The organism is Bacillus sp. SB49, assembly GCF_000469135.2.
GTDB lineage: Bacteria > Bacillota > Bacilli > Bacillales > Halobacillaceae > Halobacillus.
Window position 1 is genome coordinate 57,672 of record NZ_CP048117.1, and the last position, 115,343, is coordinate 173,014.

The following is a 115,343-nucleotide window of genomic DNA, read 5'->3' on the forward strand; positions in this document are numbered from 1 at the left end:
ATCTATGAAAATCGTTGTATTTGGTGCGACTGGAGGAACGGGTCTTTCCTTTGTGAAACAGGCACTTGAATCAGGCCATGAGGTAACCGCCTTTGTACGGACACCGGATAAATGGATGCTTGTCCATGAGCGCCTGCGTGTCGTAGAGGGAGATGCCCTCGACAGAGAAGCCGTTTCCGCTGTAATGGAAGGACAGGAAGCTGTCGTATCGTGTCTCGGATCTGACAGCCTGAAACAGAAGGATAATCTGGAAAGAATGGCGGGGAATCTCGTTCGGGGCATGCTTGAACATCGTATTTCCCGTATTCTGTACGTTGCTTCTGCCGGTATTTATAAAGAGATCCCAGGCTTTACAGGGTGGATGTCCCGGCTTATTTTGAAGAACGTCCTTAAGGATCACAGCCAGGCGGTCAATGCCATTATGGCAGCAGGACTCGATTATACGATCGCCCGTCCGATGCGCCTCGATGACGGTGGTGTGACAAAGATGTACCGTACTTCGCCTACAGTTCCGAAGGATGGAAGAAGAATCAATCGGGGCGACGTCGCTCATTTCCTACTGAAGGCTTTGGAAGAAGGCCGTCACCTAAAAGAAACCGTCGGCCTGGCCAACTGACAGGGGAGGTCGTCTGATGGGTTATGTTCAGGAACTTCGCGCCCTTGTCGGTCATCGCCCGCTGATACTTGTCGGTTCTGTTGTCATCGTGAGGAACGAAGAAGGGAAAATACTTCTCCAGCAGCGTCGTTCTCCGCACGGCGTCTGGGGGCTTCCCGGCGGATTAATGGAGCTTGGCGAAAGCACAGAGCAGGTCGCTCGCAGGGAAGTCTATGAGGAAACCGGTTTGACGCTTGGTACTCTTTCCTTGATGGATGTCTATTCGGGGGAAGATCAGTACAGCAAAGTGGAAAACGGTGATGAATTCTATGTCGTCACAACCGTTTATCACACGCAGGAGTACAGCGGGATATTAAGACGAAACGAAGAATCGCTGCAGCTTGCATTTATAGATCCTGAAGCGCTCCCTGACCGGATGGTCGGGAGCCACCGGAATATGATACAGGCATTCCTATCTAAACAAAAACAACCGCGGCCGGACTAATGTCCGGAGCGGTTGTTTTTTCTTTTATACAAAACGAGTATCGTCCAAGTGAACAGTAAACAAAACAGACTAAGAATAAACAAGCTGACAGTCGCTGTAGAAACAGGCATGCTGGTGCTCCCTCCTGTTTATCATGATAAGCATAGGAAGTGATGAAACGTTGGATTTCATAAATACTTTATAAAAAACCCCCTTCCGTTTGGAAGGGGGTGAGAATCTTATGTGAGCAGACGGCTGGAACGCCATTTGCGTGATTCCTGGATGAAGTGGCCGATTTTCTCTAATACCGGTTCAATGCTTGATTCATCGTTCAAAACATCATAGTCGGCGATGTTCAGACGAAGAACGGGGCAGGAATTGAAATTGTCGATCCAATTATCGTAACGCTTAAACATTTCTTCCCAATATTCGACAGGAGTTTCCTGTTCCATCGGCCGGCCTCGTTCTTTGATGCGGGAAAGGATATCTTCAAAAGAACCTTCCAGGTAAATGAGAAGGTCAGGATGAGGGAAGTACGGTGTCATGACCATTGCATCAAACAGATTGCGGTAGGTTTCATAATCCGTTTCCGACATCGTTCCTTTCTCGTAGTGCATCCGGGCGAAGATCCCGGTATCTTCATAGATGGAACGGTCCTGGATGAAGCCGCCTCCGTATTCGAAGATTTTCTTCTGTTCCTTGAAGCGTTCGGCGAGGAAGTAAATTTGCAGATGGAAACTCCAGCGTTCGAAATCCTGATAGAATTTATCAAGATACGGGTTCGTATCCACCTTTTCAAAGGAGGTACGGAATTGGAGGGCATCAGCAATGGCATTTGTCATCGTAGACTTTCCAACTCCAACTGTACCGGCGATTGTTATCACGCTGTCATGTGGTATACCATAGCGTTCACGTGCATTCATTTGATTACTTCTCCTTTATTCAAGTGTTGTTCCACGAGTCCGACAATTTGGTCGAGGTCGTCCTGTCGCTTTACGAAGTCAAGCTTATCCCCGTTCAATCGGATAACCGGTATGTCCGGATTCTCCCTCTCAAAATGCTGCATGAACGCATCGTAATCTTTAGAGAGCTGCTCCAAATAAGACGGTTGGATGTTTGCTTCTACATCACGATTGCGCATCCGGATCCTGTCCATTAATGTGTCCAGACTTGCATGCAGATAGACGACCATATTCGGTTTCGGCATGTCGTGAGTAAGAATGTCAAAAATCCGGGCGTATTTGTCGAACTGATCCTCTCTCAGGGTGCGTCTTGCAAAGATCATGTTTTTAGATATATGGTAATCGGCAATGACAGGTTTTCCAAGCTGCAAGTATTTGCGTTCAATGTCTTCCAGCTGCTTGAAACGGTTGCATAGAAAGAACATTTCTGTTTGGAAACTCCATTCCTCGATATCATCATAGAATTTGCCTAAAAACGGATTTTCCTCCACGATTTCTTTCAACAAATGAAAGTCAAATTGGGCGGCGAGCTTTTTAGACAAAGACGTCTTCCCGACCCCTATGGGCCCTTCGACGGAAATGAAAGGCAGGTCCCCCATGGTTTCTCCTCCTTCAAACTCTTTTCACTATTTCAACGCAGTGCTCAGCAGCATCCGCGGTTATCTTACAAAAAACGATACGTGTAGACAGACAGCTAACATTTTACCATATAGATCCCAAAGGTGTAACAGCTGAGTTCGTAAAATTCAGCGTGTACCTCTTTTCAATTGTTGGTTTATTTTGTATAATAGGGAACATACGTGTTTTGGCCCCCGTAGCTCAGGGGATAGAGCATCGGTTTCCTAAACCGTGTGTCGCAGGTTCGAATCCTGCCGGGGGCATAAAGAAAAAGCGGAAGATCTTCCATTCGGAGGATCTTCCGCTTTTTTAATGAGGATGGGAGGAGATTTTCTTCTTCGTCCATATATTCAACCAAAGGACGGTGCTGAATCCGAGTGCGACGATAATCAGTACCCACATGTAGGCCTGTTCCATTCGTCCGGATTCGACAGCAAAATAAATTGCGAGTGGAATGGTATCGGTCTTCCCGGGGATGTAGCCGGCGATCATAAGGGTTGCGCCGAACTCGCCCAGTGACCTTGCGAATGTCATGACGAGACCTGCCAATAAGCCGGGCCATGCTAGGGGAAGAGAGATCGTGAAGAACACTTTCCACTTCGATGCTCCCATTGTAAGTGCGGCGTTTTCCAAATCTTTATCGTAGTTGGCAAAAGCGGCGGAGGCGCTTTGATACATGAGTGGAAAAGCGACCACCGTTGAAGCGATTACCGCTCCTGTCCAGGAGAAGATGACCCGGATGCCGAACGATTCCATCAGCCAGCTGCCGATGAATCCATTAGAGCCGAACAGATATAAAAGGGCGAATCCGGTTACAGTCGGCGGAAGTACCAGCGGCATGAGGAAAATAGACTCCAGGACACTTTTCCCGGGAAATATTCGTCTGGAAATCCACCTTGCTGCCAGAGTCCCCGTAAGAAAAACAAAAACGGTTGCGATGGCTGCTACTTTGAGGGATAGGTAGAGCGGATAATAACTCACCGTGTCAGCCCTCTACCTCAAACCCATATTTCCGCAGGATGTCCTGTCCCTGATCTTCCTTTAAGAAGGATAAGAAGGCTTCTGCTTGATCCTTAGTCCGGCTTTTTGAAATAAGGATTCCTGGGTATGTGATCGGATTATGTAGATTTTTGTCCACTTGTTCGACGACCTGAATGTTATCCGAAATCTCTGCATCACTTGCATAAACGAACCCGTAAGCAGCCTCGCCTGATTCTACATAAGCCAGCACCTGGCGGACATCACTGGCGTAGACAAGCTGATCTTTCAAATCCTTCCACAATTGAATCTTTTCCAGTGCCTGCTTCGTATAAGAACCAGCGGGAACGCTGTCTGGATTACCGATTGCAATTGTTTGCTCACCCGGGACCTTATTCAGGCTCTTGAACGTGAGGGCATCTTCTTTCGACTGACCCTTTGGTGTAATCAATACGATGCGGTTGGCAGCAAAATTCGTCCGTGTTTCTGTATCGGCAAGTTCTTTTTCTTCTAATTCATCGACCCACATTCCGTCTGCAGATAAGAATAGATCGACCGGAGCACCGTGTTCGATCTGCTTGGCTAATTTCCCGGAGCTTCCAAATGTCGTATTCACTTTCGTACCGGTTGCTTCTTCGAATAAGGGAGCAGCTTCTTCAACGGCATCCGTCAGACTGGCGGCTGCAGCAACCGTTATTTCTTTCGGTTGATTTTTCTGTTCTTCCGCTTGGGAGGAGCATGCGGCCAGAAACAGACAGGCTGTGAGGGAACATAATATGATTAATTTCTTCATGTTTCGTGCCTCCTTCGTTTCATTAAGTATAGTACAAAGGAAAGAAACGGGCGAAAGAATTTATCGACACAGTTTATCGAAAAGGAGGTCTACTCTTGAAATTACAAATCATTCTGATGCTCGTCCTGGCGCTGATTTTGACGCAGCTTCCTATTGTTGGGAAGTATTTCGCCATTTTGAATACGATGATCCATGAAAGCGGACATTCTCTCATGGCTTTGTTGACTGGTGGCGAGGTCCGGAGGATTTCACTCCTTCCTGACACCTCCGGCCTCACGTGGACGGGGCACCGGTCCTGGTTCGGACAGGTGCTGACAAGCATGGCTGGATACGTCTTCGCATCCTTTTTTGCTTTCTTGTTTTTTTATTTAATCTGGCGTGGCCACTATAAATGGATGATCTATATTCTTCTTGCCTTTCTTGCTGTTAATTTGATCTTCTGGGTACGTAACCTGTATGGGGTGTTTTGGATCGTGACGTTCGGAGCCGGGTTCCTTTGGCTGCTGCGGACCGGTCATGAGACGGTTGTCCAATATACGCTGGTCTTTTTTGCTTCGCTGATTCTCGTCGAATCGGTGACGAGCGCTTTTGAAATTATGTGGATCAGTTTCGTCGCTCCGGGACAGGCTGGAGATGCCGCCAATCTGGCAAGGGCGACTAAAATCATACCGGCCCCGATATGGGGGATCGCCTTTTTTGCGCAATCGCTCTACTTCGCTTATTTATCATTAAGACGAGCCCTTCCTTTTTGAAGGGGTGCAGGGAAAAGATAATTTAAATGAAAATCCGCATCCGCCCTTCCTAACCCCCCGAATCTGAATAAGGTAGTAAAGTAAGTGAGAGGAGGGGAATAAATGAGCGGAGGATACGGATACGGAGGCGGTTTCGCCCTGTTGGTTGTTTTGTTCATCCTTTTGATCATCATTGGTGCATCTTATGTAGGTGGCCGTGGATACGGATATTAATAAATAAGAACGGGGGGATTTCCTCCCGTTTTTTACGTTTTTGTGATGGACAGGCCGGGTAAAGGTTAATAGACAAAAAGGACGGGAGAGTCATGGTATGAATATGAAGGAGAAGCTGATGACACAAGGATATGAGCACATTGATATACTTCTCATTGATGAGGATTCCAACAAGACGACGGTTGCGGATATTTCTCTAAACAAGGTAACAGATTTAGAGTACAAGCTGTATTTGGAACCAGAATCAATTGCTTATCGATTTGACGTGGAGAATCCTTATTTTGAAGGAGAGCAGATGGTCGAAAGTGGAACACCAAGGAAAGTAAAAGGGTACATATTGGAGTGGTAAAAACGAAATCTCTGGAAACAGAGATTTTTTTATTTTCCGTGGGACGTGAACCAACTGGAAAGTTTAGGGGTGCGAAAGAAGTGGAATATTCCCGGTAAACCATTACAGGAGGTCATTCAAAATGATTCAACATAAACTATACATTAATGGAGAATATACAGAATCGGACAGCTCGGAGTGGATCGAAGTTCTGAATCCGGCGACGGAAGAAGTCATTTCCAAGATTCCGAAAGGGACGAAGAACGATGTCGAACGTGCGGTTTCCGCGGCTGCAGCTGCACAAAAGGGCTGGGAGCTGACGCCTAATATTGAACGCGGGCGAATCGTTCGTAAGCTTGGAGATGAAATCGAGGCAAATCGTGCTACCTTCATCGATTTACTTCAAGAAGAACAAGGGAAAGATTACGAGCTTGCCAGCGGCGAAGTAGACCTTGCCATCGATTATTTCCGATACATGTCCGAATGGGCGCGCAGGATTGAAGGGGAAATTGTGCCGAGTGATCGTGCGAACGAAAATATTTTCATCTATAAAAAACCGATTGGCGTTGTCGCCGGTATCGTACCATGGAACTTCCCTGTTTTCATTTTGGCACGTAAGGTCGCGACAGCGCTTGTGACTGGCTGCACAATTGTGCTTAAGCCGAGCCAGCAGACGCCTAACACAGCGATGGAATTCACGAAAATTATCGATAAGATGGAGGAAATTCCAAAGGGTGTCTATAACGTCGTGACTGGTTCCGGTTCGGAGATCGGTAACGGACTGGCGACGCATCCGGAGGTGCAGATGGTTACGATGACGGGTAGTGTGCCTGCGGGTACGAAAGTAATGGAAGCAGCAGCTCAAAATATTACGAAAGTCAATTTGGAGCTTGGAGGTAAAGCACCGGCGATCGTCACTCCAAATGCAGATTTGGATATTGCAGTGGAGTCTATTACAACCTCCCGTCTGGCCAACAATGGACAAGCGTGTACGAATGCGGAGCGCGTCTATGTCCATGAAAGCATTGCAGACGAGTTCGTAGAGAAGCTGCGTCATCAGTTCGAGGGCTTGACGATTGGAAATCCGCGGGAGAACAAAGAAGCGGACGTTGGACCGCTTGTCAGTAAAGACCGGTTGGAAGAAGTGGAAGAAATGGTGAAGGAAGCCGTTCAAAACGGCGCCAAGGTGGAATTTGGCGGTGAACGGGGAGATTTGGATAAAGGCTACTTCTATAAGCCTACAATCCTGACCAACGTCACCCACGACAGCAAAATAATGCAGGAAGAAATTTTCGGTCCCGTCATCCCGATCACGACATACAAAACACTAGATGAAGCGATTGAAAAAGGTAACGATACCGAATACGGACTTTCTTCCTCTGTCTATACGGACGATATGAATGAAGCGATGAGAGTGGTCAATGAGCTGAAGTTCGGTGAAACATATGTGAACCGGGAAAACTTCGAAGCCGTTCAGGGATACCATGCCGGCATGCGTAAATCCGGCCTCGGCGGTGCGGATGGGAAACATGGAATGGAAGACTTCCTCGTCACCCACGTCGTTTATATGCAGTATAAGAACGATAAGAAATAAACCGGATACCACACAAAAAGAGCTGTCACCAAAGGGTGACAGCTCTTTCTCATTTAACGGTTGTCAATCGTCTCCGGATACATGTCATGGTTCATCATACGATGATCGGCCATTTGTTCGAACTTCGTGCCCGGCTTTCCATAATTGCAGTAAGGATCGATAGAAATACCTCCGCGTGGAGTGAATTTACCCCATACCTCTATATAACGAGGGTCCATCAAATCGATCAGGTCGTTCATGATTGTGTTGACACTGTCCTCATGAAAGTCTCCGTGGTTACGGAAGCTGAAGAGATAAAGCTTCAGGGACTTGCTCTCGACCATTTTAATGTTCGGTACATAGCTGATATAAATGGTGGCGAAGTCAGGCTGGCCTGTTTTTGGACACAGAGTTGTGAACTCCGGGCAGTTGAACTTGACGAAATAGTCGCGGTTCGGATGCTGATTATCGAATGTCTCCAAGACCTGCGGGTCGTAAGTAGTGGCGTAAGCTGTTTCCTGGTTTCCCAGTAGAGATAGATTAAGAGAATCTTCGTTTCGTCCGGGCATTATGTTTTCTCCTTTGTGATGTAGTTAATGGAACATGAAAAAAGCCGCAACCCCTAAGGGCTGCGACTTGTAGTAAGTGACATCCTTAGTTTTTTATAGAGGGGTTGGCTAAGAAACCTCTTTCTATGCTTCGTTTATTATAGGTGGAGGAGTAAACGGCTGTCAATTTTTGTCCTGCTGTCGACCTGTTTCTGTAAATCTTTGGACATTCCTCTTTAAATATCTACAGAAATCACCTACAATATAGATAATTCCTTTAATATTCAGAAAATATATCCGCGTCCAGGCTCTGAAAGATTCAGAGCTTTCATTAGCCACGGACAGAAAACGTTTACAAAAATTCTTATGAGGTGATTTTATGGACATGCAACCAATACCGGCTCGATCTGGCAATCACAACATGGAAGACTACACAGAAACGTATAAGAATTTTCAGTGGGAAGAAGCGAAGCGTCATTTCACGTGGAATGAAACAGGAAAGGTTAATATCGCTTATGAAGCGGTTGATCGTCATGCAGAGGATCCGGAGAAGAAGGACAAAGCGGCTCTTATATTTTCCGCCCCTGACCGGGAAGAAGTGCTGACGTTTGAAGATTTAAAGCAGAAGAGTAATCAGTTCGCCAATATATTGAAGAAGCATCATATTGATAAAGGGGACCGCGTTTTTCTTTTCATGCCGAGAAGCCCGGAATTTTATGCAGCATTCTTCGGTATTATGAAGGTTGGTGCGATTGCAGGACCACTGTTCGAAGCCTTCATGGAGCAGGCAGTGCGCGACAGGCTCGAGGATAGTGAAGCAACGATGCTGATCACGACACCGGAGTTATTGGAGCGTGTTCCTGCTGATGATCTTCCGAATTTAAAACAAGTCGTACTGGTAGGCGGCGATGCACCTGGGAACTATATTTCCTTTGAGGAAGAGATGGAACAGGCATCGAGCGAGTTCGACGTCGAATGGGTCGACCTGGAAGATGGGATGCTTCTGCATTACACATCCGGTTCGACAGGAAAACCGAAGGGGGTTCTGCACGTCCATCACGCGATGATCCAGCATTACCAGACAGGAAAATGGGTACTCGATCTTAAGGAAGATGACGTATATTGGTGTACGGCTGACCCGGGATGGGTGACGGGCACCAGCTACGGTATCTTCGCCCCATGGCTGAATGGAGTGACGAGCGTAATCCGAGGCGGCCGTTTCAGTCCAGATGACTGGTATGCGACGATTGCAGACAAGAACGTATCTGTTTGGTATTCCGCGCCAACGGCTTTCCGGAAAATGCTGAGTGCCGGGGAAGCGACAGCGAAGAATTATGATTTATCTTCCTTAAGGCATATTCTAAGTGTCGGTGAGCCCCTAAATCCAGAAGTAGTAAGCTGGGGGTTGAAAGCTTTTGACCTTCGTATCCACGATACGTGGTGGATGACCGAGACAGGAGCTATGCTCATTTGTAACTATCCATCGATGGATATCCGCCCGGGATCGATGGGTAAACCGATTCCTGGTGTGGAAGCATCGATCGTAGATAATGAAGGAAACGAGCTTCCGGCGAACCAGATGGGTAACCTGGCGATCAAAAAGGGATGGCCGTCCATGATGCGTGCCATTTGGAATAATCCAGGGAAATACGAAAGCTATTTCCTTAACGGCTGGTACGTTTCCGGAGACAGTGCTTACAAAGACGAAGAAGGCTATTTCTGGTTCCAGGGACGTCTGGATGACGTCATTAATACTTCTGGTGAACGGGTAGGTCCTTTTGAAGTAGAAAGTAAGCTGATTGAGCATGAAGCCGTTGCAGAAGCGGGAGTCATCGGTAAACCGGATCCCGAGCGCGGGGAGATCATCAAAGCTTTCATTACGCTTCGGGATGGATATGAACAATCAGATGAACTTCTGGAGGATATCCGTCAATTCGTTAAAAAAGGATTGAGTGCCCATGCGGCACCGAGGGAAATCGAAATCAAGGATACGATTCCGAAGACGCGGAGCGGTAAGATTATGCGCCGATTACTTAAGTCTTGGGAGCTTGGTCTTCCGACTGGCGATACTTCCACACTGGAAGAATAAAAAGAGCTTTCTCCACCCATGCAGCCCCGGCTGCATGGGTTTTCTTTTTTGCAAGAAGATGTTTCACGTGAAATGGGGTTGATAGCCTGTGGTAAAATAATAAATGTAAGCGTTTTACAAAAATAGGGAGTGTCATAGTCATGAGCAGGAATTCGAGTTTAGTATTAAATAATGCGATGGAAACGATCCAATGGTTCGTTTTCCTTCTGGCCAATGCCGTTGCCTTGCCGATTGTCATCGGCGCCATATTCGAATTGAACTTCGTTGAGATTTCCGAATTAATGCAGCGTACGTTTTTCGTTGTGGGGCTTGCCTCCCTTCTGCAAGGATGGATCGGGCATCGACTGCCGATCATGGAAGGGCCGGCGGGATTATGGATCAGTATTTTCACCGTGATGGCTTATACGGGTGTCCATGCTGGAGACAGTTACCGGGAAGTATTGCAGGTTCTGCAGGGGACGATGATATGGACGGGAATCTTCCTGCTTCTATTCGGTTTGTTCCGTCTATCTCACCGTGTGCTATTTGTTTTCACCCCGTTTGTAACGGGCGCTTTTTTATTTTTATTGACCGTTCAGCTCAGTGGGACATTTCTTCAGGGAATGCTCGGTATTGATGGAGGAGAACAGCAGATTGAATCAACCGGCGCCATCATTGCTTTCGTAACGGTACTGCTGGTATTGGGTTTATCTATTGCCGGACGGGGCTGGGTGAAAAGTTTCGCCGTTCTGATTGGAATTGTAATGGGATGGGTATTGTATGTCATAGTTGCCGGCGGCGGATCCGGCGGAGGACAAGCCGGGGGAGGCTTCTCGCTTCCGGAGGTGTTTGCATGGGGGGCTCCTGTTTTTTCCTTGAATACGATCCCGCTCGCTTTCATGATAGCAGTCATCCTGTTGTCTAACTTGGTAGCTTCTGTTGTAGCGGTGACAGAGACGATTCATGGGAAAGCGACCTATACATATGCACAGATCAATCGTGGAAGCAGCTTCATGGGGATCAACCACGGCCTTGCTGCACTTTTTTCTTCTATTGCTAATGTGTCGATGGCTTCTTCTTCCGGTTTTATGCAGCTGACGGGCCAAAAGCGGAAAGCGCCGTTTTTATATGCTGCGGCGCTTCTTATCCTGGTGTCCTTCTTCCCGTCGATTGTTGCCTTCATATCCGGCATTCCGAAGCCTGTTGCCAATGCAGCGCTTCTGGCTACATTTATCCAGTTGATGGGTCTCGGTCTGTCGAACATGACGAGTGAACGGCTGGACGAACGCCGTTTAATGATCCTTGGGATTTCCTTCTCCATCGGTATTGGATTGATGTTCCTGCCTTCCTCCGTTTTCGCTGGTATGCCTGCTATGGCACAGAATTTGCTCAGCAATGGTCTGCTTGTCGGCACCATCCTTGTCATTCTGTTGGATCAGCTGTGGAAGGAATCAAACAGAACGGCATAGTAGAGAATAGTAGAAAGAGGATGTGATGATATGCAGCAACACATATATGATGTCGCCGGAATTGGAATTGGTCCTTATAATCTGGGTCTTGCAGCTCTCATGGATCAGAAAGGAGAGGTCGACGGAATCTTTTTTGATAAGACTCCGGAGTTTGCCTGGCACCCGGGCATGTTGATCGAGACAATGGATCTGCAGGTACCTTTCCTGGCTGATCTCGTGACCTTCGCAGATCCGAAGAGCCCCTATACGTTCATGAATTATCTCTATGAGCATGACCGGATGTTTCCTTTCTTCTTCCATCGTCATTTCGAGGTTCCGAGGCAGGAATACAACCACTATATGAAATGGGTGGCGGGTCAGATCGACAATCTGCATTTTGGACATACCGTCATCGATGTATTGGATAGGAAAAATGAATCCATTCCGCACTATGAGGTGGTTGTCGAAGATCACACCACAGGAAAGAGGAAATCGTTCTTCTCCCGGCACGTCGTGCTTGGTACGGGGAGCGAACCGATTATCCTGGACGGAATGGATCACCTTCCAAATGAAGATGTCCTGCACACGAGTCGTTATTTATTTGCGAAAGATGAGCTGTTGAAGGCCGGGCATGTAACAGTGGTGGGTTCTGGTCAAAGTGCCTTGGAGGTGTTCCTTGATTTGCTGGAGGAGCAGGACCGGCGCGGGGATATGAAGGTGAGTCTTCTGACAAGATCCGGTGGATTGTTTCAGCTGGACAAGGCAAAATTCGCACAGGAGATGTTTACACCGGCATTTGTCGATTATTTTCATGAACTTTCCCTGGATTCCAGAAAAGAAGCCCTCTCTACCCTTGACCCGCTCCGTAAGGGGATTGACCCGGAAACATTGACGAGGCTTTACACCAAGCTTTATCACCGGACGGCGGGTCAGGAAGACAGCCGCGTGTTTATACAGCCTATGACGGAGATCAGGGGGATTGAAGCGGACGAAAGAGGCTACCGCCTGCAGTGCCGCCAGTGGCAGGAAGAGATAGACTATGAGTATGAGACAGAGAAAGTGGTTCTGGCAACCGGCTACAAGCCGCATGTTCCGAAATGGTTTTACGACCGTTTTGAGTCCGAGGTGGAATGGGAGGACGAAGGAATGTATAAGGTGACCCGTGATTACCAGCTTGTGTTTGGGGATGATCGTCAGCATCACATCTTTACTCTGACGGACCTAGTCCATTCACACGGGGCTGGAGCGACCAACTTGGGGTTGTCCGTTCACAGAAACGTCCATATCCTTAACACGATTGCAGGCAGGGAGATCTACAGGAACCAGAAGGATTCCGCCTTCCAACAATTTACCGTCAAAGATTTACAGAAGCATCCAAATGGTAATTAATTGGTTTAATCTCGTGCGATGAGGGAAGACAAAGGATGTATTCACAATAAACCACAATGAAGTCAAGGAGATGGTAAGAAATGAGTAAGATTGCTTGTGTCATTACATCAAACTTTGAAGACGTGGAATATACACAACCTGCCGATGCTTTCACTGGAGAAGGTCATGAAGTGACGAATATTGAATGGGAAGCAGGCAAGGAAGTGACAGGGAAACAAGGAGATGCGACGGTGAAGATCGATGCATCCATCGATGATGTGAAGCCGGACGATTTCGATGCGCTGTTAATCCCTGGTGGATTCTCCCCGGACATTCTCCGTGCCGATGATAAATTCGTATCGTTCGTGAAACACTTTATGGATGAAAAGAAACCGGTATTCGCTATTTGTCATGGGCCGCAGCTGTTGATTACAGCGAAGACTCTGGAAGGTCGTACAGCGACAGGCTTCAAGTCTATCGCGGTAGATATGGAATATGCAGGCGTGAATTATAAAGACGAGGAAGTCGTCGTTTGTCAGAATCAGTTGGTGACGAGCCGTCAGCCGGATGATATCCCGGCATTTAATCGGGAATCACTGAAACTGCTGAAATAAGCTAATCTATGGAAGGACCACAGAGCATGGCTCTGTGGTTTTTTTCCTTTTTCATAAGTAGAGGTGACAGGCTGGTTGCTTTATAATGAAAGAAGACGCTCGTACCGATCTGCGTATCATACCTACCGAGGAGGAAGAATTATGATTGTCATAGAAAAGCAAGATCACTTCATCATGATTCAGCAACATGACCATGCCTACATATCTGGACAAATTGTCGCGTTCTGGAAGAAGAATTTTTTGTTGCGCTCGAAGCTCAGGGAAGTGGCAGACTGGGCGATTCAGCAACACGACCGTGCTTGGATTCCACTTGATCAGAATCCTGCTTGGAATGAGGAAAAGCAGCGTCCTTATTCTTTTATCGATTATCCATTGGCAGAGAAGATAGAGGCGTATCGCAGAGGTATAGAAGAGGTGGAAGAACAATCCTTGTACGCCGGTATTCTATGCAGCATGCATTATGCGTCTTTCTTCAAGGAAGACAGCGGCGTTCAAGAGGAGCGAAATTTTATAGAAGAAGAAAAAAATCGCCGCTCCAGACTGTTTGAACAAATGGACATGGATATCCCGGAAGATATCTACCAGCTCCACTTCCGAAGGCTGCAGTTCTGCGACGATCTTTCTCTTTTCCTTTGTATGACAGGTCCGGACGTCCCGAAGGAAGAAGAAGTACCTTGGTTTCGTAATGGATTCCCTCAAACGTTTGATGTTGCTCCGGAAGGCATTCGTGCTGATTGGGAAGCGGAGGACCGTGTTTCTGTCCACCCGTTCCCGTTTGCTCAGCCTTTTGAAGTAGACATCCCCTATCGACGTGTAGGGAAACAGGATATTTCCGATAAAGGACTGCTCGCTGCCTATCAGAAGGAAGAAGTACGTCATAAGACAGTGGCTGTAGTCCGGAAACAGGATTAAACCTTCTCAATACTGAACCGGCTTCCGAGCAGCTGCCAGTTTTGCGGGAAGGATAACCCCAGCTTCCAATAGCTGATGCCTAAGAGACCTCTGTCTTTGATCAGGTCGAATTTTTTCTGGATCGATCGTGCATCTTCAAACCATACTTCGTGTTCTTTGCTTGTGGATGCATCCGTATACGTGAAAAAAGGTGCTTGGGATTTTTGATCATAGGAAATGGGAACATTATTCTCTCGTGCGATTTGTATGGCACGCTGAGGGCTTACGGCTTTGGCGAAAGGTCCGCCCGGCTCATAAGGCAGAGTCCAATCATAGCCATACAAGTTTTGGCCGAGGAGAATTTTGTTCGCCGGCATTTCCGTCAACGCATAATCGACAACTTCTGTTACAGGACCGATTGGTGAAACAGCCATTGGAGGCCCCCCGCTGTATCCCCATTCATATGTCATCAGAACGACAAAGTCCGCAATTTCTCCATGCGCGCGGTAATCATGTGCTTCATACCAGGCCCCTTTCTGATCGGCACTTGTCTTCGGTGCCAGAGCTGTCGACATTAACAAGTCTTCCGAGGATAACCGCTGTTTCGCTTTACGTAAGAATTGATTATAATTCTCCCTAAGTTCCGGAGGCAGGAATTCCATGTCAAAATGGACGTCACGGAAGCCGGTTTCCTTTGCTGTTTTTACAATGTTATCGAGCAGCTTATTCTGAAGCGTTTCATTGGTCAGGATCGATCTCCCCAGTTCTGCGCTGAATCCGTCGTCGGTTAAGTTCGTAACCACCATCATCAAGGAGGTGTCGTTTTTTTGAGCGATGTTCTTGAAATCATCCAGAGGTGGTGCCTTCAATGTTCCATCCGTTTGAATTCGGTAGCTGAAAGGTGCCAAGTAAGTGAGCTGTGGCGATCGGATTTCTGCTGCCGTCTCCAGTGCTTCCGACACCTCCCCACCAAACGGTTCCACATAAGCATTTGTCGAAATCGGAACAGGCGGTTGTTGGGGAATGTACAAACGTAAACCGACGGACAGCGGTGCATTTGGAGCAATACCGTTTACCTGTGCGAGTGCGGCGGCAGTCGTGTTAAAGGCTCGCGCTATGGAAGATAAGGTGTCACCGGGCTGAACGAAATAAAACTGGCCGACAATCGGGATGACCAGCGCCTGGCCGATGACCAGATCCCCGGGTGTCTCCAATTCATTTGCCGTAATAATGGCACTTGGCGTACTATCATAAAGACCAGCGATAGAGAAGACGGTATCTCCCTGCTGAACGACATGGATTTGCATGGGCGTCACTCCTTTCTCATCTTTATCAATTGTATGAAACAACCTTTCCGGATTATTCTTTTTATATAACTAGGAGGAAGCTATGGATCAGGACATGAAATATATGAACCTTGCGATAGAGGAAGCAAAGAAAGCAGAAGCAGAGGGCGAAGTCCCGATCGGTGCTGTTATCGTGTTGGAGGATGAAGTCATTGCCACAGGCTACAATCAGCGGGAGACATCCCAGCTCGCCTCTTCCCATGCAGAATTTATCGCTATCGAAAGGGCGAACAAACGCATCGGCAGCTGGCGGTTGGAAGATTGTACGCTGTACGTCACCTTAGAACCCTGTCCGATGTGCGCCGGAGCGATCGTGCAGTCGAGGATTCCAAGGGTCGTCTATGGAGCAAGAGACCCGAAAGCCGGGTGTGCGGGGACGTTGATGAATCTGCTTGATGAGGATCGTTTTAATCATAAGGCAGAGGTTGTTCCCGGGGTTCTTGAGGAAACGTGCGGAGAAATATTGTCTCTATTCTTTCGTAAGCTGCGGGACCGCAAGAAAAAATCCCGTGCCGAGGACAAATAAAGCCGCTAATCATTGCATTTTTCGTGGAAAGTCGATATACTAGTTTATGCCGTGCTAAGCGGGGAGGTAGCGGTGCCCTGTACTCGCAATCCGCTATAGCGAGGCCGAATCCCCATCCGAGGTGGTACGGCCTTAAGGTCTGCCTTATGTGAGTGGTGTTGACACTCAGGTCCTGCGCAACGGGAACCAGTGAACCCTGTCAGATCCGGAAGGAAGCAGCAGTAAGCTGACTCTCTCGTGTGCCGCGGGAGTGCCTGGGTCGAGCCATAACCATAAGTAACGCTTAGGGTCGTATCATCGAAGATGGGTGCACGGCATTACATAGGAAGTTCCAAATACGTAATACATACATCGGAGAGCCGCTATGATCATTTGGTCATAGCGGCTCTTTTTCTACCGGATGGATACGGTTCACATCGCAACCTCCTATCAGGTATAATGGACACGAGACTAAAAAGGGAGAACGGTTTTATGAGCTATCAGGCGTTATATCGTGTTTGGCGCCCGCGGAATTTCGAGGGAGTCGTCGGACAAGAACACATTACACGGACGTTGCAGAATGCCATCGAGCAGAATAAGTTTTCTCATGCGTACTTATTCTCCGGTCCACGGGGGACGGGGAAGACGAGTGCGGCGAAGATTTTTGCCCAGGCGGTCAACTGTGAGCGTGCTCCTGTCAAAGAACCGTGCAACGAGTGTGACGCTTGCCTGGGAATCCAGGACGGTTCCATCTCGGATGTTATTGAAATTGATGCCGCATCCAACAACGGCGTCGAACAGATCCGGGAAATCAGGGACAAGGTGAAATACGCACCAAGTGCTGTACCCTATAAGGTGTATATCATTGATGAAGTACACATGCTGTCCATGGGTGCCTTCAACGCCCTGTTAAAGACATTGGAAGAGCCCCCGAAACACGTCCTATTCATTTTGGCGACGACCGAACCACACAAGATTCCGTTAACGATCATATCCCGATGCCAGCGTTTTGATTTCAAACGGATTTCCCAGAAGGCGATGGTCGGCCGTATGGAGAAGATTACGGCAGCGGAAAACATTACGATTGAAAAAGAGGCACTTGAAATCGTGGCTCTGACAGCAGAGGGCGGCATGAGGGATGCGCTTAGTCTGTTGGATCAGGCCGTTTCCTACAGCGATGAAGAGGTTACGATTGATGATGTGCTTGCTGTCACAGGATCAGTATCCCAAGCGAAGCTCACTAACGTTATCCGGGCGCTGCTTGATCAGGATGCCAAGGCAGCTTTGGAAGCAGTCGATGATTTGATCCAGCAAGGGAAAGATCCAGGTCGATTCGTCTTCGATTTGATTTATTACCTTCGCGACCTACTATTGTTTCAAAGTGCTCCGGATTTAGAACATAATTTGGAGCGGGCGATACCGGATCCCTCTTTCCGTGAACTATCAGGCGAGTTAACGCCGGTATGGATCCAGCAGGCTATTCGGGAGTTGAACAACTGTCAGCAGGAAATGAAGTGGACGACCAGTCCGAAAGTATTCATTGAGATAGCCATGTTGAATATGGTCGAAGTTAGGGGCGGCGGAGAATCAAAGGCGGCACCTGTCCAGTCCGGCGTCGTCGATCAGCTCAGCAAAAAAATCGATGAACTGGAGAAACAACTGACTGCTCTGAAGCAGCGCGCTCCGGAAGCGGGTTCACAGACGCCTGCCCGTCAAAAGCGGGCCCCTGCAAAGTCAGGAAGAAAAGGGTATAATGTACCTTACGAGCGGATCAGACAGGTGCTGAATGAAGCATCCAAAGAGGAAATCAAGAATGTGCAGGGGCGCTGGGCTGACTTTATGGAAGCGTTGAAGCAGAACAATGCGCCTGCACACGCGACGCTTCTGAATAGTAAACCGAGAGCAGCTTCACCAAAAGCTCTTGTCCTGGCTTTCCGTTATGATATTCACTGTTCTCTCGCGCTCGAACATCAGAGTACGATTGAGCCCCTGCTTACAGAATTTGTCGGAAAGCCTTTGACCATTATTCCGATACCAGAAGCGAACTGGCAGGAGATCAGGGAAGAATACGTCCGTAAGCAGAAGCATAATCCGGATGACGGAGAGGGTGGACCGGACGGAGAAGAAGGGTCTCCTTCAGCAGGAAACGAGGAAGAACCACTCGTCACAGAGGCGCGTAAGCACTTCGGGGACGATTTGATAGAAATACAAGATTAAAATGGAATGAACTAAAGGAGGAATGCCCCATGCGTGGTGGAGGAAATATGAATAATATGATGAAACAAATGCAGAAGATGCAGAAGAAAATGATGAAAGCTCAGGAAGAGCTCTATGAAATGACATTTGAAGCATCTGCCGGTGGTGGTATGGTGAAAGTCACAGCCAACGGTAAGAAAGAAGTGACAGACGTCGAGATCCATGAAGATGTTGTGGATCCTGATGACGTAGAAATGCTGCAGGATTTGATCATTGCCGCAACCAACGATGTGTTGAAGCAAGTCGATGAGAAAACGAATGACACGATGGGACAATTCACGAAAGGCATGCCTGGGGGAATGTTCTAGGAGGAGTTCTTATGTATTATCCGGAACCAATATCAAAACTGATCGACAGTTTTACGAAACTGCCGGGAATCGGTCCGAAAACGGCCGTTCGCCTGGCCTTTTTCGTTTTAGAAATGGAAGAAGACGATGTGCTTGATTTTGCGAAATCCCTCGTTAATGCGAAGAGGGAGTTGACCCATTGTACGGTTTGCGGACACATCACCGACCAAGACCCATGCTCTATCTGTCAGGACGAATCCAGAGATCAGACGCTTATCTGTGTCGTTCAGGATCCAAAAGACGTCATCGCCATGGAGAAAATGAAAGAATTCCGCGGGAAGTACCACGTACTTCACGGGGCGATTTCACCTATGGACGGTATTGGACCGGAAGACATCAACGTTCCAAGTCTGATTAATCGTCTGAAAGATGAAGGAATCGAAGAGCTGATCCTTGCGACGAACCCCAATATAGAAGGAGAAGCGACAGCGATGTATATTTCCAGGCTCGTAAAGCCTTCGGGAATTCGTATGACCAGAATCGCTCACGGCTTACCTGTGGGGGGAGACTTGGAGTACGCAGATGAAGTGACCTTATCCAAAGCGCTGGAAGGTCGGAGAGAACTGTAAAGAGGTGTTCCGATTGTTAGGGCGAAAAAATAAGATCAAAAAAGAGTTCGACCAGGATCTTCTTATTCATATAAAGAAGATGAAACAGGAATGGGAAACATTAAACAATATAATTGAACAAAGCATCGAACCTAGTGAAGAAGGTTTGAAGGATCTTGCTCTTTATAAAGCGAAATACTTCTACTTATTAAGAGAAGCACGTTACAGAGGAATCAACGCACTCTCTTAAAGGTGGTACTAACCCCTTATCCATGAACATACACTGTTTATAGAAACAGTTTACATGGATAGGGGGTTTTTTATGGATCCGGTGCTCGTTCTTCTATTATTGGGACTGGCTATACCGTTTCTGTTGATCATCGGTTTGCCTTCTTCACCGATAAAGTTTGCCGGACAAGCGGTTACGAAGTTGATCGTTGCTGTTATTCTGTTGTTCTTCGTCAACCTGTTCGGTGCCCAGTTCGGACTGCATGTTCCTATTAATGTCTTCACTGCTGCAGTTGCCACTATACTGGGCTTCCCCGGAGTAGTTTCCTTGGCGGCCATCCATATATGGGTACTATAGAAGGGAAGGGGGAGTAGCCCCTTCCCTTCTATTTATGTGTCCTTATGTATCTATGAATAGAAGTGTTTGAAAAGAATATAACTTTTTTTGAAAAAGGTATTGCAATAGATTTATAGCCATGATATATTATTACTTGTCGCGTTAAGAGAGCGGCGCACCGCACAGAACTTAACGAAACAAAATATAAAAAAGTTGTTGACGGAAACGAAACAACATGTTATATTAGTTAAGTCGCTGTTAAGCGGCAAACAACATTTTGATCTTTGAAAACTGAACGAACCAACCAGTACGTCAAACATTCTTTCTATTATATAGAGAGAATTCAAACAAGCACATTCGGTGTGCAAAATGAGCAAGTCAAACACTTTTATGGAGAGTTTGATCCTGGCTCAGGACGAACGCTGGCGGCGTGCCTAATACATGCAAGTCGAGCGCGGGAAGCGAGCTGATCCCTTCGGGGTGACGCTCGTGGAACGAGCGGCGGACGGGTGAGTAACACGTGGGCAACCTGCCTGTAAGATCGGGATAACTCCGGGAAACCGGGGCTAATACCGGGTAATACTTTCTTTCGCATGAAGGAAAGTTGAAAGATGGCTTCTCGCTATCACTTACAGATGGGCCCGCGGCGCATTAGCTAGTTGGTGAGGTAACGGCTCACCAAGGCGACGATGCGTAGCCGACCTGAGAGGGTGATCGGCCACACTGGGACTGAGACACGGCCCAGACTCCTACGGGAGGCAGCAGTAGGGAATCTTCCGCAATGGACGAAAGTCTGACGGAGCAACGCCGCGTGAACGATGAAGGTCTTCGGATCGTAAAGTTCTGTTGTTAGGGAAGAACAAGTACCGTGCGAATAGAGCGGTACCTTGACGGTACCTAACGAGGAAGCCCCGGCTAACTACGTGCCAGCAGCCGCGGTAATACGTAGGGGGCAAGCGTTGTCCGGAATTATTGGGCGTAAAGCGCGCGCAGGCGGTTCCTTAAGTCTGATGTGAAAGCCCACGGCTCAACCGTGGAGGGTCATTGGAAACTGGGGAACTTGAGGACAGAAGAGGAGAGTGGAATTCCACGTGTAGCGGTGAAATGCGTAGATATGTGGAGGAACACCAGTGGCGAAGGCGACTCTCTGGTCTGTTTCTGACGCTGAGGTGCGAAAGCGTGGGTAGCAAACAGGATTAGATACCCTGGTAGTCCACGCCGTAAACGATGAGTGCTAGGTGTTAGGGGGCTTCCACCCCTTAGTGCTGAAGTTAACGCATTAAGCACTCCGCCTGGGGAGTACGGCCGCAAGGCTGAAACTCAAAGGAATTGACGGGGGCCCGCACAAGCGGTGGAGCATGTGGTTTAATTCGAAGCAACGCGAAGAACCTTACCAGGTCTTGACATCCTTGGACCTCCCTAGAGATAGGGATTTCCCTTCGGGGACCAAGTGACAGGTGGTGCATGGTTGTCGTCAGCTCGTGTCGTGAGATGTTGGGTTAAGTCCCGCAACGAGCGCAACCCCTGATCTTAGTTGCCAGCATTCAGTTGGGCACTCTAAGGTGACTGCCGGTGACAAACCGGAGGAAGGCGGGGATGACGTCAAATCATCATGCCCCTTATGACCTGGGCTACACACGTGCTACAATGGATGGTACAAAGGGCAGCGAAGCCGCGAGGTGTAGCAAATCCCATAAAACCATTCTCAGTTCGGATTGCAGGCTGCAACTCGCCTGCATGAAGCCGGAATCGCTAGTAATCGCGGATCAGCATGCCGCGGTGAATACGTTCCCGGGCCTTGTACACACCGCCCGTCACACCACGAGAGTTGGTAACACCCGAAGTCGGTGAGGTAACCTTTTGGAGCCAGCCGCCGAAGGTGGGACCAATGATTGGGGTGAAGTCGTAACAAGGTAGCCGTATCGGAAGGTGCGGCTGGATCACCTCCTTTCTAAGGATTTAGAACGGAAGCGTACTTGGTTGGTTGTTCAGTTTTGAGAGATCGAAAGATTTCTCTGAACTACGTGAACCTTGAAAACTGGATAAGGAATCATCGTATCATCTAACGATGAAACGATTGATGACAAGACATCAAACATCGAAAGTTTTAAATAAACGTCTTTTCACGACGATAGTTAAGTGAATAAGGGCGCACGGTGGATGCCTTGGTACTAGGAGCCGATGAAGGACGGGACTAACACCGATATGCTCCGGCGAGCCGTAAGTAGGCTTTGACCCGGAGATTTCCGAATGGGGAAACCCACTGTTCGTAATGGAGCAGGATCTTATGCTGAATACATAGGTATAAGAAGGCAGACCCGGGGAACTGAAACATCTAAGTACCCGGAGGAAGAGAAAGCAAATGCGATTTCCCAAGTAGCGGCGAGCGAAACGGAATCAGCCCAAACCAAGAGGCTTGCCTCTTGGGGTTGTAGGACACTCCTTTGGAGTTACCAAGGAGGAAGGTAGATGAATCGATCTGGAACGATCAGCCAGAGCAGGTAACAGCCCTGTAGTCGAAACCTTTCTCCCTCCGGAGTGTATCCTGAGTACGGCGGAACACGTGAAATTCCGTCGGAATCCGGGAGGACCATCTCCCAAGGCTAAATACTCCCTAGTGACCGATAGTGAACCAGTACCGTGAGGGAAAGGTGAAAAGCACCCCGGAAGGGGAGTGAAAGAGATCCTGAAACCGTGTGCCTACAAGTAGTCAGAGCCCGTTAATGGGTGATGGCGTGCCTTTTGTAGAATGAACCGGCGAGTTACGACCGTATGCAAGGTTAAGCAGCAGAAGCGGAGCCGCAGCGAAAGCGAGTCTGAATAGGGCGAGTGAGTATGCGGTCGTAGACCCGAAACCGTGTGATCTACCCATGTCCAGGGTGAAGGTCAGGTAACACTGACTGGAGGCCCGAACCCACGCAAGTTGAAAATTGCGGGGATGAGGTGTGGGTAGGGGTGAAATGCCAATCGAACACGGAGATAGCTGGTTCTCTCCGAAATAGCTTTAGGGCTAGCCTCAGAATAGAAAGTCATGGAGGTAGAGCACTGATTGGACGAGGGGCCCCTATCGGGTTACCGAATTCAGTCAAACTCCGAATGCCATAGACTTTGTTCTGGGAGTCAGACTGTGGGTGATAAGGTTCATAGTCGAGAGGGAAACAGCCCAGACCGCCAGCTAAGGTCCCAAAGTGTGTGTTAAGTGGAAAAGGATGTGGAGTTGCTTAGACAACCAGGATGTTGGCTTAGAAGCAGCCATCATTTAAAGAGTGCGTAATAGCTCACTGGTCGAGTGACTCTGCGCCGAAAATGTACCGGGGCTAAACACACCACCGAAGCTGCGGATTGATCGTAGGATCAATGGTAGGAGAGCGTTCTAAGGGCCGTGAAGTCAGACCGTAAGGACTGGTGGAGCGCTTAGAAGTGAGAATGCCGGTATGAGTAGCGAAAAAAGAGTGAGAATCTCTTTCACCGAATGCCTAAGGTTTCCTGAGGAAGGCTCGTCCTCTCAGGGTTAGTCGGGACCTAAGCCGAGGCCGAAAGGCGTAGGCGATGGACAACAGGTTGATATTCCTGTACCACCTCCTTTCCGTTTGAACGACGGGGGGACGCAGGAGGATAAGGGGAGCGTGCCATTGGATGTGCACGTCCAAGCAGTGAGACGGTCGGATAGGCAAATCCGTCCGGCATAACGTCAAGCTGTGATGGGGAGGGAACTATAGTACCGAAGCTCCTGAGTTCACACTGCCAAGAAAATCCTCTAGTGAGGAAAGAGGTGCCCGTACCGCAAACCGACACAGGTAGGCGAGGAGAGGATCCTAAGGTGAGCGGGAGAACTCTCGTTAAGGAACTCGGCAAAATGACCCCGTAACTTCGGGAGAAGGGGTGCTCCTCTGCCGAGGAGCCGCAGTGAAAAGGCCCAAGCGACTGTTTACCAAAAACACAGGTCTCTGCGAAGCCGTAAGGCGAAGTATAGGGGCTGACACCTGCCCGGTGCTGGAAGGTTAAGGGGATGCGTTAGCGTAAGCGAAGCGTTGAACCGAAGCCCCAGTAAACGGCGGCCGTAACTATAACGGTCCTAAGGTAGCGAAATTCCTTGTCGGGTAAGTTCCGACCCGCACGAAAGGTGCAACGACTTGGGCACTGTCTCAACGAGAGACCCGGTGAAATTATACTATGTGTGAAGATGCACATTACCCGCGACAGGACGGAAAGACCCCGTGGAGCTTTACTGTAGCCTGATATTGAATGTTGGTACAGCTTGTACAGGATAGGTAGGAGCCTTAGAATCCGGAGCGCTAGCTTCGGTGGAGGCGCTGGTGGGATACTACCCTGGCTGTACGGACATTCTAACCCAGGACCGTGATCCGGTCCGGAGACAGTGTCAGGTGGGCAGTTTGACTGGGGCGGTCGCCTCCCAAAGAGTAACGGAGGCGCCCAAAGGTTCCCTCAGAATGGTTGGAAATCATTCGCAGAGTGTAAAGGCACAAGGGAGCTTGACTGCGAGACCTACAAGTCGAGCAGGGACGAAAGTCGGGCTTAGTGATCCGGCGGTACCGCATGGAAGGGCCGTCGCTCAACGGATAAAAGCTACCCCGGGGATAACAGGCTTATCTCCCCCAAGAGTCCACATCGACGGGGAGGTTTGGCACCTCGATGTCGGCTCATCGCATCCTGGGGCTGTAGTAGGTCCCAAGGGTTGGGCTGTTCGCCCATTAAAGCGGTACGCGAGCTGGGTTCAGAACGTCGTGAGACAGTTCGGTCCCTATCCGTCGTGGGCGTTGGAAATTTGAAAGGAGCTGTCCTTAGTACGAGAGGACCGGGATGGACACACCGCTGGTGTACCAGTTGTTCCGCCAGGAGCATAGCTGGGTAGCTACGTGTGGTCGGGATAAGTGCTGAAAGCATCTAAGCATGAAGACCCCCTTGAGATGAGATTTCCCTTTGCCTTCGAGCAAATAAGATCCCTCAGAGACGATGAGGTTGATAGGTCCGAGGTGGAAGCGTGGTGACACGTGGAGCTGACGGATACTAATGGATCGATGACTTATCTATCTGATCAAATGATCGCGTGAAAAACGTTTCTTTCGATAAAGATGTTTCCTTATCCAGTTTTGAGGGTTTACCTCATTCATATATAGATGTGGTGGTGAAGGCGAAGAGGTCACACCTGTTCCCATGCCGAACACAGCAGTTAAGCTCTTCAGCGCCGATGGTAGTCGGGTAGATCCCCGTGAGAGTAGGACGCTGCCACGTCTCTTTGAAACCCCTTCAGGTTATCCTGGAGGGGTTTTGTGTATCCTTCGTGTGCTTTCTTTCTATCTAGTACTTCTTCTTTTTGAAAAGAGATGTATATTATTCGTAGTTTCGGAGAAACTAGAGTTAAGGATATGGAAAGTAACAGGGGAGGGAAATCAAAATGGCTAAGCATGAGTGCAGCATATGTTCAAAAGAAACGAGTGAAGGAATTTACTTGTTGAAAGTTTACATTTGTCCGTCCTGTGAAGCAGAAATGATTGAGACGCCGGCAGATGATCCAAGGTATGAGTATTTTGTAAAACAAATGTCCAAAGCGCAGCGTTCGATGATTCCTTCTTGAAAAGAGTGCCTGGTATATGGGTCTTATAAAAAAATAATAAGGGTATTTCAGCTTATTTAAGATATAACCAACCCTTCTACTAATCCATTGATTGTAGAAGGGTTTTTTTGTACGCTTTCTATTGGAAGAGGTGGAGTAAATGAATGATTATAAACGGGCTCCTCTATATGAGGCCCTTCAAGCAAATATAGACCGGGATCCAATGTCGTTTCATGTCCCCGGGCATAAATATGGAAGGATTTTCCCGGGAGAAGCGGAAGGTATCCTGCCATCAACTCTAAGGATCGACGCTACGGAGGTAAGCAGTTTGGATGATCTGCATGCACCGGAAGGGGTCATAAAAGAAGCACAGCACTTAGCAGCTTCTTTTTTTAGAAGTGATGAAACATTTTTCCTTGTTAATGGAACGACGGTTGGGAATCTGGCTATGATTCACGCGGTCTGTAAGCCGGGGGAAAAACTTATTGTCCAACGGAATTGTCATAAATCCGTTTGGAACGGCTTGGAGCTTGCGAATGCATCCCCGGTGGTAATAAGTCCCGCGTATGAGAAAGAAACAGGACGATACAGCAGCATAACTCCGTCCAGCATTGAGCAGGCGTTGAAAGAGCACCCGGACAGCAAAGGTGTGTTATTGACGTATCCCGACTATTTCGGCCGTGCTTACGATTTGAAGGAGATTGCCCGGGTTGTTCACAGCAAAGGTGTACCTTTACTCATTGATGAGGCGCACGGGGTTCATTTTCATTTAGGTGATCCAATGCCTGTTCCTGCACTGGAAGCAGGGGCAGATGTCGTCGTTCAGTCTGCTCATAAAATGGCTCCTGCGATGACGATGGCCTCTTATATGCATGTCCAAGGGAAAAGGGTGGATAAATACGTATTGCGTTATTACCTGCAAATGCTTCAATCAAGCAGCCCATCTTACCCATTGATGGCAAGCTTGGATCTCGCCCGGAAGTTCTTATCTACTTGGAGAGAAGAAGAAAGAGAAGCCGGTTTGCATTGGGCGGTGCAGGTACGGGATGTCTTTCAATCCTCCCCCTATTGGCATGTCCTGCAGCAGGGTCCAAGGGATGATCCATTTAAGATTACATTGGAACCCGCTGAAGGGAGCGGATTCGAACTTGCTGAGGCGTTGGAGAAAGAGGGAATCGTGCCGGAGCTCGCTACGAGCAGACAGGTCCTGCTTATTCTAGGATTGCGTCCTCATTTCTCTCTTCGAGAGTTAAAGGAACGTATTGGGAAAGTAGATTCCGCATTAAAAAAGGCCCCCGGGCGTGCTACAATAGCAGAAGAACAAATTACGTTTCCACCAATCCAAACCTTAGAGATGCGGTATACAGAAATGCGGGATAGAAAGCAGGAACGGGCAGTTTTGGAAGATGCAGTGGGCTTAATCGCCGCAGAGGCGGTCATTCCTTATCCGCCTGGTATTCCGATCCTCATGAAAGGAGAGCGGATCATGGAGGCCCATGTATCAGAAATCCGCCGCCTTCTATCGCTGGGGGCGCGTTTTCATAATGTAGGAATGGAAGATGGGATACGAGTGTTTAAAGGAGAATGAACGTGAAGGGATTGTTTGTAACATTCGAAGGTGGAGAAGGAGCAGGAAAATCCTCCATCCTTCGCGAAGTAGGCAGAGAGCTGCGTGATCAGGGATATGCAGTTCTAGAGACAAGAGAACCCGGGGGTATCCGGATTGCAGAAGAAATTAGAAAGGTAATACTTAATCCTGCCCATACAGAAATGGATGCAAGGACAGAAGCTTTATTATATGCTGCAGCAAGAAGGCAGCACCTGATCGAGAAAGTCCTCCCTGCTTTAGAGCGGGGAGAGGTTGTTCTATGTGACCGCTTCATTGATTCGAGTCTGGCCTACCAAGGTGCGGCCCGCGGCCTCGGGATGGAAGAAGTCTATGACATCAACAAATTTGCCATTGATGATCACATGCCGGACCTTACCCTGCTGTTTGATATTGAACCGGAGCAGGGTCTTTCGAGAATCGAAGCTAATGAGGGAAGAGAGCAGAATCGACTTGACTTGGAACATATCGCTTTCCATAAGACAGTCAGGGACGCCTATCATAAGCTTGCAGAAGCTCATAAACAACGCATTAAGGTCATTGACGCTGGAAAATCCTTCGAAGAGGTAAGAAATAGTGTCCAACGTGTGTTGGACAGTTTTTTGACTTCCTCATAAGATTCCATCATTTGTTATACTATAGATAACACCCGATAGGAGGGGTTTTGCTTATGAAAATGATTATTGCTGTTGTTCAGGATAAAGATAGCAACCGCTTGACGAATGCGTTAGCGGAAAACGATATAAAGACAACAAAACTTTCAACGACAGGCGGTTTCCTTCGGGAGGGGAATACGACATTCATGATCGGCTGTGATGATGATCAGGTTGATCCGACACTGGATATCATTCGAAAGAATTGCAGCCAAAGAGAGCAGATGATTGCACCGATCTCCCCTATGGGAGGAAATGCCGATTCCTATATACCGAAGCCTGTCAAAGTGGAAGTCGGCGGTGCGACGGTATTTGTCCTTCCCGTCGAATCATTTTTCCATTTTTAATTCAGGAAGGATACTCGTATGAAAATTACGCAGGATGTACGTACGCAGGTGGATGGAGCAGGGAAACAGATGGTTCCGTCCGGGAAGGCTAAGTCTAGTTTCCACAGCGTCATTCAAACGAAGACCGAGCAGCTGCAGCAGACCCAGCTGAACCATTTGATGTCGACGATTGCGTCGCAGGGGGACCGCGTGGCCCGCTCCCGCTCCTTCCGTGATTTAGCGAAATATAAGCGTTTGGTCCGTGATTTCCTGAAGGAATCAGTCAGTTACGGTTATCAAAAGAAACAATCACACAGTTGGAACCTCCACGGACAGACGAGGAAGCTCACTATCGTCGAAACGGTTGACGAAAAACTGGTGGAGCTTACCGAGGCTGTCATGGATCAAGAATCCAACTCTATTGATTTGCTGAGCTTGATCGGTGAAATCAAAGGTCTGCTCATCAATTTATATACGTAAGGACGGAAAAGCCATATGCAGACTTGGACAACTATGCAAGAGATCCAGCCTTTGGCGGCACAAATGTTAAGAAACAGCTTTAAGAAAGACCGCATTTCCCATGCCTATCTGTTCCAGGGAAGTAAAGGGACAGGCAAAAAGGAGATGAGTCTTCTATTTGCGAAGAGCATCTTCTGTAAACAGAGGGAAGGTCCGGAACCCTGCCAGAACTGCCGGGACTGCCACAGAATCGATTCTGGAAACCACCCGGACCTTCACTGGATTGAACCAGACGGCCAATCCATTAAGAAAGAACAGATCCTTCATCTGCAGAAGGAGTTCGCCTATACCGGTATGGAATCCAACCGGAAAGTTTACATTATTGTGGATGCAGATAAGATGACCGTCAATGCGTCAAACAGGCTGTTGAAGTTCCTGGAAGAGCCCAGCCAGCAGACGACAGCGATGCTGTTGACAGAAAGCGGGCAGACGATATTGGATACGATTCGTTCCCGATGCCAGCTCCTCGCTTTTCAACCGCTCAATCCTCACAATGTCGAGAAAAAATTAATCCAAGAAGGCGTTTCCGCATCCAATGCCAGGCTGCTCGCTTCTTTGACGAATAATTTAAGTGAAGCGCTCGATATGAATAATGATGAGTGGTTTGCGCAGGTGCGAAAACTAGTGATACAATTAGTTGAAGTGCTTCAAAATAAACCAAATGAAGGACTTTTGTTTATCAACCATCAGTGGATGCCTCATTTTAAAGAACGCGTTCAGCTGCAACGTGGGCTAGACGTCTTGATGCTTTGGTTCCAGGATGTTATCAACCTATTTTTGGACCGGGAAGAATCCATCGTTTTCATGACAGAGAAAGAGAAATTGAACCAAGCGAGTATGCGGTGGTCCCGTCAGTCAGCTGCTAACTGCTTGTCTGAAATACTTGAGGCGAAACGAAAGATAAATCAAAATGTCCATCCTAATTTAGTGATGGAACAACTTACCCTTCAACTACAGAGGTGATGATCGAATGATCGAAGTTGTAGGTGTCCGATTTAAACAGGCGGGTAAGGTATATTATTTCGATCCAGGCGGAATCCGTATGACGACGGAAGATTATGTCATCGTCGAAACGGTCCGTGGGATTGAGTTCGGGAAAGTTGTCATTGCTAATAAATCCATAGATGAAGAAGACGTTGTTTTACCTCTCAAGAAGGTCATCCGGCTTGCAGATGATAAAGATAAAGTAACGGTGGATGAAAACAAAGATAACGCTTTCCAAGCCTACCGCGTTTGTGAGAAGAAAATTCAAGAACATAAATTGGACATGAATCTTGTCGATGTGGAATATACGTTTGATCGTAATAAAGTGATTTTTTATTTTACAGCCGATGGACGCGTGGATTTCCGTACGCTTGTAAAGGATCTGGCATCCGTATTTAAGACACGGATTGAGCTCCGCCAGATCGGTGTGAGGGATGAAGCGAAAATGCTCGGCGGCATCGGCCCGTGTGGCCGGATGTTATGTTGTTCGACGTTTCTAGGAGATTTTGAACCGGTATCCATTAAGATGGCTAAAGATCAGAATCTATCGTTGAATCCAGCGAAAATTTCCGGATTGTGCGGCCGCTTAATGTGTTGTCTCAAATATGAGAATGATGATTATGAACATGCGAAGAAAGAGCTTCCAGACCTTGGTGAAAGTATTGCGACTTCTGTCGGCAAGGGCAAAGTTGTCGGGCTGAACATGCTGGAACGGCTGATCCAGGTCGAATTCCGCGATCAAGAGCGGGTATTGGAATACTCTTTGCAAGAGCTGATTGACGAAGGAGTCCTTCAAGCAGAAGCTTCAGAATAAAGGGTGGAGTCAAGCGTGAACAAGAAAGCCATTTTTGAACAAGTATCCCATTTTGAAAGTCAGATCGGCGAGCTGTATGAACAGCTGGGCGATTTAAAAAAGCAGCTTGCCTATTTGTTGGAGGAGAACCAGCACTTATCGCTTGAGAATCATCATTTGCGGCAACGACTAGAGAAAGAAAATGAGAAAGAACAGACAGCTTCCTCCCCCTCTAAACAGGAAAAGGGCGCCGTCGTCGGTGAAGGTTATGACAACCTCGCCAGGCTTTACGAAGAAGGCTTTCATATTTGTAATTTGCATTTTGGCAGCCCGAGAGACGAAGACTGCTTGTTCTGTCTATCATTCTTAAATAAAAAGAAATAATTCCAGGTCCAAGCCTTTCCTTGCTCGTCCGAGGAAGGGCTGTCTTTATATAGAAGGAAGAAAGGGTTAGAGGAAGATGGTTTCATTATATGGTGATGAACGGATAGACTATTTGTTAGCAAAGAAAGATAAACGAATCATTCAAAGTCCCAGTGTTTTCGCCTTTTCTCTTGATGCGGTCATGCTTGCGCATTTCACCTATGTTCCGAAAACGAGAGGAAAGATTTTAGATCTTTGTACTGGGAATGGCGTCATCCCCCTTTTCTTATCTACTAGATCGAGCGTGCCGATTACGGGGGTGGAAATCCAGGAGCGGCTTTACGATATGGCGGTAAGGAATATCGAATTGAACGGGCTTGAAGATCAACTGGAGATGATTCATGGGGATCTGAAAGACATGCCGGCCTATTATGGGAACAATAAATTTGATTTGGTGACGTGCAATCCACCATACTTCCCAACGCCGAAGAAAGAAGAGCAGAATGACAATGAGCATCTGACCATTGCGCGGCACGAAATATACTGCACGCTGGAAGATGTCGTACAAGCGTGCAGCAAGCTGACTAAATCCGGAGGGAAAGTCTCTATGGTCCATCGGCCGGACAGAATGGTGGAAATCATTGAGTTGTTCAAGAAATATAAACTGGAACCGAAACGAATGCAGCTCGTATATCCGAAAGCAGGAAAAGAAGCGAATATTCTGTTGGTGGAAGGAGTAAGAGACGGGAAGCCTGGTCTCAAGATTCTCCCGCCGTTCTACGCTTTAAAGGATGACGGCTCCTACACGGATGAATTGAGGGAGATCCTTGATGGAGAATGAGCACTGTGTTTATATGCTCCGCTGCAAGGACGATACACTATATACCGGTTATACAAACAACTTGTCCGCCCGCCTGGAGAAGCATCGTGCCGGTAAGGGGGCAAAATACACTCGCGGCCGCGGCCCGCTTCTCCTCGAGGCATTTGAATCTTATGAAAGCAGAGGCGAGGCACTTCGTGAAGAATATCGTTTGAAGCAGTTGTCGAAGGGCGAGAAGGAAGCGTGGATCACAGAGCGGAAAGCGAGGATGGATGACTATGAACATACAGAAAAGTTTCGAAAACCATGAAACCGGCACACTTTATATCGTTCCTACTCCTATTGGGAACTTGGAGGATATGACGTTCCGGGCGGTCCGGGTCTTGAAAGAAGTAGAGGCAATCGGTGCAGAAGACACGCGCAATACGAAAAAACTGCTTAATCATTTCGACATCGACACATCGCTTGTCAGCTATCATGAACACAATAAACAGACAAGAGGTCCTCAACTGATTGAGCGTCTGACTGCCGGAGAAGACCTGGCTGTGGTGAGTGATGCAGGTATGCCGGGAATTTCTGACCCAGGTACAGATTTGGTGCGATTGGCTGTGGAAGCAGCAGTACCCGTCGTCGTACTGCCGGGAGCAAACGCGGCACTGCCGGCTTTAGCAGGTTCCGGCCTGCCTACAGAAGAATTCCATTTTTGTGGCTTTTTGCCACGAAAAAAGAAAGATCGTAAAGTGGTTGTGGATCGTCTGAAAACAATGGAAGCAACACTAATCTTCTACGAATCTCCCCACCGTTTAAAAGAGATGCTTGCTCATCTATACGAATTGCTTGGTGCACGTCCGGCCGCCCTGGCACGTGAATTATCCAAGCGGTATGAGGAATATGCGCGCGGTACGCTGGAAGAGTTAAGCGGCTGGGTTCAGGAACAGGAGCTCCGCGGCGAATTCGTTGTGCTTGTGGAGGGAACGGATGAAGCGGTCACAGAGGATCAATTGTGGTGGTCGGCAATGTCTTTAGTCGAACATGTCGAATACTATATTAGAAAAGAGAATAAAAAGAACAAAGATGCCATCAAACAGACAGCCCTCGATCGGAAAATCCCGAAACGGGATGTGTATCAGGCCTATCATATCGAGGATTAATAAAGAATCCCTTACTGTACTACAGTAAGGGATTTGTTTGAACATATGTCTTGTTGATCTGTTTCTTTGTAACCAGTTGTCGTCTTTTTGTTTTTATCTCTATAATAATTATTTAAGGTTGTCTTGTAGCTCTTGAAGAAGGATTTGTGCGCCTTCTTTGCTAAGGACGAGGTTGCCATTGGCCAGTTTCATATTGTCATCTGAAACTTCCCCTGTCACCTGACATGTCATGTTCGGCTTGTACTTTTTAAGGACGATACGATCATCATCAACATAAATTTCCAATGCGTCTTTTTCGTTGATTCCCAATGTGCGGCGAAGTTCGATCGGGATTACTACACGACCTAGTTCGTCGACTTTACGTACGATACCTGTAGATTTCATTTTTCTGTCTCCCCTCAATCAAAAGTTTAAAATCGTCAATATTCGACATATGTCTCGACATAATAGTACCAACCATTCCCAGACGTGTCAATTACTAATAACCGATTTTTCTTTTCCAGCATTTAATACATCGTGGGGTATAACGATATCCTTTCATTTCAGGGTATTAGCCGAATTAAAGCTGTATTTCTAATGCTCCTTATGTTCCAAAATTGGTTAGTTTATCCATGGATGTATGGACAAGTTTTTTTACTGTAGTCATGACAGTTGTGGAATTCGACAAATCCAATCTTTGACAGTTTCGACTTTTGTTCGGTATATTTTAATGTTAGGAATGGAAATAAAGTAAATAAATCGATAGAATGTTAACATGGCCGTTTTCGGCATGAGAATGGAAGATTTTTAGGAGGGAACAGCATGGCTGAGGATAAGAACACCTTTTACATCACCACACCTATTTATTACCCAAGTGGGAATTTGCATATCGGACATGCGTATACGACTGTTGCCGGAGATGCAATGGCGAGATACAAACGTCTGCAGGGATACGAGGTCATGTACTTGACTGGAACGGACGAGCATGGGCAGAAGATCCAGCGGAAAGCGGAGGAAAAAGGCGTTTCCCCGCAGGAATATGTCGATGATATTGTGAGCGGAATTAAGCAGTTATGGGACAAACTCGACATTTCTTATGATGATTTCATCCGTACGACAGAGAACCGTCATAAAGAAGTTGTTGCAAAGATTTTTGACTACTTGAAGAACAAAGGGGATATCTACCTGGATCAGTACGAAGGATGGTACTGCACACCTTGTGAATCCTTCTTCACCGAACGTCAGCTGGAAGACGGCAAATGTCCGGACTGTGGCGGTGACGTTGAAAAAGTAAAAGAAGAATCTTACTTCTTTAAGATGAGTAAATATGTCGATCAGTTGTTGGAATTCTATGAACAGAATCCGACGTTCATTCAGCCGGAAAGCCGCAAAAATGAAATGATCAATAACTTCATTAAGCCGGGATTAGAAGATTTGGCCGTATCACGTACGACATTTGACTGGGGGATTGGCGTACCTGGTAATGAGAAGCACGTCATCTATGTTTGGATCGACGCCCTGACGAACTATATTACTGCACTGGGTTACGACAGTGAAGATGACAGCCGTTACCAGAAATTCTGGCCGGCAGATGTGCAGCTTGTCGGGAAAGAAATTGTTCGTTTCCATACCATCTATTGGCCGATTATGTTGATGGCGCTCGATCTTCCGCTGCCGAAGAAAGTATTCGCACACGGTTGGATTCTTATGAAGGACGGAAAGATGTCCAAATCCAAAGGAAACGTCGTCGATCCTGTCGAACTCAGCGATCGTTACGGTCTTGATGCGCTTCGTTACTACCTTCTTCGAGAAGTTCCATTCGGTTCAGATGGTGTATTTACACCAGAGGCTTTCGTGGAGCGTACCAACTATGACCTTGCGAACGACCTTGGAAACCTGCTGAATCGTACAGTCGCGATGATCAGCAAATACTTCGATGGGGAAATCCCGGCATTAACCCTTGGGGAAGATGCATTCGATCAAAGTTTGGAACAGCTTGCTGCGGATACGAAAAACGCGGTGGAAACATCCCTTGAAAACATGGAATTCTCTGTTGCTCTTGCAGACCTGTGGAAGTTCATCAGCCGTACGAATAAATACATTGATGAAACACAGCCGTGGGTGCTGGCGAAAGATGAGAGTAAGCGCGACCGCCTTGGAAATGTAATGGCTCACCTGGCAGAGTCACTACGCCAAATCGCCGTCATGCTTCAACCTTTCCTCACACGTACACCGGATCGTATGTTCCAGCAGCTTGGTATTGAAGGGGAAGCTGGGAAAGCATGGGCCAGTTTGGAAAGCTTCGGTGCTGTTCCGGCGGGTACACACGTAGCCAAAGGTGAACCAATCTTCCCTCGTCTGGATGCAGAAGAGGAAACACAAGCGATTAAAGACATGATGAAATCTTCTGCTCCGAAAGAAGAGAAGAAGGTCGAGAAGGAAGAGAAAATAGAAGAAGTCACCATCGATGACTTCATGAAGTTGGACTTCCGTGTTGCAGAAGTGACGAAGGTGGACAAAGTGAAGAAAGCCGATAAGCTGCTGAAGATTCAATTGGATCTCGGTTATGAGCAGCGCCAGGTTGTTTCTGGAATTGCAGAACATTATACACCGGAACAATTGGTGGGCAAGAAGGTCATTTGTGTCGCTAACCTGAAGCCTGTCAAACTTCGCGGAGAGCTTTCTCAAGGAATGATCCTTGCCGGAGAAGACGAAGGCAAGCTTGCCCTCGCTTCTGTAGATCAAACACTTGCGAACGGAACGAAAGTGAAATAACAAGAGGAAAAAAGGGGAAGCATCCATACAGCTTTCCCTTTTTTTCAATAGGAAAGGTGGAATAGACATGCTCTTTGACACGCATGTACATTTGAACGCAGATCAGTTTGAAGAGGATTTAGAAGCGACGATCGAGCGGGCACGTGAAGCAGGGGTCACGTATATGACGGTCGTTGGCTTCGACCGGGTGACGATTCCAAAAGCGTTGGAAATCGCTGAGAATCACGAACATATCTATGCTGCGGTCGGATGGCACCCGGTCGATGCCGTTGATATGACAGAGGAGGATCTGGAGTGGATTGAATCGCTTACCGATCATCCCAAAGTCGTGGCTCTCGGCGAGATGGGGCTCGACTATCATTGGGACAAGTCTCCGGCGGAAGTCCAGAAAGAAGTATTCCGTAAACAGATCCGTCTTGCGAAGAAGGTAAAGATGCCCATCATCATTCATAACCGGGAAGCGACGGACGATATCGTCGAAATACTGAAAGAAGAGAATGCAGCGGAAGTGGGCGGCATCATGCATTGTTACAGTGGACCTGCTGACATCGCCAAAGAATGTATTGAGATGAATTTCATGATTTCACTCGGTGGACCTGTTACATTCAAAAATGCGAAACTGCCTAAAGAGGTCGCTAAAGCTGTTGACCTGGAGCACCTTCTTATTGAGACGGACTGTCCGTTTCTCGCTCCCCACCCGAACCGTGGAAAGCGCAATGAGCCTGCTTATGTCAAGCTTGTGGCTGAACAGATTGCGGATTTGAAGGAGCTGACTTATGAGGAAGTCAGTGAAGCGACAACAGCCAACGCGCTTCGGTTCTTCGGCATAGAATCAAAGTAAAATTGTGTCATGATTGTTACAAAACAGATGCAATTGTTTAGGAACTGTAATATGTTTGTTATGTTAATTGTCTAGGTATAATAGCATAATGTAAGAAGTCAGTGATTCTATCATCTGACTTCTTTTTTTATGACAGGAAAATGTTGTGAAAAAAGCAGTCCGTTTGACATCGAATCTATGTCTGACTAGAATAGAACGCATGCTTTTGAAAGGAGGATGAAGGATGAACAAGGAAAAAGTGACTAAATCCATTTATATTTGGGTCGCCGCCGTATCCGTCCTGTGCATCACTTTTTTAGTAATGGCTTCCTATGAATTTACTAAAAAGCCTGTACAAGTGTCTCAAAACGGACAGAAAGAAATAATTCGCACTCATGCCAATACTGTTAAAGAACTTATGTCCGAAATGGGAATTACTGTACACCAGCATGATGAACTATCCCATAAGTTATCCGATCCGATTGAACGTGGTATGGATGTAAACTACATAGCATCGAAGCGTATTCAATTAGCCATTGATCGTTCCAATACAGAACAATACAACACGACAGCCTCTACAGTAGGTGAATTCTTCGACGAACAAGGTCTGGAGTTCCAAGAACGGGACGAGGTGTCTCATGACTTAGCAGCACCGATCGAACAAGGGATGGATATTGAAGTACAGAAAGCATTCCAAGTGACCCTCCATGATGGGGGAGAAAAAGAGAAGATATGGACAACCGCTACAACTGTCGGAGACTTACTGAAAGATCAGCAGGTTGAACTCAGCGACCTTGATCAGTTGAACGTTTCCGAGGAGGAAATCGTCAAGGCAGACACTCCTATCAAAATTACCAGAATTGAGAAAATGACGGACACTGTAGAAGAAGATATGGAGTATGCGGTGGAAACAAGGCGGGACGAGTCTCTGCCGAAAGGGGAAAGGAAAGTTCTTTCCTCCGGGGAAAACGGTCTCGTCACGAAAAAATATGAAGTCATTCTTGAGAACGGTGAAGAGAAAAGCCGAGAGCTGATAGAAGAAACGGTGCAGAAGGAAAGCAGGAAAGAGATCATAGCACTCGGTACGAAAGTGGAGGAGGAAAAAGCGCCTGTAACGGTTGCTTCTGCTTCCTCTGATAAGAAGGAAGCTCGTGTTGTTCAAGCGTCAGCCAAACCTTCTAATAAGCAGGATGATACGAAGACGTTACAAATGCATGCGACTGCCTATACGGCAAATTGCGCCGGCTGTTCCGGTGTGACTGCTACAGGAATTGATTTGAAAGAGAATCCTGATAGAAAAGTTGTTGCCGTCGATCCTGATGTCATTCCACTCGGCAGCCGTGTGTGGGTAGAAGGGTATGGCACAGCCATTGCTGGAGATACCGGGGGAGCCATCGATGGGAAACGCATTGATTTATTCGTTCCATCGAAGAGTCAGGCCCACAGCTATGGGAGAAAACAAGTAACGGTCAAAATACTGGATTAAAGGAGACAGCAGAGGGGATACCTCTGCTTTTTTCGTCTGTAAACTCATGGTATGCTAGAAGAAGATGGACACGTACGTACAGGAGGATAAGGTATTGAAAATAAAAGAGGTGATCGTTGTTGAAGGGAAAGATGATACAGCGAAAATCAAAGCGGCTGTAGATGCAGATACGATCGAAACGAACGGCTCTGCCATCGATGAGGAAGTTCTCGACCGCATCAAACATGCCCAGTCAAAACGTGGCATTATCATTTTCACAGACCCTGATTATCCAGGGGAGCGAATCAGACATATAGTCGACCAGCATGTCCCGAATTGTAAGCATGCATTCCTTCCGAAGGACCAGGCGAGGGCCAAACGAGATAAAGGGATTGGTATCGAACATGCATCCATCCAGGATATCCGGACTGCCCTCTCATCGGTTTATGAACTGGTGGACGGGATAGAGGGAGAGATAACGAAGCAGGATTTGATCGATCTCGGACTGATCGGCGGCTCCCGATCGACGGATCTTAGAGAACAGCTGGGGCTGCATTTAAGAATTGGAAAGACTAATGGAAAACAACTGCTTAAGCGACTGAATATGTTCCACATCACGCCACAGCAATTGGGAGAAGCGATGAAGCAGATCATGCAGGAGGAAAATAATGAATAACAAAGCCATTGCAACACCTACACGCACGAAAGAAATATTGAAGAATTACGGTTTCTCCTTCAAGAAAAGCCTTGGTCAGAACTTCTTGATCGATGTGAACATCTTGACGAATATTATTGCAGAAGCAGGGATTGACGACACAACAGCAGCTATCGAAATCGGGCCTGGAATCGGCGCGTTGACAGAACAACTTGCAAGGCATGCCGACAAGGTTGTGGCGTTTGAGATAGACCAGCGCCTGCTTCCTATTCTGGGAGAGACGCTTTCCGAATATAACAATGTCCACATCATCAATGAAGATATCCTGAAAGCGGATGTTGCCGGGATGATTGAAGAACATTTTGAAGAAGGTCAGAAAATACGCGTCGTCGCAAACCTTCCCTATTACATTACGACACCGATCCTCATGAAGTTGTTGATGGATCGTCTGCCTGTAGACAGCATCACGGTCATGATTCAAAAAGAGGTTGCTGATCGGATGGCTGCGGAACCAAATACGAAAAGTTACGGCTCCCTTTCAATAGCTGTTCAATATTACACGAAGGCCAGGGTGGCACTGAACGTGCCGAAAACCGTCTTTATGCCACAGCCCAACGTAGATTCCTCTGTTCTTCATCTGGAGATGAGAGAAGAGCCGCCGGTTCATGTCGATGATGAGTCCTTCTTCTTTGATGTTGTAAAAGCTACTTTTGGTCAGCGCCGTAAAACATTGATGAACAACCTGGCAAGGCATTTTAAGGGGACATTAGATAAAGAAGAGATCCGAAGCCGCCTGGCAGAGGTGAACATCGATCCTCAGCGCAGGGGGGAATCTCTATCGATGGATGAATTCGCCTCCTTAGCTAACATTCTTTATAAATAACAGAATTCTGAAGGCACAAAGCCCACCTCTTCACATACACTACAGTAGTGTTTTGGAATGAGGTGGAGAGTTATGATAGCAAACGGAGATCTTGTAACACGGAAGTCCTATCGGCACGATATCATCTTCCGAGTGATGGCACAGGCTCAAACGGTTGTGAAGCTGATGGGCGAACATGTACGCCTTGAGGCTGATGCACCTCTCGATGACCTGGAAAAAGTAACAGGTGCAGCATACCACCGGATCAGAAATGAATATGAAGAGCAGGAAGCCTATTCTTACAGGCTTTTTCGTCAGGATTACCGATTGCTGAAAGAGAAAAGAGACGCAGAAGCGGGAACCGGATACACGAAGGAATCGGAGACGAACTATTTCCAACTGCCCCCCCGGATCCTTCATATTGACGGGGACCCGTTGTTTCTAAAGAAGTGTATTGCGCTGTATGAACAGCTCGGTCTTCAGGTACACGGCCAGTATCTGCATGAAAAAGAAATGCCTCACAAAGTGATGCCTCTTATCGAGAAGGTTCACCCTCAAATTGTGGTTCTTACAGGCCATGATGCATACTCAAAAGCTAAGGGGTCTATTCGAGCCCTTGACTCTTACAGACACTCCAAATATTTTGTAGAGGCCGTACGCAACATAAGGCAGAAGCACCCTAATTTCGATCAAATGGTCATTTTTGCAGGAGCCTGCCAGTCCCATTTTGAATCCATCATCCGGGCAGGAGCCAATTTCGCAAGTTCCCCGGCCCGCGTCAATATTCATGCGATCGATCCTGTTTATGTAGCTGCAAGGGTGGCATATACATCCTTTACAGAGCATATAAATGTATGGGAGGTCATCAGAAACACGATTAGTGGAGAAGATGGACTTGGCGGCGTGGAAACAAAAGGGCTGCTACGGATCGGAATGCCGTACACGAAGGATCAGGAAGAAGATTGACCGTTATCGAACGACGATAGCGGTTTTTCTTTTCCAAGGGGGTGTACATATTTTTCCTGTTAATGGATAACATAAACATCAACGCATTATTTACGTCATTCTATTGCAATGTGAAGCGGCTATTGGTATAATTAATAATTTTATTTGACTTTGTCCCTGTCTTATGGTAAACTAATCTTTAGTGAGGTGGAGTGCAGTGGCTAAAACATTAGTAGAAATTAAGCAATCCTTAGAAGGACAAATTGGCAAGCGTTTAACATTAAAGGCGAATGGCGGCCGTCGTAAGACGATTGAGCGTTCTGGAATTTTGGCAGAGACATATCCTGCCGTGTTCATTGTTGAACTTGACCAAGATGAAAATGCTTTTGAACGTGTATCGTACAGCTATGCAGATGTTCTTACAGAGACAGTCGAATTGAACTTCGACGACCTACAGACTATGGCTCTTGAGCAGTGAACCTTTCGTTTACTGCTTTTTTATTTTGTCTTTTTTTCCATGAAATATAAAAAGCGTTCCCATGTATTTTATGGAACAATTACATACAACTCCCCGCTATAATTCATCCGTCTAGACACATACTAGGACTGTCGTAACTAAGTGAATGCGAAAGGAGCTGAAAGCGATGGGACGTAAGCGAAGTATCATGTCCGATTCGTTTAAAGAGGAACTCGCGAAAGAACTTGGGTTTTACGACAAGGTGCAGCAAGATGGATGGGGTGGCATCACTACGCGTGATGCAGGTAACATGGTAAAACGAGCGATACAAATGGCAGAAGAACAGCTGGCGGACAACCAGCGGTGAATGAATCCCCTCTGTGCATAACAGAGGGGTTTTTTACATAACGTTTCTTGTTCATATAAATATGGTACAATGCTGTAAGATAATCTTGAAGATGAGGTGCTTGCATGCAAATACTTGAAAAAGCTCCTGCCAAAATAAACTTGTCACTGGACGTCCTGTATAAGCGCCCGGATGGTTTTCATGAAGTGGAAATGGTCATGACAACGGTGGACCTTGCAGATCGGATTGAATTGACGCTGCTTTCCGAACCTGTCATTAAGGTCGAATCAGAGAGCCGTTTCGTCCCTAATGATGAGCGTAACCTAGCTTATCGTGCGGCGAAACTCCTCCAGGACCGGTTTAAGGTAAATAAAGGGGTTAACATATTTATTGAAAAGAATATCCCTGTCGCAGCGGGCCTTGCGGGAGGCAGCAGTGACGCCGCTGCTGTTCTGCGTGGTGTCAATCGAATGTGGGGCCTTGGGCTTTCTGACGATGAGCTGGCCGAACTCGGTGCGGAAATCGGATCAGACGTGTCGTTCTGTGTTTATGGAGGAACGGCCCTTGCTACTGGGCGAGGAGAGCAGATTCGTTTCCTGCCAGCACCGCCGCCCTGCTGGGTTGTTCTGTCGAAGCCGACCATCGGTGTCTCTACACAAACGGTCTATCAGGGTCTGGACGTTTCCCAGGCGGAACACCCTGATACGGAAGCGATGGTACGGGCGTTACAGGAAGAGGACTACGAAGGAATCTGTGCCAATGTAGGAAATACATTGGAAGGTGTGACGCTTAAGCTGCATGAGGAAGTGGGGCAGATCAAGGAGCAGATGCGCCAGGCCGGAGCGGATGCTGTGCTTATGAGTGGAAGCGGACCGACTGTGTTTTCGCTTGTAGAGCAGGATGCACGCGCCCAACGGATCTATAACAGTTTAAAAGGCTTCTGTACCGAAGTATATATGGTTCGGATGCTGGGATATAGAGAAAATACTTGATAAAATCCGTACAAATCTGTTATATTTAATGAAAATATTCGGATTTTGAGGTGTCCTCTTATGAAAAGAAGTGAGCGACTAGTTGCGATGACCCATTTCATCCTTGATCGACCTCGAGAATTGATTTCCCTTCCTTTCTTCTCGGAGAAGTATGAAGCGGCAAAATCCTCGATCAGCGAAGATCTAGGTATTATTAATAAAATGTTTCAACATGAAGGGATAGGCTACCTGGAGACGATTTCGGGAGCAGCTGGCGGCGTTAAATATATCCCTGCTTTTTCAGAAGAATACAGTAAGACGTTTGTTCGTGAATTGTGCGAACGATTGCAGGATCCGGCGAGGCTTCTGCCGGGCGGATACTTATTTATGAGTGACATACTCGGTGATCCCGAGACGACAAGGAATATCGGTCGATTATTCGCTTCCGCTTTCCGGGATAAAGACATAGATGTCGTCATGACAGTGGCCACTAAGGGAATACCGCTTGCTTACGCTGTCGCTTCCTATCTTAACGTTCCTGTTGTTATAGCCAGAAGAGACCCTAAAATTTCGGAAGGGTCGACGGTAAGTATCAACTATGTTTCAGGCTCGACGCGGAAGATCCAGACGATGGTATTAACCAAGCGTTCTCTGCAGGAAGGTTCACGCGTATGTATCATTGATGACTTCATGAAAGCCGGGGGAACGATCAACGGCATGCGGAATCTCTTGAAGGAATTCGACGCAGAGCTTGCCGGCATCGGTGTATTGGCAGAAGCCGAAGACGATGAAGAGGATCGTGTCGTGGACGATTACCTTTCCTTAGTTCAAATCGTCAATGCGGATGAACGGAAATTCTCCATTGAAGTACGACCTGGGAACTTGCTGGAAAATATATAGGACTGTCAATCAGGCTCTCATCCTTGTGATGGGGGCCTTTTCTATACCTGTTTGTGAAAAATTAATTGATTTGAAAAATTTTTTAGAAAAATAAGCAGGAATTATTCCCGTTTTGTGGAATTTATTTAACATAAGTTCCTTTGGGATAAAGGTGGTGAATTTAATGGAAGTAACTGACGTGAGACTGCGACGCGTGAATACCGATGGAAGAATGCGAGCAATTGCTTCTATTACCTTGGATCAGGAGTTTGTTGTCCATGACATACGGGTGATTGATGGCAACAATGGGTTGTTTGTAGCAATGCCGAGCAAACGTACCCCGGACGGGGAGTTCAGAGACATTGCACACCCGATCAATTCCGGCACACGTGGAAAGATTCAGGACGCTGTTCTTGAAGCCTACCACCAGGCCGGTGAAGAAGACGAAGCAGGGGTGGAATTTGAAGAAGCCGGAGCTTCGTAATACTTAAAGCACAACAAAGGGTCTGACCACTGCGGTCAGGCTCTTTTTTTGATAGGGAGAAATGTCGATTCCTACCTTTTCCCACCGGCTCAAATGTTGAAATCACCCTACGTTTGAGATATGATTCAAAGTGGATAATTAGGATGGAGGTACGTTCATGACTAACCGTTACGCTGTTGTTCTCGCTGCTGGCCAAGGTACACGTATGAAGTCGAAACTTTATAAAGTTTTGCACCCCGTATGTGGGAAGCCTATGGTACAGCACGTTGTCGATCAATTAAATACATTGGAATTAGATGAGCTAATCACTGTTGTTGGTTTTGGAGCAGAGAAGGTTCAGGATCAACTGGGTGAGGACAGCCACTATGTCGTCCAGGAAAAACAGCTTGGCACAGGACATGCTGTACTGCAGGCAGACGATATCCTGGCAGACAAGCAGGGGACGACGGTTGTTGTCTGCGGAGATACTCCTCTTCTTACGGGGGAGACGCTCCAGAAACTGCTTGACCACCATGATGCAGAAGGGGCGAAGGCAACCATTTTGACTGCCCATGCGGAACATCCACATGGATACGGGCGCGTGATCCGTGGTGGCAACGGTCAGGTGGAGCGAATCGTCGAACAGAAGGATGCCTCGGAAGAAGAGCAGGCCGTACAGGAAATTAATACAGGAACGTATTGCTTTGATAACGCTATGCTTTTTGAAGCGCTGAAGAACGTTTCCAATGATAACGTCCAGGGAGAGTACTATCTACCGGATGTCGTGGAAATTATGAAAGACCGCGGGGAGACGGTTTCCGCTTATCAGACACCTGAATTTTCGGAGTCCCTTGGAGTAAATGACCGTGTCGCATTGGCGAAAGCAGAGAAATTAATGAAAGAACGAATTAATGAGAAGCATATGAGAAACGGGGTTTCATTGGTGGACCCTGATCAAACCTACATTGGTCCGGATGTCGTCATTGGGCAGGATGTGGTGATTTACCCTGGAACTGTGTTGGAAGGAGAGACGGTTATCGAGGATGATGCCGTTATTGGTCCACATACGACAATTAAAAATTGCCATGTCGGTAAAGAAACGAGCATTAAGCAGAGTGCTGCTGCTGACAGCAAAATCGGCGCAAGAGTCCAAATTGGACCATTTGCCCACATCCGTCCGCAGTCTTCTCTAGGCGATGATGTCAAAATCGGTAACTTCGTGGAAGTGAAGAAGGCGCAGTTCGGTAACGGCAGCAAGGCTTCTCATTTAAGCTACATCGGTGATGCGGAAGTTGGAAGTGGTGTCAACATCGGATGTGGTACAATAACAGTGAATTATGACGGAGAGAATAAGTTCTTGACGACTATTGAAGATGATGCGTTCATTGGATGTAACTCCAACTTGATTGCACCTGTCACGGTCGGCAAGGGAGCTTACGTCGCTGCCGGTTCGACGATCAATCAAGACGTCCCGTCCGAAGCGCTTTCCATCGCGCGTTCCCGCCAGACGAATAAAGAAGGCTACGCTACTAAAATGAAATCGATCAAAAAAGATTAACGGAGGGTTCCATTCCATGGCAACTGGATATAAGGATTCAAAACTGAAAGTATTCTCACTAAACTCCAACCCGGAGCTGGCAAAAGAAATTGCCGACCAAATCGGAGTAGACTTAGGGAAATGTTCAGTCACAAGCTTTAGTGACGGCGAAATTCAAATCAACATCGAAGAAAGTATCCGCGGTTGTGATGTTTATGTGGTGCAATCCACGTGTGAACCGGTCAACCAACATATCATGGAACTTCTGATTATGATCGATGCACTGAAACGAGCTTCTGCAAGAACCATCAACATCGTTATGCCTTACTACGGATATGCAAGGCAGGACCGTAAAGCCCGTCCGCGTGAACCTATTACTGCGAAATTGGTTGCGGATCTGTTGGAAACAGCCGGAGCGACTCGTGTGCTGATGCTTGATCTGCATGCCCCGCAGATTCAAGGCTTCTTCAATATTCCTATCGATCACCTTGTTGGTGTGCCGATTCTTTCGGATTATTTCGAGGAGAAGAACTTTGACGACCTCGTCATCGTTTCCCCTGACCACGGTGGAGTGACCCGCGCACGCAAAATGGCCGATCGCCTGAAAGCGCCGATTGCCATTATTGATAAGCGTCGTCCTCGTCCGAACGTAGCGGAAGTGATGAATATCGTCGGAAACATCGAAGGGAAAACAGCTATTTTGATCGATGATATTATTGATACAGCCGGTACAATTACGCTTGCTGCGAACGCTCTTGTTGAGAATGGAGCGAAGGAAGTATATGCATGTTGTACGCACCCGGTGCTTTCAGGTCCTGCGATTGAGCGCATCGATAATTCCAAGATTAAAGAGCTTGTTGTTACGAACACGATTCCTTTAGTGGAAGAGAAATCCAGTGAGAAGATTAAAGAACTTTCTGTTGCCGGTTTAATTAGTGAAGCCATTATTCGTGTCCATGAACGTCAATCCATCAGCATCTTGTTTGACTGATTTTTTATAAAATTAGGTTTAACTCTCTTGTTTAACGGGAAACTGTTATTATGATTGGTAAATTACTGGAGGTTGATTAATTTGGCTATTACTCTTAAAGCAAATCAAAGAAAAGATCTCAAACAGTCTGCTACTCGTGAACTGCGACTTAACGGCAATGTGCCGAGTGTAGTATACGGTAAAGAAAAAGAGCCGATCACGGTTGCTGTTAACAGCATAGAGTTACTTAAAACTGTGCGTGATGAAGGGAAGAACGCAATTATCTCCCTTGATATCGATGGAAAAGATAAAGTGGATGTTATGCTACATGAATATCAAGTCGATCCGTTGAAGGACCAGCTGATTCATGCAGATTTCTATATCGTTAACATGTCAGAAGAGATGGATGTAGAAGTTCCTGTCCGTCTTGAAGGGGAGGCTGCCGGCGCCAGAGAAGGCGGTGTCGTACAACAACCGCTTTATGAATTGGCGGTTCGTGCTAAACCAGCGGATATTCCGGAAGAAATCGTCGTAGACGTTTCTGAATTGAATATCGGTGACAGTGTGATGGTCAGCGACTTGAAAGAGTCCCGCGGTTATGAAATCACAGAAGATGATAATACGACAATTGTTTCCGTAACTCCACCGGAAGAAATGCCGGAAGAGCCGGATACAGATAATGCAGACGAAGAACCGGAAGTCATCAATGAGAAATCAGAAGATGAAGATGGGGATTCCGAAGAGAAATCAGAGTAAACAACGGAATAGGATAAGGGGGCGTAGCCGGAAGGCGCGTCCTCTTCTTTTGTATTTCGTCTTTTTTCAATGACCAAGAATTGTGACATTATTTTTATCCATGCTTTGATATAATAGAGAAATAGTACAAAGACAGTAAAGGAAGTTATGTATGAAATGTATCGTAGGCCTGGGTAATCCAGGCAGGAAATATGAACAGACACGTCATAATATCGGATTTATGATTGTCGACCAGCTGGCAGAGAAGAATGGCTGGACACTTACTCAGAAGAAATTCAACGGCCTCTTCACGATGGAACGTGTAGACGGGGAAAAGGTCGTTTTGTTGAAACCTCAAACGTATATGAACCTTTCCGGGGAGTCCCTTCGTCCATTGATGGAATATTACGATATGGATGTCGAGGATGTTTTGGTCGTTTACGATGACCTGGATCTTCCTCCCGGGAAGATCCGTTTAAGGCAGAAAGGCGGCCACGGCGGTCATAACGGTATCCGGAATATCATTGACCAGCTTGGTACGAAAGAATTTAAACGACTTCGTGTAGGAGTTGGCCGACCGAATGGGTCCCAGACTGTAATTGACCATGTGTTGGGGGATTTCTATAAGGAAGAGTGGGAGGCTGTGGAAGAGAGTATCGAACAGTCTGTCCAAGCGTGCGAAGCATGGCTCAATCAGCCTTTCAATGAAGTGATGAATGATTACAATGTGAAATGATCGTCGCCTCTCGTCAGATAACCGTATAACGCCCGCCTGTGACGGTAAAACTATGTACCATCAACCTAGAGGAGGATGGACATGAAAATACGTTATTTTTGTCGTCACTGCGAGAACCAAGTTGGAGAATTGGACGCTGCACAAGTGGATGTCTCCCAGTTGGGGTTTGATCTTTTAAATGACACCGACCAGGAGCAGATGGTCCGCATGACAACGGACGGGCATATGGATATACGGACGATTTGTGATTCATGCAAAGAATCATTAGACGAGAATCCACACTATCATGAGCTAGACTTTTTCATTCAGTAAATCGTGATCTTCCATCATGGAAGATCCGGATGGTGGAGGAATTCGATATGCAGGGAATAAAGGATTATTTATATCCAAAAGATGATATACATTCGGTGATAGCTGGCTATGAGTCAGGGATGAAAGAACAGATGGTTGCCGGCCTTTCCGGAGCATCGAGAACAGTGTTAATATCGATGCTGCGTGAATCGTTGAAACGGCCGATTATTCTCGTCACCCATCAGCTGATTCAAGCACAGCAGCTATATGAAGACATGCAGGAATTGACGGACGGGGAGCAGGTGCATCTGTATCCGGTTAACGAATTGATTGCATCTGAAATTGCCGTCGCAAGTCCAGAATTGCGTAGTCAGCGCATCGAGGCGCTAAGTCAGTGGTTGAATCAAAAGTCCGGTGTGTTGATTGCACCGGTAGCCGCTCTGAAACGAATCATGCCGCCGAAAAAGTATTGGGAGCATAACCAGCTCCCTTTTCGTGTTGGAGAAGAAGTGGATCTTGATGAATACTTAACCCGTTTTATCAGTATGGGTTACGACCGGACGGAAATGGTGGCAAGTCCCGGAGAATTCTCGTTAAGGGGCGGCATTATAGATGTCTACCCGCTGACATCGGAGCACCCGTATCGGATTGAGCTGTTTGATACAGAGGTCGATTCTATTCGCACGTTCGACTCAGAAACGCAGCGGTCCCATGATAAGCTTGATTCCGTTGTCGTTGGGCCAGCAGCAGAGCTTCTGTTGAGGGAAGAGGATTATGCCCGTTCCCACGATCGTTTAGAAACGGCACTGAGTCAATCGTTGAAAAAGTTGACGAAATCCGAGGCGAAAGAAACCCTTGCCCAGGTCGTGGAACATGACCTTGGTAGACTGAAGGAACAGGAACGTTTTCAGGAGATGTATAAGTATATTGGGTACTTTTATGAAGAGCCGGTAAGCTTACTGGATTATCTTCCGAAAGACGGCCTTGTCATTCTGGATGAAATGAGCAGGATTCAGGAAACAGCCACCCGTCTTGATCAGGAAGAGGCGGAATGGCATCAGAGCTTGCTGGAGGCTAATCAAACGGTGAGGGATCTGAACATATCCTTCGACTGGCAGGATACGTGGGATAAGATCGAGCAGCCTCGTCTATATATGTCTGTGTTTATGCGTCATATTCCGAATACACAGCCCCAGAATGTTGTGAACATATCCAGCAGACAGATGCAGCAGTTTCATGGTCAGATGAATTTGTTGAAGAACGAAATGGACCGATGGGAGAAGCAGGGATACTCCGTCGTTATTCTGGCGCCTGATGAGAAACGTCAGGAGAAAATCCAAAGTGTCCTGGACGATTACGACATGGAAGCCGTCGTCAGTAAAGAAGAAGTGAAGCTCCCATTAGTCAAACCGACGATTGTTCAAGGGAATATCAGCAGTGGCTTTGAGTGGCCGATGCACAAGCTTGCGGTGCTGACAGAGAATGAGTTATTCAAAAAACGTACGGCCAAGCCGAAGCGTAAGAAGCAGAAGATGTCCAATGCGGAGCGGATCAAGAGCTACCAGGAGTTAAAAGTGGGCGATTATATCGTCCATGCCAGCCACGGAATCGGGAAGTACCTTGGTATAGAAACATTGAAAATGGGGGGCAACCATAAGGACTTCCTTATGGTTAAATACTCTGGAAACGACAAATTGTATGTGCCGATTGACCAAATCGATTTGATCCAGAAGTATGTCGGTTCGGAAGGGAAAGAGCCGAAAGTTTATAAGCTTGGAGGCAGCGAGTGGAAGAAAGTCAAAAGCAAAGTCCAATCCTCTGTCGAAGACATTGCGGATGACTTGATCCAGCTGTATGCGGAGCGTGAGGCATCGAAAGGGTATGCCTTCAGTGAAGACGGGGAGATGCAGCGGGAATTTGAGGCAGCATTTCCTTATGAAGAGACGGAAGATCAAATCCGGTGTATTGAGGAAATCAAAAAGGATATGGAACAAATTCGCCCGATGGATCGTCTCCTCTGCGGGGATGTTGGTTATGGAAAAACGGAAGTTGCGATTCGTGCGGCATTTAAAGCCATTGTAGACGGCAAACAAGTAGCCTTGCTTGTACCGACTACCATACTTGCTCAACAGCACTTTGAGACGCTTCAGGAGCGCTTCCAGGGATTTGGTATTAACATTGGGCTGATGAGCCGTTTCCGTACGAAGAAGCAGCTGAAGGAGACGTCTGATCGTTTACGCAAAGGACTGGTGGACGTCGTCGTTGGTACCCACCGCATCCTTTCCAAAGATGTAGAGTTCAAAGACCTTGGTCTGTTGATTGTCGATGAAGAACAACGCTTCGGAGTCAAACACAAAGAAAAGATCAAGCAGTTGAAGAATAATGTCGATGTACTGACCCTTACAGCGACGCCGATTCCGCGTACGCTGCATATGTCTATGCTCGGCGTCAGGGATCTGTCCGTCATAGAAACCCCTCCTGCCAACCGTTTCCCGATTCAAACTTACGTCCTGGAGTACAATCCGATCTTTCTTCGTGAAGCAGTGGAACGGGAGATGGCCCGTGACGGTCAGGTGTTTTTCCTGTTTAATCGTGTGGAAAATATTGAACGGATGGCGCAGGAGATCTCCGCGCTGGTACCGGAAGCAAGAGTAACGTTCGCTCACGGGCAGATGAACGAAACCGAGCTAGAAAATGTCATGTTCTCCTTCTTGGAAGGGGAATTCGATGTGCTTGTCAGTACGACGATCATCGAAACGGGAGTGGATATACCGAACGTAAATACACTTATCGTCTACGATGCAGATCGAATGGGCCTCAGCCAGCTGTATCAGCTGCGGGGACGAGTCGGACGATCCAACCGTGTAGCGTACGCCTATTTTACGTACCAAAAAGACAAGGTCCTGACAGAAGTGGCGGAGAAGCGTCTTCAGGCGATCAAAGAATTTACAGAGCTCGGTTCCGGATTCAAAATCGCCATGCGCGATCTTTCTATCCGCGGTGCAGGTAATCTGCTCGGAGCCCAACAGCATGGATATATTGATTCTGTCGGATTCGATATGTATTCCCAAATGCTGAAGGATGCGATCGAAGCGAAACGCCAAGGGAAAGAGCCGGAAGCGGTCCAACCATTCCAGCCGGAACTGGATATGATGGTCGATGCGTATATTCCGGAAGAATACATCAAGGATGAGAAGCAGAAAATAGATATGTACAAACAATTCCAGGCGATTGAATCTGTCGAGGACATTCATGACCTCCGGGATGAATTGATTGATCGCTTCGGGGATTATCCGGAAGAGGTCGACAACTTGTTCCGCGTTTCTTCCATACGTCTGTATGCCAAACGAGCCCGGATCGAAGCCATTACAGAACGTAAGCAGAAGATTGAGTTGTTGATGGAATCCGAACAAAGTCAGCAGGTTGATGGTGCGAAGCTGTTCGAATTTGCCAACAAGTATGGGCGGATGGTTCAACTTGGCACGGAAGAAACGAAATTGAAGGTGACCATCAGCTGGAATCGAAAAGCCGATTGGAACAAATATGAATTAGTTGAAGAGTTTATCAGTAAACTGCCGGAAATGATGCGTGAAACGACTACAGCTTGAAAGAACCCCCACTTATCCCATGGAAAGTGGGGGTTTTTACATAATTTATTTAAAAAACCATACCAAGGGTGCATAGGTTTTTTCTGCTGAATCATACTATCCTTAATCACCCGCTCATTCTGCTTGCGCTTCAACAGGAGAAAGAATGGAATTCATCACAGAAAAGGAGGCAGCATAAAGGATGAAAGCAACTGGTATAGTACGCCGTATCGATGATTTAGGACGTGTAGTTATTCCGAAAGAGATCCGCCGCACATTGAGGATTCGTGAAGGGGATCCTTTAGAAATTTTCGTTGACCGTGAAGGAGAAGTTATTCTTAAGAAGTATTCGCCGATTAGTGAGCTGGGTGATTTCGCTAAGGAATATGCGGAAGCGCTGAGTGAATCGTTGGAATCTCCTGTCTTGATCTGCGACCGGGATGAGTTTATAGCCGTGGCCGGAGGCGTGAAGAAGGAGTACATGAATCGCTCGATTGGGAGTAAAGTCGAAGAAATTATGGATACCAGAACGATGTCTTTTGAAAAGCATCCGGATCCGGTTGAGTTTGTCCAAGGGCAGGAAGAAGACGTTATTTCCTACATTATTTATCCTATCATCGCCCAGGGAGACCCGATTGGATGTGTGATTGCCTTTAATAAAGAAGGATCACCAATGGAGGAAAGTATGACAAAAGCGCTGCAGACAGCTGCCAGCTTTCTGGCGAAACAAATGGAGTAGTGAACAGGGTCAGGTCCGAGCGGGTTAAGGGATCTGACCTTTTCATATGGTATAATGAAAGCTTCGAATATACATAAGAAAGAAAGGTTTCGCAATGACTCATACACGTTCCAACTCCTTTCTAAAAGGAGCTTTCATCTTAACTCTCGCCGGTTTGATCAGCAAAGTCATCAGTGCAGGTTACAGAATTCCTCTTCAAAATTTGACGGGAGATATCGGTTTTTATATTTATCAGCAGGTTTACCCTATTCTGGGTGTTGCACTTCTGCTGGGACTCTATGGATTTCCTGCGGCTATTTCTGTATTAGTTGCTGAAAAAGGAGAACGGCCGCTGTCGATTCCTTCCTTCTATCTTCCGGTTTTTGGGTACATGTCGGGTTTGTGTCTGTTGATTTTTAGTGCGGGTTATTTAATGGCATCTGATCTCGCTTCGGTGATGGGCGATACGCGCCTGGTTTCCGCGCTGCGCGCATCTTTTGCCGTATTCCTGCTTGTTCCTTTTGCAGCTATCTTCCGGGGCGTCTTTCAAGGGCGGGGAAACATGGGGCCCACGGCGATTTCGCAAATTACAGAACAGCTCTTGCGGGTAGGGCTTATTCTCGCTGCCGCTATTTCTGTAATGAGGGGCGGAGAAGTGTACCGGATCGGTCTTGGTGCCGCCGCTGGATCCATGCTTGGTGCCTTTGGTGCTGCGGTGCTTCTGTACGTATGGTTTAGAAAGACCCCTTCCTTTTGGACGTGGGAGCGTTCTTCGGTCGACCCGAAGATGGGGAGGAGGATCCTGCTCAACGGGATTTTCATCTGTTTGAATTATATGTTATTGATATCTCTTCAGCTCATAGATGCGTTTACCATGATACCTGGTCTAATGGATAACGGATTCAGTGTAACGGAAGCCCGGGAGGCAAAAGGGGTCTTTGACCGCGGCCAGCCGCTCGTTCAGTTAGGGACGGTCCTTGCATCTTCCCTTGCACTCGCTGTTCTGCCGTCCATCAATCGAAAACGATGGGAGAAAGAAAAAAGCGCGGTAGAAAGGGATGCGTTTCGGGCAGTAAAATTCACTCTCATAATCGCTGCAGGCGCAGCAGTGGGACTGATGTATCTGTTTCGGGACATCAACATTTCCTTCTTTCGGGATGAAGCAGGAACCGGTCCACTCCGAGTGTTTATGTTTGTTATCATTTTCAGTTCGTTGATCATCACCCTGTCCTCTATCCTGCAGGGGCTGGGATATATGAGACAGACAGCTGGGATCCTGGTGATAGGGGTAGTTGTGAAGACGCTTGGCAACTTAGTGTGGATACCTGCGTTCGGTGTCTATGGCACAGCGGTTTCATCCATAATAGCTGTTGCTTTCGTTTTAGTGGGAAATATCGTACTCTTAAGGCAAGAGATCCCATGGAGGAAATGGTTCGCATTACCTTGGCGGGCTGTCTTTGTTTCTGCTTCCGGGATGGTTGTCGGTCTGTGGATTATTGATGCTGTTTTACCATATGTGAATATATCAGGAAGCCGTATCTGGCTGTTATTATTTGTGCTTGTGAGAGTAGGTGTCGGTGCTGCTCTTTACTTATTGCTCCTGCTTAAGTGCGGATGTTTCACAAGAGTGGAAGTGGCCGCACTGCCGGCCCGGAGATGGTTGATGAAATTGTTGCCGAAAGGAATGAAAGAATGAACACGATTAGAGTAATCGGGCTTGGTGCTGCGGAATTGAATCAACTCCCGCTCGGAATTTACCGTGCGTTGATCCATGCCGAATCACCGGTTTATATGAGGACGAAAGAACACCCGGTCGTCCACGAATTGGAGAAGGAGGGGCTGGCATTTCGCAGCTTTGATGATGTATATGAGTCTCATCAGCAGTTTGGGGATGTCTACAAGGAAATCGTAGACAGGTTGGTCGAGGCATCCGCAGAAGGGGATCTTCTCTATGTGGTACCTGGACATCCAATGCTTGCAGAACGAACGACTCAGCTCCTTTTGGAGAAAAGGGAAGCGGGAATCATCGCTGTAGAAATACTGGGGGGACAGAGTTACCTGGATGCTACCTTTTCGGCACTGGAAATCGATCCTGTAGAAGGATTTCAATTTCTGGATGCCACTGCTTTGAAGCGGGAAGAACTGCAATATTTAAATCACATTATTCTCTGCCAGGTCTACGACAGTATGATTGCATCAGAAGTGAAACTGACGCTGCTGGAAGACCTGCCTGCCAGTCATCCCGTGACGGTGGTAACGGCGGCGGGAAGCTCTGCAGAGAAGCTTACGACTGTACCTCTGGAGGAACTGGACCGCCATGTGGAAGTAGACAACCTTACGAGTCTCTATGTTCCTCCTCTGGAGAGGGAGCGCCTTAACCATCAATTCTTCCGCCTCCGGGAAGTGATCCGCATTTTAAGAAGTCCGGAAGGTTGTCCTTGGGACAGGAAGCAGACGCACGAATCTCTGCGCAAATATATGATTGAAGAAGCATATGAATTTATAGACGCGGTTAATCGTGTGGATGATGAGAATATGATTGAAGAGCTCGGAGATGTCCTGCTTCAAGTCATGCTTCACAGTCAAATTGGAGAAGATGAAGGATTTTTCACAATCGATGACGTAATTATATCCATAACGGATAAAATGATCCGTCGTCATCCTCATGTATTCGCTGATGAGGAAGCTCGGGATGCGGAGGAAGTGTTGACCAACTGGGAAGCAATCAAACAGGAAGAGAAGGGAGCGGCTCCTGCCTCTATTCTGGATAGTGTCCCGGAGAGCTTCCCTGGATTGCTGCAGGCACAAGAGCTCCAGAAGAAAGCCGCCAAGGTTGGATTCGACTGGGATTCGGCGGAACCCGTAATAGAGAAGGTGAACGAAGAATGGGCGGAATTCCTCGAAGCGCGTGATGCCGGGGATGAAGTAGAGATGGAGAAGGAATTCGGTGATTGGTTGTTTGCAATCGCTAATCTGGCGAGGCATTACAAGATAAGTGGGGAGAATGCTCTTCAAAGAACCAACCGCAAGTTCCGGACGAGGCTGTCATTAATGGAAACAGCGGCTGGTCAGCAGGGGCGTAAGCTGGAAGACTACGATCTTGATTCGCTGGAAGCATTGTGGGTAGAAGCGAAAGCAAAAAATAAAGGAGCGGAATAACAGATGCGTTTAGATAAATTCTTGAAGATTTCCAGGTTGATCAAGCGGCGTACACTGGCTAAAGAAGTAGCGGATCAAGGCAGAATCAGCATCAATGGATCTCAAAGCAAGGCAGCAAGCAACGTAGCCGTCGGCGATGAATTGACGATCCAGTTCGGTCAGAAAATCTTGACCATTGAAGTGAAGTCTCTCAAGGAAAACGTAACAAAGGATGAAGCGACGACACTTTATGAAATTAAGAAAGAAGAACCGGTGAAACAATAATGCTGTTCTTATCCCGCTGTCCATGAGGACGGCGGGTTTTTCTTCTTGTTCTATTCGCCTGTTTCTTTTCATAGGTTGTACTAGAGAAGGAGGGTGTGAATCAATGGAAGGTTACGATAAGAACAATGGTATGCGCACACAGCAGGCAGAACATAATGTGAAGGTTTGGAACCGGAGAAATATAGAAATCACTGGTGTGAAAGAAGTGGACAGCTTCGACAGCGAGGAGTTCTTACTTCAGACATCCATGGGATACCTCGTCGTCCGCGGGCAGAATCTACAAATGAAGAATCTCGATTTGGACTCCGGTGTGGTGGCCATCAAGGGTAAAATGCATGAGATGACATACCTGGACGAACACCAAGGGGAGAAAGCTAAAGGACTATTTAGCAAGCTCTTCAAATGACGCTCACGGTACAGTTCATCACCATCCTCTCTATGATTGTGGGAGGGATGGGGGTGGGAGCCTCCATGGACACATTCGAGCGTATCTTCGGCCGGCGTAATAAACGCGCGTGGCGGGAGGTTTTTTATCAGCTTGGTTTCTGGTTCGTTCAGGCGGTATTTTTGTTTTATTTGCTGTACCTGGCTAACTATGGTGAGCTTAGAGTCTATGTATTCCTGGCGATTCTCTGTGGATTTTCCGCCTATCGTGCATTGTTTCAGAAGGTTTACTTAAGAGCGCTTGAAGCTTGGATCCGCTTATGGCTCGGAATTTGGAATGCTGTGAAAAAGCTGGTGTACTATGTGCTTTTCCTTCCATCGAAATCCATCATTTTCCTTATTATTTCTTTACTTCTTGGCGTTTATAAGATACTTTTAAAGGGTATCATTCTATTGTTTCTTGTCATATTTTATCCGATCCGGTTAATTTTACGAGTGATTTGGCGACTTGTGCCGAAAAACATGAAAAATTACTTAAGGAAAACAGCAGGTTTTTTGGATAAAATAAAGAATACATGGAACAAGTGGATAAAACGATTAAAGAGGTAAAGGAGGCAGAGCCTGCATGGCAAAGAGACAGTCGGAGTCAGTAGCACGCATGGATTCTACATACATGAAGCACTACGATGCTTACATGGACAGACACCAGCGTAAGAAGAAACGCTTGATTCGTCGTCTTGTTATGTTTGCCTTGTTAGTGACGGTCGTTGCCGGCTCCATGGGTGTGTATCACTGGAAACAGCAATCCGTGTATGCCGAAAAGAACGAACAGTACGAACAACTTCAGCAAGAGATGGCCGCTTTGAAAAAAGAGGAAAATGGGCTGGAACAGGAGATCGAGCTGTTAAATGATGAAGATTATGTTCTGCAGATAGCCAGAACGAACTATTTCTTCTCCAAAGAAGGCGAAATTATCTTTAAAATGCCTAATGAGGACCCGTCTTATTGACACTCTTTTCAAAGCTTATATATAATATGTAGGAACGATACTTTTATCGAAAACTTAAGGAGGAGCATTTTTTTTATGTCAATTGAAGTAGGCAGCAAGCTGCAGGGTAAGGTAACGGGAATCACTAATTTCGGAGCTTTCGTCGAGCTTCCAGATGGTAAGACGGGTCTAGTTCACATTAGTGAAGTTGCCGACAACTATGTCAAAGACATTAATGAGCACTTGAGCCAGGGCGACCAGGTGGAAGTGAAAGTCATTAATGTTGGAGATGACGGTAAGATCGGCCTTTCCATAAAAAAGGCAAAAGAGAACCAGAATCGTCGTCCGCCAAAACCTCGTAAACCGGTAGAGTCTTTTGAACAGAAGATGAACCGTTTTATCAAGGATAGCGACGAGCGTTTAGCATCACTGAAAAAGCACACGGAATCCAAACGTGGAGGTCGAGGTGCTAAAAGAGGATAGCTTGCTGTCTAGGACAATGAGTAAAAGGTGCGCGTCTTCATAACTTATAGAAAAAGCAGATCCGATGGCGGATCTGCTTTTTTGCTGCTTATCTTTCTATGCGAAAGAAAAAAGCACGTCTCCATAGGGAGGCGTGCTTTTTTAGGACAAGAATGCTTTCGATGACCCGTACGGGATTCGAACCCGTGTTACCGCCGTGAAAGGGCGGTGTCTTAACCGCTTGACCAACGGGCCTTTATGTATTTGAAAAAATAATGGTAGCGGCGGAGGGAATCGAACCCACGACCTCACGGGTATGAACCGTACGCTCTAGCCAGCTGAGCTACACCGCCATATTTTTAAATAGTTATCTCAAAGGCACAAGAAATATAGTACACCATGATAAAAAAAGTGTCAACAACAAATAAAAATATCAGATAAGTCTGTCTATTTCGCTAGGGAATGAAGGAGGTTTATGGGGGAGAAGGGGGTTGGACCTGAGACATTTTGTAGAAACTCCATCCGTTCGTGGGAAAACCATCGAAGTTTTTGTTTCTGCTCTCCTGTTGTTTTGACAAAATGCTTGTTCTTGCTGTGGTTTAATAGGTTTCACAAAGGAGTGGTGATAGATGTTGGGTACTGTATCAAAACGGGAAAGTCGTCAGGCTGTTCGAGGATCAGGAATTGTACAAGGTTTACAGAAGGTTTCTTTCGGAACGTTCTCCTTCATGGCGAACAAAGGCGTGTTCCACATGCTTCTTGCACTACTACTGGGACGAGCGATTATATTATCGTCCATGGCCCCTTTCGGTGTTGCGTTCCTGGCCGTGATCTGGTGGTTGAAGCGGCCGCTGGTTATACCGGTCACCATTATGATGGCTGCTGGAGCTTCTACATACAGCTACAGTCATGCGGGGTTTATCGTCGGAGCGTCGCTGGCTTTTTTGCTCTTAAGTCTGGGAGTGCGCAAAACAAGTCACCCCCAGAGATGGCTGCCGGCACTCGCCTTGATTGCCAGTCTCATACCAAGGACCGTCAGTCTGGCACTGCTCGATCGCTGGCAGCTTTACGAAATTACATTAATGGCGGCAGAAGGGGTATTGAGCTTCATCCTTGTACTAATCTTTATGCAGAGTCTTCCGATTTTAACACCACAAAGATATCAACCTACGTTAAAGAATGAAGAGATTGTTTGTTTGATCATATTGTTAGCTTCTGTATTGACAGGCATGATCGGTTGGCAGATTCAAGGGGTAGCAGTTGTGGATATATTTGCACGGTACTTAGTTGTTTTGTTGGCCTATATCGCGGGGGCGGCGATCGGGTCGACGGTAGGAGTCGTGACAGGACTCGTATTAAGTTTGTCTAACATGGATCATATCTATCAAATGAGCCTGCTTGCATTCTCGGGCTTGCTGGGTGGTTTATTGAAAGAAGGGAAGAAGTTGGGGGTGAGTGCTGGGCTCATCGTCGGCACCCTTCTTATCGGCTTTTATATGAACAGTGGGGCAGGTCTGCCGTCTTCTCTGTGGGCGTCTGCGTGGGCGGTGGCTTTGTTTATATTGACTCCGAATTCATGGGTGACACAATTATCGAAATACATTCCGGGAACGGAAGAACATCATTCAGAGCAGCAAAAATATTTGCAGAAGGTTAGAGATGTGACGGCTGTACGCGTCGGAAAGTTTTCCGACGTATTTCAGGCGTTATCGAAGAGTTTTACATTGGAACAGCCGAAAGTAGACGAAGGACAAGCGGAGGAGGTCGATTATTTTCTCAGTCATGTAACGGAGAAAACGTGTCAGTCGTGCTTTAAGAAGGAGAAATGCTGGGTGAGTAAGTTCGACGACACCCATGATTTAATGACTGATCTGATGCATGAGCTGGATGAGAAGGGGGAACCGAGCCGGCTCTTAAGGAAAAATGTAGACCAGCACTGTGTGAAATCACAGAAGCTGATCGATACGATGAATCATGAATTATCTTTCTATCATGCTAATAAGCAGCTGAAGCGGCAGGTGATGGAGAGCCGCAAATTCGTAGCGGAGCAGCTGCAGGGTGTATCAGAGGTCATGAATAATTTCGCCAAAGAGATTGTAAAGGAGCGGGAGCAGCACGAACATAAAGAACAGATCATTTATCATGCACTGGAACGAATGGGGATGATTATTCAGAAACTTGAAATCTACTCGCTTGATGAAGGAAACATGGACTTGGAGTTAATTGTAGAAATTGAGAATTACCGCGGAGAAGGATCCAAGATCATTGCGCCGGTATTGTCCGATATCTTAGGGGAGACGATTGTTGTGACGATGGAGGAGATTTCTCCTTATCCGAACGGCCGGTGTTATTTATCTTTTGGTTCGGCAAAGCATTATTCGATTGAATCAGGCGTCGCACACGCGGCAAAAGGAGGAGGGTTCATATCCGGTGACAGTTACACCATGATGGAATTGGGCAGAGGGAAATATGCCCTTGCAATCAGTGATGGGATGGGGAATGGGGAGCGGGCACATGAAGAAAGTATGGAAACGCTCCGGCTGCTGAAACAAATTCTGCAGTCAGGGATTCAGGAGTCTGTCGCGATCCAGTCCATTAATTCCATTCTATCTCTACGTACGAATGATGAAATCTTCTCTACTCTCGATTTAGCGGTGATCGACCTGCATAAGGCGACATCCAAATTTATTAAGGTAGGAAGCACACCGAGCTTTATCAAACGAGGCGGGCAGATCCTTACTGTGGAGTCAGGAAACCTGCCAATGGGAATTATCCCGGAAGTCGACGTCGATATGACGAGTGAACAATTGAAAGCGGGAGATTTCCTTATCATGATGAGCGACGGGATTTTGGAAGGTCCGAAACAGCTGGATGATGTGGAATTGTGGCTCAAGCATCGGATCAAAGGTATAACAGAGAAAGACCCGCAGATTATCGCGGATCTTTTATTAGAAGAAGTTATTCGCGCCCAAGCAGGAACGATCGATGATGATATGACGATTATCGTCGCCAGAATTGATCGGTATATGCCGGAGTGGTCCTCCATTCCAGCAGAGAAAAAAGAGGCGTGATTTAGTATATATTTCCTCCGTTTCGGCGAAGCTGAGAGCAACGAAACAGGAGGGATCCAACATGAAACCAGGCCGACTGAAGCAGATTCTTTTATTAACGGATGGTTGCTCAAACCACGGAGAAGACCCGATTGCTGTAGCAGCACTTGCCAGGAATCAGGGCATAACGGTCAATGTGATTGGCGTTCTTGACGATCGTCAGAACGGACAACCTCAGGGGCTTGAGGAAGTAGAGTCCATTGCAGAGGCGGGTGGAGGCGTCAGTCAAATTGTTTATCAACAAAGTTTGTCCCAAACCGTGCAGATGGTGACGAGACAAGCCATGACCCAAACGATACAAGGAGTCGTTAATAAAGAATTGCAGGAGATCCTCGGAAAGAGCCAGACGATTGAGGAATTACCTCCGGAACAGCGGGGGGAAGTCGTGGAGGTGGTGGATGAGCTTGGAGAAAGTTGTGATTTGGAAGTTCTCGTGCTTGTCGACACGAGTGCAAGCATGCATCACAAGCTGCCGACGGTCAAAGATGCATTGTATGACTTATCCTTAAGTTTGAATGCAAGAACCGGATCGAATCAGTTCAGCGTCTACACGTTCCCTGATCCGAAGCGAACCATCAAACGCATGGTGGATTGGACGCCGGAACTAGGGGAAATCAACGGCATTTTCTCCAAATTGAACAGTGGAGGGTACACACCGACTGGACCTGCACTGAAAGAGGCGATCTATGCGTTTGCCGAAAAGCCATTATTCCGTACGATGCGAGATGAGGTCGATCCTTATGAAGAAACAGGTAATTAATCTTCAACCTGGAGCGAAGGTGACAGGAAAGTGGAATGGAAAAACCTACACAATCATCCGAGAGCTGGGCTCGGGTGCTTGTGGTACGGTTTTTTTGTGCCGGAATGAAAATGGGCGCAAGTACGCCTTGAAGGCGGGAGAGGACAGCTCGCGCATGATGATGGAAGTGAATATGCTGAAGAAGTTCAGCAAGGTCCAAGGGGTCAAGCTTGGGCCTTCTTTTGTTGACGTCGATGATTGGACAAGAATAGGCGGAAAGGCTATGCCTTTCTATGTCATGGAATATATAGACGGAATTCCTTTAGAACAATTCCTTAAAGGAAAGACGAAAGACTGGATCGGTATATGTACACTGCAGCTTCTCAGTGATTTGGATCATCTCCATCAGGCAGGCTATGTATTTGGCGATTTAAAAACGGATAACCTCCTTATGTCCGCTTCCAAAGTTCGTTGGATCGATGTAGGAGGTGTGACAGCATTGGGAAGAGCGATCAAGGAGTACACCGAGTTTTATGACAGGGGGTACTGGGGGATGGGATCGAGAAGGGCGGAACCATCTTACGACCTCTTCGCTGTAACGATGATTATGATGGAGATGGCGTACCCGAAGCGGTTCGAACGAGGCTCCAGTCCAAAGAAGACACTGGAACATAAGCTGCAGCAGTCAGATCTTCTAAAACCATATCGGCGTTTCATACAAGACTGTTGGAGAGGCAGATACATTAATTCCCGGGAAATGAAGCAGGCTCTTTCTGGCGTATTGATGAGCAGCAAGAAAGCTCAAAACAACCAGACACGTTATGTCAGACGAAAGAAAGAGGATATGGAAACAAAGGAGTGGACCGTATTTTCCCTCGTATCTGCTCTTCTTTTCGGGGTGTCGATAATAAGTTTCTTTATTTAGTGGGTATTCTTTTGCAGATAGATCGAAGAGTGATACGATAGGATTAGTTAGATTGAAATTACAGACAGGAGGTACATGTCATGGATCGCAATGTTCGTGCATTCATCACGAAACATCAGTTGATACAGCCTCACCAAGTGGTGTTGGCAGCTGTATCGGGCGGTCCGGATTCTCTGGCACTTCTGCACTTCTTGAATCTCCTGCGTGAGGACATCCCTTTCCGGCTGACGGCGCTTTCGGTTGACCATGGCCTGCGAGGGGTCCAGTCTCAGGAGGACCTCTTGTTCGTGGAGCGTATATGCAGGGAGTGGGAAATCGAATTTGTCGGAACTTCCGTGGATGTACAAACGTACAAAGAATGGACAGGGAAAGGAACCCAGGAAGCGGCGCGAGATTTACGCTATCGTTTTTTCGAGGAGATGATGGAAGCACATGATGCCGATGTGCTTGCTACAGGGCATCACGGGGATGATCAGGCAGAAACGATGGTTATGCAGATGGTCAGGGGTGCAAGGCCGGAAGCACTCCAGGGGATGCCGCTTGAGCGGCCTTTCAGTACGGGAAGAATTATCCGCCCGCTCCTGGGAGTATCCAAACAGGATATTGCCGCTTATCTGGATAGGCACGGTATCGAGGCGAAGCACGATCCTTCAAACGAACAGACGGATTATACACGGAATGCTTTTCGTAAGTATGTATTGCCCTTCATGAAAGAGCAGAACCCGAAGCTGCATGAACACATGCAGGCGTGGAGTGAGAGGGCGAGGGAAGAGAGAACGTACATAAGGAAACAGGCCGAAGAAGTGCTGAAAACCGTACATTTTTCTACAAATGTTGAGAAATTCGTACAATTGTCTGTGCGAACATTCAAAACCTTCCCGCCAGCTTTACAAAGGACTGCCTTTCATCTAATATTGAACTATCTGTATGTGAAGCAGACCGAAGACATATCTTACCTGCATGAAGATCTGTTTCTAGACCTGTTAAAAGGTGAAAAATCAAACGTAATGCTGGACTTCCCGGGCGGTTTGAAAGTTGTCCGTGCCTATGATGAAGTCACGCTCTCTTTCCAAAAGAAAAGTGGAGCAGCCCCCTATTGGTTCCAGTTGGAACCCGGCGGGCATGTCGTTACACCCGACGGCTCGGTGGTGGAGGCGGAGTGGACAGAAACGTTGGATACTAAAGGTCATACTATGTACATATGTGATACCGCTCACGTAGAGCTGCCGTTAATCGTCCGTTCCAGGAAGAATGGAGATCGGATCAGGTTGAAAGGAATGGACGGATCGAAAAAGGTAAAAGATATTTTTATCGATCAGAAGGTTCCTGCTGCATTGCGTGATTCCTGGCCGATTGTTACGGACCAGACCGGAAAGATCATATGGGTGGCAGGTCTAAGAGGAAGCGGGACTCCCGTAGACCCTTCATCAGGTACATGGCTTCGGTTACATTATAAAAACAAAGCAGACACGTAGGAGGAGCAATCATGCATAACGACATTGAAAAGGTCTTGATTTCCGAAGAGGAGATTCAGGAGAAGTGTAAAGAATTGGGAGCCCAATTGACAGAGGAATATAACGGGCGCTTTCCGCTGGCAATCGGAGTGCTGAAGGGTGCAACCCCATTCCTGACAGACCTTTTGAAACGTGTAGAAACGCATCTGGAAATGGACTTTATGGATGTTTCCAGTTATCACGGAGGTATGGAATCTTCCGGAGAAGTCAAGATTGTAAAAGACTTGGACACGAAAGTGGAAGGTCGCGACATCTTGATCGTTGAGGATATTATCGACAGTGGAAGAACTCTTGCTTACTTAGTGGACCTGTTTAAGTACCGCAAAGCCAAATCCATTAAAATTGTAACGTTACTGGACAAACCGACCGGCCGAAGTGCTGACATTAAGGCGGATACAGTAGGGTTCCGTGTTCCTGATGAGTTTGTCGTAGGATACGGATTGGATTACCAGGAGAAATACCGCAATCTTCCATATGTAGGTGTCTTGAAGCCGGAAGTCTATGGCGGCTGATCGTAGTAGTTTTTCGCAGAGCGTCAACTCTTTGTCATCAAGGGTAATTAGTTGTATCGTCCGTTTTTTGTATGGTAGTATTTACTATAGTTTTTCTCGTTTGGGAGGAGGTAGGCAATGAACCGGATATTTCGTAACACCTTATTTTATTTACTTATCTTCCTCGTTGTAATCGGCGTAGTCGGTCTATTCCGAGGGCAAGGTGATGCGCAACAAGAGTTAAATGTCAATGAGTTTTACGATAAATTGAATAACGGTGATATTGAGGAGATGACGATCCAGCCTGTCAATGGGGTGTTTCGTGTCAGTGGTCAGTTAGAAGGTGCGGCTGAAGGGGAAGGATCCTTCACTGCTAACATCCCTGCTAACGATGAAGTGATTTCGAACATTACACAGACGGCTCAGGAACAAAGTGTTCTGAATGTGGAAGAAGAAGAGCAGCCTAGTGCATGGGTGACATTCTTGACCTCCATTATTCCGTTCATCATTATCTTCATCTTATTCTTCTTCTTGCTTAATCAGGCTCAGGGCGGCGGAAGCCGTGTTATGAACTTCGGTAAGAGCAAGGCGAAGATGTATTCCGAAGAGAAGAAAAAAGTACGATTTAAAGACGTTGCCGGAGCAGATGAAGAGAAGCAGGAGCTTGTAGAGGTCGTAGACTTCTTGAAAGACCCTCGCAAATTCTCTGCTGTCGGAGCGCGTATTCCTAAAGGGGTTCTATTAGTGGGGCCTCCTGGTACTGGTAAGACATTGCTGGCCCGTGCTGTTGCAGGGGAAGCGGGAGTGCCGTTCTTCTCTATCAGTGGTTCTGATTTTGTTGAAATGTTTGTCGGTGTCGGTGCTTCCCGTGTTCGTGACTTGTTCGAGAATGCGAAGAAGAACGCACCTGGTATCATCTTCATCGATGAGATCGATGCAGTCGGTCGTCAGCGTGGAGCAGGTCTTGGTGGAGGTCACGATGAACGTGAACAGACACTGAACCAGCTTCTTGTAGAGATGGATGGTTTCGGCGTGAACGAAGGAATCATCATCATCGCGGCTACCAACAGACCTGATATTCTGGACCCTGCACTACTGCGTCCAGGTCGTTTCGACCGTCAGATTACGGTAGATCGTCCGGATGTCAAAGGTCGGGAAGCAGTCTTGGGCGTTCATGCGAAGAACAAGCCGTTGGCTGAAAATGTCGACTTGAAGACGATTGCATTGCGTACACCGGGATTCTCAGGTGCAGACCTTGAGAACCTCTTGAACGAAGCAGCTCTTGTAGCTGCCCGTGGAGATAAGAAACAGGTTGATATGGATGATGTCGATGAAGCGATCGATCGCGTCATTGCAGGACCTGCTAAGAAGAGCCGTGTCATTTCCAAGAAAGAACGTGACATCGTTGCTCACCATGAAAGTGGTCACACGGTAATCGGTATGGTGCTTGATGATGCCGATATGGTTCACAAAGTTACCATCGTTCCTCGTGGCCAAGCCGGCGGTTATGCCGTAATGCTTCCGAAAGAAGATCGTTACTTCATGACGAAGCCGGAACTGTTCGATAAGATTACAGGTTTGCTGGGTGGACGTGTTGCTGAGGAAATCATTTTCGGTGAAGTGAGTACAGGTGCTCATAACGACTTCCAGCGTGCGACTAACATCGCTCGTAAGATGGTTACCGAGTACGGAATGAGCGAGAAACTCGGTCCGCTTCAGTTCGGTTCCAATTCAGGCGGTCAAGTATTCTTGGGCCGTGATATCCAAAATGAACAGAACTATAGTGATCAAATCGCTTATGAAATCGATCAGGAAGTTAAAAACTTCATTGAATATTGCTATGACCGTGCGAAGACGATTCTTACCGAGAACAAGGATAAGTTGGAGTTAATCGCGCAGACATTGTTGGATATTGAGACGCTTGATGCTGTCCAAATCCGTTCCCTTTTCGACAAAGGGCGTTTACCTACGGATGAAGAACTGGAAGCACTTGCACAGGAAAACAATGCGAAGATAAAAAATAACACCTCTTCTGTTGATGAGGACGTACGCGTCAACATCCAGTCTAAAGATGAGGAAAATGTACAGGAAACAGATACCGTGAAAGAGGAAAAAGAAGCAGACACAGCGGAGCAAGAGGGAGATAACCATTCCCCTGATTCCGAAGACCGTCGTTCTTAATCTGATTTAACCAGGCCACACCAGCTCATGACCCGAGCGGTGTGGCTTTTCCTGTGCCGCAGAAGCGCGCGGGAACCGTTGTTGTGATATGATGGTAGCCGAAGGAAACGATGCGGGAGGCTATACGTATGAATTTTGTCCTTGATGTGGGAAATACCAATACAGTACTAGGTGTATTCGAAGGGGATACATTAAAATATCAGTGGAGGATCAAGACGGATCGTCATAAAACAGAAGATGAATTCGGAATGCTCATCAAGTCTTTGTTCGATCATGAAGGTCTTCGCTTTGAAGATATGGACGGAGTCATTATTTCTTCTGTTGTTCCGCCCATAATGTTTGCACTGGAGCGCATGTCTCGTTATTATTTTAAAAAGCAGCCGATGATCATCGGAGATGGTCATGTGGATCACGGCCTTGAGATGAAATACCCGAACCCGGAAGAGATCGGAGCGGATCGGGTCGTGAATGCTGTCGGTGCAAAAGACGAATATGAGCTGCCGCTGGTCATCATTGATTTCGGAACGGCAACGACGTATTGTTACATTAATGCGGAAGGGGAATATTTGGGAGGGGCTATTGCCCCGGGAATAAATATTTCCATGGAGGCATTGTATGCCAAGGCTGCCAAGCTTCCTAAGATCGAAATTAAGAAACCGGAACAAGTCATCGGCCAAAGCACAGTTGAAGCAATGCAGTCCGGTGTGTTTTATGGGTATGTCGGTCAAGTGGATGAAGTGGTAAGGCGGATGAAGGAAACAGCGGAACAAACCCCTACGGTAATCGCAACGGGAGGTCTAGCCAACTTAATTGCAGGTCAGTCCCGGACGATCGACCATGTAGATCCTTATCTGACTTTGAAAGGTCTGCATAAGATATATCAGCGCAACAAAGAAAAAGAAGTATTTAAAGGAGAATGATCAGCATGTCCGATTATTTAGTGCGTGCAATAGCTTTTGACGGTCAGGTCAGAGCGTTTGCAGTTAAGTCTACAGATACAGTGGAAGAAGCAAGACGCAGGCAGGACACGTGGGCGACGACATCTGCCGCGCTGGGAAGAACGCTGACAGTCAGTTCCATGATGGGTGCTATGCTCAAAGGGGAAGACAAACTGACCGTTAAAGTAGAAGGAGACGGCCCGGCTGGACCAATCGTCGCAGATGCCAATGCCAAAGGAGAAGTCCGTGGATATATTAAAAATCCACATGTCGATTTCGATTTGAATGAAAAAGGAAAGTTGGATGTGCGCCGTGCGGTCGGTACATCCGGTACATTGAGTATCGTTAAGGATCTGGGGATGAAAGATCACTTCACCGGTCAGGTTCCTATTGTTTCCGGTGAAATCAGTGAGGACTTCACGTATTACTTTGCAACATCGGAACAAGTTCCTTCTGCTGTAGGCGCTGGAGTATTAGTGAATACAGACCACACCATCCTTGCTTCGGGCGGCTTTATTATTCAAATGATGCCTGGGGCGGATGAAGAGACAACGAGTTTGATTGAGAAACGACTGTCGGAAATGCCGGCAATCTCTTCTCTAGTGCGTGATGGGAAATCACCGGAAGAAATTCTGTACGCCCTTCTAGGGGAAGAAAATGTACGTGTGTTGGATTCGATGCCGATTAAATTCCAATGTCACTGCTCAAGAGAGCGTGTCGAAATGGCGCTTTCAAGTCTTGGTAACGAAGAAATTGAACGTATGATTGAGGAAGATAAAGGAGCCGAAGCGAAGTGTCATTTTTGTAATGAGGAATATCACTTCGGCGTGGACGAATTAGAAGCATTGAAATCAACGTCTTCTGATTCATAATTCGTACCGGAGAATAATAAGTTTGAAATGGCGGGTGATTGTGATCCGCCATTTCTTTTATTATAAGGAGAAGCGCTCCTTATGGACCATGCAATGCAGTTTGACTCAAAGGAAAAATAAGTCGAAATAATGATTGAAATGTTTGACAATTGACGATTTTTTAAGTACATTAGGTTTAAATCCTATAAAAATACTTGGTTTTAGGAGTGAATGTATGAGAATCGTAAATAATGTTACAGAGTTGGTTGGACAAACGCCTTTAGTTAAATTGAACGGAAGCGCAGATGCAGACAGTGCAGACGTTTACTTGAAGCTTGAGTACATGAATCCCGGGAGTTCCGTGAAAGACCGGATTGCCCTTTCTATGATAGAAGAGGCCGAGAAGGCCGGACGTCTGAAAGCTGGAGATACCATCGTCGAACCGACAAGCGGTAATACTGGTATCGGTCTTGCGATGATCGCTGCAGCTAAAGGTTACAAAGCAATTCTGGTTATGCCTGATACGATGAGTCAAGAACGTCGTAACTTACTGCGTGCGTATGGTGCGGATCTTGTTCTCACTCCTGGTAGTGATGGAATGAAGGGCGCGATTAAAAAAGCGGCAGAACTGGAAGAGAAGCACGGTTATTTCATGCCGCAACAATTCAATAACGAAGCAAATCCACTTGTTCATGAAAGAACGACAGGACCGGAAATCGTGGAGCAGATGGGCGATCAGTTGGATGCCTTTGTTGCAGGGATTGGTACTGGAGGAACAATCACCGGAGCTGGTAAAGTACTCAAGGAAAAATATCCGGATATTAAGATTTATGCTATTGAACCGGAAGAGTCTCCGGTATTGTCCGGAGGGAGCCCGGGGCCGCACAAGATTCAGGGAATCGGAGCAGGTTTTGTTCCCGGCATCTTGGACACAGAAGTTTATGATGAAGTGGTCACTGTGTCGAAGGATGATTCGTTTGCTGCAGCAAGAGATGCTGCAAGGAAAGATGGAATCCTTGGCGGAATCTCTTCCGGAGCTGCGATTCACGTAGCCAAACAAGTGGCGAAGAAGCTTGGTAAAGGGAAAAAAGTCGTAGCGATTATTCCGAGTAATGGGGAGCGCTACCTGTCTACACCACTTTATCAATTCGACGAAGAGTAAATAATGGGAACTGCACTCCTTTTGAAGGGGTGCAGTTTTTTTATATAAGAAGTTCCTGATAGAAATTAAAAAATGTTGTAAGATAGGGGAAGAAATTATTTGGAAACGAGGGAATCAAGCGTGGCTTTTACATTAGAGACACCTCAGAAGACATTTACGTTGAATGAACGGACACATGTTATGGGAATATTGAATGTAACCCCGGACTCCTTTTCGGACGGGGGACTATACAATGATATGGATGATGCTGTAAGACAAGCAGTCAGAATGGAAGAAGCCGGTGCGGATATTATTGATATAGGGGGCGAATCCACACGCCCAGGGCATGCGCCTGTTTCAGAAGAAGAAGAACTGGCACGGGTGTTGCCGATTATTAAAGCTGTTACTCGCGCTGTGCATATTCCGGTCTCTATTGATACGTATAAGGCGGAAGTGGCTAAACAGGCAGTAGAAGCAGGGGCCTCCATTATTAATGATGTATGGGGCGCAAAGAAAGAACCGGAAATTGCCGACGTTGCTGCCCGCTATGATGTACCGATTATCCTTATGCATAACCGTACAGACAAAACGTACGGATCCTTAATCGAAGATATGAAATCAGATTTGAAACAGAGTGTGGCCATCGCGAAGGAAGCGGGCGTAAAAGACCACCAGATTATTCTTGATCCAGGTATCGGTTTCGCCAAAACGCAGGAAGATAATCTTGTAGTCATGCGTCATTTAAATGACTTTCACGAGCTGGGTTATCCGATTCTTCTTGCCACATCAAGAAAGTCTTTTATTGGAACGGTGCTGGATCTTCCGAAGGATCAACGCATGGAGGGAACTGGTGCAACGGTTTGTTTTGGGATCTCGCAAGGCGTACATATGGTACGTGTCCATGATGTAGAGCCAATAGTGAAAATGACGAAGATGATGGATGCTATGATAGGAGTGAAGAAGAATGGATAAAATTTATCTTAATCAAATGGAGTTCTGGGGATATCACGGCCTTTTTCCGGAAGAAAATAAATTGGGACAGCGATTTTATGTCGACCTGCAGCTGGAATTGGACTTGAAACCGGCATCGACCAGTGATGATATGACCAAATCTATAGACTACGGCGCTGTTTATGAAGTGACGAAGAAGGTTGTGGAAGGGGAGGCATATCGTTTGGTCGAGACGCTGGTAGAGAAAATAGCTGCGGAACTCTTTCTCTCTTTCGACCTGTTAGAAGCATGTACGGTCAAAGGGTACAAACCGGACCCGCCGATCCCGGGGCATTATGACTCTGTTGCCGTTGAGATTCACAGGAGCCGCCATTCATGAGAAATATCGCCTTCATTGCATTAGGATCCAATATTAATACAAGAGAAGAGTTCCTTCAGGACGCGCTGACTCTCCTGGATGAACACGCATCGATTCAAATTACTAATAAGTCCGCCGTCTATGAAACTGCCCCTGTGGGGTACACGGATCAAGCGGACTTTCTTAATATGGTCATCCGAGTGGAAACAGATCTTGCTCCTTCTCCCTTATTGGCATACTGCCAGGTGATAGAAGAAGAATTGGGCAGAAGGAGAGTAGTGAAATGGGGGCCGAGGACGATCGATCTTGACATTTTGTTGTATAATCAGGAAGGTGTGAACGAGGAACACTTGAAGATTCCTCATCCATATATGCAAGATCGGGCCTTTGTGATGGTTCCTCTCGTAGATATCAGCTGCGATGTTGTTCTTCCTCATTTAAACCGCAAGGCTCAGGATGTGCTGGAGCGAATTCCGGAGGCAGAACGCGCAGAGGTGAAAAGGTGGGGGAATCTTTGAGAGTTACAGTCATAAACAGCAGCTCGGGATGGAAGGATACATTTTCCGGAAACCGTGTTTGCGCTTTTCGTGCCTCTTGAATCGTTGACACGACCATAGGACTTTTTTATACTAAATCTTAGTTAGATACTGCCAGTCCAATACTGGCAGTTTTTATTATTGTAACGGAGTTAACCTAAAGATAAAGAATGGAGTGATCATAATGGCGGAAGAACTAAATGAACATATGCGGGTGCGGCGCGATAAGATGGATACACACCGTGAGAAAGGGATGGATCCTTTCGGTGACAAATTCGAACGTACCGATTCTGCTCAAGAACTTATAGAGAAATACGACCAGTTTACGAAAGATGAATTGGAAGAGAAACAGCTTCCTGCTACTATAGCGGGCCGTATTATGACGAAACGCGGAAAAGGAAAAGCTGGATTTACTCATATCCAGGATCTTTCCGGTCAAATCCAACTGTATGTCCGTAAAGATGAAATCGGTGATGAAGCGTACGACGTTTTCAAAGCGGCCGATCTTGGAGATATCGTAGGTGTCAGCGGCGTTATGTTCAAAACGAACGTAGGAGAGCTTTCGGTAAAAGCTAGTGAGTTCCAACTACTGACTAAGTCACTTCGTCCATTGCCGGAGAAGTTTCATGGTCTGCAGGACGTGGAACAGCGTTACCGTCAACGTTATCTTGATCTCATTACCAACCCGGAAAGCCGCGATACATTCGTGCTGCGCAGTAAGATCATCCAGTCTATGCGCCGGTACTTAGACGGCCTGGGCTTCTTGGAAGTGGAAACACCACTTATGCACGGGATTGCAGGTGGTGCATCGGCACGTCCATTCATCACGCACCATAATGCCTTGGACATGCAGCTGTACATGCGTATCGCTATCGAACTTCATCTGAAGCGTCTAATCGTGGGAGGATTGGAGAAGGTATATGAGATCGGTCGAGTTTTCCGTAATGAAGGGGTGTCTACCCGCCATAACCCGGAATTTACAATGATCGAGTTATATGAGGCTTATGCGGATTACCAGGATATCATGGCTCTTACTGAAAATATGGTTGCTCACATAGCGAAAGAAGTGCTGGGAACGACTAAAGTGATGTACAACGACGAAGAGATTGACCTGGAGCCTGAATGGGCACGTCTGCATATGGTCGACGCTATTAAAGAATATACTGGCGTAGATTTCTGGGAACAGATGTCTGATGAACGTGCAAAAGAACTTGCTGAAGAGCATGGTATTGAGATTAAAGATACGATGACTTTCGGTCATATTGTAAATGAATTCTTTGAGCAGCGTGTAGAAGAGAAATTGATTCAGCCGACCTTTATCTACGGGCATCCGATCGAAATCTCACCGTTGGCTAAGAAGAACCGTGAAGATGAACGCTTCACGGATCGCTTCGAATTGTTTATTGTAGGAAGGGAGCACGCGAATGCTTTCTCCGAGTTGAATGATCCAATCGATCAGCGCCAGCGCTTTGAAGCTCAATTGAAAGAAAGAGAAGAAGGTAACGATGAAGCACACATGATGGATGAGGACTTCCTGGAGGCATTGGAATATGGTATGCCGCCTACAGGAGGACTTGGTATCGGAGTCGACCGCCTTGTTATGCTGTTGACGAACTCCCCGTCTATTCGTGATGTACTGCTGTTCCCTCAAATGAGAAACAAAGAATAAAGGAAGATGGAATTACAAACCTAAGCCCCCGTTTTCAGCGGGGGCTTTTCTTATATACAGGGTAAATTATCTGAATTATTTTATTACAAAAATACGCTTGATAAGGTTTAATATCCATGATATATTATTACTTGTCGCGTTAAGAGAGCGGCGCACCGCACAGAACTTAACGAAACAAAATATAAAAAAGTTGTTGACGGAAACGAAACAACATGTTATATTAGTTAAGTCGCTGTTAAGCGGCAAACAACATTTTGATCTTTGAAAACTGAACGAACCAACCAGTACGTCAAACATTCTTTCTATTATATAGAGGGAATTCAAACAAGCACATTCGGTGTGCAAAATGAGCAAGTCAAACACTTTTATGGAGAGTTTGATCCTGGCTCAGGACGAACGCTGGCGGCGTGCCTAATACATGCAAGTCGAGCGCGGGAAGCGAGCTGATCCCTTCGGGGTGACGCTCGTGGAACGAGCGGCGGACGGGTGAGTAACACGTGGGCAACCTGCCTGTAAGATCGGGATAACTCCGGGAAACCGGGGCTAATACCGGGTAATACTTTCTTTCGCATGAAGGAAAGTTGAAAGATGGCTTCTCGCTATCACTTACAGATGGGCCCGCGGCGCATTAGCTAGTTGGTGAGGTAACGGCTCACCAAGGCGACGATGCGTAGCCGACCTGAGAGGGTGATCGGCCACACTGGGACTGAGACACGGCCCAGACTCCTACGGGAGGCAGCAGTAGGGAATCTTCCGCAATGGACGAAAGTCTGACGGAGCAACGCCGCGTGAACGATGAAGGTCTTCGGATCGTAAAGTTCTGTTGTTAGGGAAGAACAAGTACCGTGCGAATAGAGCGGTACCTTGACGGTACCTAACGAGGAAGCCCCGGCTAACTACGTGCCAGCAGCCGCGGTAATACGTAGGGGGCAAGCGTTGTCCGGAATTATTGGGCGTAAAGCGCGCGCAGGCGGTTCCTTAAGTCTGATGTGAAAGCCCACGGCTCAACCGTGGAGGGTCATTGGAAACTGGGGAACTTGAGGACAGAAGAGGAGAGTGGAATTCCACGTGTAGCGGTGAAATGCGTAGATATGTGGAGGAACACCAGTGGCGAAGGCGACTCTCTGGTCTGTTTCTGACGCTGAGGTGCGAAAGCGTGGGTAGCAAACAGGATTAGATACCCTGGTAGTCCACGCCGTAAACGATGAGTGCTAGGTGTTAGGGGGCTTCCACCCCTTAGTGCTGAAGTTAACGCATTAAGCACTCCGCCTGGGGAGTACGGCCGCAAGGCTGAAACTCAAAGGAATTGACGGGGGCCCGCACAAGCGGTGGAGCATGTGGTTTAATTCGAAGCAACGCGAAGAACCTTACCAGGTCTTGACATCCTTGGACCTCCCTAGAGATAGGGATTTCCCTTCGGGGACCAAGTGACAGGTGGTGCATGGTTGTCGTCAGCTCGTGTCGTGAGATGTTGGGTTAAGTCCCGCAACGAGCGCAACCCCTGATCTTAGTTGCCAGCATTCAGTTGGGCACTCTAAGGTGACTGCCGGTGACAAACCGGAGGAAGGCGGGGATGACGTCAAATCATCATGCCCCTTATGACCTGGGCTACACACGTGCTACAATGGATGGTACAAAGGGCAGCGAAGCCGCGAGGTGTAGCAAATCCCATAAAACCATTCTCAGTTCGGATTGCAGGCTGCAACTCGCCTGCATGAAGCCGGAATCGCTAGTAATCGCGGATCAGCATGCCGCGGTGAATACGTTCCCGGGCCTTGTACACACCGCCCGTCACACCACGAGAGTTGGTAACACCCGAAGTCGGTGAGGTAACCTTTTGGAGCCAGCCGCCGAAGGTGGGACCAATGATTGGGGTGAAGTCGTAACAAGGTAGCCGTATCGGAAGGTGCGGCTGGATCACCTCCTTTCTAAGGATTTAGAACGGAAGCGTACTTGGTTGGTTGTTCAGTTTTGAGAGATCGAAAGATTTCTCTGAACTACGTGAACCTTGAAAACTGGATAAGGAATCATCGTATCATCTAACGATGAAACGATTGATGACAAGACATCAAACATCGAAAGTTTTAAACAAACGTCTTTTCACGACGATAGTTAAGTGAATAAGGGCGCACGGTGGATGCCTTGGTACTAGGAGCCGATGAAGGACGGGACTAACACCGATATGCTCCGGCGAGCCGTAAGTAGGCTTTGACCCGGAGATTTCCGAATGGGGAAACCCACTGTTCGTAATGGAGCAGGATCTTATGCTGAATACATAGGTATAAGAAGGCAGACCCGGGGAACTGAAACATCTAAGTACCCGGAGGAAGAGAAAGCAAATGCGATTTCCCAAGTAGCGGCGAGCGAAACGGAATCAGCCCAAACCAAGAGGCTTGCCTCTTGGGGTTGTAGGACACTCCTTTGGAGTTACCAAGGAGGAAGGTAGATGAATCGATCTGGAACGATCAGCCAGAGCAGGTAACAGCCCTGTAGTCGAAACCTTTCTCCCTCCGGAGTGTATCCTGAGTACGGCGGAACACGTGAAATTCCGTCGGAATCCGGGAGGACCATCTCCCAAGGCTAAATACTCCCTAGTGACCGATAGTGAACCAGTACCGTGAGGGAAAGGTGAAAAGCACCCCGGAAGGGGAGTGAAAGAGATCCTGAAACCGTGTGCCTACAAGTAGTCAGAGCCCGTTAATGGGTGATGGCGTGCCTTTTGTAGAATGAACCGGCGAGTTACGACCGTATGCAAGGTTAAGCAGCAGAAGCGGAGCCGCAGCGAAAGCGAGTCTGAATAGGGCGAGTGAGTATGCGGTCGTAGACCCGAAACCGTGTGATCTACCCATGTCCAGGGTGAAGGTCAGGTAACACTGACTGGAGGCCCGAACCCACGCAAGTTGAAAATTGCGGGGATGAGGTGTGGGTAGGGGTGAAATGCCAATCGAACACGGAGATAGCTGGTTCTCTCCGAAATAGCTTTAGGGCTAGCCTCAGAATAGAAAGTCATGGAGGTAGAGCACTGATTGGACGAGGGGCCCCTATCGGGTTACCGAATTCAGTCAAACTCCGAATGCCATAGACTTTGTTCTGGGAGTCAGACTGTGGGTGATAAGGTTCATAGTCGAGAGGGAAACAGCCCAGACCGCCAGCTAAGGTCCCAAAGTGTGTGTTAAGTGGAAAAGGATGTGGAGTTGCTTAGACAACCAGGATGTTGGCTTAGAAGCAGCCATCATTTAAAGAGTGCGTAATAGCTCACTGGTCGAGTGACTCTGCGCCGAAAATGTACCGGGGCTAAACACACCACCGAAGCTGCGGATTGATCGTAGGATCAATGGTAGGAGAGCGTTCTAAGGGCCGTGAAGTCAGACCGTAAGGACTGGTGGAGCGCTTAGAAGTGAGAATGCCGGTATGAGTAGCGAAAAAAGAGTGAGAATCTCTTTCACCGAATGCCTAAGGTTTCCTGAGGAAGGCTCGTCCTCTCAGGGTTAGTCGGGACCTAAGCCGAGGCCGAAAGGCGTAGGCGATGGACAACAGGTTGATATTCCTGTACCACCTCCTTTCCGTTTGAACGACGGGGGGACGCAGGAGGATAAGGAGAGCGTGCCATTGGATGTGCACGTCCAAGCAGTGAGACGGTCGGATAGGCAAATCCGTCCGGCATAACGTCAAGCTGTGATGGGGAGGGAACTATAGTACCGAAGCTCCTGAGTTCACACTGCCAAGAAAATCCTCTAGTGAGGAAAGAGGTGCCCGTACCGCAAACCGACACAGGTAGGCGAGGAGAGGATCCTAAGGTGAGCGGGAGAACTCTCGTTAAGGAACTCGGCAAAATGACCCCGTAACTTCGGGAGAAGGGGTGCTCCTCTGCCGAGGAGCCGCAGTGAAAAGGCCCAAGCGACTGTTTACCAAAAACACAGGTCTCTGCGAAGCCGTAAGGCGAAGTATAGGGGCTGACACCTGCCCGGTGCTGGAAGGTTAAGGGGATGCGTTAGCGTAAGCGAAGCGTTGAACCGAAGCCCCAGTAAACGGCGGCCGTAACTATAACGGTCCTAAGGTAGCGAAATTCCTTGTCGGGTAAGTTCCGACCCGCACGAAAGGTGCAACGACTTGGGCACTGTCTCAACGAGAGACCCGGTGAAATTATACTATGTGTGAAGATGCACATTACCCGCGACAGGACGGAAAGACCCCGTGGAGCTTTACTGTAGCCTGATATTGAATGTTGGTACAGCTTGTACAGGATAGGTAGGAGCCTTAGAAGCCGGAGCGCTAGCTTCGGTGGAGGCGCTGGTGGGATACTACCCTGGCTGTACGGACATTCTAACCCAGGACCGTGATCCGGTCCGGAGACAGTGTCAGGTGGGCAGTTTGACTGGGGCGGTCGCCTCCCAAAGAGTAACGGAGGCGCCCAAAGGTTCCCTCAGAATGGTTGGAAATCATTCGCAGAGTGTAAAGGCACAAGGGAGCTTGACTGCGAGACCTACAAGTCGAGCAGGGACGAAAGTCGGGCTTAGTGATCCGGCGGTACCGCATGGAAGGGCCGTCGCTCAACGGATAAAAGCTACCCCGGGGATAACAGGCTTATCTCCCCCAAGAGTCCACATCGACGGGGAGGTTTGGCACCTCGATGTCGGCTCATCGCATCCTGGGGCTGTAGTCGGTCCCAAGGGTTGGGCTGTTCGCCCATTAAAGCGGTACGCGAGCTGGGTTCAGAACGTCGTGAGACAGTTCGGTCCCTATCCGTCGTGGGCGTTGGAAATTTGAAAGGAGCTGTCCTTAGTACGAGAGGACCGGGATGGACACACCGCTGGTGTACCAGTTGTTCCGCCAGGAGCATAGCTGGGTAGCTACGTGTGGTCGGGATAAGTGCTGAAAGCATCTAAGCATGAAGCCCCCCTTGAGATGAGATTTCCCTTTGCCTTCGAGCAAATAAGATCCCTCAGAGACGATGAGGTTGATAGGTCCGAGGTGGAAGCGTGGTGACACGTGGAGCTGACGGATACTAATGGATCGATGACTTATCTATCTGATCATAGATCGCGTGAAAAACGTTTCTTTCGATAAAGATGTTTCCTTATCCAGTTTTGAGGGTTTTCAAAAAAAGTTCAAAATAACCCTTGATTTTCAACTGGTTAAGAGCTATAATAGTTCTTGTCCTTGAAAAAAGGTTTGGTGGCGAAAGCGAAGAGGTCACACCTGTTCCCATGCCGAACACAGCAGTTAAGCTCTTCAGCGCCGATGGTAGTCGGGTAGATCCCCGTGAGAGTAGGACGCTGCCAAGCCTAATTAAATCCGGAGGATTAGCTCAGCTGGGAGAGCACTTGCCTTACAAGCAAGGGGTCGCAGGTTCGAACCCTGCATCCTCCACCATTAACTTTATATCGCCGGCCTAGCTCAACTGGCAGAGCAACTGATTTGTAATCAGTAGGTTGGGGGTTCAAGTCCTCTGGCCGGCACCATTAGTTGCCTCATAAAGCTAACTTAAAAAATTAAAGTGCTAGTTACATTGAGAGCCATTAGCTCAGTTGGTAGAGCATCTGACTTTTAATCAGAGGGTCGAAGGTTCGAGCCCTTCATGGCTCACCATGTTTTTGCGGGTGTGGTGGAATTGGCAGACACGCTAGATTTAGGATCTAGTGCTTCACGGCGTGGGGGTTCAAGTCCCTCCACCCGCACTTTAATGCGGAAGTAGTTCAGTGGTAGAACACCACCTTGCCAAGGTGGGGGTCGCGGGTTCGAATCCCGTCTTCCGCTCCAATGATACATTAGAGCTAGTTATAATGATACTTACAACATAGGTGAAAACATAGATGCCAGGCCGGGGTGGCGGAATTGGCAGACGCACAGGACTTAAAATCCTGCGGTGGGTTTCCACCGTGCCGGTTCGAGTCCGGCCCTCGGCACCATACGATATATATGCGCCCGTAGCTCAATTGGATAGAGCGTCTGACTACGGATCAGAAGGTTAGGGGTTCGACTCCTCTCGGGCGCGCCATTATAACGGGAAGTAGCTCAGCTTGGTAGAGCACTTGGTTTGGGACCAAGGGGTCGCAGGTTCGAATCCTGTCTTCCCGACCATTCCTTAATAACGGGGCCTTAGCTCAGCTGGGAGAGCGCCTGCTTTGCACGCAGGAGGTCAGCGGTTCGATCCCGCTAGGCTCCACCATTTATTTTGATCTTTGAAAACTGAACGAACCAACCAGTACGTCAAACATTCTTTCTATTATATAGAGAGAATTCAAACAAGCACATTCGGTGTGCAAAATGAGCAAGTCAAACACTTTTATGGAGAGTTTGATCCTGGCTCAGGACGAACGCTGGCGGCGTGCCTAATACATGCAAGTCGAGCGCGGGAAGCGAGTTGATCCCTTCGGGGTGACGCTCGTGGAACGAGCGGCGGACGGGTGAGTAACACGTGGGCAACCTGCCTGTAAGATCGGGATAACTCCGGGAAACCGGGGCTAATACCGGGTAATACTTTCTTTCGCATGAAGGAAAGTTGAAAGATGGCTTCTCGCTATCACTTACAGATGGGCCCGCGGCGCATTAGCTAGTTGGTGAGGTAACGGCTCACCAAGGCGACGATGCGTAGCCGACCTGAGAGGGTGATCGGCCACACTGGGACTGAGACACGGCCCAGACTCCTACGGGAGGCAGCAGTAGGGAATCTTCCGCAATGGACGAAAGTCTGACGGAGCAACGCCGCGTGAACGATGAAGGTCTTCGGATCGTAAAGTTCTGTTGTTAGGGAAGAACAAGTACCGTGCGAATAGAGCGGTACCTTGACGGTACCTAACGAGGAAGCCCCGGCTAACTACGTGCCAGCAGCCGCGGTAATACGTAGGGGGCAAGCGTTGTCCGGAATTATTGGGCGTAAAGCGCGCGCAGGCGGTTCCTTAAGTCTGATGTGAAAGCCCACGGCTCAACCGTGGAGGGTCATTGGAAACTGGGGAACTTGAGGACAGAAGAGGAGAGTGGAATTCCACGTGTAGCGGTGAAATGCGTAGATATGTGGAGGAACACCAGTGGCGAAGGCGACTCTCTGGTCTGTTTCTGACGCTGAGGTGCGAAAGCGTGGGTAGCAAACAGGATTAGATACCCTGGTAGTCCACGCCGTAAACGATGAGTGCTAGGTGTTAGGGGGCTTCCACCCCTTAGTGCTGAAGTTAACGCATTAAGCACTCCGCCTGGGGAGTACGGCCGCAAGGCTGAAACTCAAAGGAATTGACGGGGGCCCGCACAAGCGGTGGAGCATGTGGTTTAATTCGAAGCAACGCGAAGAACCTTACCAGGTCTTGACATCCTTGGACCTCCCTAGAGATAGGGATTTCCCTTCGGGGACCAAGTGACAGGTGGTGCATGGTTGTCGTCAGCTCGTGTCGTGAGATGTTGGGTTAAGTCCCGCAACGAGCGCAACCCCTGATCTTAGTTGCCAGCATTCAGTTGGGCACTCTAAGGTGACTGCCGGTGACAAACCGGAGGAAGGCGGGGATGACGTCAAATCATCATGCCCCTTATGACCTGGGCTACACACGTGCTACAATGGATGGTACAAAGGGCAGCGAAGCCGCGAGGTGTAGCAAATCCCATAAAACCATTCTCAGTTCGGATTGCAGGCTGCAACTCGCCTGCATGAAGCCGGAATCGCTAGTAATCGCGGATCAGCATGCCGCGGTGAATACGTTCCCGGGCCTTGTACACACCGCCCGTCACACCACGAGAGTTGGTAACACCCGAAGTCGGTGAGGTAACCTTTTGGAGCCAGCCGCCGAAGGTGGGACCAATGATTGGGGTGAAGTCGTAACAAGGTAGCCGTATCGGAAGGTGCGGCTGGATCACCTCCTTTCTAAGGATTTAGAACGGAAGCGTACTTGGTTGGTTGTTCAGTTTTGAGAGATCGAAAGATTTCTCTGAACTACGTGAACCTTGAAAACTGGATAAGGAATCATCGTATCATCTAACGATGAAACGATTGATGACAAGACATCAAACATCGAAAGTTTTAAACAAACGTCTTTTCACGACGATAGTTAAGTGAATAAGGGCGCACGGTGGATGCCTTGGTACTAGGAGCCGATGAAGGACGGGACTAACACCGATATGCTCCGGCGAGCCGTAAGTAGGCTTTGACCCGGAGATTTCCGAATGGGGAAACCCACTGTTCGTAATGGAGCAGGATCTTATGCTGAATACATAGGTATAAGAAGGCAGACCCGGGGAACTGAAACATCTAAGTACCCGGAGGAAGAGAAAGCAAATGCGATTTCCCAAGTAGCGGCGAGCGAAACGGAATCAGCCCAAACCAAGAGGCTTGCCTCTTGGGGTTGTAGGACACTCCTTTGGAGTTACCAAGGAGGAAGGTAGATGAATCGATCTGGAACGATCAGCCAGAGCAGGTAACAGCCCTGTAGTCGAAACCTTTCTCCCTCCGGAGTGTATCCTGAGTACGGCGGAACACGTGAAATTCCGTCGGAATCCGGGAGGACCATCTCCCAAGGCTAAATACTCCCTAGTGACCGATAGTGAACCAGTACCGTGAGGGAAAGGTGAAAAGCACCCCGGAAGGGGAGTGAAAGAGATCCTGAAACCGTGTGCCTACAAGTAGTCAGAGCCCGTTAATGGGTGATGGCGTGCCTTTTGTAGAATGAACCGGCGAGTTACGACCGTATGCAAGGTTAAGCAGCAGAAGCGGAGCCGCAGCGAAAGCGAGTCTGAATAGGGCGAGTGAGTATGCGGTCGTAGACCCGAAACCGTGTGATCTACCCATGTCCAGGGTGAAGGTCAGGTAACACTGACTGGAGGCCCGAACCCACGCAAGTTGAAAATTGCGGGGATGAGGTGTGGGTAGGGGTGAAATGCCAATCGAACACGGAGATAGCTGGTTCTCTCCGAAATAGCTTTAGGGCTAGCCTCAGAATAGAAAGTCATGGAGGTAGAGCACTGATTGGACGAGGGGCCCCTATCGGGTTACCGAATTCAGTCAAACTCCGAATGCCATAGACTTTGTTCTGGGAGTCAGACTGTGGGTGATAAGGTTCATAGTCGAGAGGGAAACAGCCCAGACCGCCAGCTAAGGTCCCAAAGTGTGTGTTAAGTGGAAAAGGATGTGGAGTTGCTTAGACAACCAGGATGTTGGCTTAGAAGCAGCCATCATTTAAAGAGTGCGTAATAGCTCACTGGTCGAGTGACTCTGCGCCGAAAATGTACCGGGGCTAAACACACCACCGAAGCTGCGGATTGATCGTAGGATCAATGGTAGGAGAGCGTTCTAAGGGCCGTGAAGTCAGACCGTAAGGACTGGTGGAGCGCTTAGAAGTGAGAATGCCGGTATGAGTAGCGAAAAAAGAGTGAGAATCTCTTTCACCGAATGCCTAAGGTTTCCTGAGGAAGGCTCGTCCTCTCAGGGTTAGTCGGGACCTAAGCCGAGGCCGAAAGGCGTAGGCGATGGACAACAGGTTGATATTCCTGTACCACCTCCTTTCCGTTTGAACGACGGGGGGACGCAGGAGGATAAGGAGAGCGTGCCATTGGATGTGCACGTCCAAGCAGTGAGACGGTCGGATAGGCAAATCCGTCCGGCATAACGTCAAGCTGTGATGGGGAGGGAACTATAGTACCGAAGCTCCTGAGTTCACACTGCCAAGAAAATCCTCTAGTGAGGAAAGAGGTGCCCGTACCGCAAACCGACACAGGTAGGCGAGGAGAGGATCCTAAGGTGAGCGGGAGAACTCTCGTTAAGGAACTCGGCAAAATGACCCCGTAACTTCGGGAGAAGGGGTGCTCCTCTGCCGAGGAGCCGCAGTGAAAAGGCCCAAGCGACTGTTTACCAAAAACACAGGTCTCTGCGAAGCCGTAAGGCGAAGTATAGGGGCTGACACCTGCCCGGTGCTGGAAGGTTAAGGGGATGCGTTAGCGTAAGCGAAGCGTTGAACCGAAGCCCCAGTAAACGGCGGCCGTAACTATAACGGTCCTAAGGTAGCGAAATTCCTTGTCGGGTAAGTTCCGACCCGCACGAAAGGTGCAACGACTTGGGCACTGTCTCAACGAGAGACCCGGTGAAATTATACTATGTGTGAAGATGCACATTACCCGCGACAGGACGGAAAGACCCCGTGGAGCTTTACTGTAGCCTGATATTGAATGTTGGTACAGCTTGTACAGGATAGGTAGGAGCCTTAGAAGCCGGAGCGCTAGCTTCGGTGGAGGCGCTGGTGGGATACTACCCTGGCTGTACGGACATTCTAACCCAGGACCGTGATCCGGTCCGGAGACAGTGTCAGGTGGGCAGTTTGACTGGGGCGGTCGCCTCCCAAAGAGTAACGGAGGCGCCCAAAGGTTCCCTCAGAATGGTTGGAAATCATTCGCAGAGTGTAAAGGCACAAGGGAGCTTGACTGCGAGACCTACAAGTCGAGCAGGGACGAAAGTCGGGCTTAGTGATCCGGCGGTACCGCATGGAAGGGCCGTCGCTCAACGGATAAAAGCTACCCCGGGGATAACAGGCTTATCTCCCCCAAGAGTCCACATCGACGGGGAGGTTTGGCACCTCGATGTCGGCTCATCGCATCCTGGGGCTGTAGTCGGTCCCAAGGGTTGGGCTGTTCGCCCATTAAAGCGGTACGCGAGCTGGGTTCAGAACGTCGTGAGACAGTTCGGTCCCTATCCGTCGTGGGCGTTGGAAATTTGAAAGGAGCTGTCCTTAGTACGAGAGGACCGGGATGGACACACCGCTGGTGTACCAGTTGTTCCGCCAGGAGCATAGCTGGGTAGCTACGTGTGGTCGGGATAAGTGCTGAAAGCATCTAAGCATGAAGCCCCCCTTGAGATGAGATTTCCCTTTGCCTTCGAGCAAATAAGATCCCTCAGAGACGATGAGGTTGATAGGTCCGAGGTGGAAGCGTGGTGACACGTGGAGCTGACGGATACTAATGGATCGATGACTTATCTATCTGATCAAATGATCGCGTGAAAAACGTTTCTTTCGATAAAGATGTTTCCTTATCCAGTTTTGAGGGTTTACCTCAATAGAATATTGATGTGGTGGTGAAGGCGAAGAGGTCACACCTGTTCCCATGCCGAACACAGCAGTTAAGCTCTTCAGCGCCGATGGTAGTCGGGTAGATCCCCGTGAGAGTAGGACGCTGCCACGTCATTTTAGAAACCAGAAGTTATTACTTCTGGTTTTTTTCTATATTCAGAACCGGTTTCATATGAATATAGAAAGGGGGAACTGCGGTGCACTGGTCTTATTTCTTTCATGATGATATTGTTTTAATTATTTTCCGCCTGTGCTTTGCTTTAGTGTTATCAGGATTAATCGGTTTTGAAAGGGAGATTAAGAATCAATCGGCGGGCTTTAGGACACATATTTTGGTCGGGGTTGGTGCTTGTTTAATGATGCTGCTTTCTCTCTATGGGTTTACGGAATTTATGAGCCTTCACGAGCAGGTGAGGTTTGACCCGGCGAGGATACCTTCTTACGTTATCAGTGGAATTGGTTTTTTAGGTGCCGGGACCATTATGGTAAACGGCTTGACGATTAAAGGTCTTACAACAGCAGCGTCGATCTGGACGGTAGCAGCAATTGGATTAGTAGTCGGTGCTGGGTTATACGATGTTGCTACGTTTACCACTTTAGTCGTGCTGACAAGCTTGGCCTTTCTGAATAGAATGGAAAAACATAAAGTTAGAGGCAAGCGGAAAAACAGCTATAGCATTACCGTTCGTGGAAGTGCAAGGGTGCATCGGGTTCTGTCGGTATTTGAGGAATTTCAATTGACCATTCAAAAAGTGGAGGTCCTGTCTCTACCTGAGAGCCAAAAGAAATTGTTGGTTGAGGTAAGTCCGTCTCAGTCCTATGATCGTACACTTGTGATAAGTCGAATCAGTGAGCAGGAAGGAGTTATGAAAATGACACATTATATTTAAGGCTGTGCAGGAAAAAACTGCACGGCTTTTTGTTTTATTTGCTAACGAAAAGGGGAAACATAGTTGATGTATTTATCATAAACAATATAGTTGCGTACCAGTAAAATATGAGTATAATGAAATTAAAGTCAAAGATAGTCAAAGTCAAAAGAGGGGGAGGGAAAATGCGAAATATATCAGACATCATAGAGGAATATTTAAAGAAAACCCTCGATGAGTCCCAAACCATTGAAATTAAAAGAAGCGAAATTGCTGAGCGTTTCCAGTGTGTACCTTCGCAGATTAATTACGTGATTAAGACAAGGTTCACTGTGGAAAAGGGGTATATAGTGGAAAGTAAACGCGGAGGCGGCGGGTACATCCGGATCAGTCGGGTTCCTTATCGGAAATACGCTGATATGATCGAGGAATTGATGGATTTAATCCAACCCCGTATCTCCCAGACCCAAGCGGTGGACGTTCTGGAGCGACTTATCGATTATGAGGTCATTACAGAACGGGAAGGGAAGATCATGGAAAGCATCATTGACCGTGATGTGCTCAAATTTTCTCTCCCTCTACGCGATGAGATAAGAGCAAGAATCATGACGGCGATGCTGTTCACCCTTAAATATAAATGCTGATTGCGGAAAGGGGAGATTCAGATGGAATGCCAGGAATGTCATCAAAGACAGGCAACCGTTCATTTGACGCAGGTAGTAAATGGGCAAAAGTCGGAGATACATGTGTGTGAAGTATGTGCGAAAGAATATGGATATGTTAATTATGGAGAAGAAAACTTTACTCTGAATGATCTTCTATCCGGACTCTTTCATTCGGATAGTCCTTCTCCATACAGCGATCAGAACAAAGCTGCACCTCAGCAGAAATCTCCATTAAAATGTTCCAACTGTGGTTTGACATATGAAGAGTTTGCAAGGATTGGCAAGTTTGGTTGCGGAAAGTGCTATACCACTTTCGGCGAACGACTGGATCCAATTTTAAGGCGGGTGCACAGTGGAAATACAAGGCATGATGGGAAGATTCCTAAAAGAGAAAGCGGCAATCTCCATTTAAAGAAAGAGATAGAAGAATACAAAGCTAATCTTCGACAATTAATTGAGCAGGAAGAATTTGAAGAGGCAGCGAAAGTTAGAGATAGGATCAGATCTTTGGAAGGGCGTCTTCATAGTGGAGAGGCAGGTGATGAGTAGATGTCGTTACAGAATTTTGTAAATGAGGCTATCAGTCCCTGGATGAAACAGGAGGGGCCGGACAGCGATATTGTGATGAGCAGCCGCATACGTCTTGCCCGGAACTTCTCCCAATATCCATTTCCGATTATTGGATCTGAAGAATCCTTAGAAGAAGTATTGGAATTCTTTCAGAAAGAGTTTCAAGAAGAGTCCTTTAGAGATTATGAAGATTTTGAAATGGTCCGGATGACGGATCTTCAGCCGGTTGAAAAAAGAGTGTTGGTTGAAAAACACTTGATCAGCCCGCATCTCGCTGAAAAATCGGACACCTCGGCTGCGTTGATTTCGCAGAACGAGCAGGTGTCGATTATGGTTAATGAAGAGGATCATATCCGCCTTCAACTTTATTTCCCTGGTTTCCAGCTGGATAAGGCGTTGGAACAGGCATCACAACTCGACGATTGGCTGGAAGAGAAAATTGATTATGCATTTGATGAGAAACGCGGGTATTTGACCGCTTGTCCGACGAATGTCGGCACCGGAATGCGGGCATCAGTTATGATGCACCTGCCGGCATTATCCATGACTCAGCAGATCAATCGTATGATTCCCGCGATCAACCAGCTTGGCTTAGTTGTCCGTGGCATCTATGGGGAAGGAAGCGAAGCACTGGGGAATATTTTTCAAATATCGAACCAGATCACGCTTGGTAAGTCGGAAGGTGACATTGTAGAAGACCTCCACAGTGTGGTAAAGCAGTTGATCGATCAAGAGCGAAGAGCGAGGGAAGTGCTTCTGAGCCGGTCAGGAATTCAACTGGAGGACCGCATTTTTCGATCCTATGGTGTTCTAACCAACAGTCGAATCATAGAGTCTAAAGAGGCAGCAAAATGTTTATCCGATTTACGGTTAGGTATCGATTTGGACTTTATCGACCACATACCACGGACGATCTTGAATGAATTGATGATTTTAACGCAGCCGGGCTTTTTGCAACAGTACGCCAAAGCCAGCTTATCTCCCGATGAACGGGATGTAAGAAGGGCGTCTCTAATCAGGGAAAGACTTCAATTAGAAAACGAAGAATAATGTTAGGAGGGAATGTCCATGATGTTTGGGCGATTTACAGAAAGAGCACAAAAAGTTTTGGCACTGGCACAAGAGGAAGCAGTACGCTTAGGTCATAATAATATCGGGACGGAACACATCCTGCTTGGTTTAGTGAGTGAAGGGGAGGGAATTGCTGCGAAAGCTCTGACAGCTCTCGGCCTTGAATCCTCCAAAATCCAACAGGAAGTGGAGAAACTGATCGGTAAAGGGGAAAAGGTATCCCAAACGATCCACTATACTCCAAGAGCTAAGAAGGTCATAGAATTGTCTATGGATGAAGCTCGTAAGCTGGGACATTCATATGTAGGGACAGAGCACATTCTCCTTGGTTTAATCCGAGAAGGAGAAGGGGTAGCGGCCCGCGTTCTTAACAACCTTGGTGTAAGCCTTAATAAAGCCCGTCAGCAAGTATTGCAGCTGCTTGGGAACAATGAGTCTACAGGCGGTCAAAATCGTCGTGGAGGCGCTTCTGGAGGACAGGCGACGAATGCGAATACACCAACCCTTGACTCCCTGGCCCGTGATTTGACGGCCATAGCTAAAGAAGGAAATATTGATCCTGTAATCGGCCGAAGCAAAGAGATTGAAAGGGTCATTCAAGTCTTGAGCCGCCGTACAAAGAACAACCCGGTGCTTGTAGGTGAACCTGGTGTTGGTAAGACGGCCATCGCAGAGGGCTTGGCTCAGCAGATTATGAACAACGAAGTACCTGAAATTCTGCGTGATAAGCGAGTCATGACGTTGGATATGGGTACAGTCGTCGCGGGAACGAAATACCGCGGGGAGTTTGAAGATCGCTTGAAAAAAGTGATGGAAGAAATCCGCCAGGCGGGTAACATCATTCTATTCATCGATGAACTCCATACATTGATCGGTGCCGGAGGAGCAGAAGGAGCCATTGATGCATCCAATATTCTGAAGCCTTCTCTTGCCCGGGGTGAACTGCAGTGTATCGGTGCGACAACCCTTGATGAGTACCGTAAATATATTGAAAAAGATGCAGCACTTGAGCGTAGATTCCAACCGATTAAGGTGGATGAACCGACGCTTGATGAGTCCATTCAAATTTTGAAAGGTCTGCGTGACCGTTATGAAGCTCACCACCGTGTGACCATTACGGATGATTCTATTGAATCAGCTGTCCGTTTCTCCGACCGGTATATCACGGACCGCTTCCTTCCGGATAAAGCGATTGATTTAATCGATGAGGCAGCTTCCAAGGTGCGCCTGCGCTCCTATACAGCGCCGCCAAATCTTAAAGAGCTGGAACAGAAGCTTGAGGAAGTCCGGAAAGAGAAAGATGCGGCTGTCCAAAGTCAGGAGTTTGAAAAAGCAGCATCCCTTCGTGATAGCGAACAGCGTTTGAGAGATGAGCTGGAGGAGACGAAGGATGAGTGGAAAGAAAAACAAGGCCAGGAGGATTCAGAGGTAACGGTAGAAGATATTGCTTCTGTCGTATCCACTTGGACCGGTGTTCCAGTTTCCAAAATGACGAAGGATGAAAGTGAGCGTCTTCTTAACCTGGAAGAAACGCTTCATAACCGAGTAATCGGTCAGGAAGAAGCGGTCAAAGCTATTTCCAAAGCGATCCGTCGTGCCCGAGCAGGGTTGAAGGATCCGAAACGCCCGATTGGTTCCTTCATATTCCTTGGACCTACCGGTGTAGGTAAAACAGAGCTTGCTCGCGCGCTGGCAGAGAGCATGTTCGGTGAAGAGGATGCCATGATTCGAATCGATATGTCGGAGTACATGGAGAAACACAGCACGTCCCGTCTTGTAGGTTCTCCTCCGGGATATGTAGGATACGATGAAGGCGGTCAGTTGACGGAGAAGGTAAGGAACAAACCATATTCTGTTGTACTTCTTGATGAAATTGAGAAGGCGCACCCGGAAGTCTTCAATATCCTGCTGCAAGTATTGGAGGACGGCCGTCTGACAGACTCTAAAGGACGTCTTGTTGATTTCCGAAATACCGTGTTGATCATGACATCCAACGTGGGTGCTTCCGAATTAAAACAAAACAAATACGTCGGCTTCTCTATGGGTGAAGCGGATCAGGATTATAAAGACATGAAGTCCAAAGTGACAGATGCTTTGAAGAAAGCGTTCCGTCCTGAATTCCTAAACCGTATTGACGAAACAATTGTTTTCCACTCCCTTGAGAAGAAGCACATGAAGGATATTGTCGTTCTTATGGCAGAAGAATTGCGTAAACGTCTGCAGGAGCAGGAGATCGACTTCACACTCTCGGATGCAGCTATCCAGCACATCGCAGATTCCGGATTCGACCCCGAATATGGGGCACGTCCATTGCGCCGTGCTATACAGAAGAATGTCGAAGATCTTCTATCAGAGGAATTGCTTAAAGAGAATATCGCTAAAGGTCAAAAAGTTAAAATTGATCTGGATGAAAACAAGAATTATGTGGTGCATACACAACAAGAATCCACAAATTAACAAGATTTCATCCGGTAAAAGAATCGGAAGGTGTTTGCCTTCCGATTTTTTTCTTATTTAGGTATGATTTCAGTAAGCGATATTTAATATAAATGATATGGATGTGAAACTTATTCACATGTTTTTTCGTATAAAATGAAGGATAGGAGAGATCATCTTGGCAAAAAGAAAAACAAAGTTCGTTTGCCAGGAATGTGGTTATGAAACACCGAAATGGATGGGGAAATGTCCGGGGTGTAATCAGTGGAATACGTTGGTGGAAGAGACGTCTGCTCCGGCAGGAAACTCTCGGCACGTATTTCAGACAAGTTCCACTTCCGCAATGACGAAGCCAGAAAGAATCACACAGATAAAATCACAGAAGGAACCACGCCTCCCGACAAGCATGCCGGAGTTCAACAGAGTGCTCGGCGGCGGGATCGTGGCCGGATCATTAGTTTTAATCGGCGGGGATCCGGGTATCGGGAAGTCAACCTTACTGCTTCAAGTATCTGCTCAGATTGCAAAGAAAGATTTTCCGGTTTTATATATATCAGGAGAAGAATCCTCCAGGCAGACTAAACTCAGGGCCGAACGCCTTGGGGTCATGTCGGATGAACTGTATGTCCTGCCCGAGACGAACCTGCAAGATGTACTGAATCAAATAGATCAGATTGAACCTAAATTTGTAGTGATCGATTCCATTCAGACGATTTTCAAGGAAGATATAACCTCTGCCCCTGGTAGTGTGGCGCAGGTGAGAGAATGTACCAGTCACTTGATGCGAATTGCGAAAACGAAAGGTATTCCGATTTTCATTGTTGGACATGTTACTAAAGAAGGGTCCATTGCCGGCCCTCGTTTACTGGAACATATGGTGGATGCAGTTCTTTATTTTGAGGGAGAGCGGCACCACACTTTCCGTATTCTCCGCAGTGTTAAAAACCGCTTCGGAAGTACACATGAAATGGGTATCTTCGAGATGAAGGAGAAAGGGCTGGAAGAAGTACTTAATCCGTCGGAGATTTTCCTTGAAGAACGTTCTCAGGGAGCGGCAGGCTCTATTGTTGTAGCTTCAATGGAGGGGACAAGGCCGGTGCTGGTAGAGATTCAGGCGCTCATATCCCCGACAGCCTACGGAAACCCCAGAAGGATGGCAACCGGTCTTGACACGAACAGAGTCCCTCTGCTCATGGCTGTGCTCGAGAAACGAGCAGGACTGTTGCTGCAGAATCAGGATGCGTACGTAAAGGTGGCGGGTGGTGTGAAGCTGGATGAGCCTGCAATCGACTTAGCTGTTGCGTTAAGTATCGCATCGAGCTTTCGCAACAAAGTCTCAAACGGTGACGATGTCGTTGTTGGAGAAGTCGGATTGACAGGAGAAATACGGCGGGTTTCCCGTATTGAACAGCGCGTACAGGAAGCGGCTAAACTCGGTTTCAAACGGGCCATCATACCTAAGAAAAATATGGACGGATGGACTCCACCTTCACAAATTGAAGTCATCGGGGTAAGTACAGTACAGGAAGCAATGAAGGTTACATTGGGGGAATCCTAAATGGAATGGCATGAGATGAAAGAAAACGGTATAGGAGAAATTCTCAAGCTTGTGGCACCGGGGACACCGCTCCGGGACGGAATAGACAACGTCCTTCGCGCAAATACCGGAGGGCTTATCGTTTTAGGGTATGGAGAGAGAATAAGGGATCTTGTAGATGGTGGATTCCATATTCAATCCGACTTTACACCGGCTCACCTCTATGAACTCGCCAAAATGGATGGTGCGCTCATTCTGAATGATGAGGGTACAAAAATATTGTACGCGAACGCTCAGTTGATGCCTGACCCTGATATTGTATCGACTGAAACGGGAATGCGCCACCGCACTGCGGAGCGGGTGGCAAAGCAGACAGGAGCGCTCGTTATCGCCATTTCCCAGCGGCGTAATGTTATCACCCTGTATAAAGGGTCCCACCGCTATTCCTTAAAAGAAATCGGCGTCATTTTAACAAAGGCGAACCAGGCAATCCAAACGCTTGAGAAGTATAAGAATGTCCTTGACCAGAGCACGACAAACCTGGGTGCGTTGGAGTTTGAGAATATGGTCTCCTTTTCTGAGGTCGTTCAAGTCGTATCAAGAGTGGAGATGGTCCTGCGTACAAAGACGGAGATTTTGAATTATGTGAATGAATTAGGAACAGAGGGCCGTTTAATCCAACTGCAGCTGACCGAATTAGTTTCCAATATTGAGGAAGAGGCAGCGCTGCTGCTCAGGGATTACAGCAAGCGTCCGGATTACGAACCTTATTATATTTTGAAGAAGATGCAGGAAACGACGAACACAGAGTTATTGTCGGATGAACAAGTGCTTAAGCTGCTTGGCTATTCGACAAACACGAAAATGTCTGATGCCATTCATCCACGTGGTTACCGGATTCTTCATCGAATTCCACGCCTCCCATCCCTTATCATCGATCATCTTGTCGAGAAGTTCGGTATTTTAGAAGATCTCATACAGGCTTCACCTAAACAACTGGTGGAAGTGGATGGCGTAGGAGAAGTAAGAGCTATGAAGATCCGGGATGGTCTGGACCGCATACAGGAACAATTGTTCGTAGACCGACATATTTAAGAAAATTGACTTATTTATCTAATTTATGGTATGATTATACATTTGCAAATTGACTTATATTGGAAGTTGTGCTAAGTTAAGTACCATCATTCCTTGATAAAAGGGTTAATGGTTGTAAGGTTTGGTCATACTGTGATTGAGGGGGTGAAGGAAAGTGCTTAAGCGTATCGTGCAGTTATTTATAGTTATAACTGGTGGAACAATCGGTTACCTCTATCTTCCGGATTTGTTTAAATTGACAGGTCTTACTTGGCCTACTCTGATTCAGTCTGTTTTAGGGGCCGTACTAGGAGCACTTATTTTATTTTTAATTACTTTTTGGGTCGTGGATTATATTGTCGACTTTATCAGATGGGTGGAAGATTCACTCGTACGGGCGCCTGTGGCTGATCTGCTTTTTGGCAGCCTGGGTCTGATCATCGGGCTGATTGTTGCTTATCTGATTAATGTATTTGTACAGGATATCCAGATTCAAGTAGTAAGTCAGGTCGTTCCTATCTTCCTGACGATCCTTCTTGGTTATTTAGGTTTCCAGGTAGGATTCAAGCGTAAAGACGAGTTTTTGAATTTGTTGTCGAAGAAAGACAAGCAGGGCGCTACGGATTCGTCGGACGAAGCAAACAAGGCGGAAGTGGATGCCTCGTTAATACCGAAAGATAAAATTCTCGATACCAGTGTCATTATTGACGGCCGGATCGCAGACATTTGCGAAACTCATTTTTTGGAAGGTACGATTGTTATTCCTCAATTCGTTCTGGAAGAATTGCAGCATATAGCTGATTCTTCGGATGGATTAAAGAGAAACAGAGGTCGCAGAGGTCTTGATATCCTGAATCGACTTCAGAAGGATCTACCTGTAAATGTTGAGATTTATGAAGGAGATTTCGAAGAGATTCAAGAGGTGGACAGCAAGCTTGTTAAGCTGGCAAAAGTCATGAATGGAATCGTCGTTACGAATGATTTCAACTTGAACAAAGTGTGTGAGTTTCAAAATGTTCAAGTGTTGAATATTAATGATTTAGCTAACGCTGTTAAACCTGTCGTTCTTCCTGGAGAAGAGATGTCCATTCAAGTGATTAAAGACGGAAAAGAACAGAATCAAGGTGTCGCCTACTTAGATGATGGCACTATGATTGTTGTAGAAGAAGGAAAAGAGTATATCGGGAAAACTATTGAAGTCGTTGTCACAAGTGTGCTGCAGACTTCTGCCGGACGAATGATTTTTGCGAAGCCGAAATCACTTGAAAAAGCACTTTAAAAACGGTATAAACAAATAAGTAAGACAAAAGTGATAACCAGTGTGTTATCGCTTTTGTTGTTTTATAAGGAAGTAAGTGATCCGAGTTTAATTTAATGTAGGGTGGATGTTATGACGAACTATACAGCTATTATACTTGCCGCCGGTCAAGGGAAGCGGATGCTTGCCGGACGAAACAAACAGTTCCTCACGATAGGCTCCAAACCGCTGATCCGTCACACTATTTCTGTTTTTGAGCAGGATGCATGGTGTGAAGAGATTATTTTGGTGACAAATGAACGTGAGCGCTCAGAAATGGAGAAGATGTTTGCAGAGCACCCTGTGGAAAAAGAAATGACCATGGTTAATGGGGGAGCGGAAAGGCAGGACAGTGTGTACGAAGGTCTGAAAGCCGTCCGCAATCCATCTATTCCTGTTTTCATTCATGATGGGGCGCGTCCATTTGTTTCTGAAACGAATCTGCATGAACTGGCAGAGACGGTACGTGTAGAGCAGGCGGCTTTGTTGGCTGTTCCTGTGACAGATACTATTAAGCAAAAGCGTGATAACGGTTTGACTACACTTGATCGAAAATACTTGTGGGCGGCACAGACGCCTCAGGCATTTTCCTATGAGTGGATTAAAGACGCGCATGACCAAGCAAAGGAACGTGGATACTACGGAACAGACGATGCTTCTTTGGTAGAGGAGACAGGGCGGGATGTTGTAATTGTCCAGGGAAGTTACGATAATTTCAAGCTGACGACACCGGAAGACTTACATAAAGCGGAGTCTTACATCCAAAAACAATTACAAAGAAAGGCAGATGAACCTGCTATGTTTCGAATCGGTCAAGGGTACGATGTTCACCAACTGACGGAAGGCCGTCCTTGTATAATCGGAGGGATCGACATTCCCCATGAGAAAGGTCTGCTCGGGCATTCCGACGCAGATGTTCTTCTTCATACGATTGCAGATGCTTGCTTAGGTGCGATTGGAGAAGGAGATATCGGCAAGCATTTTCCCGATACGGATCCTGAATTTAAGGATGCTGATTCCGGTAAATTGTTGCAGCATGTCTGGAATATTTGCAGAGATCGGGGCTACGAGCTCGGTAATATGGACTGCACGGTCATTGCGCAATCTCCTAAAATGGCTCCATATATCGAGGAGATCCGAAGTAATATTGCGTCTCTTCTCGAAACGGATAAGGTTAAGATTAATGTGAAAGCGACAACGACAGAGAAGCTTGGTTTTACAGGACGGGAAGAAGGAATTGCCGCCCAAGCTGTTGTTTTATTGCAAGAAATTCGGCAAGATTAGTCGAAAAATGATAAAATAAGTCAAGGAAATAGAGCGGAAGTAAGAAAGGAGAACAATTATGTCAAATGAAGTACGTGTGCGTTATGCGCCGAGCCCTACAGGTTTTCTTCACATCGGTAATGCGAGGACAGCCTTGTTTAATTATTTATACGCAAGAAATGCGGGTGGTAAAGTTGTCATCCGTATTGAAGATACAGACGAGAAGCGAAACGTAGAAGGTGGAGAAGAAAGTCAGCTTAACTATTTAAAATGGTTGGGCTTGGATTGGGATGAGAGCCCGGATAAGGGCGGAGAGTATGGTCCTTACCGTCAAATGGAGCGTCTGGATATTTACCAGAAGTATATTGATGAGCTTCTGGAGCGCGACCTTGCTTATAAGTGCTATATGACTGCGGAAGAGCTTGAGCAGGAACGAGAAGCGCAGATGGCGCGTGGAGAAGCCCCGAAATATTCTGGAGCACACCGTAATTTAACGGCTGAGCAAATAGCAGAATTTGAAGCCGAAGGACGCGAACCAAGTATTCGTATCCGCGTACCTGAAAACCATTCCTACACGTTCAACGATATCGTACGCGGCGACATTACGTTCGATTCCAGTGATTTCGGTGATTGGGTTATCGTGAAGAAGAACGGTATCCCTACGTATAATTTCGCTGTAGCGATTGATGACTATCTAATGAAGATTACTCATGTACTGCGCGGGGAAGAGCACATCTCCAACACACCTAAGCAGATGATGGTATATGAAGCGTTTGGATGGGAGCCGCCGAAGTTCGGACACATGACGCTTATCCTTAACGAAGAGCGTAAGAAACTGAGTAAGCGGGATCAGCATATTCTCCAGTTCATCGAGCAGTATAAGAATCTTGGCTATCTGCCGGAAGCGCTGTTCAACTTCATCACGCTTCTTGGTTGGTCCCCTGTCGGTGAAGAAGAGATCTTCACACAAGAGCAGCTGATTGAAATCTTTGACGCGGAACGTCTGACTACGTCCCCGGCTGTTTTTGATCCAGCTAAGCTGAAGTGGATGAATAACCAGTATATTAAAGCTTCGGATCTGGATAAGGTCGTTGAACTTTCTCTTCCTCATTTGGTTGAAGCAGGACGTTTCCCGGAAACGATGACAGAAGAGCAGCAGGAATGGGCACGTGAGCTTATTTCCCTATACCACGAGCAGCTGAACTACGGTGCTGAAATTGTGGAATTGACGGATCTGTTCTTCAAGCAGGAAATTCAATATGACGAAGCTGCGATGGAAGTACTGGAAGGCGAACAAGTTCCGGAGGTATTGGAAACATTCAAGAAGAACCTTCAGCAATTGGACGAGTTCACTCCGGATAACATCAAAGCTCAAATCAAAGCCGTTCAGAAAGAGACCGGCCATAAAGGCAAGAAACTGTTTATGCCTGTTCGCGTGGCAACTACAGGTCAAACTCACGGCCCCGAGCTTCCTAACGCGATCCACCTGCTCGGTTTAGAGACTGTCACAGTACGTCTTGATGATGTACTAAATAAATTGCAGGCTTAATTTATTCACAAGCAGAAGATATTATCATATAGTAGAGTTACCTATACGAAACGTTGATGAGGAGAAGTAAAGGGCTGTCTGCTTACCCAGAGAGAATCACCTAGGCTGGAAGTGATTTTGGGCGGCACCCTGGAAATGCACCTCGGAGTCTCCGGTTGAAAAAAAGTAGGCCGGAGCGGTTCCCTTCCGTTATCGAGGATGAAGTGGGGGAAATTATTTTCCCCAAGCAGAGTGGAACCACGCGGGAAGCGTCTCTGTGCCCAAGGCACAGAGACGTTTTTTTTTATTCTCCGCCTCTGCGCAAGAAAAAGGAGGGAAGCAAGTATGGGGCTTTTTAAAATGTTCAAGGAAGATGTCGATGTAGTGTTCGATCAGGACCCTGCTGCTCGTTCGTATCTGGAAGTTATTCTTACGTATTCCGGTCTGCATGCTATTTGGGCACATCGGGTGGCCCATGCTTGTCATAAGAGGAAATTCTTTTTTCTCGCACGTCTGATCTCTCAGTTCAGCCGTTTTTTTACAGGGATTGAAATCCACCCGGGAGCAAAAATCGGCCGCCGGTTTTTTATAGACCATGGGATGGGAGTCGTCATCGGAGAGACATGTGAGATCGGGGATAACGTAACCATCTTCCAAGGGGTCACCCTAGGTGGTACAGGAAAAGAGAAGGGAAAGCGTCACCCGACTCTGCTTGATAATTCTCTTGTTGCCACAGGTGCAAAAGTGCTTGGTTCTATTACAATCGGGGAACACTCTAAAGTAGGAGCAGGATCCGTCGTTCTGCATGATGTACCAAATAACTCAACCGTCGTCGGTATTCCGGGACACGTCGTCGTACAGGATGGCAAGAAGGTACAGAAAAAAGACTTGGACCACCACAAAATGCCGGATCCTGTTTACGACCGGCTGAACCAGTTGGAAAAGCAGATCGAGGAACTACAGAAGGAATTGAAAGAAGCAAAAGGAGTGAAGCATCATGACTATTAAAATATATAATACCTTGACTCGGAATAAAGAAGTCTTTCAGCCGTTGGAAGAAGGAAAGGTGAAGATGTATGTGTGCGGCCCGACCGTATATAATTACATCCACATTGGGAATGCCCGTCCTGCCATCGTGTTCGATACCGTCCGCAGATATTTCGAATACCGCGGCTACGATGTCCATTATGTACTGAACTTCACAGATGTCGACGATAAATTGATCAAAGCTTCCAAAGAGATGGGCGAAGGTGTGACAGAGATTGCCAATCGTTTCGTCCAGGCTTATAAAGAAGATGTTGCAGCCCTTGGCGTCAAAGAAGCGGTCGATCACCCCCGCGTGACAGAAAACATGGAAGAAATCATCGGATTTGTCCAAGGGTTAGTGGAGAAAGGTTATGCCTATGAAGCAGGAGGAGATGTTTACTTCCGTACACGTGCCTTCGATAATTATGGGAAATTGTCTCAGCAATCAATCAATGAGCTGCAGTCCGGTGCCCGGATCGAGGTTGGTGATAAGAAAGAAGACCCGCTGGACTTCACGTTATGGAAACAGGCCAAGGACGGAGAAATTTCCTGGAAGAGCCCGTGGGGAGAAGGACGCCCGGGCTGGCACATCGAGTGCTCTGCTATGGCGAAGAAATACCTTGGAGACACGATAGATATCCATGCCGGGGGTCAGGATTTGACATTCCCTCACCACGAAAACGAAATCGCACAGTCGGAAGCTCACAACGGGGAAGATTTCGCTCGTTATTGGATGCACAATGGATATATCAACATTGATAATGAGAAGATGTCTAAATCTCTCGGTAACTTTATCCTTGCTCATGATCTTGTAAAGCAACACGATCCACAGGTTATCCGCTTCTTCATGTTGAGTGTCCAATACCGTCATCCAATTAACTTCAGCAATGAGCTTCTGAAGGGCGCCAAAAGCAGTTTTGAGCGGATAAAGAATGCGTATGAGAATCTAAAACACCGTAAAGATACCAGCGTGAGCCTTCAGGAAGATACACAGCCGTGGCTGGATAAAGTAAAAGGCTTTAAAGAGCAGTTTATTAAAGAAATGGACGATGACTTTAACACAGCCAATGCGATTTCTGTTTTGTTCGACATGACCAAGGCTGCGAATCTTTACCTGCAGGAGAAGCAGACACATGAAGATGTTTTGAATGTGTTCATCCAAACGTTTGAAGAACTGACAAGTGTTTTGGGACTGTCCCTTGAGGTTAAAGAAGAATTGCTGGATGAAGAGGTCGATGCTTTAATCGCAGAGCGTAAACAAGCCCGTAAAGACCGCAACTTTGAGCGTGCCGATCAGATCCGTGATGAACTGAAAGCCAGGAACATCATCTTGGAGGACACTTCCCAAGGTACACGCTGGAAGCGAGGGTGACACATGGAACGCACCGACGTGAAACAGATGAAGAGTCTCGCCCTCGCTTATATGGGCGATTCTGTTTATGAATTGTATGTCCGAGAGTACCTATTGGATAAAGGGGAAGTGCAGCCGCAGCACCTCCACAAGGCAGCTGTTCGTTTTGTCTCTGCTGTGTCCCAGGCTCAGTCCGTACGAGCCTGGCAGGAGGCAGAAATACTGACGGAAGAAGAAGAGGGTGTCCTTCGCAGGGGCAGGAATGCGAAATCCGGCTCTGTGCCTAAGAGTACCAATGTGCAAACCTATCGTTATTCGACCGCATTTGAAGCGGTGTTGGGATTTTTATATTTATCCGGTCAGAAACAAAGGCTGGAAGAGTTGGTGCACTATGCTATTAGAGAAGTGGAAGAAAGGAGTGGAGACGAATGAACGGAGAATGGATTATAGGCAAGAATGCTGTACAGGAGGCGATAAGATCCGGACGCTCGATCAACAAAGTCATGGTATCGGATCAGTTACAGTATCAGGCATTTAAAAAGGTAGAGCAGCTGGCTAAGGAACAGGGGGTCCTCATCCAGAAAGTTCCGAAGAAGAAACTGGATCAGCTTGTAGAAGGAACGCACCAAGGTGTTATTGCTTCTGTGGCTGCTTATGAATACAGTGATTTGGAAGATTTATTCGCTAAAGCGGAAGAAAAGGGAGAAGCGCCTTTTTTCATCATATGCGATGAAATTGAAGACCCGCACAACCTTGGTTCGATATTAAGGACGGCAGACGCGGCAGGAGCGCACGGAGTCATCATTCCGAAGCGGAGGTCCGTCGCTCTTACTGCTACAGTTGCAAAGACGTCTACAGGAGCGATCGAGTACATTCCTGTAGCGAGAGTGACCAACCTGGCTAGAACGATAGATGAATTGAAGGAGCGCTTTGTCTGGGTTGTCGGAACAGATGCGGAAGGTACAGAAGACTATCGACAGCTGGATGGCCGGATGCCGCTGGCGCTTGTGATTGGAAGTGAAGGCCGCGGAATGAGTCGATTGACGAAAGAAAAATGTGATTGGACTGTCAGTCTCCCTATGGCCGGACAGGTCACTTCCCTTAATGCCTCAGTAGCAGCCTCCCTTCTCATGTATGAAGTATTCAGGAAGCGTCACCCTGTCGGTGAGTGACAATGAATGTATTAATTGTAGACGGATATAACATGATCGGGGCCTGGCCGGAACTGGTGAAATTAAAGGAGAAAGATCTCGGGCAAGCACGGGATCTTCTCATAGAGATGATGGCAGAATACCAATCCTATACAGGGGATCGTATCATGATCGTCTTTGATGCCTACCATGTCCGGGGACTTGAGAAGAAGCAGCAGAACTACAAAGTGGAAGTCCTTTTCACTAAGGAGAATGAAACGGCAGACGAGCGGATCGAGAAGCTTGCCGGTGAATTGAATGACGTGCGGACACAGGTGTACGTGGCTACATCCGATTATGCAGAGCAGCGGACCATCTTCGGTCAGGGAGCTTTTCGGAAGTCTGCGAGAGAGCTTTACATCGAAGTAAAGAACATTGAGAACCAGATCGAAAAGGACGTAGAAACCCACAATCAGCTTCACTATCAATCTAAAATTCCGATAAACAAAGAGGTGCGGGAATTGTTTGAGAAGTGGCGCCGAGGAGATAAATAATTCTGACAACTTGTTGACGCTTTTCAAACGCTTACTGTATAATATTTCTATATATTGAGATAGCACGGTCGGAGGGATCCTGTGTGAGCATCTTACAAACGGAGAAAAGCACCAATGAGTTGGATCTTAGTAAGCTTGATGATGAAGCAGTCGTAGAACGAATTAATCAGGGACAGGTTCAGGCACTTGATTATTTGATTAACAAGTATAAGAATTTCGTACGCGCCAAAGCCCGCACTTATTTCTTAATCGGGGCTGACCGGGAAGATATTGTTCAAGAAGGAATGATCGGCCTTTATAAGGCTATTCGTGATTATCGAGAAGGAAAACTGTCGTCTTTCAAAGCATTCGCTGAACTGTGTGTCACCCGTCAAATCATTACTGCTATTAAAACCGCCACTAGACAGAAACACATCCCTTTAAACTCCTATGTTTCGCTGGACAAGCCTATCTACGATGAAGAGTCAGACCGTACGCTCCTTGACGTCATCGCAGGTTCAAAAGCAATCGATCCCCAGGAATTGATTGTCAATAAAGAGAAGTTTTCAGATATGGAAGAGAAGATGTCCGAACTTCTCAGCGATCTTGAAAAGCAGGTGCTGACCCTTTATTTGGACGGTCAGTCCTATCAAGAGATTTCCGAGGAATTGAGGCGTCATGTCAAATCGATCGATAACGCTCTGCAACGCGTGAAGCGGAAGCTCGAAAAGTATCTGGAAATCAATGAAATCACACTTTGAACCCACATTGACAGTCTATGGGAAGAGTGCTACATTAATTTAGTATTATACCTCGATGATTTGAGGTGACAGAGAAGTGCGTAAGAAAGTAATATTAGCCTGTACACAATGTTTAAGTCGAAATTACAGTTCATATACAAATCGTTCCAACCAATCCGAACGTCTGGAGGTCCGCAAGTTCTGCAAGAACTGCGGATCCCACACCCTGCACCGGGAGACGAAGTAGATCAGGAAGCCAGTCGGCACAAGTTTGGGGGGTATTACAGCATGTTTAAGTTCTTCAAGAACGTAGCGCGTGAGATGAAAAAGGTCAGCTGGCCGAAGGGGCAGGAACTGACCAGGTACACGATTACCGTACTATTCACCGTCGTCTTCGTAGCTTTGTTCTTTGCTATTGTAGATCTTGGGATCTCCCAAGTGCTTGAACTCATCGCTAAGGAATAGTAGAGTTAATTTTATGCTATAATAGAGATAGACTTACAAAAAACCCGTTCCGCGGGTTTTTTCATGTTGGAAAGAATTTCGATTAACTAAAGCATAAGGGAGGGAAGGGCAAGCACTTGTCCTGCGATAATGGAAAAAAGATGGTATGTTGTTCACACCTATTCAGGTTATGAGAACAAAGTAAAGACCAACCTCGAGAAGCGCGTAGAGTCTATGGGGATGGAAGATAAGATTTTTCGTGTTCTTGTCCCGGAGGACGAAGAGGCGGAAATTAAAAACGGCAAGAAGAAGATTGCCAAAAAGAAAGTTTTCCCAGGATACGTTTTAGCAGAGATGGTAATGACGGATGATTCCTGGTACGTTGTCCGTAACACTCCCGGCGTGACGGGGTTTGTCGGATCTACCGGCTCTGGTTCTAAACCGACCCCTCTCTTACCGGAAGAAGTGGATACGGTGCTTAAGCGTATGGGCATGAAGGAACAGCCGAAGGCAGACATTGATTTCGAAGTGAAAGAAAGTGTTACTGTTACCGACGGACCGTTCGCAAACTTCACTGGTACCATTGAGAATATTGACTTGGACAAACAGAAAGTCAAAGTCCATGTCAACATGTTCGGCCGCGAAACTCCGGTCGAATTGGACTTCACTCAGATCGAAAAATTATAAAAAAACAATCCTCCCCTTGCATATCCGGCACAAAGATGCTAGAATTTTTATGTTCTATATGCGCCCCATAGATGAGGGGCTATTGCTTAACGCAATGGAGTGGGAGGGGTAGAACCCTATTACCACATCACGGACTTTAAGGAGGTGTGTCTCGTGGCTAAAAAAGTTATTAATGTTGTAAAGCTTCAGATCCCTGCAGGAAAAGCTAACCCAGCGCCACCAGTAGGACCGGCACTAGGTCAAGCAGGTATTAATATCATGGGCTTCTGTAAAGAGTTCAACGCTCGTACGCAGGACCAAGCTGGTATGATCATTCCAGTAGAAATCTCGGTTTATGAGGACCGTTCCTTTACATTCGTTACTAAAACTCCACCTGCTGCTGTTCTTCTTAAGAAAGCGGCTGGAATTGAGTCAGGTTCCGGTGAACCAAACCGTAACAAAGTAGCTTCTGTCAAACGCGATCAAGTTCGCGAAATCGCAGAAACGAAAATGCCTGATTTGAACGCTGCTGACGTGGAAGCTGCAATGCGTATGGTCGAAGGTACTGCGCGCAGCATGGGAATCACAATCGAAGATTAATCCCACAGCGTCATTTGGAGATAGGAAAAGGTTGCGGAAATGGAGCTAGTGTCTCTTTCGCAACCTTTATTCGTGGGAGGAAAATCCGTTAAAACCACAACGAGGAGGAAATTTTAAAATGGCTAAGAAAACGAAAAAGCAACAAGAGCTTCTAAAGCTTGTTGATCGTACAAAAGCTTATGATGTGCAGGAAGCCATCAAGCTAGTAAAAGAAACAGCAAAAGCTAACTTTGATGAAACAATCGAAGCAGCTTTCCGTCTTGGGGTTGACCCTAAGAAAGCAGACCAGCAGATCCGTGGAGCAATGGTACTTCCACACGGTACTGGTAAATCTCAGCGTGTGCTTGTTTTCGCTAAAGGTGATAAAGCGAAAGAAGCAGAAGCTGCAGGTGCAGACTACGTAGGTGAGCAGGACCTCATCAACAAAATCAACCAAGGCTGGTTCGATTTTGATGTTGTTGTTGCAACTCCTGACATGATGGCTGAAGTTGGTAAGCTTGGTCGTGTACTAGGGCCAAAAGGTCTTATGCCGAACCCTAAAACAGGTACAGTAACGTTTGAAGTTGAGAAAGCAGTAAACGAAATCAAAGCTGGTAAAGTAGAATACCGCGTTGATAAAGCTGCTAACATCCATGTTCCGATCGGAAAAGCTTCTTTCGATCAAGAGAAACTGGCTGAGAACTTCACAGCGATTACAGAAACTCTTGTGAAAGCTAAACCACAAGCATCTAAAGGAACTTACATGCGTAACGCAGCTGTTTCATCAACAATGGGTCCTGGGATCAAAGTTGATGTTACTGGGTTCTCTAAGTAATATAATTTAGTGTTGACTTTCCGTTTCTGATTGGTTACAATTAGTGACGTTGTATAAATGAATACGTTATACCGTAGACAGCAGGTGCGGCTTCCGCTTAATTTCCTGCCGAGGTGTGTGTGAATATAAATAGAGCAGCGCAGACTGCCCTGCTCTATGATTCGTACCTCCATGTCTACATGGGGGTACTTTTTTATGAACAAAACCTTTGGACGGTATGATGATAAGTCAATAGGAGGTGGAACCGATGAGCAGTGTTATCGAGCAAAAGCAGCAAATTGTATCTGAATTAGCTGACAAGTTCCGTAGCAGTAAGTCTGCTGTAATGGTAGATTACCGCGGTCTTGACGTAGCGGAAGTTACAGAACTTCGTAAACAGCTTCGTGAAGCAGGCGTAGAGTTCAAAGTGTACAAAAACACAATGACTCGCCGTGCTGCGGCAGAAGTAGAGCTTTCTGGTCTTGACGAAGTGCTTCAAGGACCTACAGCCTTGGCCTTCCATGAAGAAGATGCAGTAGCTCCGGCTAAAATTCTTAACAACTTCGCTAAAGATCACGAAAACCTTGAAATTAAAGGTGGCGTAGTTGAAGGACAAGTTGCAACTCTTGAGCAAATCCAAGAACTTGCAAACCTTCCAAACTACGAAGGTCTTGTATCTATGTTCCTAAGCGTACTACAAGCACCTATCCGCAACTTCGCTTATGCTACAAAAGCAGTGGCGGAGCAAAAAGAGGAAGAAAGCGCGTAAGTTCGCGTTCGTTTAAAACTATAACCATAAAAACTAAGGAGGAAATTTCTCATGTCTAACGAACAAATTATCGAAGCGATTAAAGAAATGTCTGTTCTTGAGCTTAACGACCTAGTTAAAGCGATTGAAGAAGAATTTGGTGTATCTGCTGCAGCTCCAGTTGCTGTTGGTGGACCAGCTGCAGGTGGCGAAGCTGCTGAAGAGCAAACAGAATTCAGCGTAGTGCTTGAATCTGCAGGAAGCTCTAAAATCAAAGTGGTTAAAGCAGTACGCGAAATCACTGGTCTTGGTCTTAAAGACGCTAAAGAACTAGTTGACGGTGCTCCAAACCCAATCAAAGAAGGCGTTTCTAAAGAAGAAGCTGAAGAAATGAAATCTCAGCTTGAAGAAGCAGGCGCTACTGTAGAACTTAAGTAAGATATCTTTTTAAAGTAAAGCTCGCTGACTATCGGCGGGCTTTCTTTTTCTTAATAGATCAAAAAAGAAGGTGTTCGGATTATGTCGGAACATTACTATTCCAAGAAGACATCTGCTGCAAGTGAAGAAAGATCGTGGACTTTTCAATTGAAGGGCCATACATTTACGTTCACAACAGACCGCGCCGTTTTCTCTAAAGGCGAGGTGGATTTCGGTTCTCGCGTATTGATTGATTCCTTTCGTGCGCCGGAAGCAGAAGGAGATTTTCTTGACTTAGGCTGTGGATATGGGCCGATTGGTATGTCCTTGGCTAAACACTATCCGGATCGTCACGTATGGATGGTGGATGTGAACGAACGGGCTTTGAATCTGGCGGAAAGAAACGCGGCGGCAAACGGCATCACGAATGTAACCGTACAAGAAAGTGATCGGATGCAGGCGGTAAAAGACCATCGTTTTGCGGCTGTTCTTACTAATCCTCCCATTCGTGCCGGGAAGGAAGTCGTTCACTCTATGTTTGAGGAAGCTGGACAATCCTTGGTAGACCAAGGAGAACTCTGGGTCGTCATACAAAAGAAACAAGGAGCCCCATCAGCGAAAGCCAAGATGGAGGAACTGTTCGGTAACGTGGAAATAGTAGAGAAACAGAAAGGATACTTTATCCTTAAGTCTAAAAAGATTGACTAGCTTGTCCGGTTGTGCTAGTATTGAAAAATGCCAATATATCTGAACGCTGTCAAGTCTTTTTTGCATTTTCTTGTATAAAAAGATGATAGTTGGTCAGAATGGTAAAATCGAACACTGAAAGTAAATGAGGTTTTTATGTATGAAAAGCCTTTTTCTTTTTTGTCTAACGTTAGAGAGAAATGAAGAATCACCATTTGCTATAAGGCGAATGTTTAAATAGCGCTTGTGGCAAGATCAACCGCAAGCCTGTTCGGCATGTCTTGCCGGACCCTTTTTTCGTTATTAAAATGCTTGATTTGAGGGGTGAATCAGTTGACAGGTCAACTAGTTCAGTATGGACGACACCGCCAGCGCAGAAGTTATGCACGTATTAGTGAAGTATTGGAATTGCCTAACTTGATTGAGATTCAAACGGCTTCCTATGAGTGGTTCATGGAAGAAGGTTTGAAAGAGATGTTCCAGGACATTTCGCCAATTGAAGATTTCACCGGTAATCTTTCACTTGAATTCGTAGACTACAGCCTTGGCGAACCAAAGTATCCAGTCGATGAGTCAAAGGATCGCGACGTAACATATAACGCACCGCTTCGTGTGAAAGTACGTCTTCTAAATAATGAGACGGGTGAAGTGAAAGAGCAGGAAGTATTCATGGGTGATTTCCCATTGATGACAGACACAGGTACCTTTGTAATCAACGGTGCGGAACGTGTCATCGTATCCCAGCTTGTTCGTTCTCCGAGTGTATATTTCAATAAGAAGATTGATAAGAACGGTAAGCGTGGTTATACCGCTACGGTCATTCCTAACCGTGGAGCATGGTTAGAGTTTGAAACAGATGCCAAAGACGTCGTACACGTCCGCATCGACCGTACGCGTAAGCTTCCTATCACAGTGCTCCTTCGTGCTCTAGGATTCGGTACCGATCAAGAGATCATCGATTTGATCGGAGATAATGAGTACCTGAAGAACACGCTTGAAAAAGACAATACGGAAACGACAGAGAAAGCTTTGCTTGAGATATACGAGCGTCTACGTCCCGGCGAGCCGCCGACCGTAGAAAATGCTAAAAGTCTCCTTGTCTCTCGTTTCTTTGATCCGAAACGCTATGATTTAGCTAGAGTCGGAAGATATAAAATGAACAAGAAGCTTCATATAAAGGATCGTTTGTTTAACCAAACCCTTGCTGAAACATTAGTGGATGAGGAAACAGGGGAAGTTATTGCGGAGAAGGGTGACAAGATTGACCGCCGTCTTCTTAACAAACTGATTCCATTGTTTGATGATGCAGAAGGTACATTGAGCGAGGAAACTCTTGAGCCTGTAGACGGCGTTCTTGAGGACCCGATTCAAGTCCAATCTGTAAAAATTGTAGACCCGACGGATCCGGAAGGGGAACGTTCTATCAACGTTATCGGTAATGCGAACATCGACCGCGACGTTAAGAACATCACTCCGGCTGACATCTTGTCTTCTATCAGTTATTTCTTTAACCTGCTTCATGATGTTGGTGGCACGGACGATATTGACCACCTTGGTAACCGTCGTCTGCGTTCTGTAGGAGAACTTCTTCAGAACCAGTTCCGAATCGGGCTTTCCCGTATGGAGCGTGTGGTACGTGAGCGTATGTCCATTCAGGATACATCATCCATCACACCACAACAGCTGATCAATATCCGTCCGGTTATTGCATCCATTAAAGAGTTCTTCGGAAGCTCCCAACTATCCCAGTTTATGGACCAAACCAACCCGTTAGCAGAATTGACTCACAAACGTCGTCTATCTGCGCTTGGACCGGGTGGTTTAACACGTGAACGTGCAGGATTCGAAGTTCGTGACGTACACTACTCCCACTATGGCCGTATGTGTCCGATCGAAACTCCCGAGGGACCGAACATCGGTTTGATCAACTCCTTGTCTTCCTATGCGAAGGTAAACGAATTCGGCTTTATTGAAACACCATATCGCCGTGTGGATCCGGATACGAACAAAGTAACCGACCAAATTGATTACCTTACTGCTGATGAAGAAGATAACTACGTCGTAGCACAAGCTAACGCGAAGCTTGGTGATGACGGAAGTTTCATGGACGAAGAAGTTATTTCCCGTTTCCGTGGGGAGAACACGGTCGTAAGCCGTGATCGTATTGATTACATGGATGTATCACCTAAGCAGGTTGTATCTGCAGCGACGGCTTGTATTCCTTTCTTGGAAAACGATGACTCCAACCGTTCCTTGATGGGTGCGAACATGCAACGTCAAGCAGTACCATTGCTTAAACCGGATGCACCTTTAGTCGGAACAGGTATGGAATATGTATCCGGTAAAGACTCCGGTGCCGCTGTCATCTGTAGACACGAAGGAATTGTTGAGCGTGTCGAAGCGAAAGAAGTTCGCGTACGCCGCATTTCTGAAGTGGACGGCAAAGAAGTAGAAGGCGACGTGGATCGTTACCGTCTGCAGAAGTTCATCCGTTCCAACCAAGGAAGCTGTTACAACCAGCGTCCGATTGTCGCTAAAGGTGACCGTGTTACAAAAGGAGAAATCCTTGCTGATGGTCCTTCCATGGATATGGGTGAGCTGGCGCTTGGACAGAACCCGCTGGTTGCATTCATGACATGGGATGGTTACAACTATGAGGATGCCATCATCATGAGTGAGCGACTTGTTAAAGATGACGTCTATACGTCGATCCATATTGAAGAATATGAATCGGAAGCTCGTGATACGAAACTTGGACCGGAAGAAATCACTCGTGATATTCCGAACGTCGGGGAAGATGCACTTAAAGATCTTGATGATCGCGGCATCATTCGTGTCGGAGCAGAAGTAAGTGACGGAGATCTTCTTGTTGGTAAAGTTACGCCTAAAGGTGTAACGGAATTGTCGGCAGAAGAACGTTTGCTTCACGCAATCTTCGGAGAGAAAGCCCGTGAAGTCCGGGATACATCCTTGCGTGTACCGCACGGAGCCGGCGGAATCGTTCTTGATGTTAAGATCTTCAATCGCGAAGATGGAGACGAGCTGCCACCAGGGGTCAACCAGTTGATTCGTGTTTATATCGTTCAGAAACGTAAGATTTCTGAAGGGGATAAAATGGCCGGCCGTCACGGTAACAAAGGTGTTATTTCCAAGATTCTTCCAGAAGAAGACATGCCTTTCCTACCGGATGGTACTCCTGTAGACATCATGTTGAACCCGCTTGGTGTACCGTCACGTATGAACATCGGACAAGTGTTGGAACTTCACTTAGGTATGGCGGCCCGTTTGATGGGTCAGAGAGTGGCAACACCAGTATTCGATGGTGCTCGTGAGGAAGACGTTTGGGAAACATTGCAGGAAGCTGGCATGGCACGTGATGCGAAAACGATCCTTTACGACGGACGTACAGGTGAGCCTTTCGATAACCGTGTTTCTGTCGGTGTCATGTACATGATCAAACTGGCGCACATGGTCGACGACAAGCTTCACGCTCGTTCTACCGGACCTTATTCACTTGTTACGCAGCAGCCGCTTGGTGGTAAAGCACAATTCGGTGGACAGCGTTTCGGTGAGATGGAGGTTTGGGCACTGGAAGCATACGGTGCCGCATATACACTTCAAGAAATCTTGACGGTCAAATCCGATGACGTCGTTGGACGTGTGAAAACATACGAAGCTATCGTCAAAGGTGACAATGTTCCAGAACCAGGCGTACCTGAGTCCTTCAAAGTTCTTATTAAAGAGCTTCAAAGTCTCGGTATGGACGTGAAGATTCTAAATGGTGATGAGCAGGAAATCGAAATGCGCGATATTGAAGAAGAAGAAACCAAACAATCCGAGAATTTGAACTTAGACGATTAAGATAGAAACACTGCTGTAGCTCGTGTTCTAAGCTTAGGGAAAACCTGGATACTAAAAGGGAGGTAGGCCCCTTGCTAGATGTAAACAACTTTGAGTATATGAAAATCGGCCTCGCTTCACCGGATAAGATTCGTTCTTGGTCTTATGGAGAAGTGAAGAAGCCGGAAACCATCAACTATCGTACGTTGAAACCCGAGAAAGACGGTCTTTTCTGTGAGCGTATCTTCGGCCCACAAAAAGACTGGGAATGTCACTGTGGGAAATACAAGCGCGTCCGCTATAAAGGCGTCGTTTGTGACCGCTGTGGAGTAGAAGTAACGAAAGCAAAAGTACGTCGTGAGCGTATGGGGCACTTGGAATTAGCTGCCCCTGTCTCTCACATCTGGTACTTCAAAGGAATCCCTAGCCGGATGGGTCTTGTCCTGGACATGTCCCCAAGAGCGCTGGAAGAAGTTATTTACTTCGCAGCCTATATCGTTACAGAACCGGGCGAAACATCTCTTGAGAGAAAGCAGCTGCTTTCTGAGAAAGAGTATCGTACGTACCGTGAGAAGTTCGGTCAAGGTTTCCAGGCCGCTATGGGTGCAGAAGCCATCCGTAAATTACTTTATGATATAGATCTTGACGGTGAAGTTGAAGTGTTGAAAGAAGAGCTCAAAACAGCTCAGGGACAACGCCGCACACGTGCGATCAAGCGCCTTGAAGTGCTTGAGTCTTTCCGTCACTCAGGAAACGATCCATCTTGGATGATCCTTGACGTGCTTCCGGTCATTCCACCGGAACTTCGTCCGATGGTTCAACTGGATGGTGGTCGTTTCGCGACATCTGATTTGAACGACCTTTATCGTCGTGTTATCAACCGTAACAACCGTTTGAAACGTCTGCTTGACCTTGGAGCACCTACGATTATCGTTCAAAACGAGAAACGTATGCTTCAAGAAGCTGTCGATGCTTTGATTGATAACGGCCGTCGCGGCCGTCCGGTAACAGGACCGGGTAACCGTCCGCTTAAATCCCTTTCTCACATGCTGAAAGGTAAGCAGGGTCGTTTCCGTCAAAACCTTCTTGGTAAACGTGTTGACTACTCTGGTCGTTCTGTAATCGTCGTAGGTCCATCTTTGAAAATGTATCAATGTGGACTTCCGAAAGAAATGGCGCTTGAGCTGTTCAAGCCATTCGTAATGAAAGAATTGGTGTCCCGCGGATTAGCACATAACATCAAATCTGCGAAACGTAAGATCGAACGCGTTCACCATGAAGTATGGGACGTCCTCGAAGACGTCATCAAAGAGCACCCGGTTCTGCTTAACCGTGCACCAACGTTGCACCGCCTCGGAATCCAGGCCTTTGAACCAACGCTTGTAGAAGGACGCGCAATCCGTCTTCACCCGCTCGTATGTACAGCATATAATGCCGACTTCGATGGTGACCAAATGGCGGTTCACGTACCATTGTCTTCTGAAGCACAGGCGGAAGCACGTATCTTGATGCTTGCTGCACAGAACATCCTTAACCCTAAGGATGGAAAACCGGTTGTAACTCCTTCACAGGATATGGTACTTGGTAACTACTATCTATCTCTTGAGCGTGAAGGCGCAATTGGAGAAGGTATGGTAGTGAAAGACTTGAACGAAGCGTTGATGGCTTACCAGAATGGATATGCTCATCTGCACACACGTGTAGCCGTTCAAGCGAGCTCCTTGAACAATGAAACATTTACAGAAAAACAAAACGGTCAGCTTCTTCTTACTTCCGTTGGTAAATTGATTTTCAACGAAATGCTTCCGGCTTCGTTCCCATACATGAACGAGCCTACGAAAGAGAACTTGGAAATCAAGACACCAGATCACTACTTCGTGGATAAAGGAACGAATATCCGTGAAGAGATCGCTAAGCGTGAAGAAGTAGCGCCGTTCAAGAAAGGCATCCTTGGAGATATCATCGCAGAAGTATTCAAACGCTTCTCCATCAGTGAAACGTCCAAGATGCTTGATAGAATGAAGGATCTCGGTTTCGCTTATTCTACGAAAGCGGGTATCACTGTCGGTGTATCCGACGTCGTCGTACTTCCTGAGAAACAAGAAATTCTTGATGAAGCTCAGGAGAAAGTCGACAAAGTCTTGAAACAGTTCCGTCGTGGTCTAATTACGGAAGAGGAACGCTATGATCGTGTCATCGACATATGGTCAGCAGCGAAAGATGATATTCAGGGCCGCTTGATGCAGTCACTGGATCCGCGTAACCCGATCTTCATGATGAGTGATTCCGGAGCACGTGGTAACGCATCTAACTTTACGCAGCTTGCGGGTATGCGTGGTCTTATGGCCAACCCGGCTGGTCGTATCATTGAACTTCCAATCAAGTCCAGCTTCCGCGAAGGTCTGACTGTACTTGAATACTTCATCTCTACTCACGGTGCACGTAAAGGTCTTGCCGATACAGCCCTTAAGACTGCCGATTCAGGTTACCTGACTCGTCGTCTTGTTGATGTAGCGCAGGACGTCATCGTTCGTGAAGATGACTGTGGTACAGACAGAGGTCTTCCTGTTACAGCTCTTAAAGAGGGTACAGAAATTATTGAACCCCTCATCGACCGTTTGATCGGACGTACTTCCTTCCAGAAAGTGAAGCACCCGGAAACAGGCGCTGTCCTTGTGGGTCGTAATGAAGTAATCTCTGAAGATGCTGCTCGTCAAATTGTCGAAGCAGGCGTTGAAAGAGTGGTTATCCGTACAGCGTTCACGTGTAACACGAAACACGGAGTGTGTAAGAAGTGTTACGGACGTAACCTGGCAACAGGGGATGAAGTCGAAGTGGGTGAAGCAGTTGGAATCATCGCAGCGCAGTCCATTGGTGAACCAGGTACTCAGCTTACAATGCGTACCTTCCACACAGGTGGGGTAGCCGGAGATGATATTACGCAGGGTCTTCCACGTATCCAGGAGATCGTTGAAGCGCGTAACCCTAAAGGTCAAGCTGTCATCACGGAAATCGACGGAACCGTCCACGAAGTGAATGAAGTGAAAGAGAAGCAGGAAATCGTCATCCAAGGTTCTGTTGAATCACGGTCTTACACAGCACCATACGGCGCTCGTATGAGAGTTGCTGTCGGTGATGAAGTGAAGTCCGGGGAGGCACTTACAGAAGGTTCCATCGATCCGAAAGAGCTTCTTACAGTCAAAGGGCTTGACGGTGTACAGGAATACCTTCTTAAGGAAGTACAGAAAGTTTACCGTATGCAAGGGGTAGAAATTTCTGATAAGCACGTGGAAGTAATGGTACGCCAGATGCTTCGTAAAGTGCGTGTTCTTGATTCTGGAGATACAGATGTATTGCCGGGATCCCTTCTTGAGATACACCAGTTCAAAGAAGCCAACCAAAAAGTGCTTCTCGAAGGCGGACAGCCGGCTGTTGGTCGTCCGGTCATCCTTGGTATTACAAAAGCATCCCTTGAAACAGACAGCTTCTTGTCTGCCGCATCCTTCCAGGAGACAACTCGTGTCTTGACTGATGCAGCAATCAAAGGTAAGCGTGATGAGCTTCTTGGACTGAAGGAGAACGTAATCATCGGTAAACTTGTCCCGGCAGGTACGGGTATGACAAGATACCGTAAGATTCAAGCTCAATCCGAGGCTCAGAAGCAGGGTGCTTCCGAACCAACAGAAGAAGTAACACACTCTTAATAGAGATATACAGGTTAACAAAGGGTAAATTTTAAAGAAGCACCAAAAACTCACCCAGATGCAGTTGACATGCATTTGGGTGAGTGATAATATAATCAAGGTGCTTCCATTTATCCTTGTTACTTTGGAGGATATGCAGATGTCTTATGATAAAGTAGCACAGGCTAAATCCGATATAATCATTGGAACCAAACAGACACTGAAAGCCATGAAAAATGGTGAAGTGGATGAAGTCATAACGGCTGAAGATGCAGATCAGTCGATGACCTTAAAAGTAGCTAAACTGGCCAACCAACTGAACATTCCCCATACGACGGTTCCGTCTATGAAGGAGCTAGGGGATGCGTGCGGTATTGATGTTGGCGCGGCTACAGTGGCGATAAAGCAATAAAGTTTTGGCGTTTTGGCGCGAAAACTTTGTTTTTTGCCTTTTTATGAACCACCTGGATGTGTGGTATTAAGAATGAAGGGAGGATACAATCATGCCAACAATTAACCAATTGGTGCGTAAAGGACGCGTGAGCAAAACGAAGAAGTCTGGTTCACCTGCTTTGAACAAAGGCTACAACAGCTATAAAAAGCGTATGACAGATCTTTCTTCTCCACAAAAACGTGGTGTTTGTACACGTGTTGGTACTATGACACCTAAGAAGCCGAACTCCGCCCTACGTAAGTATGCGCGTGTTCGTCTAACTAACCAACTAGAGGTTAACGCGTACATCCCTGGTATCGGCCACAACCTTCAAGAGCACAGTGTTGTTCTTATCCGTGGCGGTAAAGTTAAAGACTTACCAGGTGTGCGTTATCACATCGTACGTGGTGCTCTTGACACTGCAAGCGTTGATGGACGTATGCAAGGCCGTTCTAAATACGGTACGAAGAAACCTAAAGCTAAAAAATAATCGATATGTAAATATCGCTTAAATAAACCATTTGAGGAAGGGAGGGGAACGTATGCCACGTAAAGGTCCTGTAGCTAAGCGTGATGTGTTGCCTGATCCGATGTACAACTCTAAGCTTGTAACTCGCTTGATCAACCAAATCATGGTCGATGGGCAGCGCGGAAAAGCTCAAAAAATCCTTTATAAAGCGTTCGAACTTGTTCAAGAACGTAGCGGTAACGATGCTATGGAAACATTTGATCAAGCTATGAAGAACGTCATGCCTGTATTGGAGGTACGCGCTCGTCGTGTAGGTGGATCCAACTATCAGGTTCCTGTTGAAGTTCGTCCAGAACGTCGTCAGGCTCTAGGTTTGCGCTTCATTGTTAACTATGCGCGTCTTCGCGGAGAGAAAACAATGGAAGAGCGTCTAGCTAACGAAATTCTAGATGCAGCAAACAACACTGGTGCTTCTGTGAAGCGTCGTGAAGAGATGCACAAAATGGCAGAAGCGAACAAAGCTTTCGCTCACTACCGTTGGTAATAACCACAAAAATAACTGTTCAAACAGGAAGGAGAAAGATGCATGGCTAGAGAGTTCTCCTTGGAAAAGACTCGTAATATCGGGATCATGGCTCACATCGACGCTGGTAAAACAACGGCGACAGAGCGTATTCTTTTCTACACAGGACGTATCCACAAAATTGGTGAAACTCACGAAGGAGCTTCCCAAATGGACTGGATGGAGCAGGAACAGGAGCGCGGAATTACAATTACTTCCGCTGCGACAACTGCTCAGTGGAAAGGCCACCGTATCAACATCATTGACACTCCTGGACACGTAGACTTCACTGTTGAAGTTGAACGTTCTCTTCGTGTACTAGATGGCTCCGTAGCCGTTCTTGATGCACAGTCTGGTGTTGAGCCTCAAACAGAAACTGTTTGGCGTCAGGCTACAACTTACGGTGTTCCACGTATCGTATTCATCAACAAGATGGATAAAATCGGCGCTGACTTCATCTACTCCCTTGGCACGTTGAAAGACCGTCTGGGAGCTAATGCAGCTGCTGTTCAACTTCCTATTGGTGCGGAAGATGACTTCGAAGGAATCATTGACCTTACAACCATGGAAGCATATTTCTACATGGACGATTTGGGAACTCGTGCAGAAGCGCGTGAAATTCCTGATGAGTACAAAGATCAAGCCGAAGAGTACCGCGGCAAGCTTGTAGAAGCTGTTGCAGAACTTGATGAAGACTTGATGATGCAATACCTTGAGGGAGAAGAAATCACGAACGATCAGCTGAAAGAAGCAATTCGTAAAGCGACTCTAAGTGTTGAATTCTACCCTGTGTTCTGTGGTTCTGCCTTCAAGAACAAAGGTGTTCAGCTGTTGATCGACGGTGTCATCGACTACCTTCCATCTCCACTGGATGTTCCTCCAATCGAAGGACACGTTCCACAAACAGAAGAAGAAGTTGTCCGTAAGGCTGACGACAAAGAGCCTTTCTCTGCATTGGCTTTCAAAGTCGCAACAGACCCTTACGTTGGTAAACTTACATTCTTCCGCGTGTACTCTGGTACACTTAACTCTGGATCATACGTTCAGAACTCTACGAAAGGTAAGCGTGAGCGTGTAGGTCGTATCCTACAGATGCACGCCAACTCTCGTGAAGAGATCTCTACTGTATATGCAGGAGATATCGCTGGTGCGGTAGGACTTAAAGATACTGGTACAGGTGACACTCTTTGTGACGAGAAGAACCTAGTTATTCTTGAATCAATGGAATTCCCTGAGCCTGTAATCTCTGTAGCTATCGAACCTAAATCCAAAGCAGACCAAGATAAAATGTCCATTGCCCTTGGTAAACTTGCTGAAGAAGATCCAACGTTCCAAACAGAGACTAACGTGGAAACAGGACAAACAATCATCGCTGGTATGGGTGAGCTTCACCTAGATATCATCGTTGACCGTCTGAAGCGTGAGTTCAA

General features: G+C 47.1%; 102 protein-coding genes, 12 tRNA genes, 9 rRNA genes, 1 other RNA gene, 1 pseudogene and 2 other annotated features (1 of these 127 only partly in view). Of the genes and pseudogenes, 116 read left to right on the forward strand and 9 right to left on the reverse strand.

Translation table 11 applies throughout. The features are described 5' to 3' along the window. Positions 1-4 precede the first annotated feature (4 nt). Entirely contained in the window at positions 5-616 is a 612-nt protein-coding gene (locus M662_RS00285) for an NAD(P)-dependent oxidoreductase (RefSeq protein ID WP_008636134.1), read from the forward strand. A 16-nt stretch (positions 617-632) separates the two neighbouring features. Beyond that, positions 633-1,100, forward strand: a complete 468-nt coding sequence (locus tag M662_RS00290) for an NUDIX hydrolase (RefSeq protein ID WP_026577618.1) — start codon at positions 633-635, stop codon at positions 1,098-1,100. A gap of 218 nt (positions 1,101-1,318) precedes the next feature. Here the strand turns inward: M662_RS00290 and M662_RS00295 are convergent, their stop codons facing one another. Together M662_RS00295 and M662_RS00300 are read right to left on the reverse strand one after the other, a co-directional pair. After that, on the reverse strand, positions 1,319-2,002 hold the full coding sequence (locus tag M662_RS00295; RefSeq protein ID WP_008636132.1) for a deoxynucleoside kinase: 684 nt from the start codon (positions 2,000-2,002) through the stop codon (positions 1,319-1,321). Then, a complete protein-coding gene (locus M662_RS00300; protein WP_026577617.1) occupies positions 1,999-2,640 on the reverse strand; it encodes a deoxynucleoside kinase in 642 nt (213 codons plus the stop codon). Before M662_RS00300 ends, M662_RS00295 begins: the two co-directional genes overlap by 4 nt. Before the next feature lie 209 nt (positions 2,641-2,849). Here M662_RS00300 and M662_RS00305 point away from each other — a divergent pair. Next, positions 2,850-2,922 (forward strand) — tRNA-Arg (locus tag M662_RS00305). 46 nt (positions 2,923-2,968) lie between these two features. Here the strand turns inward: M662_RS00305 and modB are convergent. Further along, positions 2,969-3,640: a molybdate ABC transporter permease subunit gene (gene modB / locus M662_RS00310; RefSeq protein WP_008636128.1), complete on the reverse strand. Its 672-nt coding sequence runs from the start codon at positions 3,638-3,640 to the stop codon at positions 2,969-2,971. 4 nt (positions 3,641-3,644) lie between these two features. Further along, positions 3,645-4,430 carry a molybdate ABC transporter substrate-binding protein gene (modA, locus tag M662_RS00315; protein WP_026577616.1) on the reverse strand — a complete coding sequence of 262 codons (786 nt, stop codon included), beginning with the start codon at positions 4,428-4,430 and terminating at the stop codon, positions 3,645-3,647. A gap of 95 nt (positions 4,431-4,525) precedes the next feature. On the opposite strand from modA, the gene M662_RS00320 reads away from it, so the two are divergent. From M662_RS00320 to aldA, 4 genes and pseudogenes are all read left to right on the forward strand, one after another. Beyond that, positions 4,526-5,182 carry a M50 family metallopeptidase gene (locus tag M662_RS00320; protein ID WP_026577615.1) on the forward strand — a complete coding sequence of 219 codons (657 nt, stop codon included), beginning with the start codon at positions 4,526-4,528 and terminating at the stop codon, positions 5,180-5,182. Between the two features lie 111 nt (positions 5,183-5,293). Beyond that, a pseudogene (locus M662_RS00325) lies at positions 5,294-5,395 on the forward strand (YjcZ family sporulation protein); the annotation flags it as partial. A 97-nt stretch (positions 5,396-5,492) separates the two neighbouring features. Beyond that, positions 5,493-5,744 carry a hypothetical protein gene (locus M662_RS00330; RefSeq protein WP_026577614.1) on the forward strand — a complete coding sequence of 84 codons (252 nt, stop codon included), beginning with the start codon at positions 5,493-5,495 and terminating at the stop codon, positions 5,742-5,744. Positions 5,745-5,865: 121 nt separating this feature from the next. Then, positions 5,866-7,317, forward strand: a complete 1,452-nt coding sequence (gene aldA, locus M662_RS00335) for an aldehyde dehydrogenase (protein WP_008636105.1) — start codon at positions 5,866-5,868, stop codon at positions 7,315-7,317. A gap of 53 nt (positions 7,318-7,370) precedes the next feature. On the opposite strand, the gene queF is transcribed toward aldA, so the two are convergent. After that, positions 7,371-7,865 (reverse strand): preQ(1) synthase, encoded by a 495-nt coding sequence (gene queF / locus M662_RS00340; RefSeq protein ID WP_008636103.1) that lies wholly within the window; start codon positions 7,863-7,865, stop codon positions 7,371-7,373. Between the two features lie 358 nt (positions 7,866-8,223). On the opposite strand from queF, the gene acsA reads away from it, so the two are divergent. From acsA to M662_RS00365, 5 genes are all read left to right on the forward strand, one after another. After that, positions 8,224-9,933, forward strand: coding sequence for an acetate--CoA ligase (gene acsA, locus M662_RS00345; protein WP_026577613.1), 1,710 nt, complete (start codon positions 8,224-8,226; stop codon positions 9,931-9,933). A 140-nt stretch (positions 9,934-10,073) separates the two neighbouring features. After that, on the forward strand, positions 10,074-11,381 hold the full coding sequence (locus tag M662_RS00350) for a purine/pyrimidine permease (RefSeq protein ID WP_026577612.1): 1,308 nt from the start codon (positions 10,074-10,076) through the stop codon (positions 11,379-11,381). 30 nt (positions 11,382-11,411) lie between these two features. Continuing rightward, complete coding sequence (locus M662_RS00355) at positions 11,412-12,749, forward strand: lysine N(6)-hydroxylase/L-ornithine N(5)-oxygenase family protein (protein ID WP_008636100.1); 1,338 nt, start codon at positions 11,412-11,414, stop codon at positions 12,747-12,749. Positions 12,750-12,829: 80 nt separating this feature from the next. Continuing rightward, entirely contained in the window at positions 12,830-13,342 is a 513-nt protein-coding gene (locus M662_RS00360; protein WP_008636099.1) for a type 1 glutamine amidotransferase domain-containing protein, read from the forward strand. A 141-nt stretch (positions 13,343-13,483) separates the two neighbouring features. Continuing rightward, positions 13,484-14,254, forward strand: coding sequence for a DUF3891 family protein (locus M662_RS00365; protein WP_026577611.1), 771 nt, complete (start codon positions 13,484-13,486; stop codon positions 14,252-14,254). Here the strand turns inward: M662_RS00365 and M662_RS00370 are convergent. After that, positions 14,251-15,540 (reverse strand): glycoside hydrolase family 18 protein, encoded by a 1,290-nt coding sequence (locus M662_RS00370; RefSeq protein WP_008636097.1) that lies wholly within the window; start codon positions 15,538-15,540, stop codon positions 14,251-14,253. The genes M662_RS00365 and M662_RS00370 overlap by 4 nt on opposite strands. 82 nt (positions 15,541-15,622) lie before the next feature. Here M662_RS00370 and tadA point away from each other — a divergent pair, with 82 nt between their 5' ends. From tadA to rsmI, 21 genes are all read left to right on the forward strand, one after another. Further along, the gene (tadA, locus tag M662_RS00375) at positions 15,623-16,105 is read left to right on the forward strand and encodes a tRNA adenosine(34) deaminase TadA (RefSeq protein WP_008636096.1); all 483 of its coding nucleotides are present in this window, start codon (positions 15,623-15,625) and stop codon (positions 16,103-16,105) included. 49 nt (positions 16,106-16,154) lie between these two features. After that, positions 16,155-16,420, forward strand: an RNA gene (gene ffs / locus M662_RS00380) — signal recognition particle sRNA large type. A gap of 156 nt (positions 16,421-16,576) precedes the next feature. Further along, positions 16,577-18,301 carry a DNA polymerase III subunit gamma/tau gene (gene dnaX, locus M662_RS00385; protein WP_026577610.1) on the forward strand — a complete coding sequence of 575 codons (1,725 nt, stop codon included), beginning with the start codon at positions 16,577-16,579 and terminating at the stop codon, positions 18,299-18,301. 29 nt (positions 18,302-18,330) lie between these two features. Further along, entirely contained in the window at positions 18,331-18,648 is a 318-nt protein-coding gene (locus M662_RS00390; RefSeq protein WP_008636093.1) for a YbaB/EbfC family nucleoid-associated protein, read from the forward strand. 11 nt (positions 18,649-18,659) lie between these two features. Continuing rightward, positions 18,660-19,256: a recombination mediator RecR gene (gene recR, locus M662_RS00395; RefSeq protein WP_008636091.1), complete on the forward strand. Its 597-nt coding sequence runs from the start codon at positions 18,660-18,662 to the stop codon at positions 19,254-19,256. Between the two features lie 4 nt (positions 19,257-19,260). Beyond that, positions 19,261-19,485 (forward strand): YaaL family protein, encoded by a 225-nt coding sequence (locus M662_RS00400; RefSeq protein ID WP_369815270.1) that lies wholly within the window; start codon positions 19,261-19,263, stop codon positions 19,483-19,485. Between the two features lie 72 nt (positions 19,486-19,557). After that, the gene (locus tag M662_RS00405; protein WP_008636086.1) at positions 19,558-19,821 is read left to right on the forward strand and encodes a pro-sigmaK processing inhibitor BofA family protein; all 264 of its coding nucleotides are present in this window, start codon (positions 19,558-19,560) and stop codon (positions 19,819-19,821) included. 366 nt (positions 19,822-20,187) lie between these two features. Beyond that, positions 20,188-21,751 (forward strand): 16S ribosomal RNA (locus tag M662_RS00410). A 182-nt stretch (positions 21,752-21,933) separates the two neighbouring features. Continuing rightward, positions 21,934-24,852 (forward strand): 23S ribosomal RNA (locus M662_RS00415). Between the two features lie 87 nt (positions 24,853-24,939). Further along, positions 24,940-25,053 (forward strand): 5S ribosomal RNA (rrf, locus tag M662_RS00420). Together the 16S, 23S and 5S rRNA genes form the textbook arrangement of a ribosomal RNA operon. Before the next feature lie 163 nt (positions 25,054-25,216). Beyond that, on the forward strand, positions 25,217-25,396 hold the full coding sequence (locus M662_RS00425; RefSeq protein ID WP_008633437.1) for a sigma factor G inhibitor Gin: 180 nt from the start codon (positions 25,217-25,219) through the stop codon (positions 25,394-25,396). Positions 25,397-25,535: 139 nt separating this feature from the next. After that, positions 25,536-26,963: an aminotransferase class I/II-fold pyridoxal phosphate-dependent enzyme gene (locus M662_RS00430; protein ID WP_026577071.1), complete on the forward strand. Its 1,428-nt coding sequence runs from the start codon at positions 25,536-25,538 to the stop codon at positions 26,961-26,963. Between the two features lie 2 nt (positions 26,964-26,965). Beyond that, the gene (gene tmk, locus M662_RS00435) at positions 26,966-27,598 is read left to right on the forward strand and encodes a dTMP kinase (RefSeq protein WP_026577070.1); all 633 of its coding nucleotides are present in this window, start codon (positions 26,966-26,968) and stop codon (positions 27,596-27,598) included. A gap of 53 nt (positions 27,599-27,651) precedes the next feature. Then, the gene (locus M662_RS00440; protein WP_008633442.1) at positions 27,652-27,981 is read left to right on the forward strand and encodes a cyclic-di-AMP receptor; all 330 of its coding nucleotides are present in this window, start codon (positions 27,652-27,654) and stop codon (positions 27,979-27,981) included. 18 nt (positions 27,982-27,999) lie between these two features. After that, on the forward strand, positions 28,000-28,440 hold the full coding sequence (locus M662_RS00445; RefSeq protein WP_026577069.1) for a YaaR family protein: 441 nt from the start codon (positions 28,000-28,002) through the stop codon (positions 28,438-28,440). Between the two features lie 15 nt (positions 28,441-28,455). Further along, on the forward strand, positions 28,456-29,442 hold the full coding sequence (gene holB, locus M662_RS00450; RefSeq protein WP_026577068.1) for a DNA polymerase III subunit delta': 987 nt from the start codon (positions 28,456-28,458) through the stop codon (positions 29,440-29,442). 7 nt (positions 29,443-29,449) lie between these two features. Then, on the forward strand, positions 29,450-30,277 hold the full coding sequence (locus M662_RS00455; protein ID WP_008633451.1) for a PSP1 domain-containing protein: 828 nt from the start codon (positions 29,450-29,452) through the stop codon (positions 30,275-30,277). 15 nt (positions 30,278-30,292) lie between these two features. Beyond that, entirely contained in the window at positions 30,293-30,640 is a 348-nt protein-coding gene (gene yabA, locus M662_RS00460; protein ID WP_008633452.1) for a DNA replication initiation control protein YabA, read from the forward strand. Between the two features lie 76 nt (positions 30,641-30,716). Then, the gene (locus M662_RS00465) at positions 30,717-31,460 is read left to right on the forward strand and encodes a tRNA1(Val) (adenine(37)-N6)-methyltransferase (protein WP_026577067.1); all 744 of its coding nucleotides are present in this window, start codon (positions 30,717-30,719) and stop codon (positions 31,458-31,460) included. Continuing rightward, positions 31,450-31,749: a GIY-YIG nuclease family protein gene (locus tag M662_RS00470; RefSeq protein ID WP_026577066.1), complete on the forward strand. Its 300-nt coding sequence runs from the start codon at positions 31,450-31,452 to the stop codon at positions 31,747-31,749. Before M662_RS00465 ends, M662_RS00470 begins: the two co-directional genes overlap by 11 nt. Beyond that, positions 31,718-32,590, forward strand: coding sequence for a 16S rRNA (cytidine(1402)-2'-O)-methyltransferase (gene rsmI, locus M662_RS00475; RefSeq protein ID WP_026577065.1), 873 nt, complete (start codon positions 31,718-31,720; stop codon positions 32,588-32,590). The genes M662_RS00470 and rsmI overlap by 32 nt, the downstream gene beginning before the upstream one ends. A gap of 108 nt (positions 32,591-32,698) precedes the next feature. On the opposite strand, the gene M662_RS00480 is transcribed toward rsmI, so the two are convergent. Further along, on the reverse strand, positions 32,699-32,974 hold the full coding sequence (locus M662_RS00480) for a transition state genes transcriptional regulator AbrB (protein ID WP_008633460.1): 276 nt from the start codon (positions 32,972-32,974) through the stop codon (positions 32,699-32,701). A gap of 417 nt (positions 32,975-33,391) precedes the next feature. On the opposite strand from M662_RS00480, the gene metG reads away from it, so the two are divergent. The 25 genes from metG to M662_RS00605 all read left to right on the forward strand — a co-directional run bounded on the left by metG (position 33,392) and on the right by M662_RS00605 (position 57,059). Further along, positions 33,392-35,344, forward strand: a complete 1,953-nt coding sequence (gene metG, locus M662_RS00485; protein WP_008633462.1) for a methionine--tRNA ligase — start codon at positions 33,392-33,394, stop codon at positions 35,342-35,344. Between the two features lie 67 nt (positions 35,345-35,411). Further along, positions 35,412-36,185, forward strand: coding sequence for a TatD family hydrolase (locus M662_RS00490; protein ID WP_026577064.1), 774 nt, complete (start codon positions 35,412-35,414; stop codon positions 36,183-36,185). A 223-nt stretch (positions 36,186-36,408) separates the two neighbouring features. Beyond that, a complete protein-coding gene (locus tag M662_RS00495) occupies positions 36,409-37,650 on the forward strand; it encodes a G5 and 3D domain-containing protein (RefSeq protein ID WP_026577063.1) in 1,242 nt (413 codons plus the stop codon). A gap of 94 nt (positions 37,651-37,744) precedes the next feature. Next, positions 37,745-38,305 (forward strand): ribonuclease M5, encoded by a 561-nt coding sequence (gene rnmV, locus M662_RS00500; RefSeq protein ID WP_008633465.1) that lies wholly within the window; start codon positions 37,745-37,747, stop codon positions 38,303-38,305. After that, positions 38,298-39,167, forward strand: a complete 870-nt coding sequence (gene rsmA / locus M662_RS00505; RefSeq protein WP_026577062.1) for a 16S rRNA (adenine(1518)-N(6)/adenine(1519)-N(6))-dimethyltransferase RsmA — start codon at positions 38,298-38,300, stop codon at positions 39,165-39,167. Before rnmV ends, rsmA begins: the two co-directional genes overlap by 8 nt. A 72-nt stretch (positions 39,168-39,239) precedes the next feature. Next, positions 39,240-40,112 (forward strand): sporulation peptidase YabG, encoded by an 873-nt coding sequence (gene yabG, locus M662_RS00510; RefSeq protein WP_008633469.1) that lies wholly within the window; start codon positions 39,240-39,242, stop codon positions 40,110-40,112. Between the two features lie 196 nt (positions 40,113-40,308). Beyond that, entirely contained in the window at positions 40,309-40,569 is a 261-nt protein-coding gene (gene veg, locus M662_RS00515; protein ID WP_008633471.1) for a biofilm formation stimulator Veg, read from the forward strand. A gap of 166 nt (positions 40,570-40,735) precedes the next feature. Beyond that, positions 40,736-40,915, forward strand: a complete 180-nt coding sequence (locus M662_RS00520) for a small, acid-soluble spore protein, alpha/beta type (protein ID WP_008633473.1) — start codon at positions 40,736-40,738, stop codon at positions 40,913-40,915. Between the two features lie 104 nt (positions 40,916-41,019). After that, positions 41,020-41,886 (forward strand): 4-(cytidine 5'-diphospho)-2-C-methyl-D-erythritol kinase, encoded by an 867-nt coding sequence (gene ispE / locus M662_RS00525; RefSeq protein ID WP_008633474.1) that lies wholly within the window; start codon positions 41,020-41,022, stop codon positions 41,884-41,886. A 60-nt stretch (positions 41,887-41,946) separates the two neighbouring features. Then, complete coding sequence (purR, locus tag M662_RS00530; protein WP_008633477.1) at positions 41,947-42,765, forward strand: pur operon repressor; 819 nt, start codon at positions 41,947-41,949, stop codon at positions 42,763-42,765. A 163-nt stretch (positions 42,766-42,928) separates the two neighbouring features. Next, entirely contained in the window at positions 42,929-43,228 is a 300-nt protein-coding gene (gene spoVG / locus M662_RS00535; RefSeq protein ID WP_008633479.1) for a septation regulator SpoVG, read from the forward strand. A gap of 157 nt (positions 43,229-43,385) precedes the next feature. Further along, complete coding sequence (gene glmU / locus M662_RS00540; protein WP_026577061.1) at positions 43,386-44,765, forward strand: bifunctional UDP-N-acetylglucosamine diphosphorylase/glucosamine-1-phosphate N-acetyltransferase GlmU; 1,380 nt, start codon at positions 43,386-43,388, stop codon at positions 44,763-44,765. 16 nt (positions 44,766-44,781) lie between these two features. After that, positions 44,782-45,735 carry a ribose-phosphate diphosphokinase gene (locus M662_RS00545; RefSeq protein ID WP_026577060.1) on the forward strand — a complete coding sequence of 318 codons (954 nt, stop codon included), beginning with the start codon at positions 44,782-44,784 and terminating at the stop codon, positions 45,733-45,735. Positions 45,736-45,816: 81 nt separating this feature from the next. Continuing rightward, on the forward strand, positions 45,817-46,470 hold the full coding sequence (locus M662_RS00550) for a 50S ribosomal protein L25/general stress protein Ctc (RefSeq protein WP_008633484.1): 654 nt from the start codon (positions 45,817-45,819) through the stop codon (positions 46,468-46,470). A 151-nt stretch (positions 46,471-46,621) separates the two neighbouring features. After that, positions 46,622-47,185, forward strand: a complete 564-nt coding sequence (gene pth / locus M662_RS00555) for an aminoacyl-tRNA hydrolase (RefSeq protein ID WP_026577059.1) — start codon at positions 46,622-46,624, stop codon at positions 47,183-47,185. Positions 47,186-47,266: 81 nt separating this feature from the next. Next, a complete protein-coding gene (locus tag M662_RS00560; protein WP_008633487.1) occupies positions 47,267-47,497 on the forward strand; it encodes an anti-sigma-F factor Fin in 231 nt (76 codons plus the stop codon). A 47-nt stretch (positions 47,498-47,544) separates the two neighbouring features. After that, the gene (gene mfd, locus M662_RS00565) at positions 47,545-51,084 is read left to right on the forward strand and encodes a transcription-repair coupling factor (RefSeq protein ID WP_026577058.1); all 3,540 of its coding nucleotides are present in this window, start codon (positions 47,545-47,547) and stop codon (positions 51,082-51,084) included. Between the two features lie 181 nt (positions 51,085-51,265). Continuing rightward, positions 51,266-51,802: a stage V sporulation protein T gene (spoVT, locus tag M662_RS00570; protein ID WP_008633491.1), complete on the forward strand. Its 537-nt coding sequence runs from the start codon at positions 51,266-51,268 to the stop codon at positions 51,800-51,802. A 94-nt stretch (positions 51,803-51,896) separates the two neighbouring features. After that, complete coding sequence (locus tag M662_RS00575; protein ID WP_008633493.1) at positions 51,897-53,477, forward strand: putative polysaccharide biosynthesis protein; 1,581 nt, start codon at positions 51,897-51,899, stop codon at positions 53,475-53,477. After that, positions 53,474-54,940, forward strand: coding sequence for a bifunctional methyltransferase/pyrophosphohydrolase YabN (gene mazG, locus M662_RS00580; protein ID WP_026577057.1), 1,467 nt, complete (start codon positions 53,474-53,476; stop codon positions 54,938-54,940). The genes M662_RS00575 and mazG overlap by 4 nt, the downstream gene beginning before the upstream one ends. Before the next feature lie 3 nt (positions 54,941-54,943). After that, positions 54,944-55,204 (forward strand): RNA-binding S4 domain-containing protein, encoded by a 261-nt coding sequence (locus M662_RS00585; RefSeq protein WP_008633497.1) that lies wholly within the window; start codon positions 54,944-54,946, stop codon positions 55,202-55,204. A gap of 130 nt (positions 55,205-55,334) precedes the next feature. Further along, positions 55,335-55,610 (forward strand): sporulation protein YabP, encoded by a 276-nt coding sequence (gene yabP / locus M662_RS00590; RefSeq protein ID WP_026577056.1) that lies wholly within the window; start codon positions 55,335-55,337, stop codon positions 55,608-55,610. Positions 55,611-55,657: 47 nt separating this feature from the next. After that, the gene (yabQ, locus tag M662_RS00595) at positions 55,658-56,197 is read left to right on the forward strand and encodes a spore cortex biosynthesis protein YabQ (RefSeq protein ID WP_236096550.1); all 540 of its coding nucleotides are present in this window, start codon (positions 55,658-55,660) and stop codon (positions 56,195-56,197) included. Between the two features lie 16 nt (positions 56,198-56,213). Further along, positions 56,214-56,597 carry an FtsB family cell division protein gene (locus tag M662_RS00600; protein WP_008633504.1) on the forward strand — a complete coding sequence of 128 codons (384 nt, stop codon included), beginning with the start codon at positions 56,214-56,216 and terminating at the stop codon, positions 56,595-56,597. A 75-nt stretch (positions 56,598-56,672) separates the two neighbouring features. Then, positions 56,673-57,059 carry a S1 domain-containing RNA-binding protein gene (locus M662_RS00605; RefSeq protein WP_008633506.1) on the forward strand — a complete coding sequence of 129 codons (387 nt, stop codon included), beginning with the start codon at positions 56,673-56,675 and terminating at the stop codon, positions 57,057-57,059. Between the two features lie 162 nt (positions 57,060-57,221). Here M662_RS00605 and M662_RS00610 read toward each other — a convergent pair. Then, a tRNA-Glu gene (locus M662_RS00610) sits at positions 57,222-57,293 on the reverse strand. A 21-nt stretch (positions 57,294-57,314) separates the two neighbouring features. Beyond that, positions 57,315-57,391 (reverse strand) — tRNA-Met (locus tag M662_RS00615). 276 nt (positions 57,392-57,667) lie between these two features. On the opposite strand from M662_RS00615, the gene spoIIE reads away from it, so the two are divergent. The 58 genes from spoIIE to fusA form a co-directional block, all read left to right on the forward strand. After that, positions 57,668-60,109 (forward strand): stage II sporulation protein E, encoded by a 2,442-nt coding sequence (spoIIE, locus tag M662_RS00620; protein ID WP_026577055.1) that lies wholly within the window; start codon positions 57,668-57,670, stop codon positions 60,107-60,109. 61 nt (positions 60,110-60,170) lie between these two features. Beyond that, entirely contained in the window at positions 60,171-60,908 is a 738-nt protein-coding gene (locus M662_RS00625; RefSeq protein WP_008633509.1) for a vWA domain-containing protein, read from the forward strand. Then, positions 60,889-61,812: a serine/threonine protein kinase gene (locus M662_RS00630; protein WP_008633511.1), complete on the forward strand. Its 924-nt coding sequence runs from the start codon at positions 60,889-60,891 to the stop codon at positions 61,810-61,812. Before M662_RS00625 ends, M662_RS00630 begins: the two co-directional genes overlap by 20 nt. 80 nt (positions 61,813-61,892) lie before the next feature. Next, complete coding sequence (gene tilS, locus M662_RS00635; RefSeq protein ID WP_026577054.1) at positions 61,893-63,287, forward strand: tRNA lysidine(34) synthetase TilS; 1,395 nt, start codon at positions 61,893-61,895, stop codon at positions 63,285-63,287. Positions 63,288-63,295: 8 nt separating this feature from the next. Continuing rightward, on the forward strand, positions 63,296-63,838 hold the full coding sequence (gene hpt / locus M662_RS00640; protein WP_162129325.1) for a hypoxanthine phosphoribosyltransferase: 543 nt from the start codon (positions 63,296-63,298) through the stop codon (positions 63,836-63,838). A 117-nt stretch (positions 63,839-63,955) separates the two neighbouring features. Further along, complete coding sequence (gene ftsH, locus M662_RS00645; RefSeq protein ID WP_008633518.1) at positions 63,956-65,998, forward strand: ATP-dependent zinc metalloprotease FtsH; 2,043 nt, start codon at positions 63,956-63,958, stop codon at positions 65,996-65,998. A gap of 128 nt (positions 65,999-66,126) precedes the next feature. Continuing rightward, the gene (locus tag M662_RS00650; RefSeq protein WP_026577053.1) at positions 66,127-66,918 is read left to right on the forward strand and encodes a type III pantothenate kinase; all 792 of its coding nucleotides are present in this window, start codon (positions 66,127-66,129) and stop codon (positions 66,916-66,918) included. A 5-nt stretch (positions 66,919-66,923) separates the two neighbouring features. Next, positions 66,924-67,808: an Hsp33 family molecular chaperone HslO gene (gene hslO, locus M662_RS00655; RefSeq protein ID WP_008633523.1), complete on the forward strand. Its 885-nt coding sequence runs from the start codon at positions 66,924-66,926 to the stop codon at positions 67,806-67,808. A gap of 214 nt (positions 67,809-68,022) precedes the next feature. Further along, positions 68,023-68,949 carry a cysteine synthase A gene (cysK, locus tag M662_RS00660; RefSeq protein ID WP_008633525.1) on the forward strand — a complete coding sequence of 309 codons (927 nt, stop codon included), beginning with the start codon at positions 68,023-68,025 and terminating at the stop codon, positions 68,947-68,949. Between the two features lie 180 nt (positions 68,950-69,129). Next, complete coding sequence (gene folP / locus M662_RS00665; RefSeq protein ID WP_081594773.1) at positions 69,130-69,900, forward strand: dihydropteroate synthase; 771 nt, start codon at positions 69,130-69,132, stop codon at positions 69,898-69,900. Then, positions 69,893-70,258, forward strand: coding sequence for a dihydroneopterin aldolase (gene folB / locus M662_RS00670; protein ID WP_008633527.1), 366 nt, complete (start codon positions 69,893-69,895; stop codon positions 70,256-70,258). Before folP ends, folB begins: the two co-directional genes overlap by 8 nt. Next, a complete protein-coding gene (gene folK / locus M662_RS00675; protein WP_008633528.1) occupies positions 70,255-70,755 on the forward strand; it encodes a 2-amino-4-hydroxy-6-hydroxymethyldihydropteridine diphosphokinase in 501 nt (166 codons plus the stop codon). Before folB ends, folK begins: the two co-directional genes overlap by 4 nt. 202 nt (positions 70,756-70,957) lie before the next feature. Beyond that, complete coding sequence (gene lysS, locus M662_RS00680; RefSeq protein ID WP_008633529.1) at positions 70,958-72,442, forward strand: lysine--tRNA ligase; 1,485 nt, start codon at positions 70,958-70,960, stop codon at positions 72,440-72,442. A 364-nt stretch (positions 72,443-72,806) separates the two neighbouring features. Continuing rightward, positions 72,807-74,370 (forward strand): 16S ribosomal RNA (locus M662_RS00685). Between the two features lie 182 nt (positions 74,371-74,552). Further along, positions 74,553-77,471 (forward strand): 23S ribosomal RNA (locus tag M662_RS00690). A gap of 142 nt (positions 77,472-77,613) precedes the next feature. Next, a 5S ribosomal RNA gene (gene rrf / locus M662_RS00695) occupies positions 77,614-77,727 on the forward strand. 12 nt (positions 77,728-77,739) lie between these two features. Next, positions 77,740-77,815 (forward strand) — tRNA-Val (locus tag M662_RS00700). 13 nt (positions 77,816-77,828) lie between these two features. After that, positions 77,829-77,904 (forward strand) — tRNA-Thr (locus tag M662_RS00705). A gap of 51 nt (positions 77,905-77,955) precedes the next feature. After that, positions 77,956-78,031: transfer RNA gene (locus M662_RS00710), tRNA-Lys, on the forward strand. A gap of 7 nt (positions 78,032-78,038) precedes the next feature. Then, positions 78,039-78,120: transfer RNA gene (locus M662_RS00715), tRNA-Leu, on the forward strand. Between the two features lie 7 nt (positions 78,121-78,127). Then, positions 78,128-78,202, forward strand: a tRNA-Gly gene (locus M662_RS00720). A gap of 60 nt (positions 78,203-78,262) precedes the next feature. Continuing rightward, positions 78,263-78,351, forward strand: a tRNA-Leu gene (locus M662_RS00725). 12 nt (positions 78,352-78,363) lie between these two features. Beyond that, a tRNA-Arg gene (locus M662_RS00730) sits at positions 78,364-78,440 on the forward strand. A gap of 6 nt (positions 78,441-78,446) precedes the next feature. Beyond that, positions 78,447-78,523: transfer RNA gene (locus M662_RS00735), tRNA-Pro, on the forward strand. A gap of 12 nt (positions 78,524-78,535) precedes the next feature. Next, a tRNA-Ala gene (locus M662_RS00740) sits at positions 78,536-78,611 on the forward strand. 116 nt (positions 78,612-78,727) lie between these two features. Next, a 16S ribosomal RNA gene (locus tag M662_RS00745) occupies positions 78,728-80,291 on the forward strand. 182 nt (positions 80,292-80,473) lie between these two features. Beyond that, a 23S ribosomal RNA gene (locus M662_RS00750) occupies positions 80,474-83,392 on the forward strand. An 87-nt stretch (positions 83,393-83,479) separates the two neighbouring features. After that, a 5S ribosomal RNA gene (gene rrf / locus M662_RS00755) occupies positions 83,480-83,593 on the forward strand. 85 nt (positions 83,594-83,678) lie between these two features. Continuing rightward, a complete protein-coding gene (locus M662_RS00760; RefSeq protein WP_026577051.1) occupies positions 83,679-84,371 on the forward strand; it encodes an MgtC/SapB family protein in 693 nt (230 codons plus the stop codon). Positions 84,372-84,535: 164 nt separating this feature from the next. After that, positions 84,536-84,994, forward strand: a complete 459-nt coding sequence (locus M662_RS00765) for a CtsR family transcriptional regulator (RefSeq protein ID WP_026577050.1) — start codon at positions 84,536-84,538, stop codon at positions 84,992-84,994. A gap of 21 nt (positions 84,995-85,015) precedes the next feature. After that, entirely contained in the window at positions 85,016-85,564 is a 549-nt protein-coding gene (locus M662_RS00770) for a protein-arginine kinase activator protein McsA (RefSeq protein ID WP_008635844.1), read from the forward strand. Further along, positions 85,565-86,635: a protein-arginine kinase McsB gene (locus M662_RS00775; protein ID WP_008635845.1), complete on the forward strand. Its 1,071-nt coding sequence runs from the start codon at positions 85,565-85,567 to the stop codon at positions 86,633-86,635. Between the two features lie 18 nt (positions 86,636-86,653). Continuing rightward, positions 86,654-89,113 (forward strand): ATP-dependent protease ATP-binding subunit ClpC, encoded by a 2,460-nt coding sequence (gene clpC, locus M662_RS00780; RefSeq protein ID WP_008635846.1) that lies wholly within the window; start codon positions 86,654-86,656, stop codon positions 89,111-89,113. 157 nt (positions 89,114-89,270) lie between these two features. Continuing rightward, positions 89,271-90,650, forward strand: coding sequence for a DNA repair protein RadA (gene radA, locus M662_RS00785; RefSeq protein WP_008635853.1), 1,380 nt, complete (start codon positions 89,271-89,273; stop codon positions 90,648-90,650). Next, positions 90,651-91,724: a DNA integrity scanning diadenylate cyclase DisA gene (disA, locus tag M662_RS00790; protein ID WP_008635854.1), complete on the forward strand. Its 1,074-nt coding sequence runs from the start codon at positions 90,651-90,653 to the stop codon at positions 91,722-91,724. A gap of 154 nt (positions 91,725-91,878) precedes the next feature. Next, entirely contained in the window at positions 91,879-92,982 is a 1,104-nt protein-coding gene (locus M662_RS00795; RefSeq protein ID WP_008635855.1) for a PIN/TRAM domain-containing protein, read from the forward strand. A 159-nt stretch (positions 92,983-93,141) separates the two neighbouring features. Then, positions 93,142-94,284: a 2-C-methyl-D-erythritol 2,4-cyclodiphosphate synthase gene (gene ispF, locus M662_RS00800; protein WP_235601451.1), complete on the forward strand. Its 1,143-nt coding sequence runs from the start codon at positions 93,142-93,144 to the stop codon at positions 94,282-94,284. A gap of 58 nt (positions 94,285-94,342) precedes the next feature. Further along, complete coding sequence (gltX, locus tag M662_RS00805) at positions 94,343-95,812, forward strand: glutamate--tRNA ligase (RefSeq protein ID WP_008635857.1); 1,470 nt, start codon at positions 94,343-94,345, stop codon at positions 95,810-95,812. Positions 95,813-95,856: 44 nt separating this feature from the next. Then, positions 95,857-96,071, forward strand: a binding site (T-box leader). Between the two features lie 65 nt (positions 96,072-96,136). Continuing rightward, entirely contained in the window at positions 96,137-96,799 is a 663-nt protein-coding gene (gene cysE, locus M662_RS00810) for a serine O-acetyltransferase (RefSeq protein ID WP_008635858.1), read from the forward strand. Continuing rightward, positions 96,789-98,189: a cysteine--tRNA ligase gene (gene cysS, locus M662_RS00815; protein WP_008635859.1), complete on the forward strand. Its 1,401-nt coding sequence runs from the start codon at positions 96,789-96,791 to the stop codon at positions 98,187-98,189. The genes cysE and cysS overlap by 11 nt, the downstream gene beginning before the upstream one ends. Before the next feature lie 3 nt (positions 98,190-98,192). Further along, positions 98,193-98,600, forward strand: coding sequence for a Mini-ribonuclease 3 (locus tag M662_RS00820; RefSeq protein ID WP_008635861.1), 408 nt, complete (start codon positions 98,193-98,195; stop codon positions 98,598-98,600). Continuing rightward, complete coding sequence (rlmB, locus tag M662_RS00825; RefSeq protein ID WP_008635872.1) at positions 98,597-99,340, forward strand: 23S rRNA (guanosine(2251)-2'-O)-methyltransferase RlmB; 744 nt, start codon at positions 98,597-98,599, stop codon at positions 99,338-99,340. Before M662_RS00820 ends, rlmB begins: the two co-directional genes overlap by 4 nt. A gap of 2 nt (positions 99,341-99,342) precedes the next feature. Then, positions 99,343-99,852 (forward strand): NYN domain-containing protein, encoded by a 510-nt coding sequence (locus M662_RS00830; RefSeq protein WP_008635874.1) that lies wholly within the window; start codon positions 99,343-99,345, stop codon positions 99,850-99,852. Between the two features lie 83 nt (positions 99,853-99,935). Continuing rightward, on the forward strand, positions 99,936-100,592 hold the full coding sequence (sigH, locus tag M662_RS00835) for an RNA polymerase sporulation sigma factor SigH (RefSeq protein WP_008635876.1): 657 nt from the start codon (positions 99,936-99,938) through the stop codon (positions 100,590-100,592). 76 nt (positions 100,593-100,668) lie between these two features. Beyond that, entirely contained in the window at positions 100,669-100,818 is a 150-nt protein-coding gene (rpmG, locus tag M662_RS00840) for a 50S ribosomal protein L33 (RefSeq protein ID WP_008635878.1), read from the forward strand. Between the two features lie 41 nt (positions 100,819-100,859). Continuing rightward, positions 100,860-101,036, forward strand: a complete 177-nt coding sequence (gene secE / locus M662_RS00845) for a preprotein translocase subunit SecE (RefSeq protein ID WP_008635880.1) — start codon at positions 100,860-100,862, stop codon at positions 101,034-101,036. A 129-nt stretch (positions 101,037-101,165) separates the two neighbouring features. Continuing rightward, on the forward strand, positions 101,166-101,702 hold the full coding sequence (gene nusG / locus M662_RS00850) for a transcription termination/antitermination protein NusG (RefSeq protein WP_008635882.1): 537 nt from the start codon (positions 101,166-101,168) through the stop codon (positions 101,700-101,702). A gap of 153 nt (positions 101,703-101,855) precedes the next feature. Next, positions 101,856-102,281, forward strand: a complete 426-nt coding sequence (rplK, locus tag M662_RS00855) for a 50S ribosomal protein L11 (RefSeq protein ID WP_008635884.1) — start codon at positions 101,856-101,858, stop codon at positions 102,279-102,281. Between the two features lie 118 nt (positions 102,282-102,399). Then, positions 102,400-103,095: a 50S ribosomal protein L1 gene (rplA, locus tag M662_RS00860; RefSeq protein WP_008635887.1), complete on the forward strand. Its 696-nt coding sequence runs from the start codon at positions 102,400-102,402 to the stop codon at positions 103,093-103,095. A gap of 53 nt (positions 103,096-103,148) precedes the next feature. Then, positions 103,149-103,299 (forward strand) — a sequence feature (ribosomal protein L10 leader region). A 43-nt stretch (positions 103,300-103,342) separates the two neighbouring features. After that, entirely contained in the window at positions 103,343-103,843 is a 501-nt protein-coding gene (rplJ, locus tag M662_RS00865) for a 50S ribosomal protein L10 (protein WP_026577048.1), read from the forward strand. A 51-nt stretch (positions 103,844-103,894) separates the two neighbouring features. After that, positions 103,895-104,260 carry a 50S ribosomal protein L7/L12 gene (rplL, locus tag M662_RS00870; RefSeq protein ID WP_008635891.1) on the forward strand — a complete coding sequence of 122 codons (366 nt, stop codon included), beginning with the start codon at positions 103,895-103,897 and terminating at the stop codon, positions 104,258-104,260. Between the two features lie 81 nt (positions 104,261-104,341). Beyond that, positions 104,342-104,947, forward strand: coding sequence for a class I SAM-dependent methyltransferase (locus tag M662_RS00875; RefSeq protein WP_026577047.1), 606 nt, complete (start codon positions 104,342-104,344; stop codon positions 104,945-104,947). A 312-nt stretch (positions 104,948-105,259) separates the two neighbouring features. Further along, a complete protein-coding gene (gene rpoB, locus M662_RS00880) occupies positions 105,260-108,787 on the forward strand; it encodes a DNA-directed RNA polymerase subunit beta (RefSeq protein WP_026577046.1) in 3,528 nt (1,175 codons plus the stop codon). A gap of 71 nt (positions 108,788-108,858) precedes the next feature. Further along, positions 108,859-112,470: a DNA-directed RNA polymerase subunit beta' gene (rpoC, locus tag M662_RS00885; RefSeq protein ID WP_008636073.1), complete on the forward strand. Its 3,612-nt coding sequence runs from the start codon at positions 108,859-108,861 to the stop codon at positions 112,468-112,470. A gap of 139 nt (positions 112,471-112,609) precedes the next feature. Further along, positions 112,610-112,861, forward strand: coding sequence for a 50S ribosomal protein L7ae-like protein (locus M662_RS00890; protein ID WP_008636072.1), 252 nt, complete (start codon positions 112,610-112,612; stop codon positions 112,859-112,861). A 91-nt stretch (positions 112,862-112,952) separates the two neighbouring features. Continuing rightward, complete coding sequence (gene rpsL, locus M662_RS00895) at positions 112,953-113,372, forward strand: 30S ribosomal protein S12 (RefSeq protein ID WP_008636071.1); 420 nt, start codon at positions 112,953-112,955, stop codon at positions 113,370-113,372. Positions 113,373-113,424: 52 nt separating this feature from the next. Beyond that, positions 113,425-113,895 (forward strand): 30S ribosomal protein S7, encoded by a 471-nt coding sequence (rpsG, locus tag M662_RS00900; RefSeq protein WP_008636070.1) that lies wholly within the window; start codon positions 113,425-113,427, stop codon positions 113,893-113,895. A gap of 42 nt (positions 113,896-113,937) precedes the next feature. After that, positions 113,938-115,343 carry the 5' portion of an elongation factor G gene (fusA, locus tag M662_RS00905; protein WP_008636069.1) on the forward strand. The gene runs 673 nt beyond the window's last position, so only the first 1,406 of its 2,079 coding nucleotides appear in the window; it begins with the start codon at positions 113,938-113,940; the stop codon falls past the right edge of the window.

Excerpts from the sequence above, each read along its gene's own strand:
- M662_RS00285 (WP_008636134.1), top strand. The coding sequence starts at position 5 with ATGAAAATCGTTGTATTTGGTGCGACTGGAGGAACGGGTCTTTCCTTT.
- M662_RS00290 (WP_026577618.1), top strand. The coding sequence starts at position 633 with ATGGGTTATGTTCAGGAACTTCGCGCCCTTGTCGGTCATCGCCCGCTG.
- M662_RS00295 (WP_008636132.1), bottom strand. The coding sequence starts at position 2,002 with ATGAATGCACGTGAACGCTATGGTATACCACATGACAGCGTGATAACA.
- M662_RS00300 (WP_026577617.1), bottom strand. The coding sequence starts at position 2,640 with ATGGGGGACCTGCCTTTCATTTCCGTCGAAGGGCCCATAGGGGTCGGG.
- modA (WP_026577616.1), bottom strand. The coding sequence starts at position 4,430 with ATGAAGAAATTAATCATATTATGTTCCCTCACAGCCTGTCTGTTTCTG.
- M662_RS00330 (WP_026577614.1), top strand. The coding sequence starts at position 5,493 with ATGAATATGAAGGAGAAGCTGATGACACAAGGATATGAGCACATTGAT.
- aldA (WP_008636105.1), top strand. The coding sequence starts at position 5,866 with ATGATTCAACATAAACTATACATTAATGGAGAATATACAGAATCGGAC.
- queF (WP_008636103.1), bottom strand. The coding sequence starts at position 7,865 with ATGCCCGGACGAAACGAAGATTCTCTTAATCTATCTCTACTGGGAAAC.
- acsA (WP_026577613.1), top strand. The coding sequence starts at position 8,224 with ATGGACATGCAACCAATACCGGCTCGATCTGGCAATCACAACATGGAA.
- M662_RS00350 (WP_026577612.1), top strand. The coding sequence starts at position 10,074 with ATGAGCAGGAATTCGAGTTTAGTATTAAATAATGCGATGGAAACGATC.
- M662_RS00355 (WP_008636100.1), top strand. The coding sequence starts at position 11,412 with ATGCAGCAACACATATATGATGTCGCCGGAATTGGAATTGGTCCTTAT.
- M662_RS00360 (WP_008636099.1), top strand. The coding sequence starts at position 12,830 with ATGAGTAAGATTGCTTGTGTCATTACATCAAACTTTGAAGACGTGGAA.
- M662_RS00365 (WP_026577611.1), top strand. The coding sequence starts at position 13,484 with ATGATTGTCATAGAAAAGCAAGATCACTTCATCATGATTCAGCAACAT.
- M662_RS00370 (WP_008636097.1), bottom strand. The coding sequence starts at position 15,540 with ATGCAAATCCATGTCGTTCAGCAGGGAGATACCGTCTTCTCTATCGCT.
- tadA (WP_008636096.1), top strand. The coding sequence starts at position 15,623 with ATGGATCAGGACATGAAATATATGAACCTTGCGATAGAGGAAGCAAAG.
- dnaX (WP_026577610.1), top strand. The coding sequence starts at position 16,577 with ATGAGCTATCAGGCGTTATATCGTGTTTGGCGCCCGCGGAATTTCGAG.
- M662_RS00390 (WP_008636093.1), top strand. The coding sequence starts at position 18,331 with ATGCGTGGTGGAGGAAATATGAATAATATGATGAAACAAATGCAGAAG.
- recR (WP_008636091.1), top strand. The coding sequence starts at position 18,660 with ATGTATTATCCGGAACCAATATCAAAACTGATCGACAGTTTTACGAAA.
- M662_RS00405 (WP_008636086.1), top strand. The coding sequence starts at position 19,558 with ATGGATCCGGTGCTCGTTCTTCTATTATTGGGACTGGCTATACCGTTT.
- M662_RS00425 (WP_008633437.1), top strand. The coding sequence starts at position 25,217 with ATGGCTAAGCATGAGTGCAGCATATGTTCAAAAGAAACGAGTGAAGGA.
- M662_RS00430 (WP_026577071.1), top strand. The coding sequence starts at position 25,536 with ATGAATGATTATAAACGGGCTCCTCTATATGAGGCCCTTCAAGCAAAT.
- M662_RS00440 (WP_008633442.1), top strand. The coding sequence starts at position 27,652 with ATGAAAATGATTATTGCTGTTGTTCAGGATAAAGATAGCAACCGCTTG.
- M662_RS00445 (WP_026577069.1), top strand. The coding sequence starts at position 28,000 with ATGAAAATTACGCAGGATGTACGTACGCAGGTGGATGGAGCAGGGAAA.
- holB (WP_026577068.1), top strand. The coding sequence starts at position 28,456 with ATGCAGACTTGGACAACTATGCAAGAGATCCAGCCTTTGGCGGCACAA.
- M662_RS00455 (WP_008633451.1), top strand. The coding sequence starts at position 29,450 with ATGATCGAAGTTGTAGGTGTCCGATTTAAACAGGCGGGTAAGGTATAT.
- M662_RS00465 (WP_026577067.1), top strand. The coding sequence starts at position 30,717 with ATGGTTTCATTATATGGTGATGAACGGATAGACTATTTGTTAGCAAAG.
- M662_RS00470 (WP_026577066.1), top strand. The coding sequence starts at position 31,450 with ATGGAGAATGAGCACTGTGTTTATATGCTCCGCTGCAAGGACGATACA.
- rsmI (WP_026577065.1), top strand. The coding sequence starts at position 31,718 with ATGAACATACAGAAAAGTTTCGAAAACCATGAAACCGGCACACTTTAT.
- M662_RS00480 (WP_008633460.1), bottom strand. The coding sequence starts at position 32,974 with ATGAAATCTACAGGTATCGTACGTAAAGTCGACGAACTAGGTCGTGTA.
- metG (WP_008633462.1), top strand. The coding sequence starts at position 33,392 with ATGGCTGAGGATAAGAACACCTTTTACATCACCACACCTATTTATTAC.
- M662_RS00490 (WP_026577064.1), top strand. The coding sequence starts at position 35,412 with ATGCTCTTTGACACGCATGTACATTTGAACGCAGATCAGTTTGAAGAG.
- M662_RS00495 (WP_026577063.1), top strand. The coding sequence starts at position 36,409 with ATGAACAAGGAAAAAGTGACTAAATCCATTTATATTTGGGTCGCCGCC.
- rsmA (WP_026577062.1), top strand. The coding sequence starts at position 38,298 with ATGAATAACAAAGCCATTGCAACACCTACACGCACGAAAGAAATATTG.
- yabG (WP_008633469.1), top strand. The coding sequence starts at position 39,240 with ATGATAGCAAACGGAGATCTTGTAACACGGAAGTCCTATCGGCACGAT.
- M662_RS00520 (WP_008633473.1), top strand. The coding sequence starts at position 40,736 with ATGGGACGTAAGCGAAGTATCATGTCCGATTCGTTTAAAGAGGAACTC.
- ispE (WP_008633474.1), top strand. The coding sequence starts at position 41,020 with ATGCAAATACTTGAAAAAGCTCCTGCCAAAATAAACTTGTCACTGGAC.
- purR (WP_008633477.1), top strand. The coding sequence starts at position 41,947 with ATGAAAAGAAGTGAGCGACTAGTTGCGATGACCCATTTCATCCTTGAT.
- spoVG (WP_008633479.1), top strand. The coding sequence starts at position 42,929 with ATGGAAGTAACTGACGTGAGACTGCGACGCGTGAATACCGATGGAAGA.
- glmU (WP_026577061.1), top strand. The coding sequence starts at position 43,386 with ATGACTAACCGTTACGCTGTTGTTCTCGCTGCTGGCCAAGGTACACGT.
- M662_RS00545 (WP_026577060.1), top strand. The coding sequence starts at position 44,782 with ATGGCAACTGGATATAAGGATTCAAAACTGAAAGTATTCTCACTAAAC.
- pth (WP_026577059.1), top strand. The coding sequence starts at position 46,622 with ATGAAATGTATCGTAGGCCTGGGTAATCCAGGCAGGAAATATGAACAG.
- M662_RS00560 (WP_008633487.1), top strand. The coding sequence starts at position 47,267 with ATGAAAATACGTTATTTTTGTCGTCACTGCGAGAACCAAGTTGGAGAA.
- mfd (WP_026577058.1), top strand. The coding sequence starts at position 47,545 with ATGCAGGGAATAAAGGATTATTTATATCCAAAAGATGATATACATTCG.
- spoVT (WP_008633491.1), top strand. The coding sequence starts at position 51,266 with ATGAAAGCAACTGGTATAGTACGCCGTATCGATGATTTAGGACGTGTA.
- M662_RS00575 (WP_008633493.1), top strand. The coding sequence starts at position 51,897 with ATGACTCATACACGTTCCAACTCCTTTCTAAAAGGAGCTTTCATCTTA.
- mazG (WP_026577057.1), top strand. The coding sequence starts at position 53,474 with ATGAACACGATTAGAGTAATCGGGCTTGGTGCTGCGGAATTGAATCAA.
- M662_RS00585 (WP_008633497.1), top strand. The coding sequence starts at position 54,944 with ATGCGTTTAGATAAATTCTTGAAGATTTCCAGGTTGATCAAGCGGCGT.
- yabP (WP_026577056.1), top strand. The coding sequence starts at position 55,335 with ATGCGCACACAGCAGGCAGAACATAATGTGAAGGTTTGGAACCGGAGA.
- yabQ (WP_236096550.1), top strand. The coding sequence starts at position 55,658 with ATGGGGGTGGGAGCCTCCATGGACACATTCGAGCGTATCTTCGGCCGG.
- M662_RS00600 (WP_008633504.1), top strand. The coding sequence starts at position 56,214 with ATGGCAAAGAGACAGTCGGAGTCAGTAGCACGCATGGATTCTACATAC.
- M662_RS00605 (WP_008633506.1), top strand. The coding sequence starts at position 56,673 with ATGTCAATTGAAGTAGGCAGCAAGCTGCAGGGTAAGGTAACGGGAATC.
- spoIIE (WP_026577055.1), top strand. The coding sequence starts at position 57,668 with ATGTTGGGTACTGTATCAAAACGGGAAAGTCGTCAGGCTGTTCGAGGA.
- M662_RS00625 (WP_008633509.1), top strand. The coding sequence starts at position 60,171 with ATGAAACCAGGCCGACTGAAGCAGATTCTTTTATTAACGGATGGTTGC.
- M662_RS00630 (WP_008633511.1), top strand. The coding sequence starts at position 60,889 with ATGAAGAAACAGGTAATTAATCTTCAACCTGGAGCGAAGGTGACAGGA.
- tilS (WP_026577054.1), top strand. The coding sequence starts at position 61,893 with ATGGATCGCAATGTTCGTGCATTCATCACGAAACATCAGTTGATACAG.
- ftsH (WP_008633518.1), top strand. The coding sequence starts at position 63,956 with ATGAACCGGATATTTCGTAACACCTTATTTTATTTACTTATCTTCCTC.
- M662_RS00650 (WP_026577053.1), top strand. The coding sequence starts at position 66,127 with ATGAATTTTGTCCTTGATGTGGGAAATACCAATACAGTACTAGGTGTA.
- hslO (WP_008633523.1), top strand. The coding sequence starts at position 66,924 with ATGTCCGATTATTTAGTGCGTGCAATAGCTTTTGACGGTCAGGTCAGA.
- cysK (WP_008633525.1), top strand. The coding sequence starts at position 68,023 with ATGAGAATCGTAAATAATGTTACAGAGTTGGTTGGACAAACGCCTTTA.
- folP (WP_081594773.1), top strand. The coding sequence starts at position 69,130 with ATGGGAATATTGAATGTAACCCCGGACTCCTTTTCGGACGGGGGACTA.
- folB (WP_008633527.1), top strand. The coding sequence starts at position 69,893 with ATGGATAAAATTTATCTTAATCAAATGGAGTTCTGGGGATATCACGGC.
- folK (WP_008633528.1), top strand. The coding sequence starts at position 70,255 with ATGAGAAATATCGCCTTCATTGCATTAGGATCCAATATTAATACAAGA.
- lysS (WP_008633529.1), top strand. The coding sequence starts at position 70,958 with ATGGCGGAAGAACTAAATGAACATATGCGGGTGCGGCGCGATAAGATG.
- M662_RS00765 (WP_026577050.1), top strand. The coding sequence starts at position 84,536 with ATGCGAAATATATCAGACATCATAGAGGAATATTTAAAGAAAACCCTC.
- M662_RS00770 (WP_008635844.1), top strand. The coding sequence starts at position 85,016 with ATGGAATGCCAGGAATGTCATCAAAGACAGGCAACCGTTCATTTGACG.
- M662_RS00775 (WP_008635845.1), top strand. The coding sequence starts at position 85,565 with ATGTCGTTACAGAATTTTGTAAATGAGGCTATCAGTCCCTGGATGAAA.
- clpC (WP_008635846.1), top strand. The coding sequence starts at position 86,654 with ATGATGTTTGGGCGATTTACAGAAAGAGCACAAAAAGTTTTGGCACTG.
- disA (WP_008635854.1), top strand. The coding sequence starts at position 90,651 with ATGGAATGGCATGAGATGAAAGAAAACGGTATAGGAGAAATTCTCAAG.
- ispF (WP_235601451.1), top strand. The coding sequence starts at position 93,142 with ATGCTTGCCGGACGAAACAAACAGTTCCTCACGATAGGCTCCAAACCG.
- gltX (WP_008635857.1), top strand. The coding sequence starts at position 94,343 with ATGTCAAATGAAGTACGTGTGCGTTATGCGCCGAGCCCTACAGGTTTT.
- cysE (WP_008635858.1), top strand. The coding sequence starts at position 96,137 with ATGGGGCTTTTTAAAATGTTCAAGGAAGATGTCGATGTAGTGTTCGAT.
- cysS (WP_008635859.1), top strand. The coding sequence starts at position 96,789 with ATGACTATTAAAATATATAATACCTTGACTCGGAATAAAGAAGTCTTT.
- M662_RS00820 (WP_008635861.1), top strand. The coding sequence starts at position 98,193 with ATGGAACGCACCGACGTGAAACAGATGAAGAGTCTCGCCCTCGCTTAT.
- rlmB (WP_008635872.1), top strand. The coding sequence starts at position 98,597 with ATGAACGGAGAATGGATTATAGGCAAGAATGCTGTACAGGAGGCGATA.
- M662_RS00830 (WP_008635874.1), top strand. The coding sequence starts at position 99,343 with ATGAATGTATTAATTGTAGACGGATATAACATGATCGGGGCCTGGCCG.
- secE (WP_008635880.1), top strand. The coding sequence starts at position 100,860 with ATGTTTAAGTTCTTCAAGAACGTAGCGCGTGAGATGAAAAAGGTCAGC.
- nusG (WP_008635882.1), top strand. The coding sequence starts at position 101,166 with ATGGAAAAAAGATGGTATGTTGTTCACACCTATTCAGGTTATGAGAAC.
- rplA (WP_008635887.1), top strand. The coding sequence starts at position 102,400 with ATGGCTAAGAAAACGAAAAAGCAACAAGAGCTTCTAAAGCTTGTTGAT.
- rplJ (WP_026577048.1), top strand. The coding sequence starts at position 103,343 with ATGAGCAGTGTTATCGAGCAAAAGCAGCAAATTGTATCTGAATTAGCT.
- rplL (WP_008635891.1), top strand. The coding sequence starts at position 103,895 with ATGTCTAACGAACAAATTATCGAAGCGATTAAAGAAATGTCTGTTCTT.
- M662_RS00875 (WP_026577047.1), top strand. The coding sequence starts at position 104,342 with ATGTCGGAACATTACTATTCCAAGAAGACATCTGCTGCAAGTGAAGAA.
- M662_RS00890 (WP_008636072.1), top strand. The coding sequence starts at position 112,610 with ATGTCTTATGATAAAGTAGCACAGGCTAAATCCGATATAATCATTGGA.
- rpsL (WP_008636071.1), top strand. The coding sequence starts at position 112,953 with ATGCCAACAATTAACCAATTGGTGCGTAAAGGACGCGTGAGCAAAACG.
- rpsG (WP_008636070.1), top strand. The coding sequence starts at position 113,425 with ATGCCACGTAAAGGTCCTGTAGCTAAGCGTGATGTGTTGCCTGATCCG.